Here is a 115,343-nt window from a genome sequence, read left to right as displayed (position 1 = left end):
TGGAAATAAGCCAGTGCAAGCCCAATTACAGTATAAATAGCCCACGGATGAAGGCCCCAGTGGAAAAAGGAGTACCTCATGGCTGCTCTGGCTGCTTCTGGTGTCTGTCCTTCGAGAAAAGGAGGCGAGTAATAGTGGTACATAGGTTCCGCCACTCCCCAGAAAACCAGGCCAATTCCCATCCCGGCACTGAAAAGCATGGCAAACCATGATAAATAGCTATATTCGGGCTTATCTGCATCCTTGCCCAGACGAATATTCCCGTACTTGCTGAATGCTAACAGGATTGAAAAAATTAAAAAGATAGAAGCTGATAAAAGGTAAAACCAGCCGAACTTCTCCAATATGAATCCTTGAACAGCTGCTGTAACAGAATCAAGGTTGCCTTTTGGCAGTATGGTCTCCGGGACAAGTCCCCATAAAATAAATATTGCTGTGAATAGGACTGATACCGTAAAAACGGGTGTCAGTTTCTTCATCAAATCCCTCCAAATCATAATAAAATGAACCTAAATAAAATAATTCTGTAAAACTCCCAATCCTAAAAATGCAGGAAAATAGTATCCTGCTTTCCTGACAGTTATTGCTTGATTTTTTAAAGCATTTTGAAGCTCAGTAGGGGAGAGCAGCTCCCCGAAAAAGATCGCTTCAGTGAAATCGAGAGAATGTAAAGCTCCTAACTAATTCCTAAATTTCACTTTTAAATGTTCAAAACGAACCTATTTCGGGTAAAATCAGTAGGTAATGGTAAGGTGTCAAAAAGGGGAACAACACTTTTAAAAAGGCCATTTTACATACTAACACTTATTGGAGTGAGTTTAAAGAATTATGCACTAGAGGAGGGCAATATGAGAATAACAAGGCTTATAATGTATGTTTTTTTCATTATGATTCTGGCTGCATGTTCGGACTTTACTGCGGTTGAACCTAAGCCATCAGATATGGAAAAAGAAGAGCATAAGAAAGAGGAAAGTAATTCAGATGATCATTCTAATGTTCAAGAATCTAAATCAGAGAACAATAAAGAAGATGCCGAAGAGAAACAAATAGAACCAGTAACCATTACAGAACCGCAATACAAGCTAAATGAACGCAATTGGACAATAGAACCAATTAATCAGGCAAATTCAAAAGTTATATTATTAACAATTGATGATGCTCCTGACGAAAATGCATTAGAAATGGCCAGGATCTTAAAAAAACTTTCAGCACCAGCCATCTTTTTTGTTAATGGGCATTTTATTGACACCCCAGAAGAGGCTGAAGTGTTGAAGGCCATTAATGAACTAGGATTTGCCATTGGAAATCATACGTACACCCACCAAAATCTGCAAAACCTTTCGGATGAACAGCAATATAAAGAGATTGTTGCTCTTAGTGATAGAATTGAAGAAATTATTGGAGAGAGACCTAAATTCTTTAGGGCTCCATTTGGATCCAATACAGACTACAGCAGAAAGGTCGCTAAGGACGAAAAAATGCTCCTCATGAATTGGACATACGGGTACGACTGGGAGAAGGACTATCAATCAAAAGAGGCTTTAGCAGATATAATGGTCAATTCACCTTATTTAGTGAATGGTGCAAACTTGCTGATGCATGATAGGCTATGGACGAAAGAAGCTTTAGAGGATATTGTGAAAGGACTGCGGAATAAAGGGTATACACTAGTCGATCCGGCCCAGATCAGCCAGGAAAAATAATGAGAACAGCAGCTGCTGTTCTCATTAATTCTTGTATTATTTATTTCCGGTTATAAAAATACATGATTCTTCCATTAAACAAATGCAATTCACCTTGGAGTTTTTTAGCAAGAAATTTGCAAAATTCATTTGCTTTCCCTTTATCTCCGAATGTTGCACTTTCCGGCAATGTTACTTGTATGTATGCCTGTTCCCGTTCGGAACCGTCTTCCTCAATAACTTTTTCTTTATCAATTCCAAGCAATATGGCATTATATCGGTCATGGTCTGAATATAGGTAAAACCAGGTTCCTTTTGCTTCAGGCTTCTCTTTAATCTCATAAGGAAAAGCGGCATCATTATATTCCCATTTAATCTGGCTGCCTGTTTTGCCTGTAATATCCTTATAATATAAAAAAAGTTCTTTAAGCTCTTCTGTAGAAATAATTTCCTTAGCTGATGAAGGAACCAGCTTGATAAAAGAATTAGCCGCCAACATCTTTCCCCCCATTTTCCCCATATATGGTAATGAACATCTTCCTTCATTCTAGCATTAGATAAAATCTTATGACAACTTAAAATAGTAAGGTAAAATTAAATTACTTGTCAAAGCGCCTAAAGTGAATTATAATAATATTCTAAATATTTATTTAAAAGGGAGGTAACTTATGGATTATTTTGAGAAGCTCTATGATGAGCATGAAAACGTGAATGTCCGTTTTGTTGGATTTACGACTGAGTCAACACGTTATGATTTTGGAATTGTTTATACAAACCTCTTCTTTTCTAAGCCTCTGGTTATTTGTATGCAGACCGGCCGCTCCACTCTCCTCGACACTAAAGATCTCGAAGACATCGAATACTTGCAAAAGGCATTTAAGCTTGATTTATATGAACAAGCGGCTGATTTAAGCGAGTTTTTCATAGAAGCGATCCCTGGTGCGCGCTTCGAAGAACAATACGATTAAACAAAAAAAACAGGCCGATTTGGTCTGTTTTTTTTATTATGTCATACTATTAATAAAGGTTTATAAATGCCATTAACGCAAATACCAATAAAAAACAATAATTATGTTATACAATTAGGCTTGATAATTTAATAATGTTATATTATTATTGATTTATAGATAAAGCGCTTTCAATTAATACTAAAACTCATTGAAAAGGAGAATGAAAAGATGGGTACAATCGTATGCCAGGCTTGCAATTCAACTATTGATCACTTTGAGGATGAAAAAGTAACCGTACTATATTCAAAAAAATGCAATTGCTGTGACGGAGAAAAAACAGAGAGTACAAAAAATAATCGTTAATAATAAAAAGAGCCTTTCCTTAAATGGAAGGCTCTTTTGCATTATCTGATGGCCCGGTGCTCTTCAATTACGCGAAGATATTTGAAGTCGTAATCTTCCGGCCCTTGAACTGGAAGTCCCGCTTCCATATTCGTTTTAATATAACGCAGGTTTTCCTTAGTAATGATTTCTCCTGGAATAAATATTGGTATTCCGGGTGGATAAACCATAATGAATTCGGCGATAATTCTTCCTTCTGACTCGTCAAAAGGAACCAGTTCTGTATCAGCATAAAATGCGTCACGTGGTGTAAGCGATAAAACGGGAATATCAGGCAGAAGCACTTGAGTTTCAAGCTTTTCAGTATTTCCTTTGCGCTCATTAGCGAGTTCTGCAAGTGCGGAAACTAAAATATCAGCTTCTCTTTCAGTGTCACCGGGGGTAACGATGCAAAGGATATTATATAAATCGGACATTTCTACTTCAATTTTATGATGTTCCCTAAGCCAATTTTCCACATCGAAACCATTCATGCCAAGTTCTTTGACAGAAATAATCAATTTGGTCGGATCGTAGTCATGCGCCGCTTTTGTTTCCAGTATTTCTTCACCGACACAATATAGCCGGTCAATTTCATTGATGCGGCGGCGAATGGACTGGGCCAAATCAATAGTCTTTTGAATAAGTTCCTTTCCTTCAGTGGCAAGACGTTTTCTGGCAACATCCAAGGAGGCAAGCAATAAATAGGAAGTGGAAGTTGTTGTCAGCATGCTTAAAATGGATTGTACCCTTTTGGCCGAAACAAGATTCCCTTTCATATTTAAGATTGAACTTTGTGTCATGGACCCGCCCAGTTTGTGGACTGATGTTGCTGCTAAATCAGCGCCGGCCTGCATGGCGGATAATGGAAGCTCGTCATGGAAGTGAATATGCACACCATGGGCTTCATCCACAAGGACAGGCACATTGTATGAATGGGCTATTTCAACAATTTTTTTTAGGTCGGCAGAAATACCGAAATAGGTCGGATTAATTACTAATACCCCTTTGGCATCCGGATGAAGTTCCAGGGCTTTCGAGACTGATTCAGTTGTTATTCCGTGAGATATTCCCAAGTTTTCATCAATTTCAGGATGTATAAAAATAGGGGTTGCTCCTGAAAACACGATTGCAGACATGACGGACTTATGAACATTCCTCGGAACAATAATTTTATCCCCTGGCCCGCAGACAGCCATAACCATCGTCATGATGGCTCCGCTCGTTCCTTGTACAGAGAAGAATGTTTTATCGGCCCCAAAGGCCTCTGCTGCAAGATCCTGTGCTTCTTTTATAATGCCTTTGGGCTGATGAAGATCATCAAGAGGACCAATATTGATCAGGTCAATAGCGAGTGCATTATCACCTATATATTCCCTGAATTCCGGATCAATCCCGGCACCTTTTTTGTGGCCGGGTATATGAAACTGAACCGGATCCTTTTTTGCGTGTGCAAGCAAACCGCTGAACAGCGGTGTTTTGTATTGAGACAACTTATTCCCACACCTCTTTAATAATAATATTTCAATATGTGCATGCTGTTATAAAACATTTGCATTATAGCATTATTCAATCCCTTTGCATAGAAAGTTTTATTGCATACTCATTCTGTTAAAGCCTGTCTAGTTACCGCTCCTAGGGACGAAAGACATGCTAATCCCGTTCAGAAGGAAAGAACACCTCCTTGCAGGGCTCGTCTTATGCTTGTCGTCCCACGGCAGTCGCCTCCACATTTCGGTTTGCCATTAGTTTTAGAAGTTAACAGGAATTTAAACCTTACAAATAGAAATAAAAGTTAGGAAGAAATGGAGGGAATATAAATGAACTGGAATACACGTGTGACAGAATTATTGAAAATTAAATATCCAATTATACAGGGCGGCCTTGCCCATCTTGCCTATTCAGATTTGGCTGCAGCTGTTTCAAATGCCGGAGGATTAGGGCAGGTTACCGCAATGTCTCTCAGCAGCCCGGAAAAACTAAGAGATGAGATCCAAAAGGTGAAGAAATTGACAGACAAGCCATTTGGGGTTAATTTTGCTATTGGACAGCATGGAAGGCCATTTTCTCACTACCTGGATGTTGCGATTGAAGAAGAAGTTCCTGTTATTTCTATGACAGGGGGAAATCCTGCTCCTATTTTTGATCAATTAAAGGGTGTAAATGTTAAGAAGCTTGTACTTGTGGCGGCAAAACGGCAGGCAGTAAAGGCAGAGGAACTTGGGGCCGATGCTGTGATGGTTGTCGGGCAGGAAGGCGGCGGACATTTAGGCAGGGATGATATTGGAACCTTCGTTCTAGTACCTCAGGTGGCTGATGCTGTATCCATTCCTGTGATTGCCTCAGGAGGAATCGGAGACGGCAGGGGCCTGATGGCAGCATTAAGTCTTGGAGCAGAGGGTATTGAGATGGGGACAAGATTTGTTGCAACAAGGGAATGCGTCCATGCTTCTGAATTATATAAAAATCGTTTAGTCGAAGGAACAGAAAATGACACTGTAGTAATAAAAAGAACTATAGGTGCACCTGCAAGGGTAATCGCCAACTCATGGTCGGAAAAAATACTTGAAATCGAAAAACAAAACGGCGGCTATGAGCAGTTAAAAGACTACATTAGCGGGAATGCTAATAAAAAATATATATATGAAGGGAAAGACCGTGAAGGATTTGCATGGGCTGGACAAGTTATGGGATTAATTAAGGATATCCCGTCTGTTGAAGAATTATTCCAGCGGATCATTGCAGAAGGAGAATCAATCAGGGGGAAATGGATTAAATAATTATGATAAAATAATGTGAAAATGCACCATGAATTATCATAAATGAGGTGAAGTGAAGTGGAATATCAATACCCGATTGACCAGGATTGGTCCACAGAAGAAGTAGTTGACGTTATCAAATACTTTGAAAGCATTGAAATGGCATACGAAAAAGGAATTGAGCGGGAACAATTCATGAATGCATATAGACGCTTTAAGGAAATCGTTCCGGGAAAAGCCCAGGAGAAAAACATCTGTGATGAATTTGAAGAACAAAGCGGCTATTCCTCCTACCGGACAGTTAAATTGGCCAAAGAACGTTCAGCCGGGGATAAAGTAAGAATGCAGAAATAGACTTAGTAAAAAAACAAACCTTCAAATTGAAGGTTTGTTTTTTTTGAGCTGCCTAATCTACCTTATGCGAAACATGTTTATGCCATTTTGTATAGGGGTAATAAATTTCTAAATACAGATTCAGCTTTTTCAATAAACTGATCAGGTGACAAGTGAACGGCATCTTCTCGTGAAATATGATAGCCGCAAAGAATTTCAGCTTTTTTTACATTTTGCAGGCGCTGAAACATGGATTTCAATTCTTCTTTGGACATTTGATTATGCAAAACAGCATCTGGCTTTGTGTGATCGCCGGACCAGACATAATCTTTGGGTATTTCTTTATAAAACTTATCCAGGCTGTTCTCAAAAGACCTGCCTGCAGCAGCTTTATTCGGTGCTTCATAGATGATGGCAAACCAGATGAATACATGTGTTTCCCATAAACCTATCTGGAAATGAGGAAGCATTTTGTATCCCCTTGCATTGCCTGCAAATGCGACCCAAGTATCATTTGGCGGATTCTTTGTTCTTCTGGCATGCTTAGCAACATGAGGAAACATTTCATCTCCGGACAGGTTTGAGAGAGAGGGTGCAAAATGGCGTCCCAACTCTTCTAACTTAGGCCTAATAACAGATTTTAACCTGTCCATTCTTTCATCAAGTCCATCTATTTTAAAGACATCGAAATCATCGTTAGTAAAACCAGAAAAAGACATAAGCTAACCTCCTATAGGCTTTGTCAAATATTGTAGCATAACCTCGAACAATCGAAAAATTTTAAGCTCTAAAGAAGATACTAAATAAAGTTTTAGGTTATCGCACAAATTAGTTGCAACTGAGAATTGTCCTTCATATGATAATAGTAAAAATAATCAGAAAATTAAACACTATTGGAAGGGGTGTACTGTCTAATGAAACAACTTATGAATACAGTGAAGAAGAAAAATGGTGATAGGGAAAGAACAGCGGTCTTAAGGCTGGAAATGGATTATGAGTTAGCTACTTTGTTTGATGCCATGTCAGAAAAAAATGAAGATCTCCAGAAGCAATCAAAACTAAAGCTTGAAAAAATCAGGCAGGAACTTCTTAGATTAAAAGCACTTTAAGATGAATTGTGAATAAAGGAGAAAAGTCAGAAAAAATGCAAAAAAAAAGAAAGAATAATTAGAAACGGACTCCCTGATTAGATGAGGAGTTCGTTTATTATTTTGGCAATTATTTTTACATGCAAATGATAACCCGCATCATAGGAGAATATATAACTTGAAGAACCTTGCTAATTCATTTAAGCTAGTTATATTTTAATGATATACCAAGCGGAGGGCGGACCAATGACAAATTGGAGTGAAATTCATACATATGCCAAAGCCTTGATAAGAGAGGCCGGCGAGAATATTAAAAATTCTTTCAGCAAAACTTTGACCATCACCACCAAGTCAAATGCAAACGATTTAGTGACAGATATAGATCAGGAAACAGAACAATTCTTCATAAATAAAATTAATGAAAAATATCCTGGCCATCGAATCCTTGGTGAAGAGGGTTTCGGTGATAAGTTAAGCGATATGGAAGGGATTGTCTGGATTATTGATCCAATTGACGGAACAATGAATTTTGTCCATCAGCAGAGAAACTTTGCGATATCAGTAGGCGTCTATGAAAATGGAAAGGGGAAAATTGGATTAATTTATGATGTAGTCCATGATGAGTTATATCATTGCATGAAGGGGCAGGGTGTTTTCATGAATGATTTGGAACTTCCGCCATTAAAGGAAACGGATGTATCAAAGGCAATAATTGGATTGAATGCTACGTGGGTTACGGAAAATAGAAGAATTGATCCATCACTCCTGGCTCCACTCGTAAGAAATGCAAGAGGAACCCGATCCTATGGTTCAGCAGCAATTGAAATGGCATATATTGCATCCGGGAGGGTTGATGCATACATAACAATGCGTCTGGCTCCATGGGATTTCGCCGCTGGTGTCATCATGATTGAGGAATTGGGAGGAATTGCAACAACCGTTAAAGGTGATCCGCTGAACTATCTTGAAAACAATTCTGTTTTTGTCTCTAAGCCAGGGTTACATCAGGAAATTATGAAAGAATACTTAAAAAATGGCAATTGGTAATATATCAAGCAGCAGGTTCACAGATGAAGACTTGCCATTTTTTTTAGAGGTCATCAAGGATAGTGCTGCTTGGGAAGAAGAAGAAAAAAGCGGGCATAACCTAAGGGATTATATGGCCAGGTATCAGGAATTGGATGGGGAGTGGAGAATTTGGAGGATTGATGGGGAACGGATAGTCGTCACATTCCATGTAAATTCATCTCCTTCTAACCGGAAACCATGGCTGGGTACTATTCTGGTTAAGAACAATATTCGCAGGAAAGGAATCGGCACTAAGGTTATCGAGCTGTTAGCCGCAGAATTAAAGGAAAAAGGAGAAAAGTCTTTCTTTGCGGGTATTCCTGAAAACCGGCACAATTGGATATATTTTTTAGCTGATGCCGGTTTTGAGCAATTCAAAATGGAGGCTAATCCCGATGGAAAAGACTTCTTGATAATGGTCTGTCCATTAATCTGAAAAAGCTGCAGCGCAGAGCTGCAGCTTTTATGCCGTTTCTATAATAAACCGTCTTCCCTCATTTTCTTCTTTGTTTTAAAACCGTATCCCATTACAAAAATTAAAGTAATGATGGCAATGATCATCCCTATAATGCTTCTTTCAGCTACAGCAACGCCTATGCCCATCATGCATAGAGCTGCCCCAATCGCAAAGGCTAATAAAGGCCACTTGATTTTGTTCATAGATTTTTTACACTCCCAAGCGGATTATTTTAAGTAAATACTGGCGAAAAATATGTAAAGAGAATAAAAATAAACAGCATACATCAGAAATAAATCCTTTTCTACATTATTTTACACAAAAAGCTTTTAGGTTTCTATAGTAATTGTGATATAATGTATCAGTTGTGAAAAATGTTGAAAAGTGATTCAGTTTTTATAAATAGGAGGAAATCTTTTGAAATTAAGAGAAGATATTCGAAATATTGCAATTATAGCCCACGTTGACCATGGTAAAACAACATTGGTTGACGAGCTTTTAAAACAGTCCGGGACTTTCCGTTCAAATGAGCACGTGGAAGAGCGCGCGATGGATTCAAATGATCTGGAAAGAGAACGCGGTATTACGATCTTAGCTAAAAACACTGCAGTTAAATATAAAGATACAAGAATTAACATTCTGGATACGCCTGGACACGCAGATTTCGGCGGTGAAGTAGAACGTATCATGAAAATGGTTGATGGTGTTTTATTAGTAGTTGATGCATATGAAGGCTGTATGCCTCAGACACGCTTCGTACTCAAAAAGGCTTTGGAGCAAAAATTAACACCAATCGTAGTAGTAAATAAAATTGACAAGGAATCTGCCCGCCCAACAGAAGTTGTTGATGAGGTTATCGATTTATTTATCGAACTTGGTGCAGACGAAGACCAGCTTGAATTTCCGGTCATTTATGCGTCTGCTATTGCTGGGACTGCAAGTACAACTCCTGATAAACAGGATGATGATATGCATTCGGTTTATGAAGCAATTATTGACCATATACCAGCACCTATTGATAATCGTGAAGAGCCGCTCCAATTCCAGGTTGCCCTTTTAGATTACAATGATTATGTGGGAAGAATCGGAATAGGCCGTGTATTCCGGGGAACAATCAAAGTCGGCCAGCAAGTTGCCTTAATGAAGCTTGATGGTTCGGTCAAGCAATTCCGGGTTACAAAAATCTTTGGCTTCTTCGGCCTAAAGCGCGAGGAAATTCAAGAAGCGTTTCCTGGAGATCTGATCGCTGTTTCCGGAATGGAAGACATCAACGTCGGGGAAACAATCTGCCCTGTCGAGCATCAGGAAGCACTTCCTGTTCTTAGAATAGATGAGCCAACATTGCAAATGACTTTTGTTGTAAATAACAGCCCATTCGCAGGAAGAGAAGGCAAGTATATTACAGCCAGAAAAGTTGAAGAAAGATTGCGTGCCCAGCTTGAGACAGATGTGAGTCTTCGTGTCGAAAATACAGATTCACCTGACGCTTGGGTTGTATCTGGACGTGGAGAACTTCATTTATCAATCCTCATTGAAAATATGCGCCGTGAAGGTTTTGAATTGCAGGTTTCCAAGCCTGAAGTAATTATTAGAGAAATTGATGGTGTTCGCTGTGAACCGGTAGAACGTGTTCAAATTGATGTGCCAGAGGATAATACCGGCTCAATCATTGAATCAATGGGTACACGTAAAGGTGAAATGCTTGATATGGTCAATAACGGAAATGGCCAAGTGCGACTAACATTCAACGTCCCAGCCCGCGGACTAATTGGCTACTCCACAGAATTTATGACGCTTACTCGCGGATACGGTATTATCAATCACACATTTGACAGCTACCAGCCTGAAATTAAAGGACAAATCGGAGGCAGAAGCAAAGGTGTGCTTGTGTCCATGGAAAGCGGAAAGTCATCCACATATGGTATTATGCAAGTGGAGGATAGAGGTACCATTTTCGTTGAACCAGGTACTGAAATCTATGAAGGAATGATTGTTGGAGAACATACACGTGAAAATGACCTTACTGTCAATATCACTAAAGTGAAGCATGCAACCAACATCCGTTCTGCTAATAAGGATCAAACGAATGTAATTAAAAAGCCGCGTATTCTGACACTTGAAGAAGCGCTGGAATACTTGAATGATGATGAGCTGCTTGAAGTAACACCTGAGTCAATCAGACTGCGCAAGAAAATTCTTGATAAAAATGAACGTGAAAGAATGGCCAAGAAGAAGAAATACGCTGAAACTAACTAAGGCTAAGAAGGGGAGGAGAGAAGGATATGGATGTTTCACAGCGCCTGTCTTTTTTCGCTGCTTTGTTCAAAGTCCATGAGAATCCCACAACTGGAATGTGGCTTCTATATATAACAATTGTATTACTGTCCATACTGGTTTTTAAATTGGGGTTTGCCAAGAAACTTCCTATAATGAAATCAGCTGTTATATATACCTTCTTGATTTTAGGATGTACCGTGTTGACATTTCTTGGGGTATTCCTTCCTGTAGCAGAAGGCCTTGTTGTTGCTGCGTTAATCTTAATTATCTATAAAATCCGCCTTCACCAGGAAAAGAAGGAACAGGCAAAGGCGGAATAACCGGGAGAGGCTGAGATGAAATCTTTGCAGGATTCACTGTATAACTGGTTAACGATAAAAATTGTCTGTGATGAACGTCCGGATGATACAGCAGCAGCAGACACAGAAAGAATGTTTTTTGACATTCTTGCAGAAGAGCATGAGATTTCTGATATCGAAGTTGAAAAAGATGATGTCATGTACTTTGTGCATTATACAAAGGGTGAAGAACGGAAGAAAAGCCGTTTTCCCCGCGAATTAATAGAAGTGATGCTTAATCAGATTCAAAATGAACCTGAAAAGTATGTGAATTATCCAGAGGAATAAGAAAAGCCGTCCCTAAATGATGTTTGGGACGGCTTTTTTTATGCTCTTCGTCTGATTTACCATTCTTCCTCCTGAACTTTGCTTCGATAGAGGTTAAAGTTTCCGGTATCTGCTCTTTTTTGTGTTTTTTCGGTAATTCTTGATTCGCATGGTTTGCACATATATGTGTGAATAGGGCGGTTTCGAAGCCGTTTAGCCTGTAAGGACTCGTTTTCAATTGATTCGATTTTATCACAAAGTACACATTTTACTCGCATAGGACACCTCATATTATTTTAGCTGTTGTTAATACCATTATAGTATAAGTTAAGGATTGATTCGAATGCTTTGCGGCAAATTAAATTTTTTAGGGTCAGCCCGTATTGGGTTTATTGCGTTAGTTCATATTAGTATAGAAAGCGCAAAGGCTTCAAACGACTAGAGGAAAAGGATGTTATTGGTTGAAAGAAAAGCGTTATCATACTATGATGAAGTTAATAAAGGAGGGAAAAGAATGGCAAATCAGGTAGAACCGAAATTAATTAAACCATTATATGACGAACTGCAAAAGGAACGTTTTGTTACACTTGCCACTGTTGATTTTGAAACCGGCGGACCTAATGTCAATGCGATTTCATGGGTATTGGCAAAAAATGAGGAAACATTGTATTTTGCAGTCGATAACCGTTCCAGGATTGTTCAAAACATAAATAGCAATAACAAGGTTGTTCTGAATATTATTGCGAATGAATCTACATACTCCATCTCTGGTGAAGCTTCGGTTAAGGAAGAAAAGATGGAGGGAGTACCTCTTAAGCTTGCACTTATGGAAATCACTGTGAAAGAAGTCCGTGATGTCATGTTTTACGGGTCTAAAATTACTGTAGAGCCGCAATATGACAAAACATATGATAAAGACGCAGCAGCCCGTTTGGACAAACAGGTTATGGAAGCGATGAAAAAAGCTTAGTTCCTCCTGGGAACTAAGTTTTTTTTTTGCTGAAAAAGCGGCAGGCACCTATGCCACTTAGCGGAAATGGTATAGGTGCCTGTCACCCTTCTATTTATGATAATTTGATTGTTCTTCCTGTTTTTGTTCAAGCTGTTTTTCCTGATTATTGTCGAGTTTTTTCTTTGGATCTTCGGTTGCGTTTTTCTCATTTTCCTTTTTTGGATCAACCAAGTCGGCAGGAACTTCAGGCATAAGCCGGCCCGCGATATCTGCCAGTTCATTCATGATTCCTTGCAAGGGCTCACCGTTTTGAATGTCTTCAGCTATTTCCCGCAGCCTTGCGTTAATATCCGGATCAGCCACTACAATGGCTCTTGCACCATGAGGATCATTTTTGAGGCTTTCCGCAACAGAATATTTAATTGTTCCAACCTCAGAACGGTCGAGGTTTTTGTTCACATCTACTCCGACTATAGCAAAGCGTCCAAGGACAACAGCAGTCGCATCATTTACATTAGGAACTCGGGAAGCCAAGTTGACAAGATGCCTGGAAACCTGCTGTCCAGTTTCCCTGTCAACTTCCTGTATTGTACTATTTTTAACATTTATGGTGTTGGTATTTTGCTGTTCCTGATGGTCTAGCGCCTGATTGTCGTTCATACCGCACCCTGTTAATAGTAATCCTGTCATGCATATCAGCAGCCATCTATTCATATTTGACACCTCCGGCCCATCAAAATTTTCCCTGAAATTGAAAGTGGTCACTTGACTTTTTCAGGTTCAGGTATAATGAGGATTATTTAATGTTATTGTGCAAAATTTCTTCTATCTTTATTCGGCATTACATATATTTTTACCAAGATAGATTTGTCCACTTCATAAGAAAGCCTTTATTCATAATTAATCAACATCTTTAAAAGAATGAATAATATAAAACAACAGGATAATATTCCATCAAGATTGAAGGTGATTCTTTCATGAAGCTGCAAATCCGCAAGCAGGGGACCTCGCTTTTGTAATTTGCTTTATAAAGACACAAGAGGAGCAGGAGGCATCATATTGAGTAAAATTTACGTATTAGATACCAATGTCTTGTTGCAGGATCCTAATTCCATATTTTCATTCGAAGAAAATGAAGTAGTCATTCCGGCTGTAGTTCTGGAAGAAGTTGATTCTAAGAAAAGGTATATGGATGAAATTGGGAGGAACGCAAGGCAAGTATCCCGGCTGATTGACAGCATGAGGGAGACGGGTAAGCTGCATGAGAAAATACCTCTTGAAAACGGCGGAAGCCTGCGAATTGAGTTAAATCATAGATCATTTCATGAACTTCAAGAGATCTTTGTTGAAAAAACAAATGATAATCGGATTTTGGCAGTTGCAAAAAACTTATCACTTGAGGAAGAGACAAAAGAAAATGGACGAACAGTAATTCTTGTAAGCAAAGATGCCCTTGTCAGAGTTAAAGCAGATGCTATCGGGCTAATTTCAGAAGACTTCTTAAGTGACCGGGTAGTCGAAAATGATCATTTATATCCTGGTTTTCTGGAAGTCTATATCGGCCTCGATATTATGAACCGCTTTTATGAAAAAGGAGAACTGCCGCTATCAGAGATAGCGAACCATCCTTTCTACCCTAATCAGTTTCTGGTGATGAAAGATGCGCTGGGTTCATCTTCGTCTGCGCTTGGTATTGTGGACAAAAGTGGAAAGAAAGTGAAAAAGCTCATTTTTGACCATGATCATATTTGGGGGATCAAGCCCAGGAACGTCCAGCAGACAATGGCTCTGGAGCTCTTGCTGAGAAATGATCTGCCGCTTGTTACGCTTATCGGAAAGGCGGGGACTGGGAAAACTCTTCTGGCGCTGGCATCCGGCTTAATGCAGACAGAAGATTATGGTCATTACAAAAAATTGCTGGTGGCTCGCCCTATTGTCCCGGTAGGAAAGGATCTGGGATTCCTTCCCGGAGAAAAAGAAGAGAAGTTAAGGCCGTGGATGCAGCCGATTTTTGATAATTTGGAGTACTTGTTTAATGTCAAAAAGCCAGGTGAATTGGATGCAATATTGGCTGGTATGGGCTCTATTGAGGTTGAAGCTCTGACATATATCAGGGGCAGAAGCATACCAGATCAATTTATCATTATAGATGAAGCGCAGAACCTGACAAAACATGAAGTAAAAACCATTTTAACCAGGGTGGGGGAAGGAAGTAAAATTGTCCTGATGGGAGACCCTGAGCAAATTGATCATCCCTACTTGGATGCTTATAACAACGGTCTCACCTATGTCGTGGAAAGATTCAAAGATCAGGTTATCTCCGGCCATGTCAAGCTTGTTAAAGGTGAGAGATCTGGCCTTGCCCAGCTTGCTGCTGACCTATTATAGCCAGCATGGAAGAAGCTTTGAAATCTGCAGTCTGTATGCCGGGGAGGTCTATGTCCGTTTAGCTCCCAAAATAAAAAGGGCGATGCACAATCGCCCTCTCCGGTCATTCCACTCTAAATGCCTTCACTCTTTTTATGGGGGAGTTTTGATTGCTTCCATCTCCATAATAGACATGAACTGGCCCATCTTCTTTTAAAGGCTTTCCATCCTTTGAGAACCCCAATATTAATTCCTCGGCTTGAGGTAGAGTTAATCGGGCCTCCCCATCTTCGCTTTCAATAATAACGATTTCTGCATTCTCCTTCGGTTCTGCATTCATAAGGAATGGTTTAAAAGGTATACCGAATGTCCCGGTAAGAACCTTTTCTTTTTCAAATTTCTTTTCTGTTTTAAGTGTTGGAGGAAATACTGCACCTTCCATGATTTCTCTATCCCAATGCTTTGAGACTGCTTTGGTATATTCTTCAAGTTCATTTTTCCTGATATCTTCTTGTGTAAAGTATGTTGTCAAATCGACCCTCCGATCATCGAATATCCAGACTCCTGGATCTAAGGTGATTTGGTATTTAACGTTTCCTTTAAAGGCAATTATATTCTCCATATTGAACCTCCTGGCAGCTCCATGTATGCTTTAAGTATGTATGTTTAAGTATACAGATTTTTAAGCTGCTTGTCAGTCGCTCAATTGGTTAAGACGATATTAATGAACAAAACGAATCCTGGAGTGCGCTGATGACATGCCATAATAGAAGTGTTCTAACAGAAAAACCAGAATCATTTCTCTTTGGAATCCCTTATTATCCTTGCTTTTTTCCAAGCTTAAGTATAAAATTTATAGATAGGATAATCGCTCGGAAATGGAGGGATTGAAAATTGGCTTCTGACATGATTATTGATCACAAAGAAAAAGCAAATGCTCTATTAAAGGCTGATGCTGCTAAAATATTAAAATTAATTAAGGTGCAAATGGATAACCTGACTATGCCTCAATGTCCTCTATATGAAGAGGTTCTTGATACCCAGATGTTTGGCTTATCCAGAGAAATAGATTTTGCTGTCCGTCTTGGATTAATTGAAGAGGCTGAAGGCAAGGCTATTTTAGATGAATTGGAAAGGGAGCTATCCATGCTCCACGAAGCCTCAGTAAAAAAATAAAAAAAAACTCAAACATCTTTTAAAGATTGTTTGAGTTTTTTTATAACCGGATAAACTTTAAAAGGATTGAAATAGTATATCAATAAGAATAGAATAGTTAAAATTGTATAACTTAATTTAAAATTAGTATGACATAATTATAGAATTTTTTTCTTTGCTGTGTTACATTTAAATTAACTTTTCTTTTCTTCAAAGCAGGATATTCAATACTATAGTAGAATAAGTAATAAACTTAGAAGATAAGGGAAGAGGGCTGGATGTTTAAAAAAATATTAAAATCATATGATTATACCCTGATTATTGCAGTAGCCCTGTTATCTGTTTTTGGACTCATTATGGTTTTCAGTGCAAGCATGGTAACAGCTGTGCAGATCTATGGTCAGGAAAGCGACTTTTTTTATAATAAGCAAAAAATGCATTTAATTATCTCAGCAGTTGTTTTTATTATTGTCGCTCTATTTCCTTACAAAGCTATGCAAAGCAATAAATTTCTTGTTCCGATGGTGTTCATTTCGTTATTCGGCCTGATTGCGCTATTTATCTTTGGAAAAGTAGCCGGAGGGGCGATGAGCTGGTTTGAAATCGGGAGCAGAAGCCTTCAGCCTGCAGAATTTGTCAAGCTTTCAGTCATTATATATTTAGCAGCTGTCTATGCAAAAAAGCAGCCCTATATTAATGAGTTTAATAAAGGAGTTCTTCCCCCGCTTGCTTATCTGATTCTAGCCGCTTTGCTTGTTGCAGTTCAGCCTGACTTTGGTTCGGCGATGATTATTTTTCTGGTCGCTGCTGCCATAATTTTTACTTCAGGCATGAATTTCAAAAACATATTTAGACTTGGACTATTCGGAGTTTTGTTAGCTGCGCCTTTTATCCTTCTGTTAAAAGATAAGATTTTCGCACCTTATCGAATGGGCAGGGTCGAAGCATTTAGAGATCCTTTTGGTTCAGAATTTGGGTATCAGCTTTCGAATTCCTATATTGCCCTTGGTGCAGGGGGATTAAAAGGGCTGGGCCTGGGTGAAAGTATACAAAAGCTTGGTTATCTTCCTGAAGCTCATACAGACTTCATTATGGCTGTAATTGCAGAAGAGCTTGGGGCATTTGGAGTAGGTTTTGTGATTTTGCTTCTCGGGTATATTGTCCTGAGGGGAATCTTTATCAGTTTAAAGTGTAAAGATGCTTTTGGCAGCTTATTGGCTATTGGCATATCCGCCATGATAGGAATTCAGGCATTCATCAATCTTGCAGGGATTTCCGGTGTTATGCCGCTGACTGGTGTCACACTTCCTTTTATCAGCTATGGAGGTTCATCTCTGCTTCAGCTTTCGATTGCAATGGGGATTTTAGTCAATGTATCTATGTTTGTAAATTATGAACAAAAATACAAAAATAAAAATGAGCAGGCAAAACCGGAATCCATGGAACTGGCTTCTGAAAAATCATTTTCCATTCGTAAATAGGCACAGAAAACTTTTCAGTGCTTTATTTATACATCAATCAGCAGAAGCTGATTACATAATTGCTTCCATCAGGGAGCAGCCAATCAAAGTTATTTAGGCCGGCTAGCGGGAAACCCACCCGGCCTCAACTTTAATTTGGCAGAATATTGCCAAAAAATACATAAAGACGGGGTGTTTTGTTTGAGCCGAAGAATTAACAAGGTATTAGTAGCCAACAGAGGAGAAATTGCCATTCGTGTTTTCCGTGCCTGCACAGAGCTGGATATCCGCACGGTAGCCATCTATTCTAAAGAGGACTCCGGATCCTATCACCGCTATAAAGCAGATGAAGCTTATCTGGTAGGGGAGGGTAAAAAACCGATTGATGCCTATCTTGATATTGAAGGAATCATTGATATTGCGAAAAGCAGTGATGTTGATGCCATTCATCCTGGATACGGATTCCTGTCTGAAAATATAGAATTCGCAAAACGGTGCGAGGAAGAGGGCATCATATTCATCGGTCCTGCTTCTAAGCATCTGGACATGTTTGGAGATAAAGTTAAAGCAAGAACGCAAGCACAGCTTGCTGAAATTCCGGTTATTCCAGGCAGTGATGGCCCTGCAGAAAGCCTGGATGAAGTGATTAGCTTTGGCAAAAATCATGGATTCCCGATTATCATTAAAGCTTCACTTGGCGGCGGCGGAAGAGGCATGCGCATCGTAAGGAGCCTGGAAGAAGTAAAGGAATCATATGAGCGTGCAAAGTCGGAAGCTAAAGCGGCTTTTGGCAATGATGAAGTTTATGTTGAAAGATTCATAGAAAGGCCAAAACATATAGAGGTTCAAATCATTGGTGACCATGAAGGAAATATTGTCCACCTATATGAAAGAGATTGTTCAGTCCAGAGGCGCCATCAGAAGGTTGTAGAAGTAGCACCCTGCGTATCCCTTTCGGAAAAATTAAGAGATGATATATGCCAGGCCGCTGTCAATCTTATGAAGAAGGTAGATTATATTAATGCAGGAACTGTGGAATTCCTGGTATCAGGTGATCAGTTTTATTTTATTGAAGTAAATCCGCGTGTGCAAGTTGAGCATACGATCACCGAAATGGTAACAGGAGTTGATATTGTACAAACACAAATTTTAGTGGCTGAAGGCTACGCGCTGCACAGCAAAGAAGTGGGTGTTCCTGAACAGGAAAATATTCATATTCATGGATTTGCCATTCAATCACGTGTTACAACAGAAGATCCTTTAAATAACTTCATGCCTGATACTGGCCGGTTAATGGCTTACAGATCGGGCGGCGGTTTCGGTGTGCGTCTTGATGCAGGGAACGGGTTCCAGGGGGCAGTGATCACACCATATTATGATTCACTGCTTGTTAAACTCTCAACGCACGCTATGACTTTCCAGCAGGCAGCATCAAAAATGGTTCGGAACCTGCAGGAGTTCCGCATCAGGGGCATTAAAACAAATATTCCTTTCCTTGAGAATGTAGTAAAACACGAGAAATTCTTAAGAGGAGAATATGATACATCATTTATTGATGAAACTCCTGAACTATTCCTGTTCCCGAAAAGGAAAGACCGCGGAACGAAGATGCTGAATTATATCGGGAATGTAACTGTTAATGGATTCCCGGGAATTGAAAAGAAAAAACGTCCGGTATTTGAAGAGCCGCGGGTGCCAAAATTACAATACAGTACAGATTACCAGGACGGCACAAAACAAATTTTTGACAATCATGGCCCTGAAGGGCTTGTTAAATGGATAAAAGAACAAAAAGAAGTTTTAATTACGGATACGACTTTCCGTGACGCCCATCAATCATTGCTGGCGACAAGAGTAAGGACAAATGACTTGACGCATATCGCAGAACCGACAGCAAAATTGCTTCCGGATATGTTTTCCTTTGAAATGTGGGGTGGAGCAACTTTTGATGTTGCGTACAGATTCCTCAAAGAAGATCCTTGGGAAAGGCTGCTGGCATTGCGCGAAAAAATGCCAAATGTTTTATTCCAGATGCTTCTTCGTGCTTCAAATGCAGTTGGATATAAAAATTATCCGGATAATGTAATAAGAGAGTTTGTTGAAAAATCAGCCTACGCTGGCATCGATGTCTTCCGAATTTTCGATAGCCTTAACTGGGTTAAAGGGATGGAAGTCGCAATTGACGCTGTCCGCCAGACAGGAAAAATTGCAGAAGCCTCCATGTGTTATACAGGTGATATTTTGGATCCTGCCAGAACAAAGTACAATCTTAAATACTATAAAGACCTGGCAAAAGAGTTAGAGAATCAGGGGGCCCATATACTGGCCATCAAAGATATGGCTGGTTTATTGAAGCCGCAATCAGCCTACACCCTTATTTCTGAATTGAAAGAGACTGTTGACATTCCGATCCATCTTCATACTCATGATACGAGCGGAAATGGAATTTTCACATATGCAAAGGCTATTGAAGCTGGAGTGGATATTGTGGATACTGCTCTAAGCACAATGGCAGGCTTAACATCCCAGCCAAGTGCTAATTCTTTATATTACGCTCTGCAGGGGAATGACAGACAGCCAAAAATTGATATCCAGGCGCTTGAGCAGTTATCTTACTATTGGGAAGATGTGCGCAAATACTACCAGGACTTCGAAAGCGGCATGAAGGCCCCTCATTCAGAAGTCTATCAGCATGAGATGCCTGGCGGACAATACAGTAATCTTCAGCAGCAGGCTAAAGCTGTTGGCCTTGGAGATAAGTGGGATGAAGTTAAGGACATGTATTCCCGTGTGAATCAAATGTTTGGTGATATCGTTAAAGTTACACCTTCTTCCAAGGTAGTTGGTGATATGGCGTTATTTATGGTCCAGAATCAGCTGACAGAGCAGGATGTTTTGAATAAAGGCAAATCTCTGGATTTTCCTGACTCAGTTGTAGAATTGTTTGAAGGCTACTTAGGGCAGCCATATGGAGGATTCCCGGCAGAACTGCAAAAGGTCATATTGAAGGACAGGGAGCCAATCACTGTCCGCCCGGGGGAACTTCTTGAAGATGTGGACTTCGATGCTTTAAAAGAAAAACTCTTTAAAGAATTGGGCAGGCAGGTTACAAGCTTTGATGCAATTGCTTATGCACTGTATCCAAAAGTATTTATGGACTATATTAAGACCTGTGAACAGTTTGGTGATATTTCTGTTCTTGACACACCAACATTCCTATATGGATTAAGACTGGGTGAGGAAGTAGAAATTGAAATTGAGACAGGTAAAACATTGATAGTTAAATTAGTTTCTATTGGCCAGCCTCAAGCTGATGGCACACGAATTGTGTATTTTGAGCTAAATGGCCAGCCTCGTGAAGTAAGCATAAAAGATGAAAGCATTAAAGCAACTGTAGCCTCCAAGGCAAAAGCTGATCCGCATAATGAAAGTCATATTGCTGCCAGCATGCCGGGAACTGTAATCAAGGTCCTTGCGGAAAAAGGTGAAAAAGTCGAAAAAGGCGATCACTTAATGATTACAGAAGCAATGAAAATGGAAACCACTGTACAGGCGCCATTCTCTGGAACAGTTAAAGACATCCACGTCTCAAACGGTGAAGCAATTCAAACTGGAGACTTATTGCTGGAGCTGTCAAAATAAAGTGAAACTTCAATCGGTGGCGGGGCTTATACCCCACTGATTGTTAGTTGAACCAAACTGCCCGTTAGACTGGGATATATATAACAAAAGAGCTTCGGCAATTGGCCGAAGCTCTTTTGTTTAAAGCAATTATGGAATGGAAGTAATGGTCGGGATAGCTGATTCATCATTGTTCTCTTTTTCCCTAACAGCTGAAACAGCAAGCTCATTCTTCCTGCTCCGTGAGGATAGAAGGATAAAATAGCTTAATACTCCAAATAAGCAGGAAATAAAGAAGGCGTGGGCAAGAGCTATATACAAGTTAAGTCTGGTTAAAACAACTAATGCACCAGCAGCTACCTGCAGCGATACTAAGATAAATGATATGATCCAGCCCCAATAAACAACTTTTTGTTCCCTGTAATGCTTAATTGCAAGATAAGTAATGTAACCGATCCATATAAAAATTAATCCGGCAGCAGCCCGGTGGCCCATTTGCACCCATTCGTACATATTTTCCGGAAGAGCGAAAGAACCGTTAAAGCAAAGCGGCCAGTCACGGCAGACAAGACTTGCATTAACATGGCGCACAAGCGCCCCAGTGTATACAACAGCATAGCTGTAAATAGAAACTCCAATAATATGTTTCCTCATTCTTTTATCAATAATGAGCTTCTCGGCCTCGAATTTCTTATCTACTTCAAAAACAAGCAAAGTCAGAAGCAGTACTGCAGCAAATGATATTAAAGAAATCCCGAAATGAAGGGCAAGTACAAAATCAGATTGCCCCCATACTACTGCGGCCGCTCCGATTAAAGCCTGCAGGACAAGGAAGAAGAACGAAGTGAGTGATAAAAACTTTGTTTCTCTTATATGTCCCATTTTTCTCCATGTCCAAATCGATAATATCAGGACCATGAACCCAACTGAGCCTGAAACAAGTCTGTGAGCCAGTTCGATAATCAATTCAGGTGTAATATCGCTTGGAACAAATTCGCCATTGCAAAGCGGCCAGGATTTCCCGCATCCCATTCCTGATTCAGTTTTCGTTACCAGAGCACCGCCGAGCAAAATTAAAAGCATGCCGATAGTTGTAAGAACGGCAAACCATTTTAAAGATCTTTGCAAAGCCTTTCACCTTCTTTAAATATTCTATGTTTATCAATGGGTAAACAATTGAATTACTAAGTATTTGTCCGTTATCTATCTTAACAAAGATTCTATAAAAAGCCATATAGTAATGGCGTCATTTTACTTTTTCGATAGTACAGGAATAAAGCTTTTTTTACAACAGTTATAAAAATTATAAAGTTAATTATAGTAAAAAAGGTTGAAACTTGTAATGGAGTTTGCTAGAAATATAAAGGGGGTATAAAATGGATATCCCCTGTCGCGGAAAGTATCAAAAAATACATAAAAGTGAGTATATTTTTTCTTCTGTAGTTTTCAAAGCAGTTTTATTATCTCAAAAAAGCAACCATTCTTTAAGTGAATTTAATTTTTGACACAAATTAGTCATAAATTATTCTAAAAAAATTCACAAAAGAGTTTTAAAGTGTGATTTAATATACAGAGAAATGGTTTAGCTTCATCTAGATAATAAACAGTTTAAATACATTATTAATGGTAGAAAACTATCGGGATTATTATTATTCATCCAGGGTTTACCCCTCGTTTTTTATCGCGAACATAGCTTTACAGGCATTTATGCTTTATAGTAGGTGTAGTGCAAAGATAGCTTTTGTCTGCGATAAGAGATAAAGGAGGAAAAGATATGTCTAACTCACGGGCTTTGAGTGATGCTGCTATTGAGGACAGTGAGCGAAGCCTACAAAATGATATACCTGAGACCACAGTTTGGAAGGATTTCCTTGCCCTTATCAAAATAGGTATTGTAAATTCCAATCTGATTACCACCTTCACCGGTCTTTGGCTTGCACTGCATTTTTCCGGAAAAGGATTTTTCAATAATCTTGATCTGGTTCTTTATACAGTCATTGGCTCCTCATTGATTATTGCAGGCTCCTGCAGCTTAAATAATTATATTGACCGCGACATTGATCCATTAATGGAAAGAACAAAAGGAAGACCAACTGTTACTGGGAAAGTAAACCCGGGCAAGGTTGCACTTTTGAGCCTTCTGCTTATTGGCCTTGGTACGGCCTTTTTAATGTTTACAACAGCAGCAGCAGTTGTAATTGGATTAATTGGCGTTTTCAGCTATGTTGTTTTATATACAATGTGGACGAAACGCAGATTTGTATCCAATACGATTGTAGGCAGCATTTCAGGGGCAGTTCCCCCGCTGATCGGGTGGGCAGCTGCCGATGGCAATCTCGACCCCATGGCTTGGGTGCTGTTCGCTATCGTTTTTATTTGGCAGCCTCCTCATTTTTATGCTTTAGCAATGAGAAGGGTGGAGGAATACCGGGCTGCGGGAGTTCCCATGCTTCCAGTTGTAAAAGGGTTTAAAACTACCAAAAGGCATATTTACATATGGGTAGCAGCATTATTGCCCCTGCCATTTCTTATGCCATCACTTGGATTGCCTTTTTTAATCCTTGCCACAGTTTTGAACATTGGATGGTTATTAACGGGATTATATGCTAGGAAATTTAACAATGATATAAAATGGGCTACATTAATGTTTGTATACTCCCTGCAATATCTGACCATCATGTTTGTAGCTATGGTGATCATTACACTTATCTAACTTAGTTAGGAAATTCTTTCTTTCGCTAGTAACGAGAGAGGATTTATCCATATTTTTTGATCAAACAATTCAAAAAATGAAATTTTGACGAAAGAGGGGTTTGATTAAGCTATGAAAAGGCTTGCAAAGTGGCGTCTTTTTTCTCTGTTTGCAATGATGGCGCTCATTCTTTCCGCTTGCTCCGGCAAACCGTATTTATCTACGCTGAATCCTGCCGGCGAAGTGGCGCAAACACAATTTGATTTGATGGTGTTAAGTACTGCAATAATGGTAGGAGTAATTGCGGTCGTAACAGTAATCTTCTTTATTGTTGTTTTTAAATTCCGCCGCAAGGACGACAGAATTCCAAAACAAGTTGAGGGAAGCCACAAACTGGAAATCATTTGGACTGTTATTCCTATTCTTTTGCTTCTAATTCTTGCTGTACCGACAGTTTCAGCTACCTTTAAGCTTGCAGATGTAGGCCCAATGGAAAAGAAGAATGAAGAAGGCAAGACAGATGCACTTGTAGTTAATGTGCGCGCAAACTTATACTGGTGGGAATTTGAATATCCAAACCAGGAAATCATCACTGGCCAGGAATTAGTTGTGCCTACTGATGAAAAAGTTTATTTTAATCTAATTGCTTCTGATGTTAAGCATTCTTTCTGGATTCCTGCTGTAGGAGGTAAGCTGGATACAAACACTGACAACGTGAATAAATTCTGGCTGGAGTTTGATGGTGAAAAAGCCGCAGAAGCAGACAATTACTTCTATGGTAAGTGTGCAGAGCTTTGTGGTCCTTCCCACGCTTTAATGGATTTCAAAGTTAAAGCGGTTCCACGTGATCAATTCGATCAATGGGCAACTGCCATGCAGGATGTAAAAGAACCTAAACAGGCAGAGACAGATCTGGCGCAAGCTGGCCAAGAAGTCTTCAATAACAGCTGTATCGGATGTCATGCTGTAACACCAGCCAATACTGCTCCTGAAGCTGCGCGTTTAGCTCCAAACTTAACAAACTTCGGTGATCGCGATCGTATTGCCGGTATCCTTGATCATACAGAAGAAGATCTAAAGGATTGGTTAAGAGATCCAGAAACATTCAAGCCTGGAAATAAAATGACAGGTACGTATGGCGAATTGACTGAAGAACAGCTAGATGCCCTTACAGAATACTTAATGGGCTTGAAAGTAATGGAACAATAGGGGATTTTTTGAAAAGGGAGGTAAAATTGTGAGTACCTTAGCACAGAAAAAAGGTTTTGGAGCGGTTTTATGGGACTACTTAACAACAGTTGACCATAAAAAAATCGCAATCCTTTATCTTATAGCTGGCGGATTTTTCTTCTTGCTTGGCGGATTGGAAGCCATGTTCATCCGTATCCAGCTTGCAGTACCAAACAATGATTTTGTAAGTGCAGGATTGTATAATGAAATTTTAACCATGCACGGTACAACGATGATCTTCTTGGCGGCTATGCCACTAATTTTCGCTTTTATGAATGCGGTTATGCCACTGCAGATCGGAGCGCGTGACGTTGCGTTCCCATTCTTGAATTCTTTAGGGTTCTGGCTATTTTTCTTTGGTGGAGTTTTCTTAAATCTATCATGGTTCTTAGGCGGAGCTCCTGATGCCGGCTGGACTTCATATGCTTCATTATCAATTGCATCTGAAGGTCATGGCATCGACTTCTACGCACTTGGATTGCAGATTTCCGGTGCAGGTACGTTAATCGGGGGTATCAACTTCCTTGTTACCATCATTAACATGCGTGCTCCTGGTATGACATATATGCGTATGCCAATGTTCACTTGGGCTACTTTTGTTACATCTGCATTGATTTTGTTTGCATTCCCTGCATTAACAGTAGGATTATTCCTGTTAATTTTCGACCGTATGTTTGGATCTAACTTCTTTGATCCGGCAATGGGCGGTAATACAATTATCTGGGAGCATTTCTTCTGGATTTTTGGTCACCCTGAAGTTTACATTTTGATATTGCCGGCTTTCGGTATTTTTTCCGAGATATTTGCGATTTTCTCAAGAAAGCGCCTTTTCGGATACTCTTCCATGGTATTCGCAACGGTTCTTATTGGATTCTTAGGATTCATGGTTTGGGCTCACCATATGTTTACAACTGGCATGGGTCCGATTGCTAACGCGATTTTTGCTGTTGCAACAATGGCAATTGCAGTACCAACCGGTATAAAGATCTTTAACTGGCTATTCACAATGTGGGGCGGAAGCATTACATTCACAACACCAATGCTTTGGGCTATTGCCTTTATTCCTTCATTCGTAGCCGGCGGTGTTACTGGTGTTATGCTTGCATCAGCTGCTCAGGATTATCAGTACCATGACAGCTACTTTGTAGTTGCTCACTTCCACTATGTAATTGTCGGCGGTGTTGTCTTTGCATTATTTGCAGGTGCACACCTATACTGGCCAAAAATGTTCGGAACAATGCTAAACGAGTTCCTTGGAAAAATTACATTCGTATTATTCTTTATTGGATTCCATTTAACATTCTTTATCCAGCATTTTCTCGGTCTTTGGGGAATGCCGCGCCGAATTTTCACTTTCCTTCCTGGACAGGGATTTGAGACGGCGAACATGGTAAGTACTGTTGGTGCTTTCTTCATGGCAGCTGCAGTAATCATTATGTTGATTAATATTGTTATTACAAGTGTCAAAAATGAAAAAGTCGGCAATGATCCTTGGGGAGATGGCCGCACTTTAGAGTGGGCAATACCATCACCGCCTCCATTCTACAACTTCAAGCAGCTTCCGCTGGTTCGCGGTCTTGATGCATATTGGCTTGAAAAGATGGAAGGCAAAAAAGGCATGTCACCTGCTGAACCGCTTGGAGACATCCATATGCCTAATAACTCTTTCATTCCATTTGTGATTTCTTTAGGGCTATTTGTTGCTGCATTTGGTGCAATGTACCGTGCGGAGCACAGCTGGGGTATTCCGGTTATAATCGTTGGTATGCTTATTACTTTAGGTTCAATGTTTGTTCGTTCTGTTAAGGATGACCATGGATACCACATTCATAAAGAAGATTTGGAAGATAATAATGATAAGGGGGTTAAGGCATAATGGCTGCTGAACAAAAAATGACTTACGAAACATGGCCGGCGTCGCCTGAAAAACAAACCCTCGAAGCCAAGAACAAATTCTTAGGTTTCTGGTTTTTCCTTGGGGGAGAGACGGTTCTATTCGCATCCCTCTTCGCAACATATCTTGCTTTAAAAGACAAAGTGCCTAGCAGTGATATGGCCCTTGCAAAAGATTTGTTTGAAATTCCATTGGCATTCATTATGACAATGCTGCTATTAACAAGTTCTTTAACAAGCGTTTACGCAATGTACCATATGAAGAATTTCAACTTCAAAAAAATGCAGCTATGGCTTGGAATTACTGTTTTGCTTGGTCTTGGATTCCTTGGTTTGGAAATTTACGAGTTCAATCACTACGTACATGAATTCCATCATAGCTTCACTAGCAGTGCTTTTGGTTCAGCCTTCTATACATTAGTCGGCTTCCATGGTGCTCACGTGGCTTTCGGTTTATTATGGATCACGACTTTAATGATCCGAAACAGCAAAAGAGGACTGAGCCTTTACAATGCTCCTAAGTTCTATGTTGCCAGCCTATACTGGCATTTCATTGACGTTGTTTGGGTATTCATCTTCACAGTAGTATATTTAATGGGAATGGTGGGATAAACTGATGGCAAATCAACAACCAAACTCAGGTAACCCAAGAGTAGACATTGAATATAGACGCAAAAAAAGTGCAGAAGAGATGAAACATCAAGTTATCACGTTTGCACTTATGATCTTCCTGACAATTGTTGCTTTCGTAGCGGCAGGTTATGAAGGATTCTCTGGATGGTTTGTTGTACCTTTCATCCTGATTCTTGCGCTCGTGCAAGTAGTTTTCCAATTATATTATTTCATGCATATGAGCCATAAAGGTCATGAAGCACCATCTTTGTTTTTATATTCCGGAGCGTTAGTCGGGTTTATTACAATTATTGCTTTCTTGACAGTTATTTGGTGGTAATTATAAGAGAAAATCGGCTAAAGGCCGATTTTCTTTTTATGTGATGCCTGCTATAGCTTTAGCTGATCAGCTCTCCGGTTATTGAGAATGCAGGCAGAAAAGAGTATAATAATACTTGTCAATATCGAAGGCAGATTAAGCATGGCAGGATGCGTTTATGGCAGTTTGAGCAATATTGAATGAGGTGAAAGCATGTCTTTAGAAATATTCGGTTTTCGTGCACTTTGGAGTCCATATTTCTTTTTATTTGTACTATTGATGCTTGCTGGTTACTATATGCTAACAATAAAGTACCGCGGAAAGTTTAAAAATAGCGAGCCGTTAACTAGAAGGCAGGGAGTGTATTTCACAGTCGCAATGATCGTGTTATATGCCATTAAGGGCTCCCCGGTAGATCTGATGGGCCATTTAATGTTTTATGCTCATATGATTCAGATGGCAATACTGTATTTAGTTGTTCCTCCCCTTGTAGTTATGGGAATCCCTCAGTGGGTTTGGAGAGCAGTGATTAATCACAAAGCTATTCAACCGGTATTCCGTCTTTTTACAAAGCCATTAGTAGCAATAATCCTGTTTAATGGAGTATTTTCCATGTACCACATACCAGATGTTTTTGATGTGGTAAAAACGGATATGATGCTCCATACTGTGTATACATCTGCTCTGTTCCTGCTTGCAATCTTTATGTGGTGGCCAACGATTAACGAGCTTCCTGAAATGGAGTCCCTTGATGGCCTGAAAAAGGTAGGGTATGTTTTTGCCAATGGTGTATTATTAACACCAGCATGTGCACTGATCATATTTGCAGATACTCCAATGTACAACTCATATTCTGATCCGAATGCCTGGGCGCAGGCACTTGAGTTGTGTGTCCCTTCTGCGACACTGGCAAGCCTGAACCTCAGCGGACCGGAAATGTTTAATTCAATGTCACTTTTACACGACCAGCAGCTTGGCGGGGTAATTATGAAGATCATCCAGGAAATTGTCTATGGCATCATCCTTGCGCAAATCTTCTATGCATGGTACAAAAAAGAACAGGAAATTACGCCTTCTGAAGAAGAAACAATGCTAAATCCGCATTTAATAAAATAAATGGAAACTCCAGTCAAAGGCTGGAGTTTTTTTATAAAAAAATAACTGATTTTGAATTTTTCCTAACCATGCAATGAAATCTATCACTTACTAGTTGATAAAAATTGAACATTTAAGGAACTTTTATTAAAAGGCCTTACAGTTTGTTGAAAAAAACAGTGCACTCTACTAAAATTAACTATGTAATAATCAAAAGCATACTACTGAATTTCAAACCGATATTGGAGAGAGGAAGAATTTATGGAATACTCATTGCCTATACTGCCTACCATCAGCACGACTTTTATTGTACTCAGTGCCATAACTGTTGCGATTGGGTGGGTCCAAATTAGCAAAAAGAAGCTTGAAGCTCATAAAAAAACAATGACTTTGGCTGCTGTGTTTGCTGTTATTTTCTTTATCATATATGCCAGCAGAACAGTCTTTATAGGAAATACTGCTTTTGGGGGCCCTGATGATATAAAAATTTATTATACAATTTTCTTGATTTTCCATATTACGCTTGCAACTGTAGGAGCAGTATTAGGAATAATCTCTTTATATACAGGCTATAAAAATAAATTGGCTGCACATAGAAAATTAGGCCCGGTTACTAGTGTGATCTGGTTTTTTACTGGCATAACAGGTGTTGCAGTCTATCTGCTGCTGTATGTTTTCTATCACGGTGGAGAAACAACCTCTGTCATTAAGGCGATTTTGGGTACTTAATCGGTTAAAAATACCGCTATCTATTTAGCGGTATTTTTTATGCTCATAATAATGTCCATTCCATATTTTAAAAGGACTTATTAAGTTTATGGCGAATATTTATGATGATATTTATTTGGGAGTGAATTTAGTGTCGGTAAGAAAATTATCAGAGAATGAATATATAGAGGCCATGAGGCTTTCCATGTATGCTTTTCAGTACAATGTGCCTGAAGCTGACATCCCAGCCCGGATGGAACGATTAAAAGGCCATTCCATTTTTGGTATCTGGGAAGAGGAGAGTCTGGCTGCAAAGCTTCACATCATCCCTCTTAAAGTTCATATTAATGGATTTGAATGGGACATGGGAGGTGTTGCAGGTGTGGCAACATATCCTGAATTCAGGAGAAAAGGGTATGTAAGCAGACTGATAAAGCGCGCTTTGGCCGAGATGAACAAAAAGGGTCAGCTATTTTCATTTTTGCATCCTTTTAATATTTCTTTCTATCGGAAATACGGATGGGAGATATTCACGGAATATAAGAAAACACTTATTAACAAAATAGATTTAGAAATGGCAGGAAAATCTTCAGGGACCATAAAGCGATTTACCAAGAGCCAGCACACAAAAACCATCGAAAAGATTTATAAAGAGTATATGCTGCCGTATTCAGGCGGGCTTGTAAGAGACTCATATTGGTGGGAGAACTTTGTGTATTCTGACTACCAGATTGCTGTGTATTTTGACGAAGCAGGTGAAGGACAGGGCTATATATTATTTAAGGTAAAAGACAATAAAATGGATGTCGAAGAATTTGCAGCTTTAAATCAGGAAGCCAGAGTGAATTTATGGAATTTTATCTGTCAGCATGATTCGATGGTCGAGGAAGTAAAGATCATTACATCAGTACACGATCCATTTCCTTATTACCTGAATCAGCCTAATTTAAAAATGGAGGTTTTCCCCTACTTTATGGGGAGAATCGTCAATGCTGAAAAGTGTCTCGGCCAATATTCATTCATTGAAAATAGTGAAAATGTCTTTCTGCATATTGAGGATCACCATGCACCATGGAATAATGGAAGCTACTTAATTGCTGACGATGGTGTCAGGGTGTTTAAAGAGAAAGAAGGAAGCCAATGCACAAACCCTCCAGCACGAGGTCTGCATATGTCTATCAATGCCCTTTCAGCGATTATAATTGGCTATAAGAGGCCGATGGAGTTATATGAGTTAGGCGAAATTAAAGGACCAAGAAATGATGCTGAGATACTAGAAAGAAAAATTCCTATTCAACAATCCTTTTTCTATGACTTTTTTTAAGAAAACTCAGTTGAGTTGTATAAAGGAAAGAAAAAGCGTCCTAGCTGACGCTTTTTTACTTATTCATTAAGTTTATATCTTGAAATTCATCTTAATAAGTCCAGCTTCTTTTGCGGAATTAAAGGCAATGACCAGTAATGGGCCAATGATGAAGCCCAGTATTCCAATGAGTTTCAGGCCAAGATACATGGCTATTAGCGTAGCAAGCGGAGATAGCCCTATATGGGTGCCCATTATCTTAGGCCAACTGTCCTGCGGATAATTAAGAGGACGGCTGCAAGAATTGCCAATTGTGTCCCCATAGCTAAATCTCCTGTCAGCAGATGAAACAATGCCCATGGGCCAAGAATGACAATGGAGCCAATAATAGGGATAAAGTCAATAATCCAAATGATTATAGACATGATATTTACGTAAGCGACAAGGTCATTCTTCGTTTTATTCAAGAAGGCTTGAATTTGGTTGCTTATTTCATCAACAAGGTCTTTAGGAAGGTCTTTTGCGGCATTGGAAAAGTCCGTTTCTGCTCTGAGCCATGCTTTTGTAATTTCATTAATGTACATAGGAGCATTTTCAACAAGTTTAATGGCTTCAGTAATCACTTTTGTCGTAATAAAGTAGCCTGATAAGCCAATGAAGAGGACAAATCCCAGAAAAGTAATCAGTACGGATACTCTTCGGCTTATTTTTATTTTATTTTGCAGCAGTTTCACTGCTGGCTCCAGGATTAATGCTCTAATAAATGCAACAATCAGCGGAACAGAAACAGGCAAAATGAAATAAAAAAGGACAGTTATAAGAATTACAGCAATCAATATTAATAAAAACGTTTTGTAAATATCGCAGACAAAATAAGTCCCCTTTCCTCACTTTGTTAACCATCAAAAGACCGTAACATTTTGATTATAGTATGCATTAAATATTATAAAAACTAAAAAATAATTGGTTTAAAGCTGAGAGATTATTGCCCGGTATTTAATAAATCGTACAGAAAGAAGTGAAAGAAAGATGTATAATGATCATCTTGACTTCGAGACGATTCAGGCAGCCAGTGATATAATCTCCGCAATCGTAGAATCCAGCCTGCAGGAAAGAGAAAGCGTCATTCCTCTTAATCATGAAAGATTCACATTCTTTAAGAAAATAAAAGACCCGATCTCCATATCTTTTAGGAATACTGAAGTATATGTGAAGATTAAGCTTAACTTAATAAAGGGAAAAAATATTTTGGAGGAAACTCTTCAGATTCAGAAAGAAATCAAAGATGAAATTGTTCATTTAACCGGACTGGAAGTTAAAAGAGTTGATCTCTCAATTCAAAAAATTATACCTGCCGGAAACAGTCTTCCGGAACACTGATTGCTGAATATTGAAGCTCATACAGCTAAAGTAAAAAGACGCATGATGTTCATGCGTCTTTTCCATGCAGAAAATACATTCATTAATCATAATGAAAATGCAAAAATTACTCAGCGAATTGGTCAATCTCTGCTTTGATCTCACTTAGAATTTTCTCGCATTGACTTACTAATGATTTAGGGAAGCTTTCACCTTCACCGTATTCTATCCCATGCGGATAATAATGCTTGCCAAGCAGGGGAGTCATAAGCTGGATAGTTGCTTTATGTGCTCCTACATCACCTTCAGCAGCATATCCAAACACACGAAGGTAAAAAACGCCCTCTTTTAATTCGAATTTACGGTCATATGTAACTCTTTCATAATCCCATTGCCCTTCACGGACCAGACCGTGTGAAAGCATTACTTCATCTAAGCGGGTTAAGTCTGCTTTTTTATTTTCCAGACTTGTGTTTTCAAATTTCATAATTGTCCCTCCTGAAAACAATCCATGGTTCAGATGAACGATCCATGCATAATTTTAACAAGTTTATCTCAAATTTAATAATAGTAGAAAAAAGCGTAACTTGCAACGGATTCATGCAAGAAAACATCCATCTCTCAAAGAACGTTAGTTGAAATGGCATAATTTAAGGACTGGCTGCCTTATCAAAAGCAAATTGAAACTCGGAGCTGCCAAACTGTGAAAGGGGAAGCGTCAATTGCAGAAATTCAAAACCATCATTATCTTCTTTTTTCTTATATTTTTAACAGCAGATCCTGCGGGCGCTGCAACAGATTACAGGGTTGAGCAAAAGGACACTCTTTGGGAAATTGCGTTAAGATTCCAGCAGGATCTACAAGCTATTATTAATAGCAACCCCCAAATAGAAAACCCTGATTTAATTTTTCCTGGTGAAATTATTATCATTCCTGGCCATGGAAGGAAAATTGCCATTCCCAAAATGGATGTGAATGAAAATGAGCTTATGGAGCTCGCCAACCAAAAACGAAAAGAATTAAGGCTTAAACCTTTGTCTGTAGATTTGCATCTGAATGGTGCAGCCAGGAAAAAGTCTTTTGACATGATGAAATTAGAATATGTTTCACATAATTCTCCTACATATGGAAATCCTACAGAAATGTTAAGGAATCAGCAGATTTCTTTTCTGACCGTAAAGGAGAATATTGGGGCGGGCTATAAAACAGCTGATGAAATGTTTGCTGCCTGGATGAATTCCTCAGTCCACCGGGAAAATATTCTAAGCAAAAAGGCAACACATATTGGTGCTGGATATATTCAAGGGGGCTTGCACGGTCACTATTGGACCATATTCATCGTAGAGAAAAATGAAGGAGGATAAAAATGGAAAAGATTCGTGATATTATGACAGGCGATGTTGAAAGCTGTTCTCTATTGGACAATGTGTATGAAGTGGCAGTTAAGATGAAAGAATTAAACGTAGGGGCTATTCCGATTGTGGATAATGAAAAGCTAGTAGGAATGATTACTGACCGGGATATCGTTCTTCGCTGTGTGGCAGAAAAACACCCTGCTTCATCCAAAGTAGAAGATATTATGAGCAGCCATTTAGTAACCGTTACCAGGGATACAGAGGCTCGGGAAGCTGCACGCTTGATGGCTGAACATCAAATTCGCAGGCTTCCTGTTGTAGAAGGTAACAAGCTTGTTGGAATAGTATCACTCGGTGACTTTGCCGTCCGTCATTTAACAGATGACCAGGCTGGAGAAGCGCTTACTGATATTTCAAAACACGAAAGTGAAGCACAGCATTAAGAGGACACCATTAGGGTGTTCTCTTTTATTTTAAGTAAAACATTATATACAAGACGTTGTGAAAAGAATAGATAAACAATACACCTAATGGTATGATTAATAGTATATACTGCGAGAATTTAATTCAAATTCCATCAGTGAGGACACCCTGCATGTTATACTTTTAAATACATTAAATACAATGAATGAGAGAAGGGAGGGACGGTTCTCTGCGGGCACTTTTTCGAATATTAGTTTTGATTTCCATTTTTCTGGCAGCTGGCTTTTACATTGATATTGAGCGTAATGAGAAAGGGGAAATACTTGTCAATCAGGAAAATACACAGCCTGGTGCAGTTAAGGATATAAATAACAATGACAAAAGTTTATCTTCCAATACAGGGTTCCCTGAAAAAGGCTTGGCATCGCTTATGGGAAAATCCGCCGAGGGGCTTAAAGAAAGTTTAGGAGCACCGTCCAGAATAGATCCTTCTTTTTATGGCTACGATTGGTGGATTTATAATATAAGCAGCACTGAGTATATTCAGGCTGGGGTAAGCAAAAATAAAGTGGTTAGTTTGTTTGCGACAGGTGAAGATGCAGACATTTATCCTTTCAAAATAGGGCAGCCTATTGGTGAATTATATGCATCCGTCTTTTTTGAAACAGATTTCAACCTTAAAATAAAAGATAGCTCATACCGTTTCGAATTGTCTGAAGATGACCTCAATACAAGGCCCTTGGTTATGGTTGGAGAGTATTACGCACAGCTGAATATAGATAGATTTACAGGGACGCTCTCCAGTGTGAGGGTAATGGATGCAGCCACCTTAATTAAGCTTCGCCCGTATGAAATGGTTTACCGTGGTGAATTGTTGGAGCCTCCCTTGCCTTCTCCTGCCTTCGAGGAAGATGTAGAGAGAGCGAAAGAAAAGCAAATTCTTGACCTTACAAATGTTATAAGGGTCAGACATCATTTACAGCCGTTGATATGGGATGATATGACTGCAGCTGCAGCTTTTGGCCATAGTAAAGATATGTATGAAAGCAATGACTTTTCGCATACTTCTAAAACTTATGGCGATTTGGCGGACCGGCTTGAAGCTGGAGGAGTCTCATTCGAGGCTGCAGGGGAAAACATAGCTGCAAATTATACGGATGCCCCCGCTGTCGTTGAAGGATGGCTTAACAGCAAAGGCCATAGGGATAGTCTGCTGAACGAAGAATATACACATCTTGGAGTTGGAGTTTATAAAAAGCATTATACGCAAAATTTCATAAAAAAAGCTGATGTAGAAAGCTAAAATTGAAAAAGAGCCTAAGAATGGTCTTACCCCTGTCAAGTAGACAACCTTAAAAAAGACTAAGCAGCCAGTGTGAGTCGGTATTCAACCGGAGCACACTGGTTTAGTTTTTTCTGGAATCTTTTATAGTTATAGAGATACATGTATTCTTCAAGTATTTGAATTAATTCTTTTTCTGTTTTAAACTGTGATCGATATAGCTTCTCTGTCTTTAGATGAGAGAAGAAAGACTCAATACAGGCATTATCGAGGCAGTTTCCTTTGCGAGAATGGCTGCCTTGAATGCCTATTTTCTTTAACTTTTTGTGGTATTGATTAGACGTGTATTGGAAGCCTTGATCTGAATGCAGGATCGCACCATACACGTTTCTTTTTTGTGTTAATAGATCGATTGTATTAAGGACCAATTCTAAGTCATTTCTCTTTGAAATATTCCAGGCTAAAACCTCATTGTTATAAAGATCGAGTATAACGGAAAGGTAATAAAATGAATCTCCAACTTGAATATACGTAATGTCTGTTACGTATTTCTCATCTGGTTTTAGAGCCTTAAAGTTACGGTTTAATAAGTTTGAGTAAATAACGGAAGGCTTCCTTCCGAAGAAGTTTCGCTTCTTCCTAATTTCAGCTCGAATATTCATATCAGTCATTAATCGATATACCTTCTTATGATTAATATGAAATCCTTCGTCTTTAAGAGCTATTTTCATACGAGGGTAACCATAAAAAGGGTATGTATGATGAATAGCCATAATATGTGATTTTATTAGATATTCTTTGGTCTGCCTGTCCTCCCTAAGGGAGGTCGTTTTAAGCCACTTATAATAACCTGATCTTGAGACTTGCGCAATCTCAGCTAACCAAGCGATAGGGTAAATACCACTTAGTTCGTTTATGATTTCGAATCGTTCTGCTTTTGGGATGATCCCTCCTCGTGTAGATTTGGATACCGCTTTTTTAGGTATTCAACCTGAGCTTTATAATAATCCCTTTCCTCTTGGATACTTTTAAAGTTCGTTCTGGGGCGCCCTTTAAGTGGATTACTGTCTGTGTTACCGCCTGCACGTCCCCTTAAATCTTCAAAGGACTCTCCCTGATTAAATTTCATAACCCATTTCTTTAATTGGGTTGGACTTCGAAGACCTAGCTCTTCCGATACTGTTCGGTAACTTTTGTTTCCTTCTTTGTATAGTTTTACTGCTCTTATTTTAAAATCCTCTGTATATTTTTGATACGTTCTTCCTGTTTTCCCCATGAAAAATCCCCTCCAAGTTAAGTGTATCACCATTTTTTATGATGGTCTTTTTACACTGTCTACTTAGAGGGGATAATATCAGAATGAGGCTCTTTTTTAGTTTTAGCATTTTGAATACGGCCAATCTGAAAGAAGTCATCCTTCCAATTTCCATATAGGTGAACGAAATCGCCAATTTTTACAGAAGGGATTCTGGTATTCTTCATTAAAGGGGTGATTTTTTTTATATTGGAATGCTTGCTGCTCTTTGTTTGGAGGGTCAGTTCAAGAACATGAACATAGCGGCTGTAACTATAGCGCTGCCTGTTCTCGCTGATTTGGACGACTTCGCCCGATATTATTGCCTCTTCAGGAACATTTTTTAAGCTTGCCCACTTCTCATAACCCTCACGCATTTCCTTTTTTGTCAGCCAAAAAAAATAAAGGCAAATTATTGGTATAACGATAGCGGTGACCATCTTCCCACCTGCTTTTAATTTTTAACGTTTTTCTTTTCGATGATAAAAAAGCTGCCTGTTGCCTGTGCAATTTTTCTTCCATCAGAACGGCGTACATCTGCAGTTAATACCATGCTTTTTGTGCCCTTATGATCAATCGTCGCTCTGCATGTCACGTATTCCCCTTTACCAACTGCAAGATAATGAATGTTTAACTGTGTGGTAACAGCCCCAAAGCCTTCGGGAAGCAGTGAAGCTGCAAGTGTTCCCATGGCAGAGTCAATAATGGTTGCGGTTATTCCCCCATGGAGAATGCCGAGCGGATTATTGACTATCTGACTTAAAGGAACAGTCAGAATGCATTCATCCTCAGTTATTTGCCGTTCCATATGAAGAAGTCCGCCGATATAGGAGCCGTTTTGACCTGTCTGTCTTTTATGAAAACCTAATAGCAGGGATTCTAAAGCGTTTAATTCTTCCTCAGTTGCATTCTTAGTGCACTGATCTAATAATTCCATAAGATCTCTATTCATTATAATTCACCTTTCGATAACTTTCTGCTTCATATATTATCATTAATGGCAGAATTTTTGAATTTTTAATGACTCAGCAGATCAGACATTTCATTCACCTTTTCCATTCCTATTCATATGGTATTATAGGCATTTGCATCAGAACGAGGTGATATGGCATGACCAAAACGAAACTTCATCCCTCCGTCGATAAGTTTAAAGAGTTTGTTAAACAGAATCCGCGAATCATCAAGGAAGTCAGGGCTGGAAATAAAACGTGGCAGGAATTATATGAGGATTGGTATTTGCTTGGGGAAGAAGATTCAAGGTGGGATTCCTATAGAGAAAACAAAGATGAAGCACAAAAGCCAGAGGAGAAAAAAAGTGACTGGATGGGCAGTATTATGGATACTCTTAAGCAAATGGATGCGAATCAAATGCAGGGGTACATCAGTAATCTCAGCCAGGCGCTTTCAGCAGTGCAGGGTGTTATTTCCCAATTCCAAGGCGGCGGCCAGAAACCATCAGGAGGCTCAAAGCCAAGTATGACTAAACCAAGCAGCCCATTTACATTTAATAAGGATTAAGGGGTTAAACAGATGAGAAAAGATATTGTCGAGTATCTTGAACAAAAAAAGGAACTAAAGCAATTTATACGTGAGCAGCCTCATTGGTATAGAACACTGAGCAGAAATCCAAATGAAATTCAATCTCTTGAAGTGGCCGCGCTGCATTATTACAAAAAAACGATTCCCCACCAAGTTGAAAAGTTTACTAATGGAGTGCAAATGGCTTCCATGATGATGAGCATGTTTCAGGCTATGAATTCTCAATCCAGTTAGGAAGCTTTCTCGTACCCGAGAGAGCTTTTTATTTGTTCTGTCAAGCACCTGACTTGTGTCAGTGGTGGGCAAGGCGCTGTCACTTTAATAATTACAGAGTAAAAATAAGCTGCTGGGCAAACACTATCTTTATCAGATGGTTACGGATGACATCATTAAGGAGTGTAAAATAATGAAAAGGCAAAAATGCATTTTCTTATTGCTGGTTATTTTTGTACTTGCAGCATGCCAGAAAGATATACCAGAACCAGAAACAAAAATGGAAGCCAGTCCGGTAAAAGAAGTTGAAGCAGCATCTCTAATGGCTCCTTCAGGCGTGGAAAGCGCAGCCAAAGATCCTTTTTTTGTCAGGCACCAGGTGAAAGGAAGAGACATTTTCGTTGAATGCATTGTGCAGGATGTTTCCTTTAGGAAACAAAGCAGCAAAGAAAAGGGCAAAATTCTGCTGTATGTAAACGGAAAGAAGAAAGATGAAATCCATTCAGCTGCTTTTATAGTCAAAGGACTTCCATCAGGCAAGCATCGAATTGGACTGGAGCTCATAAAAGGCAACAGTGATGAAGCATCTTCAAAAAGAGAGTTTATTGTGGTGATCCCATAGTTTACTTGCTTTAGCTTTAAACCGTTTCATGATAAAATAAGAAACGGAGGTGAGCTGTTTTGCTTGCTACATTAGAAAGAATGGCTATTTTGGACAAAGCTGACGAACTTGCAGCGATGATTACTGAATCTGAGGAAGCGGAACATTACCGCAAAAGTTTATATAAATTAAAGAACAGCCGTGAAACACAAAGGAAGATACAGGACTTTGTCAAAATGAAAGAACTGTATGAAGAAGTTCAGCGATTTGGCAAATATCATCCTGAATACAAAAGAGTGATGATGTCCATAAGGGAGCTAAAGCGCGACATGGATATGGATGCCCATGTGGCAGAATTCAGAAGAGCCGAAACTGGCCTGCAAAACCTGCTGGATGAGGTAAGCATGCTGATAGGGCGTTCTGTTTCTGAACATATTAAAGTTCCTGCCGGCAATCCCTTCTTTGAATCAAGCTGCGGAGGAGGCTGCGGTTCTGGGGGCAGCTGTGGGTGTTCTGCTTAAAAAAACCAGCATATGCTGGTTTTTGTTTTGGGATTAGTACACAGTTTGAACCTTCCCATTGAAAACTGTCATTTTTCTATGCTAGACTAAATAAAACAAACGATCGCTGAAGGGGAAAACTATATGCTTGGTCAAAGGCAAGGAATAATTGTATGGCTTTATTCATTAAAACAGGCGAAAATGTTAAGAAGATTTGGAAATGTGCATTATGTTTCAAAACGGCTGAAATATGTAGTGCTATATTGTGATCTTGCCGATACGGAAACAATTATGGAGAAGATAAACTCCTACTCTTTTGTTAAAAAAGTGGAGCCATCCTATAAGCCGTTCCTTAAAACGGAATTTGAAAATTCCAAACCGGACAAGGCTAAAGAATATGATTATAAAATGGGAATCTAAAAAGGCGTGAGCATAAGCTCATGCCTTTTTGTGAAATCTTTTATTGCAGCGGAGCAATATAGTGATTAAGCCTTAAAATCCCAATCAAATACTGAAAATATAATTCCTTTTCATTAAAAATAACAGAAGGCTTTACTGTCAGCTGAATAATTTCCTTATTCAAGTCTTCCGCAGCATCCGCGAATAATTCATATCGTTTATTTGGTGCTGCCTTTGGATTCGGTATCCCTTCCCGGCAAATATATAAGGGCTGAAATCCGCCAGGGTCTGTCGGCTTCAGTATGACTGCCAGGGAGGCCACTTCTTTTTTATCAATGCTCGTATGGAAAGCAGCCATGTGGGACAATCGATGCTTATTTGCCCGGGCGATTTCAATTAATTCATAAATATCAGAGTATCCTTCACCAATTTCTATAAAACGCTGTATCAAAATTAGAACCCCCTTAAAACTCTTAGCATTCACTTCTTAAAAATAAAATGCCTTTTGTCCATCCATACTTTATCATTTTCAGCATAAAAATAGAAGTAGCACCTAAAAAGCAGAGGGGAGAGTGAATGAATGCTTTACCTTTTTCTTTCGATGACATTTCTTCTATGGGCAGCATACTTAGTAAAGTCGGATATTTCTGCAATTGAAAAAAGGCATATTCATCATATGAATGGTTTTGTTGTGGTCTCCATCATCGCAGCACTCAGTGCAAAAGGGATGCTGGCAGCAGCTAATAATATGGATGTCTTTTCCCTGAACCTTGGCGAACTTGAAGAATTTATATCGTCACAAGGTGTATCATTTAGTGATTGGGCATTTACCTGCATGAGTATTGGTGATGTGAGCGGTATTTCAGATCATGGTATGGACTTTGATTTTGCATAAAATGAACTGAGGAATGTGGCGAGAAATTTTATGATCCTTGCACCTGCGTTTCCTGAAAAACTCTTCCGGGCATATAAGATGAAATTTCATACAATTTATACAAAATAAATGTGACGGATGACCTTCCCTTTGGTATTGTTAGGTTAAAAGAAAATTGATTAAGAGGGCATAGCAATGTGGAAGGCATCCTTACTTATTTTTTTTATTTTGTCTGGAATCATTTCAGGCATGCTGTTTTGGCAGTGGCAGGCTTATTCTGAGCATGCGATTGCCTTGGAGAGTTCCGGGGCTATTACACAGGAAATCATAGTTGAAACACGTCAAAAAGAACTTAAAATCACCCAAAAGATACACGGACTCATGGAACAAGAAGAATATAGGCTTGTTATCCCCAACACTCTATTTAAATGGAAATGCAAGAATGGAGCCGGAGAAGCCTGTGATTCAGCAGACGAAAATCCTTTTACCTTTTTTTCTTCTGATGATCAGATGATATTTGAGTATACTGTACCGATAAATGAAAGAAATAAAGCATTATTGTTAACTGATTGGTTTGTGAAATTTCCCGGCCAAAAGGCTGAAGGCTTGTCCATAACTATTTCGGATTCTTTCAAAAGAGAGGGTTCGTGGGCTGCGGGAATCCGGCTAAAAGCCCGAAAGAAATTAGATCATATCAATTATTATTATTTCGAGGGCAAAGGGAATGTTCCAACTCTTTACTGGCAGCAAAAACCGCTGTTGAAGAAAGATATTAACAACGCAGAGGTATACTCAGAAGAAATCCAGGCAGCCAGCTTCAATTTCAAGAAACTAAATGAGATTGGAGATTTGCCATTCTTGACGATTATCTTTACTGATCAATACCCTGAATATAAAGATGAAAATATCCTTATTACCTCTCCTCGCACTAAGATTGCACAGCTGGAAAAAAATCTTATTACTATACTGTTTCAAAGAAAGTTTTCAGAGGACTCTCAAACCTGGGTAATCGATGTTTTCACAGCAGGCTTATTAGATATGAAACCCAGTTCTTCGAAAGGAAGCGCGGTCCTGCAGGAACTGCAGGGCGAGTTAACCGAAGATGAGCTGAAAGCCTTTCTTATGCAAGTAATAAAGGTGAATTCTCTGAATGCAGAAAAGCTGGACAAGCTCTTAAGTGATGTGAAAGGTCTTAACACACATTTTTTCACGATGAATACCAAAAGCGATGCTCCATTTGTTCCTCTGTATTTCCAGAAAGAAAAAAAGCTATTGGTGTCTGGTGCTGAGAAAGCAAGCATTGATTTAATCTATAGGGATGGAAAGAGGCTTCTTCCATTTGCAGCTACGATGAAGGCATTAGGATTTGAAGTTAAGATCCTATCCAGTGAGGAAACGATGCTTTTGTCAAAAGGGAATAACAGTTATCGGTTTTACTTAAATAAAAATGTTTTCATTTATAATGAAGAAGACTATGGACTGCTTGAAAATCCATTAACCAATCAAAACGGAACCGTATTTATGGAAATCCAATGGTTTAAATCACTCTTCGGAGTGACTGCTGAAGAAGGAGAAAGAGAGATTCAGCTGAAAGCTGAACCGGACTAAATCAAAATAAAAAGCCCTGCAGATAACTGCAGGGTCCTTCTATATCCTTTTCAGGATAGAAGGCAAAGGGAGAGGAGAAACCGGAGGAAGAACTTATGGGGAAACGTAAGTCTTCTCCGCGGTTGGCAACAACATCCTCGAATAGATGCTGTTAATTACATTATTTCCACAATCCTTATGGATATACACTTCATACTATATTTTTTTCCAGCTGATGATTCCGCTTACAATTTGCCGGGTGGCTACCAATTGTAAGATATGGTAGGATAGGATAGAAAAAAGCAGTTTTCCCATCTGAACAGGCAGGAAAATTAAAATTTTGCAGGTTAGCGGTGATAGTATGCGAGTGGTATCAGGAACAAGAAAAGGGAAGATATTGAAAGCTGTTCCGGGCAGTTCAACCCGTCCGACGACTGATAAAGTAAAAGAAGCTATCTTTAATATAATTGGGCCGTATTTTGACGGGGGCCTTGGCCTTGATCTATTTGCGGGCAGCGGCGGTCTTGGCATCGAAGCCCTCAGCAGAGGAGCAGACAAGGTCATTTTTGTCGATAGGGACGGAAAGGCCATCCAAACCATCCATGAAAATATTCGGACATGCGGTTTTGAAGAAAAGGTGGAAGTGTATCGAAATGATGCGGATCGTGCCATTAAGGCAATATTAAAAAGAGATCTGGTTTTCGATTATATATTTCTTGATCCGCCTTACCGCAAGCAGCAGCTTCTTAAGCTTCTGAAGGTAATTGATGAGAATGATTTGCTTTCGGGTCAGGGAACGATTCTGTGCGAACATGGTTCTGATGTAGAACTCCCTGATACATTCGGAAGACTGGTTCAGCGGAAACATGAAAATTACGGGATAATATCTATCTCTATCTACAGCTGGGCAGAATAATACATACTTAGAATGCTTATGGAAAACGATACATAATAAGAACATGACAGGGGGATATCAATGGGCGGCATTGCGGTTTGTCCAGGCAGCTTCGATCCAATAACTTATGGCCATCTGGATATTATTAAGAGAGCGGCAAAGGTATTTGAACAGGTTTATGTAGTTGTGTTGAATAACTCTTCAAAAAAACCTCTTTTTACTGTTGAAGAAAGAATTCAGCTGATAGAAGAAGTTACAAGGGATCTTAAAAATGTTAAAGTTGATTCGTTTCAGGGGCTGCTGATGGATTATGCAAAATCTGTTAATGCGAATGCTGTCATCCGAGGCTTGCGGGCTGTTTCTGATTTTGAATATGAAATGCAGATAACATCCATGAACAGAGTCTTAAATGATGAAGTGGAAACATTTTTTATCATGACTAATAATCAGTATTCGTTCTTAAGTTCAAGCATTGTGAAAGAAGTGGCAAAATATAATGGGGACATATCAGAACTGGTTCCTGACACTGTAGAAAAAGCTCTTAAGAACAAGTTTCAATAATCAATCAGCGAGTGTCTTTTCCTTCTGATTGTCCTGCGATAATATAAAACGGGTGCCTGATATAGGTACCCGTTTTTGTGTGCGCCCGGCATGGGTGCAGTCTATAGGGTGCAAGTCCCGAGCCATGAAGGCAGTAGTAGTGGTTAGCTTAACGCAAGGGTGTCCGCGGTGACGCGGAATCTGAAGGAAGCGAGCGGCAAACCTCCGGTCTGAGGAACACGAACTTCATATAAGGCTAGGTACCATTGGATGAGTTTGCACATCAAAACGAAATCCTTACTGCCGAAGGTGGTACAGAGTAAATGGAGCAGATAGATGGAGGGAAAGACTGTACTCTTACCCGGGGAGGTCTGATTGAAACGCCAAGTACACTTGGTAACCTATCTAATGATAGATAGCTGAACAATCAGAAGTCAGCAGAGGTCATAGTACCTTACCAACTCGAGACGGTAAGGGAAGGACTGAACAATTAGGAAGAACGAGAAACTAGGCATACAATTCCTGTGTAGAAGCAGACAATCCGAAAGGACTTACTTGAAGGAGGAAGTGGTGAATCCACAGGGGACTTCATGAGGGTGGAGCAGGAATAACATAATTAGATTTCTACGTTCACGTCGAAAGGAAATATCACATGTTAATGGATCTGATTCTGTCACGGGAAAACTTAATAGAAGCACTTAAACGTGTGGAGAAGAACAAAGGGAGTCACGGCATAGATGGAATGTCCGTAAAATCCCTACGAAGACATCTTTATGAGAACTGGGACACCCTTTGTGACTCTTTAAGGAAAGGTACCTATCAACCTAACCCAGTCCGTCGAGTCGAAATCCCGAAATCGAACGGTGGAGTAAGGTTACTAGGAATACCTACCGTGACAGACCGGTTCATCCAACAGGCCATCGCCCAAGTTCTAACCCCGCTTTTTGACCCAACCTTCTCAGAACATAGTTATGGATTTAGACCAAAAAGAAGAGCTCACGACGCTGTTCGTAAAGCAAGGGAATTTATAAGTGAAGGTTATAGATGGGTGATTGACATGGACTTGGAGAAATTCTTTGACAAAGTGAATCATGATAAATTGATGGGGATAATGGCAAGTAAAATCCAAGACCGATTGGTCTTGAAATTGATACGGAAATATCTCCAAGCAGGAATCATGATAAATGGTGTAGTCCATGATGCAGAAGAAGGGACACCACAAGGAGGTCCTCTGAGCCCTCTTCTTTCGAATATCCTTCTGGATAAGCTCGATAAAGAGCTAGAAAAGAGAGGTCACAAGTTTGTCCGCTACGCCGATGATTGTAATATTTACATGAAATCGAAGAAAGCTGGAGAACGAGTGATGAACTCGATTACATGCTTCATTGAGCAGAAATTAAAGCTTAAAGTAAATAGAGAAAAATCAGCGGTTGATCGCCCGTGGAAACGAAAGTTCCTTGGCTTTAGCTTTACGTTTAATAAGATACCGAAGGTTCGAATAGCAAATGAAAGTATCAAAAAGCTTAAAACTAAAATAAGGGAGTTAACCTCCCGTTCTAAACCAATTCCTATGGAAGTTAGAATCGAGAAACTAAATCAATATCTAACGGGATGGTGTGGATATTTTGCATTGGCTGATACACCAAGTAAATTTAAAGAATTCGATGAGTGGATTAGAAGAAGACTTCGTATGATTGAATGGAAACAATGGAAGAAACCGAGGACAAGAGTAAGAAAACTCAAAGGTCTAGGTGTCACTGACCAAAAGGCATACGAATGGGGAAACTCCAGAAAGAAATATTGGAGAATAGCCTCTAGTCCAATCCTACACAAAACCCTCGATAACTCCTACTGGAGTAATCGAGGGCTTAAAAGTCTATATCAAAGATATGAATTTCTACGTCAAACTTAATTGAACCGCCGTATACCGAACGGTACGTACGGTGGTGTGAGAGGTCGGGGGTTAGTCACCCCCTCCTACTCGATTACTTCTTATCCAAACGCCTGGCGAGCATAAAAGTATATACCAAAAGTGCAAGTATGGTGATAAGCGGTCCTGAAGCGGCTATTTCATCTAATAATTTGCCCAAAAATGAATATTTCTCAAAAAACCCGACCGGAATGGCATTGGATGGCTGCTCCGTATTGTAAAAACGTTCATAAATTGGCTGCCAAAGGACGAATGTATAAAAGGCAGCTGCAAAGCCATGAACGATTCTTGCGAAAAAGAAAGGCTTGAAATTAATATCAGTTTGGGCCAGGATGCTTGCTACCTGGGCCTGCACGCTAAATCCGCTGAATGCTAGTATGAAGCTGACAATAATGACCTGCTGCATTAATGTTGCCTGCTGAACCTGGCTTGTCATCTGGCTGCCAAGTGTTATTTCAAATAAGCCGGAAATGAATGGGATGCTCAATTCTGCTGGCAGACTGAATATTGACAATACAGCTTCTAAGCCTTTAGCAAGAAATGCTGTGATTCCAATATGGAATAGAAGTTTGTTAATAACAGAGAATAATATGATAAATCCGCCAATCATCAAAAGTGTTTGGATGGATGACATGACTGCATCCCCAAGAAGCTTGCCTATCGGGCGATTATCTTTTATTCTTGTCCGATGTAGGGCTGATAAGGCTGCCCGTATAGATGGTTTTGACCTCTTTGCACCAGGGGGAGGCTGCCTGGTTGTTTTTCCGTAGAACCTCATTAATAAACCGACGGTAATATTGCCGAGATAATGAGCCAGGGCCAATATCACACCAAGCTTGGCGTTATTAAAAAAACCAACCGATACAGCACCGAAGATAAACAAAGGATTTGAACAATTAGTAAAAGAAACCAGGCGCTCTGCTTCTGTTTTTGAGAGCTGTCCTTCCTGCCGCAGTCTTGCGGTCAGTTTGGCACCGGCGGGATAGCCTGAAGCCATCCCCATTGCCCAAACAAACCCTCCAACTCCGGGTACTCTGAATAAAGGCCTCATCAAAGGTTCAAGGAGTACCCCTATAAATTTTACTACACCGAAGCCGATCAGCATTTCTGATACAATGAAGAAGGGCAGCAATGAGGGAAATACAATTTCCCACCACATATTTAATCCCCTGATTGATGCATCAACCGATTCCTGGGGAAAGGAAATTAATGAGATGGCCATTAAGGTTACAGAGAGTGCAAGAGTAACCGTTTTTAATTTGGAACGAAACACGGACAAGCCTCCCTCAAGTTGTACTGACTGTGCAATGATTTTAAACAATGGTAAAATGGTAAAATTAAGAAGCGTGTGAATATATATTTTCTCTGGCCTTTTTAATTTAAATGTCACTTGAATAAACGAAACAAAGGTATACAAGGATCAAATTTTAGCTGTCAAGTCTTGTCCCCATATAACTCAATATACTCATAGAACTTTAAAATAGACCATAGAATTAGGTACAGGCATATATGAATTTTCAGCTGAAGATTTTTATTCTATGCTCCTTTTGGAAATAAAAAGAATAGAATAACCTGAAGGCAAAAGTTCTAATCGGCCATTGGCATTTTGAGGGGGGAGTCTTTTGCAGCGACCGAAAATAGGTTTGGCACTTGGTTCGGGAGGAGCTCGGGGATTCGCCCACCTGGGTGCCATCAAGGTCTTGAAGGAAGCCGGCATACCGATTGATTATATTGCCGGCAGCAGCATGGGTGCAATGGTAGGCTGCTTTTATGGGGCCGGGCTAGATGTTGATCGTTTATATAAGCTTTCCAAAGCATTTAAAAGGAAGTATTATTTAGATTTCACGGTGCCTAAAATGGGTTTTGTTGCGGGTAAACGAGTAAAGGAACTGATCCGTATATTTACCCATGGAAAAAATCTTGAAGATCTCGATATTCCGGTAAATGTTGTGGCTACTGATTTAATGACTGGAGAAAAGGTTGTTTTTAAAAGCGGTCCCATTTCCGATGCTGTAAGGGCGAGCATATCCATCCCAGGCATATTTGTGCCTGAAAGATTAAATGGGCGCCTTTTAGTGGACGGAGGAGTAGTGGACAGGGTTCCTGTGTCTGTTGTTAAAGAAATGGGGGCTGATATTATCATCGCCATCGATGTATCACATGTAAAATCGAATGCGGAAATCACTTCAATCTATGACGTAATCATGCAAAGTCTGGATATCATGCAGATGGAGCTGGTTACTCACCGTGAAATTGCTTCCGATTTTATGATCAGGCCCCGGGTGGAAATGTATAGTTCCCGAGCATTTACCAATATTGAAGAAATCATCAAAATCGGCGAAGAGGAAGCAAAAAAGCATATTGACAGTATTCATCATTACATAACTAAATGGAAGGAGCATCCTGATAGATGAGAAGCAAGTTTTATACCCGTTCCTTCTTGATTCTGGCAGTTATTCTTCTGGTCAGTTCGTTTTATTATCTGCCTTATTATGTATCAAAGCCAGGTATGGCGAAAGAACTGGAGCCAATTATTGAGGTCGAAAACGGGAATGAAGAACAAGGTACATTCATGCTGACGACCGTAAGAATGGGCCGGGCTAACATATATGCATACGTAGCTGCTAAATTCAGCAAGTATCAGGAACTATATCCTGTGGAAGAAATACGTTCCGAAAATGAAACAGAAGAAGAATATAATGTACGGCAGCTGCATCTCATGGCAACTTCCAAATTGGCTGCCATTGAAACGGCTTATAAAAAAGCGGGCATACCTATTCATTATCATTATAACGGCGTATATATCCTTAATGTGCTGCCTGATATGCCTGCTCACGGAAAACTGCAGGCTGGTGACCGCATCTTTAAAGTGGATGGCAAGGAATTCAAATCCTCTGATGAATTTATCAGCACGGTCTCCAATAAGCAGGAGGGCAGTGAAATAACATTAACCTTTGAACGCCAGGATAAGATTAAGGAAACCTCGATTCCATTAAAGAAACTTAAAGAAACAGGAAAGCCGGGCGTGGGAATCACCCTGGTTGACGACAAAGAAATAGAGGTCGAACCAGCTGTGAATATTAACAGTGAAGAAATTGGCGGCCCTTCTGCAGGACTGATGTTTTCACTTGAAATTTATAATCAGCTAATAAAAGAAGATTTGACAGGAGGCTATAAAATAGCTGGCACAGGAACGATTAATTCGGACGGGACAATCGGAAGAATAGGCGGCATCGAGCAAAAAATAGTGGCCGCAGACAAAGCCGGAGCAGAAATCTTCCTTGCCCCTAATGAAAAAGGAGCAGAGGACTCCAATTACAAAGCAGCTGCTGAAACAGCCAGGGATATCAAGACCGATATGAGAATCGTTCCTGTAGATACCTTTGATGACGCAGTGGAATATTTAAGGAGCCTGGATTAAAAGGGCTTGCACCAAGCAGCGAAAAGCCAGCGGCAATCAAGAATGCCGCTGGCTTTTCATTATTATCTTCTGACAAACTTCAGCTAACTGTTTTTAAATTAAAGAGAAAGACGTTCATGATTTAATCAACCATAATAGGAGGCTGATTAAATTCCTTCTGCATTAGAGTTTTGTCCCGAGCACCATCTATACCCATTGCATATACCCGGGAAGCTTTTATATCCAAATGCAGCTGATGTGCATTATGTGAAGAAATTCTTGAAATCAGCGGCAATTTTAAGTCGGATTTATGCATGTTTAAATACTTCCTGCCGTTCTTGGTCATCCCCAAAAGACGCAGATATTTTGCTCTTAATGGTTTATTGGGCATCTCTGTTTTTTCTGTATTTGTGAGGATATGAACACAAGCCCGCTGAAGCCTTGTCCAGGTGTACCTCTTCGTTTTAATCTTTTCCATAAACTGCTGAAAACTTTCTGCCTGGAGTGCTGCTGTTAGAAATCTATGCTCCAGGCCTTCCTCCATTTCATAAATCCCCCTTAACTTTTCTGGCTGAAGATGAACCAGACGGAATTTTAAGAAAGGCCAGTATTGTTCCCATTGATGAAATCCGCCAAACTCTTTTTTATAGTGAAGTAAACCTTGATATGTAGTTTCCGGAACATATTGGCGAATGCATTCAATCTCTCCATTCCCTGAAAAAAGTGCTTTTCTGATGCTTGTCGCACTTGCTATGGAATCTGAAGTAAATTGTTCGTCATGGTATCCTGCGCTTTTTCTTGCAACTGTAAAAAGTTCCATCGATGAATATTGTCTGCGGGCTGACTTTAAATACTGAAACCCAAGAATATTATTTGGTTTTGAAAGGTCAACCAATTCACCTTCGGGATTCAGATCCAGGAAGGCCATGGAGGTTGCTTTTGGATAGCTAAAGCCCGCATCCAGATGCACTCTGACCCTTTCTTGATAGTCGGCATTATGTTCTTCCAGGAATGATAAAGTTTGGTGGAAGCTTTCCATATTGCCGGATTCGCTTCCGAAGCATAAGCTCCTGCAGCCGGCCGCTTCTAAAATGGATACAGCTCCGCTAGCAAAAATATCTGCCTGCTGAACTGCAAACTGGAATGGAAGCTCAAATACAATATCTGCACCAGCTCTTAGCGCCATTTCTGCACGCTTCCATTTGGAAAGTAATGCAGGTTCTCCCCTCTGCAGAAAGTTGCCGCTCATGACAGCAATGATGGTTTCTGCACCTGAGATTTTTTTTGCCTGCTCCAAATGAAAGGCATGGCCATTATGAAAAGGATTATATTCTACAATTACACCTGCTGCATTCATATTGACATACTCCTCGAAAAGGTTTAAAAAGATATGTAATGGAAAAAGTATTAAAAAGAAAAGCGGAAGCGCCTTGCCCACCCCCGACAAGCACAAGACGGGCCTCCCAGAAAGGCGTTCTTTGCCTTATTGGGAGGATTGGCTTGTGACCTCGAGGGGGTAGGCGCTGGAGCTAGACAGTTCACGAAGTACAAAGATACAAATTTAATTTAAGAAACAAAATCTTTAAATCCTGCAAAAACTTTTTTACTGAAGAAGCCTTCAATAGTATGATATTAGCTACATTATAGTGTAAAGAAAAAATATTGACAAATAATTATAGGAAGGCTATAATTACCTTTGTTGCCTTGGGGTGATTCGTATGAAATGGACTTTAAGTCAGTTACAAAAATATCGAAGCAAGGATTTTCCCATTGATGAAACTGTCAATGTTGATGAGGTCATGAAATTGAATCCGGAAATACGCGGTGCATCACCAATGCATGTGACGGGCCGTGCGGATATCGATTCTGCCAAAGTGACTTTTCATTTAAATATAAAGGGTCATTTAATACTGCCTTGTTCTCGTACTTTAGTTGACGTAAATTATCCAATTAATGTTGAAACAACCGAAACTTTCCTCTTAAAAGGTCTTGATTATGAGACTGCAGAGGAGGTTCACCAGGTAAAAGGAGATGTGATTGATTTAAATCCGATCCTTCATGAGATCCTTTTACTCGAAGTCCCAATGCAAGTTTTCTGCGAAGACAGCAGTGAAGAAGGAGCTCCTCAATCCGGAAAGGATTGGGAGGTCATTCAGGAGCAGGATAAACAGGATAAAGTAGATCCTCGTCTTGCCGGACTTGCTCAATTTTTTGATCAGAATGATCCTTCTTCCGATTCATAACGGAAGAAAAACAAGAAGCACTTGAAGACACCAGCTTGCACTGGCCTTCATAACTTTCTTAATGGGTGTGTCCAATTCCTATGGACATCCTCTAATACTCTTTAAGGAGGTGGGAAGAATGGCTGTACCTTTTAGAAGAACATCTAAAACTGCGAAGAGAAAACGTCGTACCCATTTTAAATTACAGGTTCCTGGTATGGTAGAATGCCCAAACTGTGGTGAAATGAAACTTGCTCACCGCGTTTGCAAAGCTTGCGGAACTTACAAAGGAAAAGAAGTAGTTAACGACTAATCCTTTAGATATAAAGCACAAGAACTTAGTTCTTGTGCTTTTGTCGTTTTTTGGCATTGATTTGGCTCATCAATAAGTACAAGTCTATGTATATTTTTGCTAATATTAAAAATAGTTTAACCAAATACAAGGAGGCAGCCATGAACCCTTACATAATTGAAGAATTCGATAATGGACTTTTAGTATTTAAGATTAACAGGCCTGAAAAAAGAAATGCCATAAGCTATGAAGTTATGGATGGTCTGGAGATCGCACTTCAAAAGGCAGGTGAGAAAACAGTTAAGGCACTTGCGATTACCGGTGAGGGAGACCATGCTTTTTGCTCAGGAGGTGATCTATCTTCCTTTCACAGCTTAAAGACAGAAGATGAAGCATTTGGAATGCTAAGCAGAATGGCTGGTCTTTTAAAAAAAATACTATTCTTGCCAAAACCGACTATTGCCATATTGAATGGAACAGCTGTCGGCGGCGGGTGTGAGCTGGCTGCTGCATGTGATTACCGGATTGCCAATGCAGGAGTAAAAGCCGGTTTTATCCAGGGAACTTTAGCCATAACAACCGGCTGGGGCGGCGGTTCCATCATTATGGAAAAGATGCTTCCTGCCAATGCCATGAGAATGCTGATGGAAGCAAAATTATATTCTGATGAAGAATTAAAAGAATTAGGTTTCATACATTCTGTCTTTGAGGGGGATCCAATCAACGGGTGCAAGAGCTTTCTGGAAAGAATGCTCAGGCTTGAGAGTGAGGTTTTGGTAGCTTATAAAGACCTTCTTGTAAAAAAGTGGACTGCAGCTGGCTTGGAAGAGAGAATTGATCAAGAAGTTCGTCGCTGTTCGGCTTTATGGGAGGGAGAAGCGCACCATAATAAAGTTGACAGTTTCCTGAATAAGCCTTAAGCATATTCTTCCGACATAAGCGAAAAACCATTAATTTCCTGGGGATGAATAAAGTTACACTTTATAATATGATATCAGTCTATCTTTTCTAGCATTGGCATATGTATAAAGAAAAACACTAGGAGGGATACACTGATGTCTTCAACCCGTCAGGATGCTTGGTCTCAAGATGAAGATTTACTGCTTGCAGAAGTTGTGCTCCGTCAAATACGTGAAGGAGGAACTCAGCTTCAGGCATTTGAAGAAGTTGGCAAACAGTTAAGCAGAACCGCGGCTGCCTGCGGATTTCGCTGGAATTCCTATGTAAGAAAACAATATAAATCAGGAATTGAACTGGCAAAAAAGCAGAGAAAAGAAATGAAGAAAAGCCCGCAGGCTGCCCAAAGGGAACATGAGCTTCCTGCTGTTCCAGAGGAAAAAGAAGAAAGAAGAAATGAAAACTCAGTTCAGGCAAATAAAAGGACTATCGAGTTTGAGGAAATAGTCTCTTTCCTGAAAGAGTTATATGAAAATGCTCAGAAGCCTGTCTCAGAAGATCCTTATCCTAAAAAACGCATTCAGGAGCTTGAGAAGCAAATGTACTACCTGGCAGCTCAAAATGAAAAGCTAATTAAAGAATTAAATACGATGGAGCAGGATTACAAAGCACTGGTAGAAATTATGGAAAGTGCAAGAAAGCTTGTCGGTCTCAAAGACGGCACCCGCCACAAAAACCTAAATTTTACTGTGAATCCCGATATAAAGCCTGAGAAGGTGGAGAAGTAGATGAATCGTAAATAAATAGAAATAAGCGGACAATAATAGTCCGCTTATTTAATGCCTTAATTTTAGTAGGCAGCAGCTTAATGGGTTTGTTCTTTAACCCCTGCAGGGAACCAGGCCAGCGGATTCTCTCCCAGGTCGCGTTCCATATCATAATGGACGGGTTCAAATCCTATTTTCTCCCAGAAGGCTTTCGATTTTACGCGTGGATTTGTTTTAATAGGAAGTCCAAATCCTTTGGCAAATTCTACAAGTGTCTGGCCATAGCCTTTATTTTGATAGTCAGGCAAGACTTCAAGCTTCCATAACTCCAAATAATCCTGTGCGGGTTCGAAATATCGGTCGAATCTTGCTTCTATCTGGTAAAGGCTCATGCGTGCTACAAGTTTATCTCCAAAATAAATGCCGTAGAAAGGCGACTCACTGTCATTTTCAATAATATTAGCTTCAAGGTCTTCAAGCATGGAAAGCTCCTGCAGTCCATACTCTTTAAATTTCTTAAACTCTTCCAGTGTTTTATAATTTACTTTTAATTTTTCAACTTTATAGTTCATAAAATCTCCCCCTTAGCCATCGGTGTATCGGACTTCTGCAGATGTAACCGCTTTATAATGCCTTCCTAATAGTTGAAAGGTTTTTTCTATGTCTATTATTATATAACAATTAAACAAAAAATTCTGCACATATGAAAAACTTAATATATTTTTAGTTTTTTTACAAAAAACAGAAAGCGTTTACAAAATCAGCAGGAAATAGGCAGAAGATTGTAGAAATATATATTATTGCAGGATTACTACAATGAGAAAGGGGACCGATTGTGCGAAAAATTCTGATTGCCAACAGGGGAGAAATTGCTTTAAGGATAATAAAAACCTGCCGTGAAATGGAAATTGAGACAGTTGCCATATATTCTGATGCAGACAAAGACCTGCCATTTGTTAAAGAAGCTACATATGCTTTCCGTATAGGTGAACCGCCTGTTAATAAATCTTATTTAAAGACAGACGCCATTCTGGAAATTGCAAAGAATGAAAATGTGGATGGAATTCATCCTGGATATGGATTTTTATCAGAAAACTCCGGCTTTGCAAGAGCTGTAATTGATGCGGGGATTGCTTTTATTGGACCAGATCCAGAAACCATTGAATTAATGGGGGATAAAATTGTATCCCGCAAAACCATGAAGGAAGCGGGAGTACCGGTTGTCCCAGGAAGCGGAGAGGGAACATCCACACTTGAGGAAGCATGCATGCTTGCAGATTCTATGGGCTATCCAGTTATGCTGAAGGCCAGCGGCGGAGGCGGAGGTATTGGAATGGTGCGCTGTGAAAATGAGCAAGCGCTCGTTAAGTCTTTCGACTCCACAAAAGCCCGTGCCAAAGCCTATTTTGGTTCTGATGAAGTATTTGTCGAGAAATATATAGAGAATGCCAGACACGTCGAAATACAGGTGTTTGGTGACCATCATGGGAATATCGTACATTTATTTGAAAGAGATTGCTCTATTCAGAGGAGACATCAGAAAGTAGTGGAGGAATCACCATCACCTTTCCTTTCAGAGCAAACAAAACAAAAGATGTATGATACGGCTTTGACAGCTGCCAAAGCAGTCAATTATAAAAATGCCGGAACAATTGAATTTATTGTGGATGAGCAGGAGAACTTTTATTTTCTTGAAATGAACACAAGACTTCAGGTTGAACATCCCGTAACTGAACAAGTAACTGGGCTGGATCTTGTAGAGTGGCAGCTGCTTGCAGCAAGAGGTGAAAAGCTGGCGCTGCAGCAAAATAGTATTAAGCAGGTTGGCCATTCAATTGAATTTAGGCTGTATGCTGAGGATCCCGTAAGCTTTATGCCTTCTCCCGGCAAATTGTCTAAATTTGAATGGACAGATTCCCCGGGAATACGCGTTGATTATGGATATGCTTCAAATACGGCAGTCAGCCCATTTTATGATCCAATGATCGCAAAATGCATTATTTATGGCCAATCAAGAGATGAAGCGATAGAAAAGGCCTTGCAATTCTTTGATGGACTGAAAATTGAAGGCATTAAAACGAATGCACCATTATTTAAAGAAATAGTAAAAGACGAAGATTTCCGTAAAGGGAATTATTCTACATCATTTCTAGCGCAGAAGGCTTTTGCCGTTAACTAAAAGGAGGAAATTTCAATGAAAGAAATTACATCATCAATGGCAGGTACTGTATTGAATGTTTTGGTCGAAGCGGGTCAGGAGGTTAATGCAGGCCAGGAAGTATTAATGCTTGAATCAATGAAAATGGAGATTCCGGTTGAAAGCGAAGCTGCTGGAAAAGTAGCTGAAGTGAAGGTAAGCATAGGAGATTTTGTTAATGAAGGCGATGTGCTAATCGTATTCGAATAAGAAGGCTGGGACATGGATATCCAGTGACTGGGGAGCTGGCGCTGAGCCCCGTCTGCTCCTTGCAGCAATACGCAAGTTTAACGAAGTATGGAAAATTCATATTTTAGGAGGATGGAAATGACCACTGCAAAGACATTAACTGAGACGCTGCAGGAAAGAAGCAGGGTAATAGAAGCTGGCGGACATCCAAAATATCATGAAAAGAATGAAGCCCAAAACAAACTCTTTGTCAGAAGAAGGCTGGAACTCCTGTTTGATGACGGATTCTACGAGGAAGATGGCAAGTTTGCGAACTGCCAGGAAAGTGATCTTCCGGCAGATGGGGTTGTAACAGCAGTTGGAAGGATAAATGGCCAGACCGTTTGCGTAATGGCTAATGATTCCACAGTAAAAGCCGGTTCCTGGGGTGCGAGGACGGTTGAAAAGATCATCCGTATACAGGAAACGGCAGAAAAGTTAAAAGTTCCGATTCTTTACCTGGTTGACTCTGCCGGTGCCCGTATTACGGATCAGCTTGAGATGTTCCCGAATAGACGCGGAGCAGGAAGAATTTTTTATAACCAGGTAAAACTTTCGGGCATGGTACCGCAGATTTGTCTGCTTTTTGGACCTTCTGCTGCAGGCGGAGCTTATATCCCTGCGTTTTGTGATATCGTTATTATGGTAGATCAAAATGCATCTATGTATCTGGGTTCGCCAAGGATGGCGGAAAAGGTTATAGGGGAGAAGGTCACCCTGGAAGAAATGGGCGGCGCCCGCATGCATTGTTCTGTCAGCGGCTGTGGTGATGTGCTTGCATATAGTGAAGAAGAGGCTATTGAATCAGCAAGAAGATATTTGGCGTACTTCCCTGCAAGCTTCAAAGAAAAACCAGTGAAGCTCGAGGCGGTAATGCCCAAATCCGGCCGCAGCCTTGAAGAAATTATCCCTAAAAATCAAAATGCCCCATTTGATATGTATGAGTGCATTGATTCCTTAATTGATGAAGGCAGCTTTTTTGAAATTAAGAAACTTTTTGCTGCGGAACTCATTACGGGACTTGCCCGGATAGGGGGGAGGCCTGTAGGGATTATTGCCAACCAGCCAAAAGTTAAAGGCGGGGTTTTATTTGTAGATTCTGCTGATAAAGCAGCGAAATTTATTCAGCTTTGTGATGCTTTCCATATTCCGCTATTATTCCTTGCAGATGTCCCTGGATTTATGATTGGGACTAAGGTTGAAAGAGCGGGGATTATCCGGCATGGTGCAAAGCTTATTGCTGCGATGAGTTCTGCAACAGTGCCGAAAATTTCAGTTGTCGTCAGAAAGGCATATGGAGCCGGATTGTATGCAATGGCTGGGCCAGCGTTTGAACCTGATTGCTGTATAGCCCTCCCTACAGCACAAATCGCTGTAATGGGTCCTGAAGCAGCAGTAAATGCGGTTTATTCCAATAAAATCAATGCGATTGAAGACCCGAAAGAAAAGGTTAAATATGTACAGGAAAAACAGCAGGAATATAAAGAAACAATTGATATCTATAAGCTTGCCTCTGAATTAATTGTTGACGATATTGTTGCACCTTCAGAATTAAGAAATGTTTTAATTAACCGTTTTAATCTGTATGAGACTAAAGAATTGACATTCAGCGTCCGCAAACATCCGGTTTATCCAGTTTAATACTTTACCCTTTAAAAAATCCCTTTTTCGATTTTCGAAAAAGGGATTTTTTTAAAGGATTTAGCTGATGAAAAATGGAATTAAGAAAATAAATATTGGTATTAACGATTAAAACATTCCATTTTACCCATGAATTTATCTTATTTTGTTAAAATATACTTAAAAAGTAAAAATGGTGGAGTCTGTTATGAGAATAGCTATTATCGGAGGAGGCGCCATTGGCCTTCTGTTTGCCCATTATTTGAATGAAAATCATGAAGTGCGTGTTTATATTAGAAACGATAGTCAATTGCAAAAGCTGCGCATAAAAGGACTTACAATCGAGAGAAAAGGCATTCTCAGCAATGCCCCCGTCAATGCATTTCATTTTAAAGAATGGAAGGGGGAAGAGGATTTAACAATCATTGCGGTTAAGCAATACAGCATACCTGAAGTTGTAAAGGACTTATTGGAAATGACTGCTGGCCAGTCTGGATCATTTTTATTTTTGCAAAATGGCATGGGGCATTTGAAGTGGGCTGAAATGCTTGAAGCGGATAATCTTTATGTGGGCAGTGTAGAGCATGGTGCTTTAAAGTCAGAGCCTGACATAGTGCTGCATACTGGGATTGGGGTCACCAAAGTGGCTGCTTTAAAGGGAAATGTGGAACTTTTATCGAAAATATCCGATTCGGCATCTTGTTATTTTCCTTTTAAATTTGTCGGAAATCCCAAGGGAATGCTAATTGAAAAATTAATCGTAAACTGTGTTATAAATCCGCTCACTGCAGTTCTCCGTGTGAGAAATGGTGACCTCTTAGCAAATAAATATTATCATCAGCTATTTTTGAAGTTATTTGAAGAGGTAAGTGCCATATTAGATATTCCTGATAAAGCAGGTGCATTAACCCATGTAAAAAGTGTCTGTGAGGAAACCGGGATGAACAGATCCTCAATGCTTAAGGATATCGAAGAAGGCAGAGAAACAGAGATAGATGCTATTTTAGGCTATATCCTGGAGGAAGCTGAAAAGAAGAAGATGTCTGCTCCATATTCTGAAAGTCTTTATTGTCAGATCAAAGGCAGGGAGTAAAAAGGGGGAAATGAGTTGAACACTGTGTTCTCAAGCCTAATTGCAACATTGGTGACCATACCGCTGCTCGGATATCTGGCTGTTTTTATTATCAGCAAACAAATTACTAAAAAACACAAAAGATCTGTACATATTGCCCTGGATGTCAGCACATTATTATTTATTTTGGCGGTTCACTATTTAATTATCGTAATCTGGGATAAATCCTATTTATGGATGATAGTCCTATCCCTGCTGATTACAGCGGTCACTTTTATTATCATGCATTGGAGAATTAAGCAGGAGATCAATCTGCGTATCTTATTCAAAGGGTTCTGGAGATTCAATTTTTTACTCTATTTCACCGCTTATATAGTTCTGATGTTAATTGGGCTCGTTCAAAGGGTAACTTCTGTTGTCTTTATTCCATAGTAAGCAGGTCTGAGAACATAATTATTTTACATTTAGAATTAAAGCATTTAGGTAAGCAAAGTTTTTTTCTTTTCAATTAAGACAATGCTATACTCATAAGATGAAAATTAAAATTGATCAGCTATGAGAAAGGAAGTTCATTAATGGAGATTCTTAATCTCTCATTGCCGGCAACAAACCGGTTTGCAACAGATTATATTGCACAAACAGAAGAAATTATGCAGTTTTTTCACTATCGTTATAATTCTGACTCTGATTATAAAGCACGGTTAGCTGAACTGAGGGGCCGGTCGTTTATGAGAAATGAACTTTCTCAATATATTGGAGAGTTTATGGATCGATTTCCTTCTTCCCCGGCTGTTCATGACTCACTTAAGAAGCTGAAGCAAGAAAATAGTGCAGTGATTATCGGAGGGCAGCAGGCAGGAATTTTGACGGGACCTCTTTATACTATACATAAAATCATCTCAATCATAAATCTTGCAAAACAGCAGGAAAGTGAGCTGGGAATTCCTGTTGTTCCGGTATTCTGGATTGCGGGGGAAGATCATGACTATCAGGAAGTAAATCATATTTTCATCGAGAAGAATCATAAAATGGAAAAAATGACATATCCTGAAAAAGTTTTAGAGAAGAAGATGGTTTCAAATATCCCTTTGAACCGTGAAAAGTGCAGGGCGTGGGTGGAAGACATCATTGAGACTTTCGGAGAGACGAAACATACAAAAGATCTGCTTCTGAGTTTAGAAGAAATCATTATGCATTCTCAAACCTATGTGGAGTTCTTTGCCGGCATTATCATGCATTTATTTAAAGAAACAGGGCTTCTTCTGGTTGATTCCGGTGACCAAAAGCTTCGCAGACTTGAAAGCAGCATTTTTGGCAAACAGATCAAAGGTTTTGAAGATATTACAAAACGTGTGAAAAGCCAGCAGCAAAATTTAGAGAATGCTGGGTTTCCAAATGCCATCGACATAAGTGAAAGTGCTGCTAACCTATTTTATTATGACGAAAAGCATAAGGAAAGAATACTTTTGGAGTTCAATCAGGAGAAAAAGGTATTTACGGGTAAGGAACATACTCACGAGTTCACAATGAATGAGCTTCTGGAGATTGCAGAAAATCATCCCGAACGACTGAGCAATAATGTGGTGACGAGGCCCATCACACAGGAATGCCTGTTTCCGGTTCTTTCCTTTATTGCCGGGCCAGGAGAAATTGCCTATTGGGCTGAACTAAAAATGGCATTTGAATGGTTTGGAATGAAAATGCCTCCTATCATGCCCCGTTTAAATATCACTATCTTAGAAAGGTCTGTGGAAAGTGATTTGCGAGAATTAGGACTTGATTTGCAGGGCGTGCTTGTATCTGGCACGGAATCAGAGAAAGATGAGTATCTGAGGAGTATTAAAAATGAAAGCATAGAAGCCCAATTCCGAAAAACAAAAGCTCAAGTAAAACAAAACTATGAGCTAATCGAAGAGCTTACAATGAATGAAGTTCACGCACTTCTGCCTATGTTAAAGAAAAATGAAGATCTTTTATTAAGGCAGATAGATTTCATGGAGAATAAAATCCAGAAATCCATCCAGCAAAAACATGAAGTAATCATTATGAAATATGAAAAAGCTGAAAACTACCTGAGGCCGGGTGGAGTTCCTCAGGAGAGAGTTTGGAATGTTCTCTATTACCTTAATAAATATGGGATGGATTTCCTTGAAGATTTTATTGATTACTCCTTTCATTTTGATGGGACACACAAAGTCATAAAAATTTAATATTCGCCATTATTCTTCGGACCTTTTCCATGCGGATGAGGTCTTTTTTTTAATGAGAAAGGGGTGAATTCCCTTTATTTCCTGACTATTCCCCCACATGAAAATCTGTGAAAAAACAGTAAAGACTTTAAAGAAAATGTAATAAAAAGACGAACGGAAAATGGGGGAATACCTTATGGGAAGCAGGATTTTATATGAAGTGGTAGAATAATTAAAAACATGTGGAGGAAAGTGGGGGATTGTGGTACATTTGAGTTAGAAAGTGGGTGCAGTGGGTATGTTCATGGGTGAGTTCCATCACAACGTTGATAATAAAGGCCGTCTCATCGTGCCAGCCAAGTTTCGTGATAACTTGGGTGAAACATTTGTTTTGACACGCGGACTTGATCAATGTTTGTTTGGCTACCCCATGGATGAGTGGAGGCAGCTTGAAGAAAAACTAAAGGGCCTTCCGCTTACCAAAAAAGATGCCCGTGCATTTACCCGTTTTTTCTTTTCAGGTGCCACTGAATGTGAAATTGACAAACAAGGAAGAATAAATATTGCTTCCCCGCTTCTGCAATATGCAAAATTGGAAAAAGAATGTGTAGTGCTGGGCGTTTCCAATCGGATCGAGATATGGAGCAAAAATCTTTGGGAAGATTATTTTGCAGAATCAGAGGAATCTTTTGCTGATATTGCGGAAAACATGATTGGGTTTGATATATAATGGGAATGTTTTAGTAATATAATTTCCCATGATACAAAGATATTTGTTTAGCTCCAGATGCCTATAATGCGTCTCGTGCTTCTCGGATTGGAAAGGTGGATTCATACAACAATGTTTGAACATACAACAGTGCTATTAAAAGAAACAGTAGAAGGCTTAAATATCCATCCTGATGGAGTGTATGTGGATTGTACACTGGGCGGCGCAGGACACAGCGAATTAATTCTTACCCAGCTGTCTGAAAAGGGAAAGCTGTACGCATTTGACCAGGATGACACAGCAATTGCACACGCAAAAGAAAAACTGTCTGAATATGGTGACAGAATTACCATCATCAAAAGTAATTTCAAGTATCTTCAGGAAGAGCTTGCAAACCTTGGTGTTTCAAAAGTAGATGGTGTTTTATATGATCTTGGCGTTTCATCACCTCAATTGGATACACCTGAAAGAGGTTTCAGCTATCATAATGATGCCCCGCTTGATATGAGAATGGATACAAGCGCTGACATTTCCGCTTATGACGTAGTAAACAGCTGGGAATATGGTGAACTTGTGAAAATTTTCTTCAGATATGGAGAAGAGAAATTCTCGAAGCAAATTGCGAGAAAGATTGAAGCGGCCAGGGAAGTTTCCCCGATAGAAACAACAGGCCAGCTGGTTGAGCTGATAAAAGAAGCAATACCTGCTCCTGCCAGACGAAAAGGCGGGCATCCCGCCAAACGTGTATTTCAGGCCATTAGAATAGCTGTTAATGATGAACTTGGTGTATTTGAGGATTCTCTGCACCAGGCTATTGACATATTAAATCCCAATGGAAGAATCAGCGTGATCACGTTTCATTCATTGGAGGACCGGATTTGCAAAGCTGCCTTTAAAAAAGCCAGTGAAACACCAAATCTGCCTCCCGGCCTCCCGATTATTCCAGATGAATATAAACCAATCATAAAGCTCATTAACAGAAAGCCGATTCTGCCTTCAGAAGAAGAGCTGGAACACAATAATCGTGCAAGGTCCGCTAAACTGAGAATTGCAGAGAAGCTTTAAGCGATTTAGTATACTCATGCAGAGAATAAATAAAAAATTTACAGGAGGGGAATTATGAGCAATTTAGCCCGAAAAATTCAGGAAGAAAAACAATTTGATGTGCAAACCCAGCCCGTCCAGGCTCCCAAGAAATTATCAAAGAAGTCATGGCTTTCCCCCGGGGAAAAAATACTGGGACTTGCTTTCACTGGCATTGTTTGTTTTGGTGCAGTACAAATGGTTTCAAACCAGGCATCCATATACGAAGTGAATAAAGAAATTCAGCAAACAGAAGAAGCAATCCAAACGCAGAATAAAGTGAATACAGATCTCGAAATGCAAGTGGGCGAATTAAGTACATACGAGCGCATTAAAGCAAAAGCTGAGGAAATGGGACTTAAATTCAGCGGAAATAATGTCAAGGTCGTGGAAGATTAATGAAGAAACAGCCAAATATTAATTTTGGAGCAGCGATATTATTTTTAATATTCAGCCTGCTCTTTTTTGTATTAATTTTCCGCTTTGTTTCTATTCAGGTTACAGGTGAAGCAGCGGGACATGCACTTGCTGCAAAAGCTCAGCAAAAATATGAACGTGAAAAGACAATTCAGGCCAAAAGGGGTACTATTTATGACCGCAATGGTGAAGTCATTGCCGAGGATACTATTTCCTACAAGCTGGTAGCAATCCTCGATAAAAGCATGAAGCCGGATTATGTGAAAGACCCTGAAAAAACAGCAGCGGCGCTTTCAAAAGCTATTGATCTGGAAGAGTCTGAGATATATAGGATCCTGACGAAGAAAACCAAAGATGGGGAAACGCCATTTCAGGTGGAATTTGGTAAAGAGGGGCGCGATCTTCCGTTAAAGACAAAAAGAGAAATTGAAGATATGAAATTACCGGGGATTACATTTATAACTGATTCCAAACGGTTCTACCCAAATGGGGTCTTCGCCTCACATTTAGTCGGATATGTGGAAAAGAAAAAATCGAAGACGAATAAAACCGATACAGTAGGGATGCTGGGCCTTGAACAGAGTTTGAATGATGTGCTCACAGGAAAAGATGGAAAGTTCAGCTACGAAAGCGATATATGGGGCTATCTCCTCCCAAATGGAGATCAAAAAATCCAGCCGGCTCAAAATGGTAAAGATGTGTATTTGACAATCGACAAAAAGATACAGACTTTCCTCGAAGATTCCATGAATAAAGTAGATGAAAAGTATAAGCCGAAAAAGATGGTTGCTGTAGTTGCGGATGCCAAAACGGGTGAGATTTTGGCAATGGGACAGAGGCCATCCTTTCATCCGAAAACAAAGGAAGGCATTGAAGAGACATGGCATAATGAAGTGATCGAAAACTCATTTGAGCCCGGCTCCACTATGAAGATCTTTACCTTGGCCGCAGCCATTGAGGAGGGGAAATTTGATCCGAATGAATGGTTTAAATCAGGGAGTTATAAAGTAACAGAAAACTCACCTGCTATACGCGACCATAACCAGGGACGGGGCTGGGGGTCCATTACTTACCTTGAAGGTGTTCAGCGTTCGTCGAACGTGGCTTTCGCGAAAATAGTTAAAGAGAAGCTTGGTTATGAAAAATACAGGGAATATATAACAAAGTTTGGATTTGAAAATCCAACTGGAATTGACCTGCCGAATGAAACAGGCGGAAAAATAGCTTACGAGTGGCCGCTTGATAAAGTAACGACCGGATTCGGACAAGGTTCTGCCATTACGCCGATTCAGCAGGTACAGGCAGCTACTGCCATTGCAAATGACGGCAAAATGATGCAGCCTCATGTGATCAGCAGTATTGTTGATGGTGATAAAAATCAAGTCTTAAAAAAAACAAAGCCGGAAGTGAAGGGAAATCCAATCTCAGCAGAAACGGCCAAGAAAACCAGGGATATCCTGGAAACGGTTGTGTCTTCTGAAAATGGAACGGGCTACAAAAGGTATAATATTGAGGGCTATGAGGTTGCCGGAAAAACGGGGACTGCCCAAATCCCTGACCCAAATGGCGGAGGATATTTAACGGGACATGAAAATTTTATCTTCTCCTTTTTAGGCATGGCGCCAAAAGATGATCCTGAACTGATCATCTATGTAGCGGTCCAGCAGCCGGATATTGACCTCAGTACAAACGGTGCTGAGCCGGTTGCCAAGATTTTTACACCGGTTATGAAAAGCAGTCTTCAATATTTAAATATCGAGCCGGCAAAGGAACTAAAGGCAAACTCTGAACTAGCACCTGAAGTGGAAGGGAAAACAGTTGAAGAAGCAAAAGCAGAATTGAAAAAGTCCGGTTTCGAAGCAATTGTACTGGGAAAGGGAAGCAAGGTTGAAAGACAGGTCCCTGGAAATATGTACAATTTGCTGGAAGGAGAACGAGTAATCTTAAAGACGGAAGGCGAGTTAACTGTGCCTGATATGAATGGATGGTCGCTAAGGGACGTTATGAAGGTGGCAAAGCTTGCTGACTTAAAGCTGAATACCGTAGGAAGCGGATATGTGGTGAAGCAAAATCTGAAGGCTGGTTCTGCACTCAGGGAAGGTGACTATTTAATCGTCGAACTTGAGCCGCCTGCAGAGAAATATAATGAGGAAAACCTAGAATCAGAAGAGCAGCAGGAAGAAGAGGAAGCAGTGCTGGATTAAATTAGAACGTACTGCCGGATGAGCGGCAGTGCGTTCTATTCATTTATGTACAAGCATATATTGGAACGAGCCATAATCTAAGGAGGTTCGTCCGTACATGCGTGTTTCAAATGTAACCGTTCGAAAACGGCTGACTGTAGCGTTGTTTGTTGGTATTCTCGTTTTTTTTATTATTGATTTGCGTCTTGGATATGTTCAATTCTTTCTGGGGAATTTGCTTACAGATGGCGCAAAGGAACTCTGGAGCAGAGACATCCCTTTCGAACCGGAAAGAGGAGAAATCGTCGACCGCAACGGTGTTCCGCTGGCTACGAATGTCAGTGCCCCAACTGTCTATGTTGTACCCAGGCAAATAAAAGATCCTGCTGATGCTGCAGAGAAATTGGCTGCAGTGCTGAATATGTCAAAAGAAAAAGCTTATCAGCTTATCACAAAAAGAGCATCAAGTGTGAAAATCCCTGAAGGCCGAAAAATTTCCCATGAAAAAGCGAAAGAAATCCGTGCACTGGAAATTGAAGGCATATATATTGGAGAAGATTCAAAACGCCATTACCCTTTCGGGAATTATCTCTCGCATGTTTTAGGGTTTTCGGGAATTGATAATCAGGGTCTTATGGGTCTTGAATTATATTATGATGAAGAACTAAAAGGAAAAAAAGGATCTGTTAAGTTTTATGCGAATGCAAAGGGTGAACGGATGAACGATATGGCGGATGACTACAAGCCGCCGGTTGATGGAATGGATTTAAAGCTCACTATTGATTCCAAGATTCAGACTATAGTAGAAAGGGAGCTTGATATTGCTCAGGCTGAATACAATCCTGATGGAATAATAGCAATTGCCATGAATCCAAATAACGGAGAAGTTCTTGCCATGGCCAGCAGGCCCGATTTTGACCCTGCGAATTTTAGGAATGTACCCCCGGAAATTTACAACCGCAACCTGCCAATCTGGAGTACATATGAGCCCGGTTCCACATTCAAAATTATCACTCTGGCAGCTGCATTAGAAGAGGGCAAGGTAGACTTGGAGAAGGATCATTTCCACGATCCGGGATCTGTTGAAGTTGGCGGTGCAAGACTAAGATGCTGGAAAAAGGGCGGCCATGGCAGCCAGACTTATCTGGAAGTAGTCCAGAATTCCTGTAACCCCGGTTTTGTAGAGCTGGGTGAGAGATTAGGCAAAGAAAAACTGTTTAAATATATCCGCGACTTTGGGTTCGGCGAAAAGACCGGTATCGACCTGCAGGGCGAAGGGAAGGGAATTCTTTTTAATCTCGATCGGGTTGGCCCTGTTGAGCAGGCAACTACTGCTTTTGGACAGGGAGTTTCCGTGACCCCGATTCAGCAGGCAGCAGCCATTTCGGCTGCCGTTAATGGCGGAACACTATATACCCCTTATATAGCCAAAGAGCTTATTAATCCGGCTACCGGAGAAATATTGATGAAAAAATCACCTGATGCAAAGAGAAAAATAATCTCAAAAGAAACTTCAGATGAAATCCGAAAAGCGCTTGAATCAGTTGTGGCAAAAGGATCAGGAAAAAAGGCATTTGTCGACGGGTACCGTGTAGGCGGTAAAACTGGGACTGCACAAAAAGCGCAAAATGGCCGGTACCTGGAAAATAACCATATTGTATCATTTATAGGATTCGCACCTGCTGATGATCCGCAGCTTGTTGTTTATGTGGCTGTGGATAATCCAAAAGGAACTATTCAATTTGGCGGCGTAGTTGCTGCTCCGATTGTAGGGGAGATCATGGGGGACAGCTTGCGGGCCATGGGAGTAAAGCCGCGGAAAAATCAAATTGAAAAAGAGCTGACATGGATGGATTCCCCAATGATAGAAGTTCCTGATATGGTCGGCCTGACAAAAAAGGATCTGGGTGAGCTCTATCTTAACCTGAAAATTGATGCGAGCGGCACAGGAAATACAGTGGTCAAGCAAACGCCTCAGCCTGGCATCAAGCTAAAAGAAGGGTCAACGATCCGGCTGTATTTTGACGACAAATAAGAATAGAACTGAGGGCGGCATCATCCTGCGCCGCCTGAATTTTTTTGTTTGTAAGGAAACCGCAACATACTTTCTGGGTTTGGGTTCTATATATTAAATAGCTAAAAAAGCAATTATCATGTACAATATATATCGCCATCATTTAGAATGTTAGTTTGAGATTTTAAAAATGAATATGACCAGAGGCATTAAAGAAGGATTAGATTGTTCTGTTTAACACGAGAGGATTGGTAGACATGGAATTACATAAATTGCTGCGATTTTTGCAGCCTTATATGACTTATAAAGGGGAAAACCCGGATATCACAGAGATTGTTAACGATAACAGGAAAGTTACACCTGGAAGTCTGTTTGTCTGTATTGAGGGGTATACGGTTGATGGCCATGACTTTGCGGCTTCTGCTGCAGAAAAAGGTGCAGCAGCTGTCATTGCCCAAAAAGAATTGGATTTGGATATCCCGGTTATAGTGGTAAAGAATACAAAACGGGCCATGGCCGTGCTGGCTGATGCTTTTTATGGACAGCCGAGCAAGCAGCTTCATTTAATTGGCATAACAGGCACTAATGGCAAAACAACAACAAGCCATTTAATAGAGAAGATCCTTGCCGATGCAGGAAGGAAAACGGGCTTAATAGGCACGATGTACACGAAGATTGCCGATGAAACCTTTGAAGTGAAAAATACCACTCCTGAAAGTTTGACTCTGCAAAGTACATTTAGAAAAATGGCAGTTGCAGGTGTAGATTCAGCCGTAATGGAAGTGTCTTCGCATGCACTTGATGAAGGGCGCATTCATGGCTGTGATTTTAATATAGCTGTATTTACAAACCTGACTCAGGATCATCTGGATTATCACAAAACAATGGATGAATACAGGAGAGCAAAAGGGCTGCTTTTTGCCCAGCTCGGAAGCGCTTATAATCATGTAGAGCCGAAGTTTGCCATTTTAAATTCAGATGACCCTGCTTCTGCAGAATATGAAAAATCGACTGCTGCTCATGTCATTTCCTATGGAATCGATCAGGAAGCTGACCTTCGCGCAACTAATATTAAGATGACTGCTGCCGGTACAGATTTTGACTTAATTTCTCCATTTGGGAAGCATAAAGTCTCTCTAAAAATGATAGGCAAATTCAGCATCTATAATGTCCTTGCCAGTATTGGTGCAGGTATCGCATCAGGGATATCAATCTCTCAAATCATCAAATCTGCTGAAGAAGTAAAAGGTGTTGCAGGCAGATTTGAAACCGTGGATGCTGGCCAGGATTTTTCTGTGATTGTTGATTATTCACATACACCGGACAGCCTAAAAAATGCTTTGGAAACTGTAAAGCAATTTGCCCGGAAACGCATTTTTGCCATCGTTGGCTGCGGGGGGGACAGAGATAGGTCCAAAAGGCCGCTTATGGCTGAAATTGCATGCCAGTACAGCACAGACCCTATATTTACTTCTGATAACCCGCGAAGTGAAGACCCGATTCAAATCCTCAGGGATATGGAAGAGGGAGTGAAAGGTGAGAGTTATAAAACAATCGCTGACCGAAAAGAAGCCATTCATTACGCGGTGAAAAATGCCGGTGAAGGAGACGTTATTTTAATAGCTGGCAAGGGCCATGAAACATATCAGCAGGTGGGGAACCAGGTTTTCGACTTTGATGACCGCCTTGTCGCAAAAGAGGCTATAGAGGAGCGATAAAATGTACTTGACGTATCGGGATTTAGCGGAACTGTTTCCGGCAGTAAAAGGGATAAAGGATAATGAGCTGGAATTTCATACGGTCGCTGCGTCCTCTTCCGCCCTGCAGCCAAAAGGAATTTATATTCCTTTTGGAGAGGCCGAAAATCTGAAAGAAGCTATTGAAAAAGGGGCTGTTGCTGCTCTCTGGCATGAGAATGCCGTGACGCCGGCATATACCCCGAATCATTTCCCTATTTTTTATACAAATGACTTAACGAAAGGCTTAAAGGACATCATGAAATTATATATAGAAAAATTAAGCAAATCAGAAGAAAAGATGAACACAACAAATTTCCTTATTTCAGGTAAAAAAAGTCTTAAAGAAAACGAAGCAACATATGATATTGCAGTGATGGCTGAAAGATTAGCGGAAGCTGCAGGAAATGCCAAGCAGGGAAGGAGGGGATAAGTATGATGGAGCAAGTTATTTTTTTCACAATATTGGCAGGCTTTTTAATTACTGTTTTGCTGTCTCCCATTTTTATTCCCTTCCTGAGAAGATTGAAATTCGGGCAAAGCATCCGTGAAGAAGGCCCAAAATCCCATCAGAAAAAGACGGGTACACCGACAATGGGCGGAATCATGATTCTTCTTTCCGTCACGGTGACCACGTTGCTTATGACCGGGAAATTTTCAGAACCTACTGTAGAAACATATTTGCTGCTGCTGGTTACACTGGGCTTTGGACTCCTCGGTTTTCTTGATGACTTTATTAAAGTAGTATTAAAGCGAAACTTAGGCCTGACTTCAAAACAAAAGCTGCTGGGCCAGATTATTATATCTGTTATTTTTTATTTTGTTTTCAAGCAAAATGATTTTTCAACAGAAGTGCATATTCCGCTGACAGACATTTCGATTGATTTGGGCTGGGGATATGTTTTATTCATTATTTTCTGGCTGGTCGGATTCTCGAATGCTGTCAATCTGACAGATGGACTTGATGGTCTTGTCTCTGGGACTGCTGCAATCGCTTTTGGAGCATTTGCAGTACTGGCTTGGAATCAATCCCAATTCGAAGTATCCATTTTTTCTGTTGCTGTAGTTGGAGCGGTATTGGGTTTCCTTGTCTTTAATGCCCACCCTGCAAAGGTGTTCATGGGAGACACAGGATCACTGGCTCTTGGAGGGGCTATTGCGACCATAGCCATCCTGACAAAACTTGAAATCATCCTGATTATTATCGGCGGTGTTTTTGTTATTGAAACTTTATCTGTTATTTTACAGGTGGCATCTTTTAAGACCACCGGGAAGCGGATCTTCCGTATGAGCCCGCTCCATCATCATTATGAATTGGTGGGCTGGTCAGAATGGCGGGTTGTTGTTACATTCTGGACCGTTGGCCTATTGTTTGCAATCTTAGGAATCTATATTGAGGTGTGGGTGTAAGTGAAAGAAGTCAATCGCTATCGACATAAAAAAATATTAGTGCTGGGTCTGGCAAAAAGCGGAGTGAGTGCAGCTTCCCTTTTACATAAGCTTGGAGCATTTGTAACTGTTAACGATTATAAACCTCTTGCAGAAAATCCTGAAGCTCAAGGACTGCTTGAACAGGGGATTACGGTTATATGCGGGGGCCATCCAATTGAACTTCTGGAAGAGGGGTTCGAGCTGATTGTAAAAAATCCGGGTATTCCTTACCATAATCCAATGATAAAAGGAGCACTTGAAAAGGGCATACCGGTCATTACAGAAGTGGAGCTTGCCTTTCAGGTATCTGAAGCTCCTTTTATTGCGATAACAGGTACAAATGGAAAAACCACCACAACTACTCTTGTGTTTGAAATGCTTCTGGCTGGAAGCAAAATGCCGCTGATAGCAGGAAATATTGGAACAGTAGCTTCAGAGGTCGCCCAGGATGCTGCAGAAGAAAATAATATCGTGATTGAGCTTTCATCGTTTCAGCTGATGGGTATTCAGGATTTCAGGCCGAGAATCGCCATTTTAACAAATTTATATGATGCCCATTTGGATTATCATGGCACAAGAGAAGAGTATCATGCAGCCAAAGCAAATATTACGATGAATCAGACTGAAAAGGATTATTTCATAGTCAATGCCGATCAAGATAAAGTAATGGAAGCCGCTGCACGGTCAGCGGCGAAAATAATTCCTTTTTCAACTTCCAGAGAGCTGTCTGAAGGTGCATATGTCAAAGATGGATGGATTTATTTTAACAATGAACAAGTTATGGAAAGAAAGGATGTTTCACTGCCAGGAGAGCACAATCTTGAGAATATCCTATCCTCAGTGGCTGCTGCCAAACTGACCGGTGTCGGGAATGAAGCCATCAGCCAGGTTCTAAGTTCGTTTACAGGAGTAAAGCACCGTCTGCAGTATGTTGGTGAATACCAGAGCAGGAAATTTTATAATGATTCTAAAGCAACGAACATTTTAGCAACGAAGAATGCAGTATCAGCATTTGATCAGCCTGTGATTCTTCTTGCAGGCGGTCTTGACCGCGGAAATGGCTTTGATGAACTCATCCCATCTCTAAAAAAGGTAAAAGCTCTTGTAACCTTTGGGCAAACAGCTGAAAAGATTGAAAATGCAGCATTGGAAGCGGGAATAAAAACAATTGAGCGTGTCGATAATGTGGAAAAAGCCGTACCTGCTGCCTTTAAGCTTTCAGAGCCAGGAGATGTGATTCTGCTTTCTCCTGCTTGTGCAAGCTGGGACCAATATAAAACTTTTGAGGTTCGGGGAGACATGTTTATAGATGCGGTGCATAAGCTTAATTAAGGGCTTGTCTGCGGGACTATGGAAACGACAGCAAAGGCATACATCTGCTTCGCGTGACATTTAGAGCTTTAATAAGGAACGTATTAAGACTGCCGAAACACAGGTAAGTTTATTTACGGCAGGAAAAAGGTTCCTTGATAGCCCTAAAACTTGCATTCGAGGTGTTTTCGTTGCCGACCAAAAAAACCACTCCCGATTTTATATTAATGATCGTCACTTTTATGCTGCTTGCTGTAGGATTGACTATGGTATATAGTGCAAGTGCAATTTGGGCAGATTATAAATTTGATGATTCTTTCTTTTTTGCGAAAAGGCAAATGCTTTTTGCCGGAGTTGGAATTATTGCGATGTTTTTTATCATGAATGTGGATTATTGGACCTGGAGAACTTGGGCAAAGGTCTTAATTATTGTCTGTTTTGTGCTTTTGCTCCTGGTGCTGATTCCAGGTATCGGCAATGTGCGAAATGGCTCGCGGAGCTGGATTGGCGTTGGAGCATTTTCTATTCAGCCTTCGGAGTTTATGAAGCTTGCCATGATTGTATTTATGGCAAAATTCCTCTCCGAAAAACAAAAGCTGATTACCTCTTTCAGAAAAGGTCTTGTTCCATCTTTAGGGCTTGTATTTTTAGCATTTGGATTAATAATGCTGCAGCCTGATTTGGGCACTGGAACTGTAATGGTGGGTACTTGTGTTGTCATGATTTTTATCGCAGGAGCGAGGATTAGCCACTTTGTCTGGTTTGGCGCTGCAGGCTTGGCCGGATTTGTGGCACTTGTTCTGTCAGCCCCATACAGGATAAAGCGGATTACTTCATTTCTAGACCCATGGGAAGATCCTCTGGGCAGCGGATTCCAGATTATCCAGTCCTTATATGCAATAGGGCCCGGAGGATTGTTTGGCCTTGGTCTGGGACAGAGCAGACAAAAGTTTTTTTATCTTCCTGAGCCGCAGACAGATTTTATTTTTGCCATTTTAGCTGAGGAACTGGGATTTATAGGCGGATCTTTTGTCATTTTATTATTTGCACTTCTTTTATGGCGCGGCATCCGCATAGCGCTTGGCGCTCCTGATTTATATGGGAGTTTCTTGGCTGTTGGGATCATAGCAATGGTCGCTATTCAGGTAATGATTAATATCGGGGTTGTAACAGGACTGATGCCTGTTACTGGCATCACACTTCCGTTTCTTAGCTACGGGGGATCGTCATTGACACTGATGCTCATGGCTATAGGGGTTCTGCTTAATATAAGCAGATATGCAAGGTATTAGCGCATTTTATAACATGCATTTTGGAAACCCTGTGAAGCAGGGTTTCTTTTTTGGAAGAACCAATATATCCAGCATCGAGAATTATCAAACTTCTTTGCAATTTTGCACATTATTACATTTCTTTAACATTATGATGTACGTTCCTATCTATTTGTTTTGAATATAGTAGAATAGGGAAAAAAGAGGGAGTGTTTTCCGCTCGCAAGCTGGATGACGTTCACTAAATCTGAAAGCTTTATATTTGATCAATGGCAGAAAAAATAAGCTTTCTTTGATAATAAGATTTTTTTTTGAGGTGAAAGAATGAAAATTGCTGTTAGCGGCGGCGGAACTGGCGGGCATATATATCCGGCGCTTGCGCTTATAAGACAAATTCAGAAAGAACATAAAGATGCCGAATTTCTATATATTGGAACTGAAAAAGGGCTTGAAAATACGATTGTCAATCGTGAAAATATCCCTTTTAAATCAATACATATAACTGGTTTTAAAAGAAAAATTTCTTTGGAAAATGTTAAAACTGTTCTAAGGTTCCTGAAAGGCGTTCGTGAAAGTAAAAAGATGCTTAAGGAATTTAATGCGGATGTGGTAATCGGCACCGGGGGATATGTTTGTGGTCCTGTTGTATATGCCGCTTCAAAGCTTGGCATCCCAACCATTATCCATGAGCAAAACAGCGTCCCGGGATTAACCAATAAGTTTTTAAGCAGATATGTTGATAAAATCGCAGTCTGTTTTGAGGAAGCAAAGGCTTTTTTTCCGGAAACTAAAACAGTCATGACAGGGAATCCGCGTGCTTCAGAGGTTCTGGGACAGGATGGGATCAGGGGAAGACTATCAGCAGGATTAAAAACAGGTGTCCCTGCTGTGTTAATTTTTGGAGGCAGCAGAGGGGCAAGGCCAATTAATGATGCAGTTCTAAAAACTCTGGCTGAGCTGGGTGAAAAGCCTTATCAGGTGCTATATATCACAGGGGACGTCCATTATGAGGATGTACAAAAAGAAATAGAACTGGTCGGAAGCCCTGAAAATGTAATGATTAAACCATTTATTCACAATATGCCAGAAGTGCTGGCCGGAGCAGACCTCGTCGTCTCACGTGCGGGAGCCACCACTTTGGCAGAGATCACCTCTTTAGGAATTCCGAGCATTTTAATCCCAAGCCCATATGTTACAAACAACCACCAGGAGAAAAATGCAAGAGCGCTAAGCGACCATGGTGCTGCAGAACTATTGCTTGAAAAAGAGTTAACAGGCAAAAAGCTTATTGACAGCATTGACCGAATCATCCTCGATAAAGATAAGATGAGTAACATGAAGGAAGCTTCGAAAAAACTTGGAATTCGTGATGCATCAAATAGGCTTTACACATTAATGGCTCAATTGGTTTCAAATAATGGGAAGTAGCCTTGAATAGTAAATTCGCATAGAATAAATAAATTTAGGTTGAAATCAATAGAAAGGGAGGTAAATATGGACGAATTTATCAGCAAGCTTAGAGAATTAAACATCGGGACAGTTAAAGAAAATGAGCCGATGGCTAATCATACAACAATGAAAATTGGCGGACCCGCCGATTTGTTTATTGAGCCTTCTTCCATAGAAAACCTGGCAAAAGCGATGGAATTGATCCGTCGCTATGAACTGAAATGGAGAGCAATTGGAAGAGGATCTAATTTGCTCGTATCTGATGGAGGCATAGAAGGTGTGGTTATTAAATTAGGCCGCGGCATGGATCACCTGGATCTTAATGAAACGGAGCTAAAAGCAGGCGGCGGTTATTCAGTGGTTGCCCTCTCTACAATTATCAGCAAAAAAGGCTTGTCAGGTCTCGAATTTGCCAGCGGGATTCCCGGGTCTGTAGGCGGAGCAGTTTATATGAACGCTGGCGCTCACGGTTCAGATATTTCACAAATCCTGACCAAAGCACATGTTCTTTTTGAGGATGGGAAGATGGAATGGCTCACGAACGAAGAAATGGAATTTTCATATAGAACATCCGTCCTTCAAACGAAACGTCCAGGGATTGTTCTTGAGGCCGTTTTCCGGCTTACAGAGGGCGACAGGGAAAAAATTTCCTCTGCAATGCAAAAGAATAAGGATTACAGGAAGGAAACCCAGCCCTGGAACTTCCCATGTGCAGGCAGTATTTTCCGTAACCCGCTTCCTGAATATGCTGGCCAGCTGATAGAAAAAGCCGGCATGAAAGGCCATACCATCGGCGGTGCGCAAATTTCCAATATGCATGGGAATTTCATCGTAAATGCAGGAGATGCCAAAGCGGAAGATGTACTTGCATTAATTCAGCACATTAAGGATACAATCTTTGATTTGTATGGAGTAAAAATGGAGACAGAAGTGGAAATAATCGGTCGAAAGTAACGGGGAATAATACCTTACGGATACCATTTATTGTGATATAATAATTTATTAGATAACAGTAGATGTAGTAAAAACGGCATGGCTCACATGCCGTTCTCTTCCCTAATTTAGTAATTGCATAAATTGTGCTGGACAAGCTGCTTGATTGTTTTAAATTATTGTCCTTGCGCTTTTCTTAATGGGGTGATAAAAAGTGGAGAAAAGTAAGGTTGTCTCGCTAGAGGATCGAATACCGAAGCTTAAACAGCAAAGAAAAAAGAAAGCGAACAGAAGACTGATTTTTTTGCTGCTGCTTTTTTTCTCGCTGATTGTTTTAGTTATTTACTTTCAATCGCCCTTAAGCCATATTAAACAAATCAAGGTATCCGGCAATTCAATCTATGATAAAGAAGAAATTATTCAAATCAGCGGTGTTACTGAAAAAACAAATATTTGGAAGGTTGACGAAGAGGGCATTGAGGGTAAGCTTAAAGAACTGCCTGAAATAAAATCTTCAACTGTTAAAGTTCAGCTGCCAGGCACAATTAATATACATGTAGATGAACTGAAACGCATTGCCTACATAGCGAAAGAGAAGCACTACCTTCCTGTAATGGAGAATGGGAGCATATTAAAGGATGAAGAAGTTGCGGAGATCCCTGTCAACGCTCCTATCCTCAATGACTTTTCTGAGGGTGACATCCTTGATATGATGATTGGGGAGCTTGAATCACTGCCTGAAGAGGTGCTAAATTCGATTTCCGAAATCCATCATTCTCCTAAAAAGACAGATTCCAACCATATTACTTTGTATATGAATGATGGTTTTGAAGTCAGTGCTACTTTAAGAAGTTTTTCAGAAAAAATGGCACACTACCCTTCTATCATAAGCCAGCTGGATCCCGAGAAAAAAGGAATCATCGACTTGGAAGTAGGCTCATATTTTAAAGCTTATGAAACAGAGGGAGCTGAAGAAGTTGAAAAAGAAAATGAAGGTGAAGGGTAATCATGTAATATTCTCCCTGGTGTTTCTCGTACTGGGTTACATGATGGCATTTTCCTATCACCTTACACAGGGAGAAGAAGAAAAGCCGGCATTAAGCGGAAAACAGTGGGAAAGAGATTTGGAACTTCGTAATCAGCTTGTTGAACTGGAGGAAAAAAACAGGGCTCTTCAAAAAGAATTAAATACTAAACAGGAAAATGTTCTTGACATTGAAAAAGAGCTTTCACAGGAAGCCCAGGTTTATTTTAATCTTGCCGAGGATGCTGAGAAGTACAGGATGCATCTTGGCAAAGTAAAAGTAAAGGGCTCTGGAGTGGAAGTAACTCTGTCAGATGGTGACTACAATCCGGATGAAGATAATATTAACAATTATATCGTCCATGAACACCATGTCTTTAAGGTGATTAATGAACTCTATATTTCCGGTGCTTCCGCAGTTGCCATAAATGGCCAAAGACTATCACACAGTTCTTATATTGTTTGCAATGGACCTGTAATAGAAGTTGACGGCTACCAGCATCCTGCCCCTTTTGTCATAACTGCCATTGGCGATGCCGATGTGCTTTCCTCTGCTTTGAACCTGACAGGCGGAGTAAAAGACACATTGGTAGATGAAAACATCCAATTCACATTAGAGAAAAAGGGCGAAATCATCATGGAACCATTACTGGGTTCGTAAAGTCAAACCAGCATTACTAAGTAGTAAAATTTGTCCACAGAATTATTTATTCGGGAAAGCAAGGTGGAATTAAAGTGGACAGCAAAAAGAAATTCAGCTTTACCTTTATAACAGTTGTAATTGGCTTTATGATTGCCATACAGTTTCAAACAGTTAAGGAACCGGTTGTCCGTGATACAAGGGATACCTGGCAGCTTAGAGCTGATATCCTTAAAGAAAAGGAACTGCAATTAAAACTTTTGCGTGAAATCAGTTCAAATGAAGAAAAAATTGCCCAATATGAAACAAAGCGCAAACAAAGCAAAGAGCAAGTGCTTCGCAATACGCTGGAGGAATTAAAAATGGAAGCCGGATTAAGTGAAGTGACGGGTCCAGGCATAATCATAAGCATTGAACCGGTACATGAGGAGCTTCTTCTGGGCAAGCAGGCTGATTCTGTTTCCCCGGATTTGCTCAAGCGGCTTGTCAATGAGTTAAATATGTATGATGCCCAGCACATTTCCATTGGAGGCAGAAGGATCATCAACACTACTGTCATAAGGGATATCAACAGAGAGACCATGATAGACGGATATGCCTTAAATCGCCTGCCTATTGAAGTAAAAGTAATAACTGAAAATGCCCAATCTGCCGAGAAGCTTTTTAATCGCATGCAGGTATCAAATTCTGCCGAAGAATTTTTCATCGACAATCTGCGGGTTAAGGTGGAAAAGTCTGCAGAGCCGATCACGATTCCTGCATATGACGAGGCATTGAGAATCAGATATATGGAGCCTATGAAACCTGACGAAGGAGGCAAATCATAGTGTGGCTTCCCGTTTTAGGATTGATCATAGGTGTGATACTTGGACTTATGACAGATATAAAAGTGCCGGATGAATACTCGAATTATCTTTCCATTGCTGTTCTTGCTGCATTGGATACTCTATTCGGTGGAATCAGGGCGCAGCTTCAAAATATTTATGATGAAAAAGTTTTCGTTTCCGGTTTCTTTTTTAACATCCTGCTGGCAGCAAGTTTAGCTTTTCTGGGTGTCCATCTTGGTGTAGACTTGTACTTAGCAGCAGTATTTGCTTTTGGGGTCAGGCTATTCCAAAATATTGCGGTCATCAGAAGAATTTTAATCGCAAAATGGTCCCAAAACAGAGAAAAAACAGAAAAAAATGATATTTAAAAAAGGGAAAATATTAGTTTTGACGAATAATTTTATAGATAAACTAACTTATTAAATCAGACAACAGCAAAAAATGATTGTTGTTCAATAATCGTAATTGCAAAAAAAAGGAGGTGCCAGAGAATGAACAGCAATGAAATATATGTTAGTCTTGACATCGGTACATCCAGTGTAAAAGTAATCATTGGGGAAATGGTCAATGACTCTTTAAATATTATTGGTGTTGGCAATGTACAGTCAGAAGGGTTACGCAAGGGGTCCATTGTTGATATAGACGAAACCGTTCATTCTATTAAAAAGGCAATCGAACAGGCTGAGAGAATGATAGGAATGGAGATTAAAAATGTGATTGTAGGAATTACCGGCAATCATGTTATGCTTCAGCCATCCCATGGTGTTGTTGCAGTCTCGAGTGAAAATAGGGAAATTACAGACGAAGATGTTGCTAGAGTCATAGACGCGGCACAAGTTGTATCAATCCCGCCGGAAAGAGACATCATTGATGTCATCCCAAAACAGTTTATCGTTGACGGATTGGACGAGATCAGTGATCCCCGCGGAATGATTGGTGTGCGGCTGGAAATGGAAGGGACCATTATTACAGGATCGAAAACGATTTTACATAACACCCTGCGCTGTGTTGAACGCGCTGGCCTTGAAATCATGGATATTACACTTCAGCCACTGGCAGCAGGTGCATTCGCTTTATCAAAGGATGAGAAAAGTCTAGGAGTTGCACTTGTTGATATTGGCGGCGGCTCCACAACCATTGCCATATTTGAAAATGGATCTTTAAAGGCAGCCAGTGTTCTGCCTGTAGGGGGAGACCATATCACAAAAGACTTATCTATCGGACTCCGCACATCTACAGAAGATGCAGAAAAAATCAAAACAAAGTATGGCTATGCGTTCTATGACCATGCATCTGAAGATGAGGTATTCAGCGTTCCCATCATCGGAAGCGATCAGCATCAGCAATTTAATCAGCTGGAAATATCGGATATTATAGAAGCTCGGATGGAAGAGATTTTTGATCTTATCCAGCACGAAGTGAAACGTCTTGGAGCAAAAGATCTTCCAGGGGGCTATGTATTATCTGGAGGCGTAGCGAATACACAGGGAATCCTTGAACTGGCACAGGATGTTTTCCAAAATAGAGTCCGCATCGCCATCCCTGATTATATTGGCGTGAGGGAACCGCAGTATACGACTGCTGTTGGATTGATTAAGTTCGCGTATAAAAATGCTAAAATACAGGGCAGAAAAATGGAACAGCCAGTGACGGTCCCTGAAGCAAAAGAAAAACGAGTGCAAAAACCGCAACCGCAACCGAAAACAAAGCCGGAAAAACAGCCGGAAGAAAAAATCACATCAAGAGTTAAAAAGTTCCTCGGATACTTTTTCGAATAACTTGATTTGATTCGCAAGGGTTAGGGAAACGGAATCAAAAGCCATTCGGCGGATAGAAAAAAGCACTGAAAAGCCATTTTGGGAGTGCGTATAAAAAGCGAATCAAAAAAGGTGTTCTTAGGAATATCGACGAATTAGGAGGATTAGTCATGTTGGAATTTGATACAAATTTGGATTCATTAGCAACTATAAAAGTCATCGGCGTTGGAGGCGGCGGTAACAATGCAGTAAACAGAATGATTGAGCATGGTGTTCAAGGCGTTGAGTTTATTGCTGTTAACACGGATGCTCAGGCGCTGAATTTATCAAAAGCAGAAGTGAAAATGCAAATCGGAGGAAAACTTACAAGGGGACTTGGAGCAGGTGCCAACCCTGAGGTAGGTAAAAAAGCTGCAGAAGAAAGTAAAGAGCAGGTAGAAGAAGCATTGAAAGGTGCGGATATGGTATTCGTCACAGCTGGAATGGGAGGAGGGACTGGAACAGGGGCGGCTCCAGTCATCGCCCAGATTGCACGAGATTTAGGAGCTCTGACTGTTGGTGTTGTTACGCGCCCATTCACTTTTGAAGGCCGCAAGCGTTCCACTCAGGCAGCCGGTGGTATTGCTGCTATGAAGGAAGCGGTTGATACGCTGATCGTCATTCCTAATGACAGGCTATTGGAAATCGTTGATAAAAGCACTCCAATGCTTGAAGCATTCCGTGAAGCGGATAATGTTCTGCGCCAGGGTGTTCAGGGTATTTCCGACTTGATTGCTGTTCCGGGATTAATTAACCTCGACTTTGCAGATGTGAAGACAATCATGTCTAATAAAGGTTCTGCACTAATGGGTATTGGTGTCGCTGCAGGAGAAAACCGTGCAGCAGAAGCGGCGAAAAAGGCGATTTCATCACCTTTGCTTGAAACATCAATTGATGGTGCACAAGGCGTCTTAATGAATATCACTGGCGGTTCTAATCTAAGCCTGTATGAAGTACAGGAAGCAGCTGACATTGTTGCTTCTGCTTCCGATCAGGACGTGAATATGATCTTCGGTTCCGTTATTAATGAAAACCTTAAAGATGAAATTGTTGTAACGGTCATTGCAACTGGATTTAATGAAGAAGTGATCCAGCCTAAACCAATGAGGCCAACATTCGGACAGCCTAAATCTTCTCCAGGCATGGGAACGTCTATGAAGCGTGAACCAAAGAGAGAGGAAGCTCCCCAAGAACCTGTAAGAAGCAGCCAATCTCAACAGCCGGAAGAAACTTTGGATATCCCGACGTTCCTCCGCAACCGTAATCGCAGAAGATAATATTTGATTGATAAAACCCCTGGAATCAACTCGATTCCAGGGGTTTTATCAATTATTATGAAGGTTATTATATAAATAAGCATGGCTCAGAAATATGAGCCATGCTTATTTATATTTATACAGCCTGAGTTTCCTTTAATTGCATAGCAGGCCCAAAGAATTCGTAGCGGATATTTTCCTTCTGGAAGCCTGCCTCAAGCAATGCCTCGTACATTGCCTGCATAAAAGGAACTGGCCCGCACATATAAACTATACTATCTTTATTAGGCACTATTGTGTTTAACCAGTCTGAAGTAATATAGCCTTCTTTGCTGAAGGTTTTTTCAGCCTTATCTTTTTCTGTTGGACTTTCATAGCAGAAATATGTTTTTACCAATGGATTCCTTTTTTCAATTTCCTGTACTTCCTCTGAAAATGCATGTACATTTCCGTTGAGTGCAGCATGAACAAAAATAGTTTCATGCTTTACTCCTGTTGCATCAAGATGACACAGCATGCAGTGCATTGGTGTAATGCCTACCCCGCCGCTAAGCAGAACGACTGGATGATCCATTTTATCCAGAACAAATTCTCCAGCAGGAGCACTGATCTCTATTCGGTCGCCTTCTTTCAGGTCATTGTGAAGATAGCTGGAAACCTTTCCGTCCGGCTTTTCAGAATTACCTTCTTCTTTCTTTACAGAAATTCGGTAATAAGATTTTTCCGGAGAGTCGGATAGGCTATATTGGCGGATATGTGTGTATTCTTCTCCTGGAATTGTTAATTTCACACTAATGTACTGGCCTGGAAGAAAGCTGGAAATATTTCCTCCATCATCAGGGGTAAAATAGAAGGAAGTAATTACATCACTTTCTTTCACCTTTTTTGCAACAGTGAATGTTCTGAAGTCATCCCAGCCTCCTGGCTTTTCAGCGGCATCCTCATAAAGGCTCTTTTCTAATCCGATGAATGCATCCGCAATCACACCATATGCTTTAATCCATGCATTAATAATTTCTTCAGTAGCAGCCTCTTTTAGTACTTCCTTGATAGCAAGAATTAAGTGCTCTCCAACAATCGGATAATGTTCAGGCTTAATGCCTAAAGATCGGTGCTTATGAGCGATTTGTGTGACAACCGGGAGAATAGCTTCCAGGTTATCGATATATTTTGCAGCAGCATATACTGAGTTTGCCAGTGCTTTTTGCTGACGGCCCTGCTTCTGATTAGCATGATTAAAGATGTTCAGCAGTTCAGGGTGATTTGAGAACATTAACTTATAAAAGGTTTTCGTAATATCTTCCCCATGTTTTTCAAGTACAGGTACAGTACTTTTAATAATTTCAATTGTTTTTGTGTCTAGCATATCAGCAAAACTCCTTCTTATTATTTTCACTGTCATTATAGTTGATATTGAAAACAAAAAATGTGATATAAATCACACCCAGCGAAAAAATGAAGGAGCAATAAATAGAAAAATAATGACAAAATCCGTTGGGAATAGGGAAAATTTCTATCATTTTGCATACAGAAAGCGACACACTTCCTTTACTGAAATGCGCTATACTTTTTTCTAACAGAATCATAGCACTTTAAATATATGAGAGAATTTGACCGCTAAATTCAATCTATCAGTGCTGATTTTGAAGAGGAAGCAAAAAGTATATTAAACTTTGATAACTGTCTAGCTCCAGAGCCTCCCCCCCTCGAGGACACTTGTCGGTGGTGGGCAAGGCGCTTGCACTTTACTAAGGGGGAAGATAATTGACGGTCTATTTGGATATTATCTGGGCGTTAAATTTTATGTTTGACAGCCTTCTCCTTTATTTAACAGCCATAATACTAAAAAGAGAAATCAGGCTTTGGAGGATTTTTGCAGGCGGCTTAATAGGATCGATCATCATTTTATTAGTATTTACACCATTTAATGAATATTCAGGTCATCCGGTCACTAAATTATTATTCTCGGTTGCAATGGTATTGGCTGTTTTTGGCTTTAAGCGTTTGCGCTACTTTGTAAAAGGGCTCATGACTTTTTATTTTGCTACTTTTTTAGTTGGAGGCTCCTTAATAGGCATTCATTATTTTATTAATTTTGATTTTCAGCTTTCTTCATCCGTCATGCTGGCCAGTGTTAAAGGCTTTGGTGATCCAATCAGCTGGCTGTTTGTAATTCTTGGGTTTCCTCTTGCCTGGCATTTCTCAAAGAGAAACGTTGAAGGAATTGAGATGACAAAAATTCAGTATGACTCATTAATTATGGTGCGTGTTGTCATTAATGAAACAGAATTCCGTTTCAAAGGCCTGATTGACAGCGGCAACCAGTTATACGATCCCATTTCGAAAATGCCGGTGATGTTTATATCCATTAAAGACAGGCTTGACGAGTTCCCGCCTGAAATTATTAAAATGGCAGGGAACCCGGAAGATATCATCATGGGCAGTGATTCAATTGGCGGGGATTGGGAGCATAAAATGAGGGTTATTCCATGTAAGGTTGTTGGACAAGAACACCAGTTGATTATAGGATTCAAGCCTGACCGCATTCTCCTTGAAAAAGAGAATGAAATAATAGAAGCGGAGCGTGGATTAGTTTCCTTTTCCATGCAGCAGCTTTCTGCCGACGATGCGTTTCAGTGCATCGTTCACCCTAAGATGCTTACAGGTAAAAGTACAATGAAGCAGGATGCAAAAGTAAGTTAATATACTATACTCTGCAAAAACATAATTTAGAAGGAGGACAAATCATGAAAAAGTTAAAACTTCGCTTATCCTACTATTGGTATAAATTATTGATTAAGCTGGGGATTAAAACAGATGAAGTATATTATATAGGCGGCAGCGAAGCACTACCTCCTCCACTTAGTAAGGAAGAAGAAGAAATGCTCCTGATCAAGCTTCCGAAAGGAGATAAAGCTGCAAGGTCCATTTTAATTGAAAGAAATCTGCGTCTTGTTGTATATATCGCCAGGAAGTTTGAAAATACAGGCATCAATATAGAGGACTTAATTAGCATTGGAACCATTGGGCTTATTAAAGCTGTAAATACGTTTAATCCAGAGAAAAAAATCAAGCTGGCTACATATGCATCCCGCTGTATTGAGAATGAAATTCTAATGTATTTAAGAAGGAACAATAAAATCCGTTCTGAAGTTTCCTTTGATGAACCCCTAAATATCGATTGGGATGGCAATGAACTGCTTCTATCCGATGTGCTTGGCACCGAGGATGACATTATCACCAAAGATCTCGAAGCAAATGTTGATAAAAAGCTGCTGTTAAAGGCATTGCATCAGCTTTCAGATCGGGAAAAACAGATAATGGAACTTAGATTTGGCCTCGGATCGGGTGAAGAAAAAACTCAGAAGGACGTGGCAGATATGCTTGGTATTTCCCAGTCCTACATTTCACGTCTGGAAAAACGAATAATAAAAAGACTAAAAAAAGAATTTAATAAGATGGTTTAGAAATTTAAACAGGAATATTTTTTTACAAAATTTTGCAAGGAGAAAACCTAGTGTTTATGATGCTTTGACCGTTTCCCCATCCGGCAGCCGGATTAGCCGGTGCATATTTTTCCTTTCCAAGGAGATACTGTTTTTTGTACAGCAGCTCCTGTGAGGAGGGAAATGGATTGACTCGAAATAAAGTAGAAATTTGCGGTGTTGATACTTCAAAGCTTCCAGTTTTAAAAAACGAAGAAATGAGAGAGCTCTTCAAGCAAATGCATAAGGGGGATATAACCGCACGGGAAAAACTCGTCAACGGCAATTTGCGTCTCGTATTAAGTGTGATTCAGCGTTTTAATAACAGAGGCGAATTTGTTGATGACCTTTTCCAGGTCGGCTGTATCGGTCTAATGAAATCTATTGATAATTTTGATCTAAGTCAAAACGTTAAGTTTTCCACCTATGCAGTTCCGATGATCATTGGGGAAATACGCAGGTATCTGCGTGATAATAACCCGATCCGCGTATCACGTTCATTAAGGGACATTGCTTATAAAGCACTGCAAGTTAGAGAACGCTTAATGAGTAAAACATCCAGAGAGCCTACAGCAGAAGAAATAGCAAAAGAGCTGGATGTGCCTCATGAAGAAATCGTTTTTGCATTAGATGCAATTCAGGATCCTGTCTCCTTATTTGAACCGATTTATAATGATGGCGGGGATCCGATCTATGTGATGGATCAGCTGAGCGATGAACGGAACAAAGATATTCAATGGATTGAAGAGATAGCGCTAAAAGAAGGAATGAGAAGACTGAATGAACGGGAAAAACTGATTCTTAGAAAACGCTTCTTCCAGGGCAAAACTCAAATGGAAGTGGCCGAGGAAATCGGCATTTCCCAGGCTCAAGTTTCACGGCTTGAAAAAGCGGCAATCAAACAAATGAATAAAAATATTCAAAGCTAGCAGCCAATTTGGCTGCTTTTTATATTTACCAAACATTTTTCCTATAGGGGCAAACATATATTGAATAAGAACATAAATTGGGAGTGAAGTGTCGATGGTGAAAATATCTGAATTTCAAATGAAGGATGTTGTAAATGTAGCTGACGGCAAAAAGCTTGGAAATATTGGGGATATAGATATTAATATAAATACAGGGAAAATTGAAGCCGTCATTATCGGAGGAGCTGGGAAAGTGTTAGGCTTTTTTGGGAGAGATGCTGATATTGTCATACCGTGGAAAAATATTCTGAAAATTGGTGAAGATGTCATACTGGTCCGCTATCAGGATGCGATTGAGCCAAAATATATTGAGGGGGAAGCATAAGAGTTGTTAATGGTGTCATCACTGCCTGCCTTGTGGTAAACTATAGAAAAATATGATGGAGTTAATAGCATGGAACCATTTTCTTTAAAAACGGAAGAGTATTTTGTCATAAAAGAGTGGGCGGATCGTTTTCCTAATATTACGGCCGGTTTTACAACTAAAAATGGAGGATGCAGCCGTAATGAATACAAAACGCTTAATGTAGGATTGCATGTGAATGACAGCTATGAAGCAGTCAGCCGAAATCGGCAGCATGTGGCTGACTTGCTTGGATTTTCTCATGAAAAGTGGGTTGGTGCTGAACAAACTCATGAAATAAATATAAAAAAAGTTACCAGAAATGATAAAGGGATAGGTGCACTTATTTACGAGGATTCCTTTTCTGGTACTGACGGCTTTTTCACTTATTCTAAAGGGGTCATGCTGACCCTCTGTTATGCTGATTGTGTGCCGATATACTTTTTGCATGAAAAGACAGGAGCCATAGGTATGGCACATGCAGGCTGGAAAGGTACTTTCGGAGGGATTGGCAGGAAGATGGCCGAGCTATTTGCCAAAGAAGGGATAGACTTAAGTGAGGTCCAAGCCGTGATTGGCCCTTCCATTTGCGGAAATTGTTATATAGTTGATGATCGTGTTATTTCAAAAGCGCAAAAAATACTAGAAGATGTCGATATAAAGCCATATAATCAGATTAGTGACAATCAATTCCAGCTTGATTTGAAAGAACTAAACCGGACAATTCTGATAAATGAAGGGATTCCTCATGAAAATATCATGATTACTGATTATTGCACAAGCTGTCATGAAAACTATTTTTTCTCCCACAGAAGGGATAGGGGAAAGACAGGCAGAATGATGAGCTTTATTGGCTGGAAGGAGGAAGTCGGAAGCTAAATGAGAGTAGAAGAAAATTTAAAGCAAATTGAGTCAGCTATACAGGAAGCGTGCATAAAGGCCAACCGTAAGCCAGAAGAAATTACCCTCATTGCTGTTACTAAGTACGTTTCAGCGGAAAGGGCGCAAGAAGCCCTTGAAGCAGGTATTGTTCATTTAGGTGAAAACAGGGATGAAGGACTGCTTGCCAAGTGGGATGTGTTAAAGGACAAGCCAACATGGCATTTTATAGGAACGCTGCAAACGCGTAAAGTGAAAAATATAATTGATAAAGTCGATTTTATACATTCACTGGACAGGCTTTCCCTCGCAAAGGAAATCGACAAGCGGGCGGTTCGAAAGATAAATTGTTTTGTTCAGGTTAATGTCTCAGGCGAAGAGTCGAAACAGGGAATAAATCCTGAAGAGGTAGCTGATTTTATTTCATGCCTGGCTGATTATAAAAATCTCAATATTATCGGCCTTATGACAATGGCTCCTCTTTCAGCAGACGAGGAATTGCTTCGTTCCTGTTTCCGGAAGCTTAAGAACCTGCAAACAAAGGTAAAAGATCTGGAATTTGATTTTGCTCCTTGTACTGAGCTTTCAATGGGCATGTCCAATGATTTTTCCCTGGCAATTGAAGAAGGTGCCACAATGGTGAGGATTGGTACTGCTTTAGTAGGCCAAAAGAGTCTGGAGGTTTGATAAAATGAGTATAAAATCAAAATTTAAAACATTTTTCTTCCTGGATGATGAATATGACTATAAGGAAGAGGAAATCATCGAAGAAGAAAGAGAGCCGGTGAAGCAGGTGCAGAAGCAGCAGCAGCCAGTTCAAAAACAGAACATCGTCAGCCTCCAAAGTGTGCAGAAATCTTCTAAAGTAGTTCTTGTTGAACCGCGTGTATATGCAGAAGCACAGGATATTGCGGATCAGCTGAAAAACAGAAGAGCTGTTGTTGTCAATCTGCAGAGAATAGAAAAAGATCAGGCAAAGCGGATTGTTGACTTCCTAAGCGGAACCGTTTATGCCATTGGCGGAGATATTCAAAAGATCGGAACTGATATTTTTCTATGTACACCTGACAATGTTGAAGTATCAGGAAACATCTCTCAGCTGATGAAAGAACAAGAATTAGAAAATACGAGGTGGTAGCATTTAATGGAATTAGTATTTGGGATATTGTCATCTGCAATTTATTATTACTCGTGGGCACTGATTATTTATATTTTGCTGTCCTGGTTCCCTAATGCAAGGGAATCAGCTTTTGGACAGTTTCTCGCAAGGATTTGTGAACCGTACCTTGAGCCATTCCGCAAAATTATTCCTCCGCTTGGAATGATTGATATCTCTCCAATTGTGGCTATCTTAGTTTTGCGATTTGCCACTGGAGGTTTGCAGCAGCTTTTTTATTGGATTTCATAAGACTACAAACAGGGCTATCAAAATGGCCCTTTTTTATTTGCTTAAAATGGAGGTTCACTTAAATATGACCATTTATCAGCACTTCCGGCCGGAAGAAAAAGAATTTATTGATCAGGTTCTTAACTGGAAAGACCTTGTGGAAAATACATATGCACCAAAGCTAACTGATTTTCTCGATCCAAGGGAGCAGCAAATCCTTAAAAGCGTCATAGGACAGCATTCCGGAATCTTATTTGCTTTATTTGGCGGAACTCCAGATGCTGAGAGAAAGAGAGCCCTGATATTTCCGGATTACTATAAAAGCGCTGAGGATGATTTTCAAATTCGGCTCTTTGAACTGGAATATCCAAAAAAGTTTGTAACCATTGAACACCCGCAAGTCCTGGGCAGTCTAATGTCACTGGGGCTAAAAAGAGGGAAGTTTGGTGATATCCTTTTTGAAAATGACAGAATCCAGTTTTTTGCAGAACTGGAAATTGAAGATTACATCAGCCTGCAGCTGCAGGCGATTGGCAGAGCTTCCGTTTCGCTGAAAAAACAGCCCTTTTCAGAGGCAATCCAATCAGCAGAAGTGTGGAAAGAAAGCTCCATCACCTCTTCATCCCTGAGATTGGACACAGTCATCTCAGCCATCTACAATATCTCCAGGCAAAAATCCCAGCTCTATATCCAGCAGGGACTAGTCAAAGTCAATTGGACGCAAATAGCAAACCCCTCATTTGAATGCCAGCAAAGCGACATCATCTCAGTCAGGGGACAGGGCCGTGCCAAAATCATAGAAATAGATGGGAAAACAAAGAAGGAGAAATGGAGGATTATTGCTGGGAGGCAGAGATAGTAATTTATTTTTTATAAAATTGAAGGATTTTGAAACAACCTGTCGAATAAATAATCAAAAGACTGCGGAGTCTGCTATAATTAAAATGAACCAGCAGGCTCAACCCAATTTACATAAGATCAACAGACCTGGGAGGTGGCACACATGCCATTAACACCGTTAGATATTCATAACAAGGAATTCAGCAAAGGATTCCGCGGTTATGACGAAGATGAAGTAAACGAATTCCTCGACCAGATCATAAAAGACTACGAAATTCTGATCAGGGAAAAAAAAGAGCTTGAAGAAAAGCTCAATGATACGAACGAACGCATAGGCCACTTTACCACAATTGAAGAAACACTAAATAAATCTATTGTGGTTGCACAGGAAGCTGCAGAGGAAGTAAAGCGCAATGCCCATAAGGAAGCGAAGCTAATCATTAAAGAAGCTGAAAAGAATGCTGACAGAATTGTGAACGAATCCCTATCTAAAGCGAGAAAAATCGCACTTGATATTGAAGATTTAAAGAAGCAGTCCAAAGTATTCCGGACACGTTTCAAAATGCTTGTTGAAGCACAGCTTGATATGCTGAACAACGATGATTGGGATCATTTAATGGAATATAAGCTGGATTCAACTGAACTTAAGTCATTAAGAGAAGAAGAAGAATCACTGGCTTGACGAAAGCTGGAAATATCGCATATAATTTTAAAACAAAGTAAAATACGATGTTTATCAACAATGAGAGGGACAGTACAGTCTTTTCAAAGCTTATGTACAGAATGGCACATTCACTCTGTAAGCGAGCCGGGGATGGTGGAAGCCCGGGTATAAGCAAAAGCTGGAAAATCACCCTTGAGTTCCTTGCCGAACGTACAACCATCAGTAGGCCAAGGCGGTTCATTCACGTTAAGAATTCTTTGAGCGGATGAAATTTAATCATATTTCATCTACAAGGGTGGTACCGCGGGAGAATATAACCTTCTCGTCCCTTTTTGGGATGAGAAGGTTTTTTTGTATTTAACTGTGGTTTTTCTCTGCTCTCATTGGCTATCATGGTATTTAATGAGTTATTAACAGGAGGCAAAGGAATGGATTACAAAGATAGTTTATTAATGCCAAAAACCGAATTCCCAATGCGCGGCAATCTTCCAAAGCGCGAACCTGAAATTCAGGCAAAATGGGAAGAGATGAATATTTATGAAAAAGTCCAGGAACGGACAAATGGCCGTCCGATGTTTGTTCTGCATGATGGTCCTCCATATGCAAATGGCGACATCCACATCGGCCATGCGCTGAACAAAATCTTAAAGGATTTCATCGTGCGCTCTAAGTCGATGACTGGCTATAATGCTCCATATGTTCCTGGCTGGGATACACATGGTCTGCCAATTGAGCAGGCTTTGACAAACAAAGGCGTAAAGCGTAAAGAAATGAGTGTTGCGGAGTTCCGCAAGCTTTGTGAAGAGTATGCATATGAGCAGATTGACAGCCAGCGCGGCCAATTTAAGCGCTTAGGCGTCCGCGGTGACTGGGAGAATCCATACATTACTCTAAAGCCTGAGTACGAAGCCCAGCAAATTAAAGTATTTGGGGAAATGGCGAAAAAAGGCTATATCTATAAAGGCAAAAAGCCTGTTTATTGGTCTCCGTCATCTGAATCAGCTCTGGCTGAAGCTGAAATTGAATACAAAGATAAGCGTTCGCCATCCATCTATGTAGCATTTAAAGTAAAGGATGGCAAAAATGTTTTGGATCAAGATACTCATATTGTCATCTGGACTACAACTCCATGGACCATTCCGGCAAACCTCGGAATTTCAGTTCATCCGGACCTTACCTATAGTGTAGTTGAGGCAAACGGCCAAAAATTTATGGTTGCTGAAGATTTATTGGCTGCTGTGGCTAAAGAGTTTGAATGGGAAGATTATAAAGTTGTCCAATCGGTAAAAGGGACCGACCTTGAGAATGTAGTTGCCGAGCATCCCCTTTATGGCCGTGATTCCCTTGTCATGCTGGGTGAGCATGTAACAACTGATGCTGGTACTGGATGTGTTCATACTGCTCCTGGCCATGGGGAAGACGATTTCCATGTCGGCATGAAGTACGGGTTAGACGTATTATGCCCGGTTGATGATAAAGGAAACATGACAAGTGAAGCTCCTGGCTTTGAAGGTTTATTCTATGATGCAGCCAATAAGCCAATTACTGAAAAACTTGAGGAAGCTGGGGCTTTATTAAAGCTTACTTTTATTACTCACTCTTATCCGCATGACTGGAGAACGAAAAAGCCAGTTATATTCCGTGCTACGGCCCAATGGTTTGCATCTATTAAAGATTTCCGCAATGAACTTTTGGAAGCTGTTAAGGAAACAAATTGGTATCCTGCATGGGGAGAGACCAGACTATTTAACATGGTCAGGGACCGTGGTGATTGGTGTATTTCCCGCCAGCGTGTATGGGGCGTGCCAATTCCTGTCTTTTATGCGGAAAATGGTGAAGAAATTATCACAGATGAAACCATTGAACATGTCTCAAATCTTTTCCGTGAACATGGTTCAAACATCTGGTTTGAAAGAGATGCGAAAGAATTGTTGCCGGAAGGATTTACACATCCAGGAAGCCCGAATAGCCAGTTTACAAAAGAAACGGACATCATGGACGTTTGGTTTGATTCTGGTTCCTCACACCAGGCAGTGCTATTAGAGCGTGACGATTTACAGCGACCTGCAGATTTATACCTTGAGGGTTCTGACCAATATCGAGGCTGGTTTAATTCTTCACTTTCTACTGCAGTAGCTGTAACAGGTAAAGCACCTTATAAAGGTGTACTGAGCCACGGATTCACACTTGACGGCGAAGGCAGAAAAATGAGTAAATCCATCGGTAACGTAGTTGTTCCGGCAAAAGTTATGAACCAGCTTGGTGCAGATATTCTTCGTTTATGGGTTGCGTCAGTTGATTATCAGGCAGATGTCCGCGTTTCTGATGCAATTCTGAAGCAGGTTGCAGAAGTGTATAGAAAGATCCGTAATACATTCCGCTTCTTGCTTGGAAATCTGGATGATTTTAACCCGGCAACAGACTCGGTTTCATTTGAAAACCTGCGAGAAGTTGACCAGTTTATGCTGGTTAAGCTGAATAAACTGATCAAGAATGTACGCGAGTCTTATGACCGCTATGAATTTGCCAGCATCTACCATGCTGTCAACAATTTCTGTACATTGGACCTTAGTGCATTCTATCTTGATTTTGCAAAAGATGTCCTCTACATTGAAGCAAAAGATAATGCAGAACGCCGTGCTATTCAAACTGTTCTTTATGAAAGCCTGATTGCTCTTACGAAACTTGTTGCACCTATCCTTTCCCATACTTCAGATGAAGTTTGGAGCTTTATTCCGAATGTGAAAGAAGACAGTGTACAATTAACGGATATGCCAGAATATCAAGAACTTCCAAATGCTAAACAGCTGGAAGAAAAATGGACTGCATTCATGAAGCTTCGCAATGATGTTCTTAAAGCATTGGAAGAAGCTCGTAATGAAAAGGTGATCGGCAAATCTCTGACTGCTAAAGTAACCCTTTATGTAAACGATCAAGCTAAGAGCCTTCTGGATTCAATTCAGGAAAATCTTCAGCAGATCTTTATCGTTTCTGGATTTGAGGTAGCAGGCAGCCTGTCAGATGCACCTGATAATGCTGTGAAATTTGAAAACACAGCTATTGTTGTTTCCAAAGCTGAAGGCGAAACATGTGATCGCTGCTGGACAGTTACTCCAGAAGTCGGTCAGACAGAAGGCTATGACACTCTCTGCCCTCGCTGTGCTGAGGTTGTAAAAAATAATTATAGCCACTTGGCTTAAATACTGGCAGTCCCTCAACTATTTGGGGGGCTGTTTTTTTTGACAAATGGGGTTCTTTTTTTATCATAATCATAAGTCATAAGGGGACTTTGGAATCTTTTTTATAAATAATTCCACCTTCACTAAATGTTGTGCCGTTTGCTAAAAGTTTGCCCGTGTCTGAAATCCGTTCCGAGAAAATAATAAAGTAAACATCATAAGAACGGAGGAACGGCATGGATGCAAAGGCAGAAGGGCTATATACAGAACTCCGTAATACAAGACAGGAAATATTGGAAAGGCTAATGGAAGGCAATAGTTCCGCTTTGATAAAACCAATTTTATTGGAAGAACTGCATGATATCGAGCAAACACTCAGCAAAATTGATTCTGGAAGCTTTGGAAAATGTGAAATTTCAGGTGAGCTGCTCCCGGCAGATTTGCTGCAGATGATCCCTACTTTAAAAACAATGGAGGATTGCAGCAGGCTGAGGAATTACTACAGAAAATCAATTTTCCACTGAGTTTAGGCGTGTGCTGTGTTTTTTATTCAGTTTGTGCTAAAATGCAAAGGTAATGATATGAGATATGGGGGTTGCCTTTGTGTTTTATTACATAATTGCATTGTTCGTAATTGCACTTGATCAGTTTACGAAATGGCTGATCGTAAAGAACTTTGAATTAGGGGAAAGTGTTAAAGTTATTGAGGACTTTCTTTATATTACATCGCACCGCAACCGTGGGGCTGCCTGGGGTATCCTGCAGGGGCAAATGTGGTTTTTCTACGTAATAACCGTTATTGTCGTAATTGGTATCATTTATTACATTCAAAAAGCAGCCAAAGGCAAATTGCTGCTTGGAGTCTCTTTGGGCCTGATGCTGGGCGGAGCGATTGGAAACTTTATTGACAGGGTATTTCGAAAAGAAGTGGTGGATTTCGTTAACACTTATATTTTTGGCTATGACTTCCCCGTTTTCAATATTGCTGACTCGGCACTGGTCATTGGTGTAGGACTATTGATGATTCAGATGCTGCTTGAAGAGAGAGAAGCAAAGAAGAAGGAGAAATCTTATGGAGAAAATGGAACACATCATTCCTGATGAACAAGCAGGAGAAAGAATAGATAAAGTGTTATCCACATTGAATGCGGATTGGTCAAGAACGCAGGTTCAGCAATGGATCAAAGACGGCAATGTTCTTGTAAATGGGCAGAAGCCGAAGACCAATTACAAATGTACGGCAAATGATAAAATTGAAATATCAATTCCTGAACCTGAAGAATTGGATGTCGTGCCTGAAAAAATGGATCTGGATATTTATTATGAAGATAAAGACGTCCTGGTGGTAAATAAACCAAAAGGAATGGTAGTCCATCCTGCAGCCGGGCATGGCACTGGCACTCTTGTAAATGGACTTATGGCACATTGCACAGATCTTTCAGGAATTAATGGGGTCATGAGGCCAGGAATTGTTCACAGAATCGATAAAGATACGTCGGGGCTTCTTATGGTTGCAAAGAATGATATGGCACATGAAAGTCTTGTGAACCAGCTGATGAATAAAACCGTTACACGTAAGTACCGTGCCATTGTCCATGGAATTATTCCCCATGATTATGGAACGATTGATGCCCCTATTGCCCGCGATCCCAAAGACCGTCAAAGCATGACCGTTGTTGACAATGGAAAACATGCGGTTACGCATTTTCAGGTCCTTGAGCGTTTCAGGGATTTTACACTGGTGGAATGCCAGCTTGAAACGGGAAGAACCCATCAAATCCGTGTTCATATGAAATACATTGGCTATCCTCTGGCAGGAGATCCTAAATACGGTCCAAGAAAGACTCTTGATCTTGGCGGACAAGCACTGCACGCAGGTGTTCTTGGATTTGATCATCCAAGAACAGGCGAGTACCTGGAATTTGAAGCGCCTATGCCTGCTTATTTCGAAGAGCTATTAGGTAAACTGGCAAATAATCGTTGACAACTGTCCAATTGTGCTATAAGATGACTATAGTTGAATAAGTCCTTTAAAACAGTCCCGTGAGGCTGGGAAGGAAACGGATTGAATAAGGAGAATTGTATCCTTATTCTGCAGCAGCAGAATCGTTTACCCTCTCGCCAGATCGGTGAGAGGGTTTTTTGTATATAATTAACTGAAGAGAATCAGAAAATAGAGGTGATCAGAATGCCGCAGCAGAAAGCAATTGTTTTGGATGACCAGGCAATCAGGAGAGCGCTGACAAGGATTGCTCATGAAATCATAGAGAAAAATAAAGGGATCGAAAATTGCATCCTGATTGGAATCCGTACCAGGGGGATTTACCTTGCGAACCGCCTGGCCGAGCGGATCGAACAAATCGAAGGTGCCAAAATTGATGTAGGCGAACTTGATATCACTCTCTATAGAGATGATCTTACGAAAAAGACTGAAAATCAGGAGCCGCTTGTCAAAGGCTCAGATGTTCCAAAAGATATTAATGATCAGAAAGTAATCCTGATCGATGATGTTCTTTATACAGGAAGAACAGTTAGAGCCGCCCTTGATGCGCTGATTGACATCGGCCGGCCATCGCAGATTCAGCTGGCAGTCCTCGTGGACCGGGGCCATAGAGAGCTTCCGATAAGAGCTGATTATGTAGGGAAAAACATTCCAACCTCCAGTTCGGAGAAAATTGTTGTCGAGCTGAAGGAAGTGGATGAAAACGATCAAGTAAGCATTTTTGAAAATTAAATAGCCCTTTTAAATGCAGTCCAGAGAGGCTGGCAAAGGGGAACTCAGCAGAATCAGTCTGTCTTTTGCTGTGCTCTTTTACCCTCTTTGCGAATTTGGCAAGGAGGGTTTTTTAATAAGAATATATAAATTCTGAAGTTAGATAACTGTCTAGCTCCAGCGCCTACCCCCTCGAGGTGTCGGGGGTGGGCAAGGCGCTTGCGCTTTTCTTAATAAAATGAAGAGGAGAGATTGGCATGCATAAGCCTATTCTAGATATAAAAGATGTTCCAAAACCAGCTCATTGGCTGACATTAAGTTTACAGCACTTATTCGCAATGTTCGGAGCCACTATACTTGTACCTTTCTTAGTAGGATTAAATCCTGCCATTGCTTTAATCTCAAGCGGACTTGCAACGATAGCTTTTCTCATCATAACTAAATGGCAGGTGCCGGCATACTTAGGGTCATCTTTCGCTTTCATTGCTCCGATCATCGCAGCAAAAGCTGCTGGCGGACCAGGTGCTGCCATGATCGGAAGCTTTATGGCAGGACTCGTATATGGAGCCGTAGCATTGATCATTAAAAAAGCAGGCTACCGCTGGATTATGAATCTTCTTCCGCCAATTGTGGTAGGCCCTGTGATCATAGTAATCGGATTGGCATTAGCAGGTACAGCAGTCGGAATGGCTATGAACAACCCTGAAACAGGTGAATACAGCATGCTGCATTTCTCAGCAGCGCTCATCACTTTAGGTGCAACAATCATCTTCTCCATCTATGCAAAAGGAATGCTCAGCATGGTTCCAATTCTTGCAGGTATCATCATCGGCTATGTATACTCACTGGCAGTGGGCCTGATAGACTTTTCGCTTGTACAGCAGGCATCCTGGTTCGAAATGCCGGAATTCTTAATCCCGTTCGCTGATTATGAAGTGAGGGTAACTCTTGATCTGGCACTTCTAATGATTCCAGTGGCTGTTGTGACAATCTCTGAACATATCGGCCATCAGCTTGTCCTTGGAAAAGTAGTTGGGAGAGATTATATAAAAGAACCGGGACTTCACCGCTCCATCCTTGCTGATGGAACAGGAACAATGATCTCGGCACTAATCGGGGGTCCGCCAAAGACAACTTACGGTGAAAACATTGGCGTACTGGCCATCACGAAAATTTACAGTGTCTATGTACTAGCAGGTGCTGCAGTCATCGCCATCATCTTCGGATTCATTGGCAAGGTAACAGCACTCATCAGCTCGATCCCTACTCCAGTTATGGGCGGCGTGTCGATCCTGCTGTTCGGGATCATCGCATCATCAGGATTAAGAATGCTTGTTGACAGCAAAGTGGATTTTGGAAACAACCGTAACCTGGTTATCGCCTCAGTCATCCTTGTACTCGGAATTGGCGGAGCTCATATCGAAATTTGGGCATTCAAACTGGAAGGAATGGCACTGGCAGCAATCAGCGGCGTTCTTCTGAACCTGATTCTCCCAGGCAGAGAAGAGGCTAAGGAAGATATGTTTGAAACAGAAAGCAAAAAAAAAATAATGTAGCTTAACGCTTTTTAACAAAGTCCAGAGAGGCTTATAAGGGTGTTGGCGGCAAACTGGCTATAAGGTATCAATGTATCCGTATAGCTGGCTGCCTCAACTTTGCAGCACCCTGACTATACGGACAGGGTGCTTTTTTTGAAGAGGAGGAATAATATGAAACATTTGCTCACTACCTCAGAGTTAGAAATTAAAGAAATCAATACAATACTTGAAGATGCGCAACATTTTTTAAACGGCGGAACATGGACTCCCGAACATAAGGTTTTTGTCGCAAACCTCTTTTTTGAGAATAGCACAAGGACAAAATGCAGCTTTGAAGTGGCGGAAAGGCGGCTTGGCCTTGACATAATCCCATTTGAAGTCAGCACGTCAAGTGTATCCAAGGGTGAGTCACTATACGATACGGTAAAAACGCTTGAAGCAATCGGGGTGCATGCAGTCGTTATCCGCCATAGCCAGGATCGCTACTTTGACGAATTGGCAGATAAAAGCGGTGTTTCCATCCTGAATGCAGGGGACGGCTGCGGCCACCATCCAACACAATCACTGCTTGACCTGCTGACAATTAAACAGGAATTCGGTTCCTTTGAAGGATTAAAAGTAGCCATCATCGGTGATATTGCCCATAGCCGTGTAGCAAGATCCAATGCAGATGCACTTGTCCGGCTCGGTGCGAAGGTTGTTTTCTCAGGTCCAAAAGAATGGTTCAATAAAGAATTGCTTGAAAATGGCATCTATGAAGATGTTGACACAGCTATTGAAACTTCTGATGTTGTCATGCTGCTGAGAATCCAGCATGAGCGGCATGAATCGAAAGCCAATCAAACGGCTGAAGAATACCACCTGGCATACGGCCTTACAGAAGAGAGAGAAAAAACTATGAAGCCAAACAGCATCATCATGCATCCGGCGCCAGTAAATCGGGGTGTAGAAATAGCAGATTGCTTGGTGGAATGCGATCGTTCCAGAATCTTCAAACAAATGCAAAATGGTGTGTACATCCGAATGGCTGTATTAAAAAGATCAATTGAACATAATGGAGGGGGAGCTAATCATGTCAACATTAATCAAAAATGGCCAGTTGCTTACTAAGGAAGGGAACTTTGAAAAAACCGACATTTACATAGAGTCAGGAAAAATCGCCGGGATAGGTGAAGGTTACGAGACAAAGGCACAGGAAGTGATTGATGCAGATGGCCTATTGATTGCACCAGGCTTTATAGATCTGCATGTACACTTGCGGGAGCCTGGCGGTGAAAAGAAAGAGACTATTGAAACTGGTACAAAGGCAGCAGCAAAAGGCGGTTTCACAACGGTTGCGGCGATGCCGAATACCCGGCCTGTACCTGATACGAAAGAACAGCTTGAAAAATTGAACAGCCGTATTGAAGAGACTGCGTCGGTAAAGGTTCTGCCGTATGCATCAATTACAATCCGTGAGCTTGGCCAAGAATTAACAGATTTTAAAGCACTAAAAGAAGCTGGAGCGTTTGCTTTTACAGATGATGGAGTTGGAGTGCAATCAGCAGCCATGATGCTGCAGGCAATGAAGAATGCCGCAGAGATTGATATGCCGATTGTTGCGCACTGCGAAGAAAATACCCTCATTAACAAAGGTTCCGTACATGATGGAGTTTTTGCTAAAGAGAATGGTTTGAATGGTATTCCTTCCGTCTGTGAATCAGTGCAAATCGCAAGGGATGTACTCCTTGCCGAAGCTGCTGGCTGCCACTATCATGTCTGCCACATCAGCACTAAAGAGTCCGTTAGGGTGGTAAGAGATGCAAAGCGCGCAGGCATCAACGTAACGGCCGAAGTTACACCTCATCACCTCCTTCTAAGTGAGGAGGATATCCCAGGTCTGGATGCAAACTTTAAAATGAATCCTCCACTAAGAGGTGCAGATGACAGAGCTGCCTTAATCGAAGGATTGCTGGACGGCACGATTGATTTTATCGCGACCGATCATGCCCCTCATACAGCAGCAGAAAAAGAAGAGGGGATGGAGCTTGCACCGTTTGGAATTGTTGGACTAGAAACAGCTTTTCCTCTCCTTTACACACACTTCGTCGAGAAGGGGATATTCACGCTAAAACAGCTGATTGATTTTTTAACAATCAAGCCAGCAGAGGCATTCGGCTTACAATCAGGAAGAGTGGAAGCAGGTAATATCGCAGATCTTGTCCTGCTTGATCTAAACCGCCAGGAAAAAATTGACCCTGCCCAGTTCTTATCAAAAGGGAAAAACACCCCATTTACTGGCTGGGATTGTAAAGGGTGGCCAGTTATGACAATAGCAGGCGGAAAAATTGTTTGGAACAGAGGGAGTGTAAGAGCATGAAAAAACAGCTGATTCTGGAAGACGGAACAATTTTTATTGGAAAAGGATTTGGAAGCGATACGAATTCGATTGGAGAGGTAGTATTCAATACAGGAATGACGGGTTATCAGGAAATCCTCTCTGACCCTTCCTACTGCGGACAAATTGTAACATTGACATACCCTTTAATCGGAAATTATGGAATTAATCGAGATGATTTTGAATCAATCTCCCCTGCGATCTCTGGGTTCATTGTTAAAGAAGCAAACGAGTTTCCTTCAAACTGGAGAAATGAACAATCAATTGATGAATACTTTAAGATGAAAAACATCCCCGGAATTGCTGGGATTGATACTAGAAAATTAACAAGAATTATAAGGCAGCATGGTACGCTGAAAGGTGCTATTTGCAGCATAAGTGAAAGCCCGGAATTAATCATTGAAAAACTGCGTGCAACAAAGCTTCGGAACGATCAGGTTAAGCAAGTTTCCACTAAGACAGCTTATCCAAGCCCCGGCCGCGGCAGAAGGGTAGTCCTTGTGGATTTCGGCATGAAACACGGTATCTTAAGAGAATTGAACAAACGGGATTGTGATGTGATTGTTGTACCTTATAATACAACAGCTGAAGAAATACTCAGCATGAGCCCGGATGGTGTTATGCTTTCAAATGGGCCTGGAGACCCGAAGGATGTTCCAGAAGCTATCACAATGATTAAAGGTCTATTAGGAAACGTGCCAATTTTTGGGATTTGCCTGGGACATCAGCTTTTTGCCCTTGCATGCGGTGCCAATACAGAAAAAATGAAATTCGGCCATCGCGGTTCAAACCATCCGGTAAAAGATCTGCAAACCGGAAAAGTAGCTTTAACATCTCAAAACCATGGATATTCAGTGGAAGAAAACTCAATCTCGGGTACTTCTCTGGAAGTAACACATATCGCATTAAACGATGGAACGATTGAAGGCTTAAAACATAAAGAAGTCCCGGCGTTCACTGTGCAATATCACCCTGAGGCTTCACCGGGACCAGAGGATGCAAATGGATTATTTGAACAATTCCTGCAAATGATTGAATCACATAAAGAGGAAGGTGCTGCAGCATGCCAAAGCGTACAGATATAAAAAGCATTTTAGTAATCGGATCAGGACCAATTGTCATCGGACAGGCAGCAGAGTTTGATTATGCTGGAACACAGGCCTGCCTTGCATTGAAAGAGGAAGGTTATCGCGTCATTCTTGTAAACTCAAATCCTGCTACCATCATGACAGATACTGAAATTGCTGACGCAGTCTATATAGAGCCGCTTACGCTGGAATTCGTCAGCCGCATCATCCGAAAAGAACGCCCTGATGCCCTTGTTCCTACACTTGGGGGACAGACAGGATTAAATCTTGCAGTAGAACTTGCTGAATCAGGTGTTTTAGAAGAATGTGGAGTAGAAATCCTCGGTACAAAACTATCTGCAATTCAAAAAGCGGAAGACCGGGATCTATTCAGAAATCTGATGAATGAACTTGGCGAGCCTGTGCCAGACAGTGAAATTATCCATAACCTGGAGGAAGCATATGAGTTTGTAAATAGAATCGGCTATCCGGTCATTGTGCGGCCAGCCTTCACACTGGGCGGTACTGGCGGGGGAATCTGCCACGATGAAGAGGACCTAATCGAAATTGTGACAAGCGGCTTGAAGAATAGCCCTGTAACACAGTGTCTTCTTGAAAAGAGCATTGCGGGCTTCAAAGAAATTGAGTATGAAGTGATGCGAGACTCTAATGACAATGCGATTGTTGTCTGCAATATGGAAAACTTCGATCCTGTAGGTGTCCACACAGGTGATTCCATTGTTGTAGCTCCAAGCCAAACTTTGAGTGATCGTGAGTATCAGCTGCTAAGAAACACTTCATTAAAAATTATCCGCGCCCTCGAGATTGAAGGAGGATGCAATGTCCAGCTGGCGCTTGATCCAGATAGCTTTAATTATTACATCATCGAAGTTAACCCGCGTGTCAGCCGTTCATCAGCTCTTGCATCAAAGGCAACAGGTTATCCGATTGCTAAGCTGGCAGCCAAGATAGCGGTGGGGCTGACACTCGATGAAATGATGAATCCTGTCACAGGAAAAACATACGCCTGCTTTGAACCGGCATTGGATTATATTGTCTCAAAAATCCCGCGCTGGCCGTTTGATAAATTCGAATCGGCGAACCGTTCACTTGGAACTCAAATGAAGGCTACAGGTGAAGTAATGGCGATAGGGCGCACATTTGAAGAATCTCTTCTGAAAGCAGTCCGTTCACTTGAAGCAAACATTTATCATCTTGAGCTGAAGGACGCTGACCAAATTTCTGATGAATTGATCGAAAAGCGGATTCGAAAAGCAGGCGATGAACGTTTGTTTTATATCGGAGAGGCCATCAGAAGGGGAGTCACCATCGAGACGATCCATGAATGGAGCAGAATTGATCTATTCTTCCTTCATAAGATTAAGAAAATCGTAGATTTTGAGAGTGTATTATCAGAAAATCCATTTGACCCTGAAACAGGGAAAGCTGCAAAGGAAATGGGATTTGCCGATCTGGTAATTGCGAGGCACTGGGATTCAAGTGAAATGGCAGTATACAGCTGGAGAAAAGAACATGAGATTGTACCGGTTTATAAAATGGTGGATACATGTGCAGCAGAATTTGAATCTGAAACACCGTATTTCTATGGAACATACGAAGATGAGAACGAATCGGATGTAACTGGCCGTAAAAGTGTTGTTGTTCTGGGCTCAGGTCCAATCCGGATTGGCCAGGGAGTGGAGTTTGACTACTCAACTGTCCACGCAGTATGGGCAATCAAGGAAGCCGGTTATGAAGCAATCATCATAAATAATAATCCGGAAACTGTTTCTACGGACTTTAGCATCTCCGATAAGCTTTACTTTGAGCCGCTTACGATTGAAGATGTTATGCACATCATTGACCTTGAGAAACCAGAAGGTGTAGTTGTTCAATTTGGCGGACAAACGGCTATTAACCTTGCTGCGGATCTGGTCGAGAGAGGCGTAAAAATTCTCGGAACTTCACTTGAAAACTTAGACCGGGCAGAAGACCGGGATAAATTTGAGCATGCCCTTGCAGAGCTGGGCATCCCAATGCCAAAAGGAAAGACTGCCCTATCTGTGGAGCAGGCAGTAGCCATTGCCGGTGAAATCGGTTATCCCGTGGTTGTCCGTCCATCATATGTACTTGGCGGAAGAGCCATGGAGATAGTTTATAAAGAAGAAGAGCTTCTACACTATATGGAAAACGCTGTAAAAGTGAATCCAGAGCACCCGGTATTAATCGACCGGTATCTGACTGGGAAGGAGATTGAAGTGGACGCCATTTCGGATGGAGAAAATGTGCTCATCCCAGGCATTATGGAGCATATTGAAAGAGCTGGAGTACACTCAGGAGATTCCATTGCAGTCTATCCTCCGCAAAACATTTCAGAGGCAATCAAAGACAAGCTTGTTGAGTATACCGAGAAGATGGCTAAGGGACTTGGCATTATTGGACTCCTGAATATCCAGTATGTAGTGGCAAAAGGGGAAGTATATGTCCTTGAAGTGAACCCGCGTTCAAGCCGGACCGTTCCTTTCTTGAGCAAGATTACAAATGTGCCAATGGCCAAAATCGCCACGAAGGTTATCATGGGCCAAACTTTGGCTCAGCAGGGCTGCGGATCCGGCCTTCTACCTGAGAGAAAAGGTGTGTTTGTAAAAGTACCAGTGTTCTCATTTGCGAAATTAAGAAGAGTAGACATCACTTTAGGGCCAGAAATGAAGTCAACTGGAGAAGTTATGGGAAAAGATTCAACGCTTGAAAAAGCCCTTTATAAAGGCCTTGTTGCTTCCGGCATGAAAATCCAGCCGTTTGGAACGGTACTAATGACTGTCTCAGACAAGGATAAGGAAGAAGCTCTGCAGCTGGCAAAGAGATTTGTATCCATCGGCTACAGGCTAATGGCAACAAGCGGAACAGCATTATTCCTTAAAACTGCCGGCATTCCTGTAAAAGTGACTGGAAAGATCGGGTCAGAAGGGCCAAACCTTCTGGATGTCATTAGAAATGGCGAAGCGCAATTTGTAATAAATACTTTAACAAAAGGAAAACAGCCTGCCAGAGATGGCTTCCGCATTCGCCGTGAATCGGTGGAAAATGGCGTGCCATGCCTTACTTCTCTAGATACGGCAGAAGCAATCCTTCAAGTAATCGAATCAATGAATTTCTCAGCAGATGCGATGGATAAACCAGAACAAGTCCGGGAGGCGGTTTTATCTTGATCAGACAGGAACAATGCACTGTAATATCGCAAAATAAACTTGCCGAAAACATTTACGAGCTCACCCTTCAAGGTGAGCTTGTTCATGAAATGAAAGAGCCCGGGCAATTTGTGCATTTGAAAATTTCCGGGGGTTTTGATCCGATGCTAAGAAGGCCGATCAGCATTGCTGAGATTTTACCTGATGAAAGCCAGTTTAAGATGATATACCGTGCCGAAGGCAGGGGAACGATCATGCTTTCAGAAAAAAAACCTGGCGATTACGCAGATGTATTGGGGCCGCTGGGAAATGGGTTTCCTATCAGTGAAGCTGGCCGGGGGGATACAGCACTACTTGTGGGAGGCGGAATCGGAGTACCCCCTCTATATGAGTTGTCCAAACAGCTTGTAAGCCAAGGTGTTAATGTGATCCATGTCCTTGGCTTTCAGTCAGCAAGTGCCGTTTTCTATGAAGAAAAGTTTGCTCAGCTGGGCGGGACCTATCTGGCTACAGCTGATGGAAGCGCAGGAACGAAAGGCTTTGTTACAGATGTTATTAATAGATTTAATATTAATTTCGATGTTTTATATTCCTGCGGCCCGACGCCGATGCTGAAGGCGCTTGAAAATCAATACTCTCATAAAAACGTATACCTGTCATTGGAAGAACGGATGGGCTGCGGCATCGGGGCGTGCTTTGCATGCGTCTGCCATACAGGGGATGACCCTGATGGGTACAGTTATAAAAAAGTCTGCAGTGACGGACCGGTCTTTAAAGCAGGGGAGGTAGTTCTATGAACTCATTAAATGTCAGTCTGCCTGGACTGGAATTAAAAAATCCAATCATGCCTGCATCAGGATGCTTTGGCTTCGGCAGAGAATTCAGCCAGCTGTATGATTTGAGCCAATTGGGTGCGATCATGATCAAGGCGACAACCTTTGAGCCCCGTTTTGGAAATCCAACACCAAGAGTGGCTGAAACCTCTGCAGGGATGCTGAATGCAATTGGGCTGCAGAATCCCGGCCTGGAAAAAGTGGTGAATGAAGAACTGGTCTGGCTTGAACAATTTGATGTACCGATCATTGCCAATGTAGCCGGTTCGCAGGAAGAGGATTATGTTGCGGTTGCAAAAAAAATTTCGGCAAGCCCGAATGTACATGCGCTTGAACTAAACATCTCCTGTCCGAATGTAAAAACAGGCGGAATTGCCTTTGGGACTATACCGGAAATTGCTAAAAACCTAACGAAAAAAGTAAAAGAGGTTTCAGCGGTTCCTGTCTATGTGAAGCTTTCACCAAATGTCACAAATATTGTAGAAATGGCGAAAGCAGTAGAAGATGGCGGAGCTGACGGTTTAACGATGATCAACACGCTTGTTGGCATGAGAATCGATCTAAAAACAGGCAATCCGATTTTGGCAAATAGAACAGGTGGACTTTCAGGGCCAGCCATTAAGCCTGTCGCGCTTAGGATGATTTATGAAGTGAGCCAGCATGTGTCCCTTCCGATCATCGGAATGGGCGGCATTGAATCGGCAGAGGATGTCATCGAATACTTTTATGCAGGTGCAAGTGCAGTAGCTGTTGGAACAGCTAACTTTGTAGATCCTTTTGTGTGTCCGAAAATTATCGATAGGCTGCCCGAACTTATTGAAAAGCTGGGATATGAACATATTTCAGAATGTATTGGAAGGAGCTGGAAGAAACATGAAAAAGCCGCTCATTATTGCTCTTGATTTTCCAGGGAAAATGGAAGTTAATCATTTTCTGAAGAATTTTGAAAATGAAAAATTATTTCTAAAGATCGGCATGGAGTTGTTTTACCAGGAGGGTCCTGCCATTGTTCACGATTTAAAAGAACAAGGGCATGAGATCTTCCTTGATCTCAAGCTTCATGATATTCCTAATACCGTTAAAAGTGCCATGAAGAGACTTGCCGGGCTGGGCTGCGATATGGTTAATGTCCATGCTGCAGGAGGAAAAGCCATGATGGAAGCAGCACGTGAAGGACTTGAAGCCGGAAGTTCAGGGAAAAGGCCATCTTGTATTGCTGTGACGCAGCTGACTAGCACATCCGAACAGCAAATGAAATCGGAGCAATTAATTCCTGCTTCATTAAACGAATCTGTTCTTCATTATGCCAATCTTGCCAAAGCAGCAGGACTTGATGGTGTAGTATGTTCAAGTTTTGAGGCAAGGGAGATAAGTTCGCGAATAGGATCTTCCTTTTTAACTGTAACACCGGGAATACGCCTGTCATCTGACGACTCCGGAGATCAGAAAAGAGTTGCCACACCTGAATTCGCCAGAAACGAAGGGGCTTCCGCAATTGTAGTAGGCCGATCGATTACCAGAGCAGAAAATCCATTTGAAAAGTATATTCAATGCAAGCAATCTTGGGAGGGCATTCTAAATGAAGCGTAAAATAGCAGAAAAATTATTAGATATAAAAGCAGTTGCATTAAACCCAAACGATCCATTTACATGGTCTTCAGGATTGCGAGCTCCAATCTATTGCGATAACCGTCTGACATTGTCTTATCCTGAAGTTAGAAAAGAAATTGCTGCTGGCCTTCAGGCAATCATTCTGGATAAATTTCCTGACGCAGAACTAATTGCAGGTACAGCAACAGCGGGCATTCCGCATGCTGCCTGGGTAAGTGACATTATGGAACTGCCAATGTGCTATGTCCGCTCCAAGGCTAAAGACCATGGGAAAGGCAAGCAAATTGAAGGAAAAGCTGTCAAAGGCCAGAAGGTTGTTGTTGTTGAAGACCTAATTTCGACAGGAGGAAGTGCCATTACTGCTGTCAAGGCTTTAAGAGAAGCAGGCTGTGAAGTGCTGGGTGTTGCGGCTATCTTTACATACCAGCTGGAAAAAGGAAATGAAATGCTGGCCGAAGAGAAAATCGAAGCATATACTTTGACCGATATTGAAGCTCTGACAGAAGTAGCCGTTGAAAATGGCTATATCCAGGAAAAGGATATGAAGAAGCTGATTGAATGGCAAAAAGATCCTGCTGAGTGGGGAAAAGTAACACAATAAAGCATTCTTTGACAAATGAAAAAAGCAAGCAACAGAGCTTGCTTTTTTCATTGTTTTAATGACAGAACAGTTTCTTCATCTGGCGTAACGTAAACTGTCTGCTGATGGTCATATATGACAAATCCAGGTTTCGCTCCACTTGGTTTCTTCACATGACGGACTTGGGTGAAGTCAACAGGTACAGAACTGGAATTACGGGCTTTGCTGAAGTATGCTGCTAGGGATGCAGCTTCAAGAATTGTATTTTCTGCTGGTTCCTTGCTTCGGATAACCACATGTGAACCTGGGATATCCTTTGTATGCAGCCATATCTCATCCCTTGCGGCCAATTTGTTCGTTAAATAATCATTCTGCTTATTGTTTTTTCCAACCAATATTTCCGTTCCGTCTGAGGCGGTATAGCTGTCAAGAACAGGCTTAAGGTTCTGCTGTTTCTTGCTGCCCCGTTTTTGCCTTTCTCTAATATAACCGCCTTCAACAAGCTCCTCTCTTATTTCAGCAATGTCTCTTGTTGATGCAGTTTCTACTTGCTGCAGAAGAGAATCGAAGTATGACGCTTCCTCTTCTGCTTTTTTAATTTGCTCTTTTACGGCAATTACAGCATTTTTTGCTTTTTGGTATCTTGTAAAATATTTTTGTGCATTCTCTGAAGGAGTCTTTTGTGGATCCAGCGGAATGATAACCGCTCCGCCATTTTCATCGTAATAATTGATGACTTCAGCTTCCTTCATCCCCTTTTGAATCGCATAAATATTTGCTGTGATCAATTCTCCATACAATTGATGTTTATCGGCATTTTCTGCTTCATGCAGGGTTCTTTTCAGCTTCTCAATTTTTTTCTCATTCTTTTCTTTCTCATTTACTATAAAACGTTCAAGGTCATTGGATTGCTGTTTGACCCGGTCTCTTTCCGCTTTTCCAAAATAAAAGCGGTCCAGCATTTCGCTCAAGGAATTAAAATCCCTGCTTTCCCCTTTTATATGCTGGAGAGGCAATAAATAAAAGCTTTCTTTTTGTTCGCCTGCTGTAATGGCCGGCCTTATGGAATGATCCTTTAGGGAGCCTATTAAGTGCTGGAAGCTATTTGGAACAGTTGTCCTGTTTATAAGACCAGCCTGGTGTATTACTTCTTTTGCAAAAAGCGGTGAAATTCCAGCGAAGCTCCCTACAAGCTGTTTATCCACTTTCCCGCTGTTAAAGTCGATCTTACGAAGTAAATCTTCTTTGCCTGCCTCGAAAGGATTCATTTTATCCTGGGACGGAGGGAGAATGTACTCCTGTCCTGGCAAAATCGCACGATGGCTATTAACTGCATAAGATACATGTTTGACGCTGTCGAGAATAATATTGCGGGATTTATCCACCAGTGTAATATTGCTGTGTCTGCCCATTATCTCAACAATCAGCTGTTTATAGGATGTATCACCAATCTCATTCCTGCCTTTAATTTCAAACACGATTATACGGTCAAGCCCGATTTGATGCACATCTTCAAGTATATAGCCTTCCAGATGCTTTCTTAAAAGCATGCAGAACATTGGCGGCTCTGATGGGTTTTCGTGTGCTTCATTGGTAAGCTGGACTCTCGCATAGCTGGGATGTGCTGATAGCAAAAGCCTGTGATTCTTCCCATTTGCCCGCACAACTAAAATAATTTCATTCTTATAAGGCTGCTGAATCTTATTGATTCTGCCGCCCTTTAAAGTATCTATAAGCTCTTTCGTCATAGCTCTTGTAAACAAACCATCAAATGACATATTGGAACATCCTCTTCTATTAAAAATAACAGCCTATTACATGCTTCAGATATACATTATTCTTTCATTGAAATAATAAAAATCAAGTTTTAAGGCTTGGTCTATTGTCTTCACAAGGCGCTTCCGCTTTTCTAATACTGTCTAGCTCCAGCGCCTACCCCCTCGAGGTGTCGGGGTGGGCAAGGCGCTTCCGCTTTTCTTTTTAATAATAGCATTTTTTTGGACAGGGCTGAATATGCTTTCTTTAGAGTGAGATTGGACAACTCTGCTTCACTTGATTTAGCAGAAGAAGCAGGACGGTCTGCCATCTGGCGGATTCTCTTAAAGTCTGGCTGTGAGTGCTGATGAATTTCTTTACTATTGTATCCCTTCTCCATGCAGCTCATGGCTTTTCTCAAACCACAAAGGAGGAAGTGTGATGTCCGGATGAAGTTCCATGAAATGAATGAAAGGGAGGTTGAGCAAGCCTTAAATACAGATATTAAGGCGGGCTTAACAGAGGATGATGTAAAAAAACGGCTTAAACAATATGGGTATAACGAATTGAAAGAGGGAGAAAAGCAGTCGGCTTTACTCTTATTTTTTAGTCAATTTAAAGATTTCATGGTTCTTGTCCTATTAGCAGCGACCTTAATATCGGGGCTGCTTGGTGAATATATTGATGCGATTGCCATTATTGCAATTGTAGTCATAAATGGCTTTTTGGGCTTCTTTCAGGAGAGAAAGGCGGAAAAGTCTTTACACGCACTTAAGGAATTATCAGCTCCTCAAGTTATTGCTTTACGTAATGGACAATGGAAAAAGATTCCCTCCAAAGAAGTGGTGGCAGGGGACCTGTTGAAAGTTGCAACAGGAGACAGAATTGGAGCAGATATGAGAATCGTAGAGTCCAATAGCCTGGAAGTTGAGGAATCCGCTTTAACGGGAGAATCTCTGCCTGTTCAAAAGAGAACTGGTTCCTTGAAAACTGCTAATCTTGCTATTGGGGATATGGAGAACATGGCTTTCATGGGGACTATGGTAACCCGTGGCAATGGGCTGGGTGTAGTTGTCGGAACAGGGATGAATACTGCCATGGGACAGATTGCTGATCTTCTGCAGAATGCGGAAACCATGACCACTCCGCTTCAGCGAAGATTGGAACAGCTGGGCAAAATCCTCATTACGGCAGCTATTTTACTGACTGTTCTTGTCGTTGTGGCTGGTGTGGTGCAGGGGCAGGAATTATATACAATGTTCCTTGCTGGCGTTTCTTTGGCAGTAGCAGCCATTCCAGAAGGACTCCCGGCCATCGTGACAGTAGCTCTGTCGCTTGGGGTACAAAGAATGATAAGAAAAAAAGCAATCGTCCGGAAGCTTCCAGCGGTTGAAACACTGGGCTGTGCATCAGTGATATGCTCAGACAAAACTGGTACAATGACTCAAAACAAAATGACTGTCACGCATCTCTGGAGCGGCGGGAAAGAGTGGAGAGTTGATGGTATCGGCTATGAGCCGCAAGGCCATTTTTATAGAAATGAGAATCAAATTGAACCGAAAAGTGATAAAGCACTCCAGCAAATGCTGATGTTTGGCATGTTATGCAACCATGCTGAAATACAGCAGAAAAATAATGAGTTTGTGATTGATGGAGATCCGACAGAAGGGGCTCTGCTAGTAGCGGCCATGAAGGCGGGCTATAACCGGAGCAGTCTGTTAAGTCAATTCCAGATTATCAATGAGTTTCCGTTTGACTCTGCCCGAAAAATGATGAGTGTTGTGGTAAAGGATCATAACGGAAGACAATTTATTGTAACCAAAGGAGCACCCGATGTATTAGCCGGGAAAAGTGAATCAGTTCTTTGGGAGGGCAGGCGGCAGATTCTTTCGAGGGAGCTCTCAGGTGAAATTCAGGGAGCGATAGAAAATCTAGCTTCACAAGCCTTGAGAACGATAGCGATTGGCTATAAGGAAATCCCCTCAAAAAATGTCATTCTTGATGAAAAAGAGGCGGAGAAGGAATTAACATTTATCGGGCTGCAGGGGATGATTGATCCGCCAAGGCCTGAGGTTAGGGAAGCAGTCAAGGAATGCAAGGAAGCAGGAATTAAAACGATCATGATCACAGGAGATCATGTGATTACAGCACAGGCTATTGCCAAGCAATTAGGCATTTCAGCAAAAGGCTCTAAAGTCCTTCAGGGTAAAGATTTGGCAGAGATGACGGTTGAAGATCTTGAAGATATGGTTGAAGATGTTGCAGTATTTGCCAGAGTATCGCCTGAGCATAAATTAAAAATTGTAAAGGCTCTCCAGAATAGAGGTCATATTGTTGCCATGACAGGTGATGGAGTCAACGATGCCCCCGCCATTAAAGCGGCAGATATCGGAATATCAATGGGCATTACAGGGACCGATGTTGCGAAAGAGGCATCTGCTTTAGTACTGCTCGATGATAATTTTGCTACCATAAAAGCCGCAATAAAAGAAGGAAGAAATATTTACGAGAATATACGAAAGTTTATCAGATATCTGCTTGCATCAAATGTTGGTGAAATTCTGGTTATGCTGTTTGCCATGCTTCTTGCCCTTCCGCTGCCCTTAGTGCCAATCCAGATTCTCTGGGTGAACCTGGTTACGGATGGACTTCCTGCAATGGCTCTTGGCCTTGACCAGCCAGAGGAAAATGTAATGAAGCGGAAGCCAAGGAGCCCCAAGGAAGGTGTGTTTTCAAGAGGGCTTGGCTGGAAAGTGGTTTCCAGAGGATTTCTAATTGGACTTGTGACATTACTGGCATTCATTTTTGCTTATAGGGCAAATCCGGATCATCTTGCGTATGCACAGACAGTAGCATTTGCCACATTGGTAATGGCACAGCTGATTCATGTATTTGATTGCCGCAGTGAAAAATCCGTGTTCTCGAGAAATCCTTTCGGCAACAAATATTTAGTCTGGGCAGTCATCTCGTCCCTTGCTTTAGTGCTGGTTGTCATATACTATCCGCCGCTTCAGCCAATTTTCCACACCGTCCCTATTGAATTGCGCGACTGGTTTATGATCACAGGACTCTCAGCCGTTCCAACATTTTTACTGGCAGGCACATTTTTGGCAAGAAAAACAAAATGAAATATGTTATAATCCTTTAGGTAGTAGAGAAGAACTCTATTACCTTTCTTTTTTGCGCAAACATATAAATCTACATCATTACTTGATTTTTATACATAACTGCACAGGCATCATGCCGCTAACTGAAAGTAATAGTGCTTTTTATAAGCTGTGCTTTTCCCAAAAGGAAGTGTGAGAAATGGCAGTAAGCATGACTGGTTATGGCAGAAGCAAGAAAGATTCCGGGCAATGTTCCATTACGGTTGAAATAAAGACTGTAAACCATCGTTTTACCGAGTTTCAGATCAGAATGCCCAGACAGCTGATGCATATGGAAGACAAGATAAAGAAAAAGCTTAACGGGCATATCAAAAGAGGCAGAATCGAGGTTTATATCACCATTGACGGCGATGGCCTGTCCAGCAGGAAAGTTAATGTTGACTGGGAACTATTGGATGAATATTTTCAGTACATAACTGCAATTCAAACAAAGTATCAAATTTCAACGGATCTATCCATCGGGAATGTCATACGGGAAGAACTGATTGGCATCGAAGAAAAGGAGTCCGGCAATGAAGAATTGAGCCAGATGGTCCTTTCTGCTGCTGAAGAGGCATGCCTGCAGTTAATGGAGATGAGGAGGCTTGAGGGGGATGAGCTGGAAAAAGATCTCCGAAGCCATCTTAGTCTTTTAAGCAGCAGGGTGCTTAAGCTGAGAGAGTATGCCCCAAAGGTCGTGCAGCTTTACCGGGAGAGATTGGAAAAGCGTATGAAAGAATTTCTTGATGGCCAGGTGGATGAGCCGAGAATTTTAACAGAGGTAGCGATGTTCGCTGATAAAGCGGATATCAGTGAAGAACTGACAAGGCTTCAAAGTCATATTAACCAATTTGAAAAGACCCTTCAGCTTTCAGAACCGGCTGGAAGAAAACTTGACTTTATTCTGCAGGAAATGAACCGGGAGGCCAATACAATCGGCTCCAAGGCAAACAGTGCAGAGATAGCTGCCGAAGTGGTTGAAATAAAGAGTTTATTGGAAAAAATGAAGGAACAAGTTCAAAATATTGAATAGCAGTTGTTTAGATTCCGGCTCTGGGGGTCAAAATAAATAACTGATGATTGGAGGACCCAAATGTCAATTAAACTGATCAATATCGGATTTGGCAATATTGTTTCTGCCAACCGGATAATATCAATAGTCAGTCCAGAATCTGCCCCGATTAAACGGATCATTCAGGACGCACGTGACCGGGGCTCTTTAATAGATGCTACGTATGGCAGGCGCACCCGGGCTGTTATTGTTATGGACAGTGACCATGTCATTTTGTCTGCGGTCCAGCCGGAAACTGTTGCGCACCGGTTAAATGACCGTGATGAAATTGTTGATGAAGGGTAGGATTTTATAAATGAAAGAAAAAGGGTTATTGATTGTTCTATCCGGACCCTCAGGTGTAGGAAAAGGAACAGTAAGAAAAGAGATATTTGCTCAGCCTGATACTGCGTTTGAATACTCTATTTCAATGACAACGAGATCTCCGAGAGCGGGAGAAGTCAATGGAGTTGATTATTTTTTCAAAACGCGTGAGGAGTTTGAAGAGCTGATCAGGCAGGATAAGCTGCTTGAATATGCAGAGTTTGTCGGGAACTACTACGGAACACCAGTTGATTATGTAAGAGAAACACTGGACCGGGGCAAAGATGTTTTTCTTGAAATCGAAGTTCAGGGTGCCCGCCAAGTGCGTGAGAAATTCCCTGACGGCTTGTTCATCTTCCTGGTTCCACCTAGTTTATCCGAGCTTAAGAACCGTATCGTCACCAGAGGGACAGAGACAGAAGATATAATTAACAATCGCATGAGTGCAGCGAAAGAAGAGATTGAAATGATGAACTTATATGATTATGTTGTAGAGAATGATCAAATCGATCTCGCCTGTGAAAGAATTAAATCCATTGTGGTAGCAGAACACTGCCGCAGGGAACGTGTAGAACCTAAATACAAAAAGATGCTGGAGGTAGAATAAATATGCTTTATCCTTCTATTGATTCTCTAATGACAAAGATTGATTCCAAATATTCACTTGTTTCTGTTGCTGCCAAGCGTGCCCGCAAGCTTCAGATCAATGCCAGACCACAGCTTGAGAGCTATAAATCACATAAAAATGTGGGAAAAGCACTTGAAGAAATCCATGCAGACCAGCTTCATTACCGCCTGGGCGAAAAAACAGCCAATGAATCATACGAGTAAAATCGCTGAATAACAACCTTTTAAAAGGTTGTTATTTTTGTTTGAGGTTTTATTAGATGAAAATTCACTGCTCTTCTTGCATAATAAAACTATCATGAAACTAATAGCCATTAATGGCCAGTGCTGCTTATAGAAAAATATAGCCAGGCCGTTTTTAATAGAGATGAATTATTTATTGAGATTGGTGGGGTCATATAATGCTGACTGGAAAGAAGATATTATTATGTGTAACCGGTGGAATTGCTGTTTATAAAGCTGCAGCCTTAACGAGCAAGCTTACGCAGGCCGGAGCGCAGGTGAAAGTTATCCTAAGTGAATCGGCCGCTAAATTTGTTGCACCATTAACTTTTCAGGCGCTTTCAAGGCATGATGTTTACACCGACACTTTCGATGAAAAAGATTCGAAGGTTATTGCTCATATCGACCTTGCTGATTGGGCCGATTTGATACTTGTTGCTCCGGCTACAGCAAATGTAATCGGAAAGCTGGCCAATGGAATTGCAGACAATATGATCACAACAACCCTTTTGGCGGCATCATCACCGATCTGGATTGCGCCTGCAATGAATGTACATATGTACAGCCATCCTGCTGTCCAGAAAAATATTGAAACCTTATATCGTTTTGGCTGCAGATTTATAGAGCCTTCAGAAGGGTATCTTGCATGCGGCTATGTTGGAAAAGGCAGGCTGGAAGAACCAGAGAAAATTACAGAAACAATTGGAGAATTTTTTAAGCCCTCCAGATTGGAGCTAACTGGCCGGAAAGTGGTCATTACTGCCGGCCCAACAAGGGAAAAAATTGATCCTGTACGTTATATTACCAACCATTCTTCGGGTAAAATGGGCTATGCAATTGCGGAAGCAGCTGTATCTGCAGGAGCTGAAGTTATATTGATATCCGGTCCGGTTACAATTAATGCTCCTGCCGGCTTAAAACTGATAAAGGTAGAATCTGCTGAAGAAATGTATCAAGCGGCTATACGCGAATTTGATCATGCGGATGTTGTCATTAAGACCGCTGCAGTCTCCGATTATCGTCCAAAGGTGACTTCTGCGCAAAAAATGAAAAAACAGCCTGGGGATGAGGTATTGGAGCTTGAAAGAACAAAAGATATATTATTTGAACTGGGACAAAAAAAGAAGAAGCAAATCCTTATAGGTTTTGCGGCTGAAACTGAACAGGTTGATGAGTATGCACAGGGCAAGCTGAAGAGGAAAAATGCCGATATGATCGTCGGCAATAATGTAACTGCTGAAGGTGCAGGCTTTGGAACAGACACGAACATAGTGACATTTTTCAAAAAAGATGGGTCTTCGGAAAAGCTCCCCCTTATGTCAAAAAAGGATGTTGCAGTAAAAATACTTGAAGAAGCTGCGATCTTGTTAAAGGATGAGCATGAATGAATATTGCGAGAGTCATTGTCGATGTACCTGCCAAACAGACTGACCGGGCATTTGACTACAAAATACCCTCTCAGCTGAAAGGTGTCATTCTCCCCGGCATGAGGGTTGTTGTTCCATTTGGACCAAGGAAGATCCAGGGGTTTGTAACAGCAATAAAAGCAGAGTCGGATTTTCAGCAGCTAAAATCCATTTCAGAGCCGATGGACTTAAATCCAGTCCTTAACCAGGAGCTTTTAACTCTTGGTGAATGGCTGACAGAAAAAACATTATGCTACAAAATTTCTGCCTTTCAGGCAATGCTGCCTGCAGCATTGAAGGCAAAGTACGAAAAGAAGCTTGTAATGGCAAAAAATGCAAATCGTAAACTGCTTCCTGAAAAAGTATGTACTCTCTTTCAGAAAACTGAAGAAATTACA

The 115,343-nt window shown here is 40.8% G+C and carries 118 protein-coding genes, 1 pseudogene and 1 other annotated feature (2 of these 120 cut by a window edge); of the genes and pseudogenes, 99 read left to right on the top strand and 20 right to left on the bottom strand.

Annotation, left to right across the window (positions count from 1 at the left end; all coding sequences use genetic code 11):
* Nucleotides 1–479, bottom strand: partial view of a BCCT family transporter gene (locus QUF73_09205; protein ID MDM5226392.1) — the 5' portion only. It extends 1,045 nt beyond the left edge of the window; the window shows 479 of its 1,524 coding nt (coding positions 1–479); it begins with the start codon at nucleotides 477–479; its stop codon lies off the left edge, out of view.
* 369 nt (nucleotides 480–848) lie between these two features.
* On the opposite strand from QUF73_09205, the gene QUF73_09200 reads away from it, so the two are divergent.
* Nucleotides 849–1,703, top strand: a complete 855-nt coding sequence (locus tag QUF73_09200; protein ID MDM5226391.1) for a polysaccharide deacetylase family protein — start codon at nucleotides 849–851, stop codon at nucleotides 1,701–1,703.
* 40 nt (nucleotides 1,704–1,743) lie between these two features.
* Here the strand turns inward: QUF73_09200 and QUF73_09195 are convergent, their stop codons facing one another.
* The gene (locus QUF73_09195) at nucleotides 1,744–2,181 is read right to left on the bottom strand and encodes a DUF1885 family protein (protein MDM5226390.1); all 438 of its coding nucleotides are present in this window, start codon (nucleotides 2,179–2,181) and stop codon (nucleotides 1,744–1,746) included.
* A 169-nt stretch (nucleotides 2,182–2,350) separates the two neighbouring features.
* Between QUF73_09195 and QUF73_09190 the strand changes: the two genes are divergently transcribed.
* Complete coding sequence (locus QUF73_09190) at nucleotides 2,351–2,650, top strand: DUF3055 domain-containing protein (protein ID MDM5226389.1); 300 nt, start codon at nucleotides 2,351–2,353, stop codon at nucleotides 2,648–2,650.
* Nucleotides 2,651–2,860: 210 nt separating this feature from the next.
* Nucleotides 2,861–2,995, top strand: a complete 135-nt coding sequence (locus QUF73_09185; GenBank protein ID MDM5226388.1) for a GapA-binding peptide SR1P — start codon at nucleotides 2,861–2,863, stop codon at nucleotides 2,993–2,995.
* A gap of 41 nt (nucleotides 2,996–3,036) precedes the next feature.
* Here the strand turns inward: QUF73_09185 and QUF73_09180 are convergent, their stop codons facing one another.
* Nucleotides 3,037–4,506: an aminotransferase class I/II-fold pyridoxal phosphate-dependent enzyme gene (locus tag QUF73_09180; GenBank protein ID MDM5226387.1), complete on the bottom strand. Its 1,470-nt coding sequence runs from the start codon at nucleotides 4,504–4,506 to the stop codon at nucleotides 3,037–3,039.
* Between the two features lie 327 nt (nucleotides 4,507–4,833).
* Here QUF73_09180 and QUF73_09175 point away from each other — a divergent pair, with 327 nt between their 5' ends.
* A complete protein-coding gene (locus tag QUF73_09175) occupies nucleotides 4,834–5,793 on the top strand; it encodes a nitronate monooxygenase (protein MDM5226386.1) in 960 nt (319 codons plus the stop codon).
* 57 nt (nucleotides 5,794–5,850) lie between these two features.
* Nucleotides 5,851–6,126: a UPF0223 family protein gene (locus tag QUF73_09170; protein ID MDM5226385.1), complete on the top strand. Its 276-nt coding sequence runs from the start codon at nucleotides 5,851–5,853 to the stop codon at nucleotides 6,124–6,126.
* Nucleotides 6,127–6,203: 77 nt separating this feature from the next.
* Here QUF73_09170 and QUF73_09165 read toward each other — a convergent pair whose 3' ends face one another.
* Complete coding sequence (locus QUF73_09165; protein ID MDM5226384.1) at nucleotides 6,204–6,824, bottom strand: DUF1054 domain-containing protein; 621 nt, start codon at nucleotides 6,822–6,824, stop codon at nucleotides 6,204–6,206.
* A gap of 195 nt (nucleotides 6,825–7,019) precedes the next feature.
* Between QUF73_09165 and QUF73_09160 the strand changes: the two genes are divergently transcribed.
* The 3 genes from QUF73_09160 (at nucleotide 7,020) to QUF73_09150 (ending at nucleotide 8,697) form a co-directional block, all read left to right on the top strand.
* A complete protein-coding gene (locus QUF73_09160; protein MDM5226383.1) occupies nucleotides 7,020–7,214 on the top strand; it encodes a hypothetical protein in 195 nt (64 codons plus the stop codon).
* Nucleotides 7,215–7,439: 225 nt separating this feature from the next.
* The gene (locus QUF73_09155) at nucleotides 7,440–8,240 is read left to right on the top strand and encodes an inositol monophosphatase family protein (protein ID MDM5226382.1); all 801 of its coding nucleotides are present in this window, start codon (nucleotides 7,440–7,442) and stop codon (nucleotides 8,238–8,240) included.
* Nucleotides 8,227–8,697 (top strand): GNAT family N-acetyltransferase, encoded by a 471-nt coding sequence (locus tag QUF73_09150; GenBank protein MDM5226381.1) that lies wholly within the window; start codon nucleotides 8,227–8,229, stop codon nucleotides 8,695–8,697. Before QUF73_09155 ends, QUF73_09150 begins: the two co-directional genes overlap by 14 nt.
* Nucleotides 8,698–8,735: 38 nt before the next feature.
* Here the strand turns inward: QUF73_09150 and QUF73_09145 are convergent, their stop codons facing one another.
* On the bottom strand, nucleotides 8,736–8,921 hold the full coding sequence (locus QUF73_09145) for a YlaF family protein (GenBank protein MDM5226380.1): 186 nt from the start codon (nucleotides 8,919–8,921) through the stop codon (nucleotides 8,736–8,738).
* Nucleotides 8,922–9,135: 214 nt separating this feature from the next.
* On the opposite strand from QUF73_09145, the gene typA reads away from it, so the two are divergent.
* The 3 genes from typA to QUF73_09130 are packed head-to-tail and all read left to right on the top strand — an operon-like array spanning nucleotide 9,136 to nucleotide 11,621.
* Complete coding sequence (gene typA, locus QUF73_09140; GenBank protein ID MDM5226379.1) at nucleotides 9,136–10,974, top strand: translational GTPase TypA; 1,839 nt, start codon at nucleotides 9,136–9,138, stop codon at nucleotides 10,972–10,974.
* Nucleotides 10,975–11,000: 26 nt separating this feature from the next.
* Entirely contained in the window at nucleotides 11,001–11,315 is a 315-nt protein-coding gene (locus QUF73_09135) for a YlaH-like family protein (protein MDM5226378.1), read from the top strand.
* A 15-nt stretch (nucleotides 11,316–11,330) separates the two neighbouring features.
* Complete coding sequence (locus QUF73_09130) at nucleotides 11,331–11,621, top strand: hypothetical protein (GenBank protein MDM5226377.1); 291 nt, start codon at nucleotides 11,331–11,333, stop codon at nucleotides 11,619–11,621.
* A gap of 56 nt (nucleotides 11,622–11,677) precedes the next feature.
* On the opposite strand, the gene QUF73_09125 is transcribed toward QUF73_09130, so the two are convergent.
* Nucleotides 11,678–11,878, bottom strand: a complete 201-nt coding sequence (locus QUF73_09125) for a YlaI family protein (protein MDM5226376.1) — start codon at nucleotides 11,876–11,878, stop codon at nucleotides 11,678–11,680.
* Nucleotides 11,879–12,114: 236 nt separating this feature from the next.
* On the opposite strand from QUF73_09125, the gene QUF73_09120 reads away from it, so the two are divergent.
* Nucleotides 12,115–12,570 carry a pyridoxamine 5'-phosphate oxidase family protein gene (locus QUF73_09120; protein ID MDM5226375.1) on the top strand — a complete coding sequence of 152 codons (456 nt, stop codon included), beginning with the start codon at nucleotides 12,115–12,117 and terminating at the stop codon, nucleotides 12,568–12,570.
* Between the two features lie 90 nt (nucleotides 12,571–12,660).
* Here the strand turns inward: QUF73_09120 and QUF73_09115 are convergent, their stop codons facing one another.
* On the bottom strand, nucleotides 12,661–13,266 hold the full coding sequence (locus tag QUF73_09115) for a YhcN/YlaJ family sporulation lipoprotein (protein ID MDM5226374.1): 606 nt from the start codon (nucleotides 13,264–13,266) through the stop codon (nucleotides 12,661–12,663).
* A gap of 342 nt (nucleotides 13,267–13,608) precedes the next feature.
* Here QUF73_09115 and QUF73_09110 point away from each other — a divergent pair, with 342 nt between their 5' ends.
* Nucleotides 13,609–14,940 (top strand): PhoH family protein, encoded by a 1,332-nt coding sequence (locus tag QUF73_09110; GenBank protein MDM5226373.1) that lies wholly within the window; start codon nucleotides 13,609–13,611, stop codon nucleotides 14,938–14,940.
* A gap of 103 nt (nucleotides 14,941–15,043) precedes the next feature.
* Here the strand turns inward: QUF73_09110 and QUF73_09105 are convergent, their stop codons facing one another.
* A complete protein-coding gene (locus QUF73_09105; protein ID MDM5226372.1) occupies nucleotides 15,044–15,541 on the bottom strand; it encodes a peptidyl-prolyl cis-trans isomerase in 498 nt (165 codons plus the stop codon).
* A 272-nt stretch (nucleotides 15,542–15,813) separates the two neighbouring features.
* On the opposite strand from QUF73_09105, the gene QUF73_09100 reads away from it, so the two are divergent.
* The 3 genes from QUF73_09100 (at nucleotide 15,814) to pyc (ending at nucleotide 21,176) form a co-directional block, all read left to right on the top strand.
* Complete coding sequence (locus QUF73_09100) at nucleotides 15,814–16,095, top strand: YlaN family protein (protein MDM5226371.1); 282 nt, start codon at nucleotides 15,814–15,816, stop codon at nucleotides 16,093–16,095.
* Between the two features lie 257 nt (nucleotides 16,096–16,352).
* Nucleotides 16,353–17,555 carry an FtsW/RodA/SpoVE family cell cycle protein gene (locus QUF73_09095; GenBank protein MDM5226370.1) on the top strand — a complete coding sequence of 401 codons (1,203 nt, stop codon included), beginning with the start codon at nucleotides 16,353–16,355 and terminating at the stop codon, nucleotides 17,553–17,555.
* Between the two features lie 180 nt (nucleotides 17,556–17,735).
* The gene (gene pyc / locus QUF73_09090) at nucleotides 17,736–21,176 is read left to right on the top strand and encodes a pyruvate carboxylase (protein ID MDM5226369.1); all 3,441 of its coding nucleotides are present in this window, start codon (nucleotides 17,736–17,738) and stop codon (nucleotides 21,174–21,176) included.
* 129 nt (nucleotides 21,177–21,305) lie between these two features.
* Here the strand turns inward: pyc and QUF73_09085 are convergent, their stop codons facing one another.
* Nucleotides 21,306–22,283, bottom strand: coding sequence for a heme A synthase (locus QUF73_09085; GenBank protein ID MDM5226368.1), 978 nt, complete (start codon nucleotides 22,281–22,283; stop codon nucleotides 21,306–21,308).
* A gap of 646 nt (nucleotides 22,284–22,929) precedes the next feature.
* Between QUF73_09085 and cyoE the strand changes: the two genes are divergently transcribed.
* The 8 genes from cyoE (at nucleotide 22,930) to QUF73_09045 (ending at nucleotide 31,028) form a co-directional block, all read left to right on the top strand.
* On the top strand, nucleotides 22,930–23,868 hold the full coding sequence (gene cyoE, locus QUF73_09080) for a heme o synthase (protein ID MDM5226367.1): 939 nt from the start codon (nucleotides 22,930–22,932) through the stop codon (nucleotides 23,866–23,868).
* Nucleotides 23,869–23,979: 111 nt separating this feature from the next.
* Nucleotides 23,980–25,056: a cytochrome c oxidase subunit II gene (gene coxB / locus QUF73_09075; GenBank protein ID MDM5226366.1), complete on the top strand. Its 1,077-nt coding sequence runs from the start codon at nucleotides 23,980–23,982 to the stop codon at nucleotides 25,054–25,056.
* 28 nt (nucleotides 25,057–25,084) lie between these two features.
* Complete coding sequence (gene ctaD, locus QUF73_09070) at nucleotides 25,085–26,953, top strand: cytochrome c oxidase subunit I (protein MDM5226365.1); 1,869 nt, start codon at nucleotides 25,085–25,087, stop codon at nucleotides 26,951–26,953.
* The gene (locus QUF73_09065; protein MDM5226364.1) at nucleotides 26,953–27,582 is read left to right on the top strand and encodes a cytochrome (ubi)quinol oxidase subunit III; all 630 of its coding nucleotides are present in this window, start codon (nucleotides 26,953–26,955) and stop codon (nucleotides 27,580–27,582) included. The genes ctaD and QUF73_09065 overlap by 1 nt, the downstream gene beginning before the upstream one ends.
* 4 nt (nucleotides 27,583–27,586) lie before the next feature.
* Nucleotides 27,587–27,922, top strand: coding sequence for a cytochrome c oxidase subunit IVB (gene ctaF, locus QUF73_09060; protein ID MDM5226363.1), 336 nt, complete (start codon nucleotides 27,587–27,589; stop codon nucleotides 27,920–27,922).
* 192 nt (nucleotides 27,923–28,114) lie between these two features.
* Entirely contained in the window at nucleotides 28,115–29,017 is a 903-nt protein-coding gene (ctaG, locus tag QUF73_09055; protein MDM5226362.1) for a cytochrome c oxidase assembly factor CtaG, read from the top strand.
* Between the two features lie 240 nt (nucleotides 29,018–29,257).
* The gene (locus tag QUF73_09050; protein MDM5226361.1) at nucleotides 29,258–29,725 is read left to right on the top strand and encodes a DUF420 domain-containing protein; all 468 of its coding nucleotides are present in this window, start codon (nucleotides 29,258–29,260) and stop codon (nucleotides 29,723–29,725) included.
* Between the two features lie 130 nt (nucleotides 29,726–29,855).
* Nucleotides 29,856–31,028 (top strand): GNAT family N-acetyltransferase, encoded by a 1,173-nt coding sequence (locus tag QUF73_09045; protein ID MDM5226360.1) that lies wholly within the window; start codon nucleotides 29,856–29,858, stop codon nucleotides 31,026–31,028.
* A 72-nt stretch (nucleotides 31,029–31,100) separates the two neighbouring features.
* On the opposite strand, the pseudogene QUF73_09040 reads toward QUF73_09045, so the two are convergent.
* Nucleotides 31,101–31,867, bottom strand: a pseudogene (locus tag QUF73_09040) (AI-2E family transporter).
* Between the two features lie 169 nt (nucleotides 31,868–32,036).
* On the opposite strand from QUF73_09040, the gene QUF73_09035 reads away from it, so the two are divergent.
* Nucleotides 32,037–32,387: an Asp23/Gls24 family envelope stress response protein gene (locus QUF73_09035; protein ID MDM5226359.1), complete on the top strand. Its 351-nt coding sequence runs from the start codon at nucleotides 32,037–32,039 to the stop codon at nucleotides 32,385–32,387.
* A gap of 106 nt (nucleotides 32,388–32,493) precedes the next feature.
* Here QUF73_09035 and QUF73_09030 read toward each other — a convergent pair whose 3' ends face one another.
* Nucleotides 32,494–32,853, bottom strand: a complete 360-nt coding sequence (locus tag QUF73_09030; protein MDM5226358.1) for a YugN family protein — start codon at nucleotides 32,851–32,853, stop codon at nucleotides 32,494–32,496.
* Nucleotides 32,854–33,088: 235 nt separating this feature from the next.
* On the opposite strand from QUF73_09030, the gene QUF73_09025 reads away from it, so the two are divergent.
* The 3 genes from QUF73_09025 to QUF73_09015 all read left to right on the top strand — a co-directional run bounded on the left by QUF73_09025 (nucleotide 33,089) and on the right by QUF73_09015 (nucleotide 35,447).
* On the top strand, nucleotides 33,089–33,730 hold the full coding sequence (locus QUF73_09025; GenBank protein MDM5226357.1) for a CAP domain-containing protein: 642 nt from the start codon (nucleotides 33,089–33,091) through the stop codon (nucleotides 33,728–33,730).
* A gap of 2 nt (nucleotides 33,731–33,732) precedes the next feature.
* Nucleotides 33,733–34,164 (top strand): CBS domain-containing protein, encoded by a 432-nt coding sequence (locus QUF73_09020; GenBank protein MDM5226356.1) that lies wholly within the window; start codon nucleotides 33,733–33,735, stop codon nucleotides 34,162–34,164.
* 236 nt (nucleotides 34,165–34,400) lie between these two features.
* On the top strand, nucleotides 34,401–35,447 hold the full coding sequence (locus QUF73_09015; protein MDM5226355.1) for a CAP domain-containing protein: 1,047 nt from the start codon (nucleotides 34,401–34,403) through the stop codon (nucleotides 35,445–35,447).
* A gap of 59 nt (nucleotides 35,448–35,506) precedes the next feature.
* Here the strand turns inward: QUF73_09015 and QUF73_09010 are convergent.
* The 3 genes from QUF73_09010 to QUF73_09000 all read right to left on the bottom strand — a co-directional run bounded on the left by QUF73_09010 (nucleotide 35,507) and on the right by QUF73_09000 (nucleotide 37,672).
* Nucleotides 35,507–36,702, bottom strand: a protein-coding gene (locus tag QUF73_09010) for an IS3 family transposase (GenBank protein MDM5226354.1) whose coding sequence is annotated in 2 segments (ribosomal slippage) — nucleotides 35,507–36,396 and nucleotides 36,396–36,702 — 1,197 coding nt in all. Because the reading frame shifts where the segments join, the coding sequence is not laid out codon by codon here.
* Between the two features lie 59 nt (nucleotides 36,703–36,761).
* Nucleotides 36,762–37,160 (bottom strand): hypothetical protein, encoded by a 399-nt coding sequence (locus QUF73_09005; protein MDM5226353.1) that lies wholly within the window; start codon nucleotides 37,158–37,160, stop codon nucleotides 36,762–36,764.
* A gap of 14 nt (nucleotides 37,161–37,174) precedes the next feature.
* Nucleotides 37,175–37,672 (bottom strand): PaaI family thioesterase, encoded by a 498-nt coding sequence (locus tag QUF73_09000; GenBank protein MDM5226352.1) that lies wholly within the window; start codon nucleotides 37,670–37,672, stop codon nucleotides 37,175–37,177.
* Nucleotides 37,673–37,830: 158 nt separating this feature from the next.
* Between QUF73_09000 and QUF73_08995 the strand changes: the two genes are divergently transcribed.
* The 5 genes from QUF73_08995 to QUF73_08975 all read left to right on the top strand — a co-directional run bounded on the left by QUF73_08995 (nucleotide 37,831) and on the right by QUF73_08975 (nucleotide 39,993).
* Nucleotides 37,831–38,238 (top strand): YlbD family protein, encoded by a 408-nt coding sequence (locus QUF73_08995; protein MDM5226351.1) that lies wholly within the window; start codon nucleotides 37,831–37,833, stop codon nucleotides 38,236–38,238.
* Nucleotides 38,239–38,250: 12 nt separating this feature from the next.
* Nucleotides 38,251–38,493 (top strand): YlbE-like family protein, encoded by a 243-nt coding sequence (locus QUF73_08990; GenBank protein ID MDM5226350.1) that lies wholly within the window; start codon nucleotides 38,251–38,253, stop codon nucleotides 38,491–38,493.
* A gap of 172 nt (nucleotides 38,494–38,665) precedes the next feature.
* Nucleotides 38,666–39,094, top strand: a complete 429-nt coding sequence (locus QUF73_08985; protein MDM5226349.1) for a hypothetical protein — start codon at nucleotides 38,666–38,668, stop codon at nucleotides 39,092–39,094.
* A 59-nt stretch (nucleotides 39,095–39,153) separates the two neighbouring features.
* Nucleotides 39,154–39,594 carry a YlbF family regulator gene (locus tag QUF73_08980; GenBank protein ID MDM5226348.1) on the top strand — a complete coding sequence of 147 codons (441 nt, stop codon included), beginning with the start codon at nucleotides 39,154–39,156 and terminating at the stop codon, nucleotides 39,592–39,594.
* A gap of 123 nt (nucleotides 39,595–39,717) precedes the next feature.
* A complete protein-coding gene (locus QUF73_08975; protein ID MDM5226347.1) occupies nucleotides 39,718–39,993 on the top strand; it encodes a YlbG family protein in 276 nt (91 codons plus the stop codon).
* A gap of 40 nt (nucleotides 39,994–40,033) precedes the next feature.
* Here QUF73_08975 and QUF73_08970 read toward each other — a convergent pair whose 3' ends face one another.
* Nucleotides 40,034–40,423, bottom strand: coding sequence for a methylthioribose kinase (locus QUF73_08970; protein ID MDM5226346.1), 390 nt, complete (start codon nucleotides 40,421–40,423; stop codon nucleotides 40,034–40,036).
* Between the two features lie 129 nt (nucleotides 40,424–40,552).
* On the opposite strand from QUF73_08970, the gene QUF73_08965 reads away from it, so the two are divergent.
* From QUF73_08965 to ltrA, 5 genes are all read left to right on the top strand, one after another.
* A complete protein-coding gene (locus tag QUF73_08965; GenBank protein MDM5226345.1) occupies nucleotides 40,553–40,867 on the top strand; it encodes a hypothetical protein in 315 nt (104 codons plus the stop codon).
* Nucleotides 40,868–41,041: 174 nt separating this feature from the next.
* The gene (locus tag QUF73_08960) at nucleotides 41,042–42,454 is read left to right on the top strand and encodes a stalk domain-containing protein (GenBank protein MDM5226344.1); all 1,413 of its coding nucleotides are present in this window, start codon (nucleotides 41,042–41,044) and stop codon (nucleotides 42,452–42,454) included.
* Nucleotides 42,455–42,794: 340 nt separating this feature from the next.
* The gene (gene rsmD, locus QUF73_08955) at nucleotides 42,795–43,349 is read left to right on the top strand and encodes a 16S rRNA (guanine(966)-N(2))-methyltransferase RsmD (protein MDM5226343.1); all 555 of its coding nucleotides are present in this window, start codon (nucleotides 42,795–42,797) and stop codon (nucleotides 43,347–43,349) included.
* Between the two features lie 60 nt (nucleotides 43,350–43,409).
* Nucleotides 43,410–43,889, top strand: a complete 480-nt coding sequence (gene coaD, locus QUF73_08950; GenBank protein MDM5226342.1) for a pantetheine-phosphate adenylyltransferase — start codon at nucleotides 43,410–43,412, stop codon at nucleotides 43,887–43,889.
* Nucleotides 43,890–44,520: 631 nt separating this feature from the next.
* Nucleotides 44,521–45,780 carry a group II intron reverse transcriptase/maturase gene (ltrA, locus tag QUF73_08945; GenBank protein MDM5226341.1) on the top strand — a complete coding sequence of 420 codons (1,260 nt, stop codon included), beginning with the start codon at nucleotides 44,521–44,523 and terminating at the stop codon, nucleotides 45,778–45,780.
* 73 nt (nucleotides 45,781–45,853) lie between these two features.
* On the opposite strand, the gene ylbJ is transcribed toward ltrA, so the two are convergent.
* Nucleotides 45,854–47,071, bottom strand: a complete 1,218-nt coding sequence (gene ylbJ / locus QUF73_08940) for a sporulation integral membrane protein YlbJ (GenBank protein ID MDM5226340.1) — start codon at nucleotides 47,069–47,071, stop codon at nucleotides 45,854–45,856.
* Between the two features lie 349 nt (nucleotides 47,072–47,420).
* Between ylbJ and QUF73_08935 the strand changes: the two genes are divergently transcribed.
* The gene (locus QUF73_08935; GenBank protein MDM5226339.1) at nucleotides 47,421–48,212 is read left to right on the top strand and encodes a patatin-like phospholipase family protein; all 792 of its coding nucleotides are present in this window, start codon (nucleotides 47,421–47,423) and stop codon (nucleotides 48,210–48,212) included.
* Nucleotides 48,209–49,219, top strand: coding sequence for a SepM family pheromone-processing serine protease (locus tag QUF73_08930; GenBank protein MDM5226338.1), 1,011 nt, complete (start codon nucleotides 48,209–48,211; stop codon nucleotides 49,217–49,219). Before QUF73_08935 ends, QUF73_08930 begins: the two co-directional genes overlap by 4 nt.
* A 121-nt stretch (nucleotides 49,220–49,340) precedes the next feature.
* Here QUF73_08930 and QUF73_08925 read toward each other — a convergent pair whose 3' ends face one another.
* The gene (locus QUF73_08925; protein MDM5226337.1) at nucleotides 49,341–50,555 is read right to left on the bottom strand and encodes a nucleotidyltransferase; all 1,215 of its coding nucleotides are present in this window, start codon (nucleotides 50,553–50,555) and stop codon (nucleotides 49,341–49,343) included.
* Between the two features lie 361 nt (nucleotides 50,556–50,916).
* Here QUF73_08925 and QUF73_08920 point away from each other — a divergent pair, with 361 nt between their 5' ends.
* The 4 genes from QUF73_08920 (at nucleotide 50,917) to QUF73_08905 (ending at nucleotide 53,397) form a co-directional block, all read left to right on the top strand.
* Complete coding sequence (locus QUF73_08920; GenBank protein MDM5226336.1) at nucleotides 50,917–51,441, top strand: YceD family protein; 525 nt, start codon at nucleotides 50,917–50,919, stop codon at nucleotides 51,439–51,441.
* A gap of 118 nt (nucleotides 51,442–51,559) precedes the next feature.
* Entirely contained in the window at nucleotides 51,560–51,733 is a 174-nt protein-coding gene (rpmF, locus tag QUF73_08915; protein MDM5226335.1) for a 50S ribosomal protein L32, read from the top strand.
* 140 nt (nucleotides 51,734–51,873) lie between these two features.
* Entirely contained in the window at nucleotides 51,874–52,632 is a 759-nt protein-coding gene (locus tag QUF73_08910) for an enoyl-CoA hydratase/isomerase family protein (protein MDM5226334.1), read from the top strand.
* 135 nt (nucleotides 52,633–52,767) lie between these two features.
* On the top strand, nucleotides 52,768–53,397 hold the full coding sequence (locus tag QUF73_08905; GenBank protein MDM5226333.1) for an RsfA family transcriptional regulator: 630 nt from the start codon (nucleotides 52,768–52,770) through the stop codon (nucleotides 53,395–53,397).
* Nucleotides 53,398–53,474: 77 nt separating this feature from the next.
* On the opposite strand, the gene QUF73_08900 is transcribed toward QUF73_08905, so the two are convergent.
* Complete coding sequence (locus QUF73_08900) at nucleotides 53,475–53,948, bottom strand: N-acetyltransferase (protein ID MDM5226332.1); 474 nt, start codon at nucleotides 53,946–53,948, stop codon at nucleotides 53,475–53,477.
* 263 nt (nucleotides 53,949–54,211) lie between these two features.
* Between QUF73_08900 and QUF73_08895 the strand changes: the two genes are divergently transcribed.
* The 24 genes from QUF73_08895 (at nucleotide 54,212) to ftsZ (ending at nucleotide 80,783) form a co-directional block, all read left to right on the top strand.
* Nucleotides 54,212–55,555 carry an acetyl-CoA carboxylase biotin carboxylase subunit gene (locus tag QUF73_08895; GenBank protein ID MDM5226331.1) on the top strand — a complete coding sequence of 448 codons (1,344 nt, stop codon included), beginning with the start codon at nucleotides 54,212–54,214 and terminating at the stop codon, nucleotides 55,553–55,555.
* Nucleotides 55,556–55,570: 15 nt separating this feature from the next.
* Nucleotides 55,571–55,783: an acetyl-CoA carboxylase biotin carboxyl carrier protein subunit gene (locus QUF73_08890; protein ID MDM5226330.1), complete on the top strand. Its 213-nt coding sequence runs from the start codon at nucleotides 55,571–55,573 to the stop codon at nucleotides 55,781–55,783.
* 117 nt (nucleotides 55,784–55,900) lie between these two features.
* Nucleotides 55,901–57,442 (top strand): acyl-CoA carboxylase subunit beta, encoded by a 1,542-nt coding sequence (locus tag QUF73_08885; GenBank protein ID MDM5226329.1) that lies wholly within the window; start codon nucleotides 55,901–55,903, stop codon nucleotides 57,440–57,442.
* A gap of 187 nt (nucleotides 57,443–57,629) precedes the next feature.
* Nucleotides 57,630–58,514 carry a 2-dehydropantoate 2-reductase gene (locus QUF73_08880; GenBank protein ID MDM5226328.1) on the top strand — a complete coding sequence of 295 codons (885 nt, stop codon included), beginning with the start codon at nucleotides 57,630–57,632 and terminating at the stop codon, nucleotides 58,512–58,514.
* A gap of 15 nt (nucleotides 58,515–58,529) precedes the next feature.
* Nucleotides 58,530–58,925 (top strand): DUF3397 domain-containing protein, encoded by a 396-nt coding sequence (locus QUF73_08875; GenBank protein MDM5226327.1) that lies wholly within the window; start codon nucleotides 58,530–58,532, stop codon nucleotides 58,923–58,925.
* 143 nt (nucleotides 58,926–59,068) lie between these two features.
* Nucleotides 59,069–60,703: a bacillithiol biosynthesis cysteine-adding enzyme BshC gene (bshC, locus tag QUF73_08870; GenBank protein ID MDM5226326.1), complete on the top strand. Its 1,635-nt coding sequence runs from the start codon at nucleotides 59,069–59,071 to the stop codon at nucleotides 60,701–60,703.
* A 277-nt stretch (nucleotides 60,704–60,980) separates the two neighbouring features.
* Entirely contained in the window at nucleotides 60,981–61,412 is a 432-nt protein-coding gene (gene mraZ / locus QUF73_08865) for a division/cell wall cluster transcriptional repressor MraZ (protein ID MDM5226325.1), read from the top strand.
* A 111-nt stretch (nucleotides 61,413–61,523) separates the two neighbouring features.
* Entirely contained in the window at nucleotides 61,524–62,456 is a 933-nt protein-coding gene (gene rsmH / locus QUF73_08860; GenBank protein MDM5226324.1) for a 16S rRNA (cytosine(1402)-N(4))-methyltransferase RsmH, read from the top strand.
* A 54-nt stretch (nucleotides 62,457–62,510) separates the two neighbouring features.
* Entirely contained in the window at nucleotides 62,511–62,873 is a 363-nt protein-coding gene (gene ftsL, locus QUF73_08855; protein MDM5226323.1) for a cell division protein FtsL, read from the top strand.
* Nucleotides 62,873–65,095, top strand: coding sequence for a penicillin-binding protein (locus QUF73_08850; protein MDM5226322.1), 2,223 nt, complete (start codon nucleotides 62,873–62,875; stop codon nucleotides 65,093–65,095). The genes ftsL and QUF73_08850 overlap by 1 nt, the downstream gene beginning before the upstream one ends.
* 97 nt (nucleotides 65,096–65,192) lie before the next feature.
* Nucleotides 65,193–67,109, top strand: coding sequence for a stage V sporulation protein D (locus QUF73_08845; protein MDM5226321.1), 1,917 nt, complete (start codon nucleotides 65,193–65,195; stop codon nucleotides 67,107–67,109).
* 236 nt (nucleotides 67,110–67,345) lie between these two features.
* The gene (locus QUF73_08840; GenBank protein MDM5226320.1) at nucleotides 67,346–68,806 is read left to right on the top strand and encodes a UDP-N-acetylmuramoyl-L-alanyl-D-glutamate--2,6-diaminopimelate ligase; all 1,461 of its coding nucleotides are present in this window, start codon (nucleotides 67,346–67,348) and stop codon (nucleotides 68,804–68,806) included.
* 1 nt (nucleotide 68,807) lies between these two features.
* Nucleotides 68,808–69,257: a hypothetical protein gene (locus tag QUF73_08835; GenBank protein MDM5226319.1), complete on the top strand. Its 450-nt coding sequence runs from the start codon at nucleotides 68,808–68,810 to the stop codon at nucleotides 69,255–69,257.
* A gap of 2 nt (nucleotides 69,258–69,259) precedes the next feature.
* Nucleotides 69,260–70,234: a phospho-N-acetylmuramoyl-pentapeptide-transferase gene (mraY, locus tag QUF73_08830; GenBank protein ID MDM5226318.1), complete on the top strand. Its 975-nt coding sequence runs from the start codon at nucleotides 69,260–69,262 to the stop codon at nucleotides 70,232–70,234.
* Nucleotides 70,235–71,587, top strand: a complete 1,353-nt coding sequence (gene murD, locus QUF73_08825) for a UDP-N-acetylmuramoyl-L-alanine--D-glutamate ligase (protein MDM5226317.1) — start codon at nucleotides 70,235–70,237, stop codon at nucleotides 71,585–71,587.
* A 170-nt stretch (nucleotides 71,588–71,757) separates the two neighbouring features.
* A complete protein-coding gene (spoVE, locus tag QUF73_08820) occupies nucleotides 71,758–72,858 on the top strand; it encodes a stage V sporulation protein E (GenBank protein MDM5226316.1) in 1,101 nt (366 codons plus the stop codon).
* 303 nt (nucleotides 72,859–73,161) lie between these two features.
* Nucleotides 73,162–74,265, top strand: coding sequence for an undecaprenyldiphospho-muramoylpentapeptide beta-N-acetylglucosaminyltransferase (murG, locus tag QUF73_08815; GenBank protein ID MDM5226315.1), 1,104 nt, complete (start codon nucleotides 73,162–73,164; stop codon nucleotides 74,263–74,265).
* Nucleotides 74,266–74,331: 66 nt separating this feature from the next.
* Complete coding sequence (murB, locus tag QUF73_08810) at nucleotides 74,332–75,240, top strand: UDP-N-acetylmuramate dehydrogenase (protein ID MDM5226314.1); 909 nt, start codon at nucleotides 74,332–74,334, stop codon at nucleotides 75,238–75,240.
* Between the two features lie 193 nt (nucleotides 75,241–75,433).
* A complete protein-coding gene (locus tag QUF73_08805) occupies nucleotides 75,434–76,225 on the top strand; it encodes an FtsQ-type POTRA domain-containing protein (protein MDM5226313.1) in 792 nt (263 codons plus the stop codon).
* Nucleotides 76,173–76,904: a DUF881 domain-containing protein gene (locus QUF73_08800; protein ID MDM5226312.1), complete on the top strand. Its 732-nt coding sequence runs from the start codon at nucleotides 76,173–76,175 to the stop codon at nucleotides 76,902–76,904. Before QUF73_08805 ends, QUF73_08800 begins: the two co-directional genes overlap by 53 nt.
* A 74-nt stretch (nucleotides 76,905–76,978) precedes the next feature.
* A complete protein-coding gene (locus QUF73_08795; protein ID MDM5226311.1) occupies nucleotides 76,979–77,710 on the top strand; it encodes a DUF881 domain-containing protein in 732 nt (243 codons plus the stop codon).
* Nucleotides 77,710–78,078, top strand: a complete 369-nt coding sequence (locus tag QUF73_08790) for a small basic family protein (protein ID MDM5226310.1) — start codon at nucleotides 77,710–77,712, stop codon at nucleotides 78,076–78,078. Before QUF73_08795 ends, QUF73_08790 begins: the two co-directional genes overlap by 1 nt.
* Before the next feature lie 123 nt (nucleotides 78,079–78,201).
* Complete coding sequence (gene ftsA / locus QUF73_08785) at nucleotides 78,202–79,488, top strand: cell division protein FtsA (GenBank protein ID MDM5226309.1); 1,287 nt, start codon at nucleotides 78,202–78,204, stop codon at nucleotides 79,486–79,488.
* 149 nt (nucleotides 79,489–79,637) lie between these two features.
* On the top strand, nucleotides 79,638–80,783 hold the full coding sequence (gene ftsZ / locus QUF73_08780; protein ID MDM5226308.1) for a cell division protein FtsZ: 1,146 nt from the start codon (nucleotides 79,638–79,640) through the stop codon (nucleotides 80,781–80,783).
* A 115-nt stretch (nucleotides 80,784–80,898) separates the two neighbouring features.
* Here the strand turns inward: ftsZ and hmpA are convergent, their stop codons facing one another.
* Nucleotides 80,899–82,128 (bottom strand): NO-inducible flavohemoprotein, encoded by a 1,230-nt coding sequence (hmpA, locus tag QUF73_08775; protein MDM5226307.1) that lies wholly within the window; start codon nucleotides 82,126–82,128, stop codon nucleotides 80,899–80,901.
* A 398-nt stretch (nucleotides 82,129–82,526) separates the two neighbouring features.
* On the opposite strand from hmpA, the gene spoIIGA reads away from it, so the two are divergent.
* The 24 genes from spoIIGA to pyrE all read left to right on the top strand — a co-directional run bounded on the left by spoIIGA (nucleotide 82,527) and on the right by pyrE (nucleotide 106,435).
* A complete protein-coding gene (spoIIGA, locus tag QUF73_08770; GenBank protein ID MDM5226306.1) occupies nucleotides 82,527–83,465 on the top strand; it encodes a sigma-E processing peptidase SpoIIGA in 939 nt (312 codons plus the stop codon).
* A 44-nt stretch (nucleotides 83,466–83,509) separates the two neighbouring features.
* Nucleotides 83,510–84,229 (top strand): RNA polymerase sporulation sigma factor SigE, encoded by a 720-nt coding sequence (gene sigE / locus QUF73_08765; GenBank protein MDM5226305.1) that lies wholly within the window; start codon nucleotides 83,510–83,512, stop codon nucleotides 84,227–84,229.
* Between the two features lie 167 nt (nucleotides 84,230–84,396).
* Nucleotides 84,397–85,176 (top strand): RNA polymerase sporulation sigma factor SigG, encoded by a 780-nt coding sequence (gene sigG / locus QUF73_08760; protein ID MDM5226304.1) that lies wholly within the window; start codon nucleotides 84,397–84,399, stop codon nucleotides 85,174–85,176.
* 94 nt (nucleotides 85,177–85,270) lie between these two features.
* A complete protein-coding gene (locus QUF73_08755) occupies nucleotides 85,271–85,540 on the top strand; it encodes a YlmC/YmxH family sporulation protein (GenBank protein ID MDM5226303.1) in 270 nt (89 codons plus the stop codon).
* A gap of 69 nt (nucleotides 85,541–85,609) precedes the next feature.
* Complete coding sequence (gene pgeF / locus QUF73_08750) at nucleotides 85,610–86,437, top strand: peptidoglycan editing factor PgeF (protein ID MDM5226302.1); 828 nt, start codon at nucleotides 85,610–85,612, stop codon at nucleotides 86,435–86,437.
* Entirely contained in the window at nucleotides 86,438–87,124 is a 687-nt protein-coding gene (locus tag QUF73_08745) for a YggS family pyridoxal phosphate-dependent enzyme (GenBank protein ID MDM5226301.1), read from the top strand. It begins immediately after the preceding gene.
* A 4-nt stretch (nucleotides 87,125–87,128) separates the two neighbouring features.
* Nucleotides 87,129–87,575, top strand: a complete 447-nt coding sequence (locus QUF73_08740; protein ID MDM5226300.1) for a cell division protein SepF — start codon at nucleotides 87,129–87,131, stop codon at nucleotides 87,573–87,575.
* 6 nt (nucleotides 87,576–87,581) lie between these two features.
* Entirely contained in the window at nucleotides 87,582–87,845 is a 264-nt protein-coding gene (locus tag QUF73_08735) for a YggT family protein (GenBank protein ID MDM5226299.1), read from the top strand.
* Between the two features lie 64 nt (nucleotides 87,846–87,909).
* Nucleotides 87,910–88,683: an RNA-binding protein gene (locus tag QUF73_08730; protein ID MDM5226298.1), complete on the top strand. Its 774-nt coding sequence runs from the start codon at nucleotides 87,910–87,912 to the stop codon at nucleotides 88,681–88,683.
* Nucleotides 88,684–88,827: 144 nt separating this feature from the next.
* Nucleotides 88,828–89,346, top strand: coding sequence for a DivIVA domain-containing protein (locus QUF73_08725; protein ID MDM5226297.1), 519 nt, complete (start codon nucleotides 88,828–88,830; stop codon nucleotides 89,344–89,346).
* Nucleotides 89,347–89,397: 51 nt separating this feature from the next.
* Nucleotides 89,398–89,661: a binding site (T-box leader), on the top strand.
* 95 nt (nucleotides 89,662–89,756) lie between these two features.
* Nucleotides 89,757–92,528 carry an isoleucine--tRNA ligase gene (ileS, locus tag QUF73_08720; protein MDM5226296.1) on the top strand — a complete coding sequence of 924 codons (2,772 nt, stop codon included), beginning with the start codon at nucleotides 89,757–89,759 and terminating at the stop codon, nucleotides 92,526–92,528.
* Nucleotides 92,529–92,743: 215 nt separating this feature from the next.
* The gene (locus QUF73_08715; GenBank protein MDM5226295.1) at nucleotides 92,744–93,031 is read left to right on the top strand and encodes a hypothetical protein; all 288 of its coding nucleotides are present in this window, start codon (nucleotides 92,744–92,746) and stop codon (nucleotides 93,029–93,031) included.
* 79 nt (nucleotides 93,032–93,110) lie between these two features.
* Entirely contained in the window at nucleotides 93,111–93,608 is a 498-nt protein-coding gene (gene lspA, locus QUF73_08710) for a signal peptidase II (GenBank protein ID MDM5226294.1), read from the top strand.
* On the top strand, nucleotides 93,580–94,491 hold the full coding sequence (locus QUF73_08705) for an RluA family pseudouridine synthase (GenBank protein ID MDM5226293.1): 912 nt from the start codon (nucleotides 93,580–93,582) through the stop codon (nucleotides 94,489–94,491). Before lspA ends, QUF73_08705 begins: the two co-directional genes overlap by 29 nt.
* A 204-nt stretch (nucleotides 94,492–94,695) precedes the next feature.
* Nucleotides 94,696–95,241, top strand: coding sequence for a bifunctional pyr operon transcriptional regulator/uracil phosphoribosyltransferase PyrR (gene pyrR / locus QUF73_08700; protein ID MDM5226292.1), 546 nt, complete (start codon nucleotides 94,696–94,698; stop codon nucleotides 95,239–95,241).
* Nucleotides 95,242–95,477: 236 nt separating this feature from the next.
* The gene (locus QUF73_08695; protein ID MDM5226291.1) at nucleotides 95,478–96,776 is read left to right on the top strand and encodes a solute carrier family 23 protein; all 1,299 of its coding nucleotides are present in this window, start codon (nucleotides 95,478–95,480) and stop codon (nucleotides 96,774–96,776) included.
* A 153-nt stretch (nucleotides 96,777–96,929) separates the two neighbouring features.
* Nucleotides 96,930–97,868, top strand: a complete 939-nt coding sequence (locus QUF73_08690; protein ID MDM5226290.1) for an aspartate carbamoyltransferase catalytic subunit — start codon at nucleotides 96,930–96,932, stop codon at nucleotides 97,866–97,868.
* A complete protein-coding gene (locus tag QUF73_08685; GenBank protein ID MDM5226289.1) occupies nucleotides 97,831–99,117 on the top strand; it encodes a dihydroorotase in 1,287 nt (428 codons plus the stop codon). Before QUF73_08690 ends, QUF73_08685 begins: the two co-directional genes overlap by 38 nt.
* Nucleotides 99,114–100,220 carry a carbamoyl phosphate synthase small subunit gene (locus QUF73_08680; GenBank protein ID MDM5226288.1) on the top strand — a complete coding sequence of 369 codons (1,107 nt, stop codon included), beginning with the start codon at nucleotides 99,114–99,116 and terminating at the stop codon, nucleotides 100,218–100,220. The genes QUF73_08685 and QUF73_08680 overlap by 4 nt, the downstream gene beginning before the upstream one ends.
* Nucleotides 100,199–103,411, top strand: a complete 3,213-nt coding sequence (gene carB / locus QUF73_08675) for a carbamoyl-phosphate synthase large subunit (protein MDM5226287.1) — start codon at nucleotides 100,199–100,201, stop codon at nucleotides 103,409–103,411. The genes QUF73_08680 and carB overlap by 22 nt, the downstream gene beginning before the upstream one ends.
* A complete protein-coding gene (locus QUF73_08670) occupies nucleotides 103,411–104,187 on the top strand; it encodes a dihydroorotate dehydrogenase electron transfer subunit (protein MDM5226286.1) in 777 nt (258 codons plus the stop codon). The genes carB and QUF73_08670 overlap by 1 nt, the downstream gene beginning before the upstream one ends.
* Nucleotides 104,184–105,125 (top strand): dihydroorotate dehydrogenase, encoded by a 942-nt coding sequence (locus tag QUF73_08665; GenBank protein ID MDM5226285.1) that lies wholly within the window; start codon nucleotides 104,184–104,186, stop codon nucleotides 105,123–105,125. Before QUF73_08670 ends, QUF73_08665 begins: the two co-directional genes overlap by 4 nt.
* Nucleotides 105,097–105,813 (top strand): orotidine-5'-phosphate decarboxylase, encoded by a 717-nt coding sequence (gene pyrF, locus QUF73_08660; GenBank protein MDM5226284.1) that lies wholly within the window; start codon nucleotides 105,097–105,099, stop codon nucleotides 105,811–105,813. The genes QUF73_08665 and pyrF overlap by 29 nt, the downstream gene beginning before the upstream one ends.
* Nucleotides 105,803–106,435 carry an orotate phosphoribosyltransferase gene (gene pyrE / locus QUF73_08655; protein ID MDM5226283.1) on the top strand — a complete coding sequence of 211 codons (633 nt, stop codon included), beginning with the start codon at nucleotides 105,803–105,805 and terminating at the stop codon, nucleotides 106,433–106,435. The genes pyrF and pyrE overlap by 11 nt, the downstream gene beginning before the upstream one ends.
* Nucleotides 106,436–106,482: 47 nt before the next feature.
* Here the strand turns inward: pyrE and QUF73_08650 are convergent, their stop codons facing one another.
* Nucleotides 106,483–108,192: an NFACT RNA binding domain-containing protein gene (locus QUF73_08650; protein MDM5226282.1), complete on the bottom strand. Its 1,710-nt coding sequence runs from the start codon at nucleotides 108,190–108,192 to the stop codon at nucleotides 106,483–106,485.
* Nucleotides 108,193–108,618: 426 nt separating this feature from the next.
* On the opposite strand from QUF73_08650, the gene QUF73_08645 reads away from it, so the two are divergent.
* The 7 genes from QUF73_08645 to priA all read left to right on the top strand — a co-directional run.
* Nucleotides 108,619–111,297, top strand: coding sequence for a calcium-translocating P-type ATPase, SERCA-type (locus tag QUF73_08645; GenBank protein ID MDM5226281.1), 2,679 nt, complete (start codon nucleotides 108,619–108,621; stop codon nucleotides 111,295–111,297).
* A gap of 178 nt (nucleotides 111,298–111,475) precedes the next feature.
* Entirely contained in the window at nucleotides 111,476–112,348 is an 873-nt protein-coding gene (locus QUF73_08640) for a YicC/YloC family endoribonuclease (GenBank protein MDM5226280.1), read from the top strand.
* Nucleotides 112,349–112,408: 60 nt separating this feature from the next.
* Nucleotides 112,409–112,672 carry a DUF370 domain-containing protein gene (locus QUF73_08635; protein MDM5226279.1) on the top strand — a complete coding sequence of 88 codons (264 nt, stop codon included), beginning with the start codon at nucleotides 112,409–112,411 and terminating at the stop codon, nucleotides 112,670–112,672.
* A gap of 10 nt (nucleotides 112,673–112,682) precedes the next feature.
* Nucleotides 112,683–113,297, top strand: coding sequence for a guanylate kinase (gmk, locus tag QUF73_08630; GenBank protein MDM5226278.1), 615 nt, complete (start codon nucleotides 112,683–112,685; stop codon nucleotides 113,295–113,297).
* Between the two features lie 2 nt (nucleotides 113,298–113,299).
* Nucleotides 113,300–113,521: a DNA-directed RNA polymerase subunit omega gene (gene rpoZ / locus QUF73_08625; GenBank protein ID MDM5226277.1), complete on the top strand. Its 222-nt coding sequence runs from the start codon at nucleotides 113,300–113,302 to the stop codon at nucleotides 113,519–113,521.
* A gap of 197 nt (nucleotides 113,522–113,718) precedes the next feature.
* Nucleotides 113,719–114,927, top strand: coding sequence for a bifunctional phosphopantothenoylcysteine decarboxylase/phosphopantothenate--cysteine ligase CoaBC (gene coaBC / locus QUF73_08620; protein MDM5226276.1), 1,209 nt, complete (start codon nucleotides 113,719–113,721; stop codon nucleotides 114,925–114,927).
* Nucleotides 114,924–115,343: the 5' end (the start) of a primosomal protein N' gene (gene priA / locus QUF73_08615; protein MDM5226275.1), read on the top strand. The gene runs 1,995 nt beyond the window's last position; the window shows 420 of its 2,415 coding nt (coding positions 1–420); it begins with the start codon at nucleotides 114,924–114,926; its stop codon lies off the right edge, out of view. Before coaBC ends, priA begins: the two co-directional genes overlap by 4 nt.

This window comes from Cytobacillus sp. NJ13, from assembly GCA_030348385.1.
GTDB lineage: Bacteria > Bacillota > Bacilli > Bacillales > Cytobacillaceae > Cytobacillus.
Note: the sequence above shows the minus strand (reverse complement) of the source record. Positions and strands in the feature narration are given on the sequence as shown.

Bases quoted from the DNA above. Each gene is read 5' to 3' on its own strand.
- QUF73_09200 (MDM5226391.1), top strand. From the start codon at position 849: ATGAGAATAACAAGGCTTATAATGTATGTTTTTTTCATTATGATTCTG.
- QUF73_09195 (MDM5226390.1), bottom strand. From the start codon at position 2,181: ATGTTGGCGGCTAATTCTTTTATCAAGCTGGTTCCTTCATCAGCTAAG.
- QUF73_09190 (MDM5226389.1), top strand. From the start codon at position 2,351: ATGGATTATTTTGAGAAGCTCTATGATGAGCATGAAAACGTGAATGTC.
- QUF73_09185 (MDM5226388.1), top strand. From the start codon at position 2,861: ATGGGTACAATCGTATGCCAGGCTTGCAATTCAACTATTGATCACTTT.
- QUF73_09175 (MDM5226386.1), top strand. From the start codon at position 4,834: ATGAACTGGAATACACGTGTGACAGAATTATTGAAAATTAAATATCCA.
- QUF73_09165 (MDM5226384.1), bottom strand. From the start codon at position 6,824: ATGTCTTTTTCTGGTTTTACTAACGATGATTTCGATGTCTTTAAAATA.
- QUF73_09160 (MDM5226383.1), top strand. From the start codon at position 7,020: ATGAAACAACTTATGAATACAGTGAAGAAGAAAAATGGTGATAGGGAA.
- QUF73_09155 (MDM5226382.1), top strand. From the start codon at position 7,440: ATGACAAATTGGAGTGAAATTCATACATATGCCAAAGCCTTGATAAGA.
- QUF73_09150 (MDM5226381.1), top strand. From the start codon at position 8,227: ATGGCAATTGGTAATATATCAAGCAGCAGGTTCACAGATGAAGACTTG.
- QUF73_09145 (MDM5226380.1), bottom strand. From the start codon at position 8,921: ATGAACAAAATCAAGTGGCCTTTATTAGCCTTTGCGATTGGGGCAGCT.
- QUF73_09135 (MDM5226378.1), top strand. From the start codon at position 11,001: ATGGATGTTTCACAGCGCCTGTCTTTTTTCGCTGCTTTGTTCAAAGTC.
- QUF73_09130 (MDM5226377.1), top strand. From the start codon at position 11,331: ATGAAATCTTTGCAGGATTCACTGTATAACTGGTTAACGATAAAAATT.
- QUF73_09125 (MDM5226376.1), bottom strand. From the start codon at position 11,878: ATGCGAGTAAAATGTGTACTTTGTGATAAAATCGAATCAATTGAAAAC.
- QUF73_09120 (MDM5226375.1), top strand. From the start codon at position 12,115: ATGGCAAATCAGGTAGAACCGAAATTAATTAAACCATTATATGACGAA.
- QUF73_09115 (MDM5226374.1), bottom strand. From the start codon at position 13,266: ATGAATAGATGGCTGCTGATATGCATGACAGGATTACTATTAACAGGG.
- QUF73_09105 (MDM5226372.1), bottom strand. From the start codon at position 15,541: ATGGAGAATATAATTGCCTTTAAAGGAAACGTTAAATACCAAATCACC.
- QUF73_09095 (MDM5226370.1), top strand. From the start codon at position 16,353: ATGTTTAAAAAAATATTAAAATCATATGATTATACCCTGATTATTGCA.
- cyoE (MDM5226367.1), top strand. From the start codon at position 22,930: ATGTCTAACTCACGGGCTTTGAGTGATGCTGCTATTGAGGACAGTGAG.
- coxB (MDM5226366.1), top strand. From the start codon at position 23,980: ATGAAAAGGCTTGCAAAGTGGCGTCTTTTTTCTCTGTTTGCAATGATG.
- QUF73_09065 (MDM5226364.1), top strand. From the start codon at position 26,953: ATGGCTGCTGAACAAAAAATGACTTACGAAACATGGCCGGCGTCGCCT.
- ctaF (MDM5226363.1), top strand. From the start codon at position 27,587: ATGGCAAATCAACAACCAAACTCAGGTAACCCAAGAGTAGACATTGAA.
- ctaG (MDM5226362.1), top strand. From the start codon at position 28,115: ATGTCTTTAGAAATATTCGGTTTTCGTGCACTTTGGAGTCCATATTTC.
- QUF73_09050 (MDM5226361.1), top strand. From the start codon at position 29,258: ATGGAATACTCATTGCCTATACTGCCTACCATCAGCACGACTTTTATT.
- QUF73_09035 (MDM5226359.1), top strand. From the start codon at position 32,037: ATGTATAATGATCATCTTGACTTCGAGACGATTCAGGCAGCCAGTGAT.
- QUF73_09030 (MDM5226358.1), bottom strand. From the start codon at position 32,853: ATGAAATTTGAAAACACAAGTCTGGAAAATAAAAAAGCAGACTTAACC.
- QUF73_09020 (MDM5226356.1), top strand. From the start codon at position 33,733: ATGGAAAAGATTCGTGATATTATGACAGGCGATGTTGAAAGCTGTTCT.
- QUF73_09005 (MDM5226353.1), bottom strand. From the start codon at position 37,160: ATGGTCACCGCTATCGTTATACCAATAATTTGCCTTTATTTTTTTTGG.
- QUF73_09000 (MDM5226352.1), bottom strand. From the start codon at position 37,672: ATGAATAGAGATCTTATGGAATTATTAGATCAGTGCACTAAGAATGCA.
- QUF73_08995 (MDM5226351.1), top strand. From the start codon at position 37,831: ATGACCAAAACGAAACTTCATCCCTCCGTCGATAAGTTTAAAGAGTTT.
- QUF73_08990 (MDM5226350.1), top strand. From the start codon at position 38,251: ATGAGAAAAGATATTGTCGAGTATCTTGAACAAAAAAAGGAACTAAAG.
- QUF73_08985 (MDM5226349.1), top strand. From the start codon at position 38,666: ATGAAAAGGCAAAAATGCATTTTCTTATTGCTGGTTATTTTTGTACTT.
- QUF73_08975 (MDM5226347.1), top strand. From the start codon at position 39,718: ATGCTTGGTCAAAGGCAAGGAATAATTGTATGGCTTTATTCATTAAAA.
- QUF73_08965 (MDM5226345.1), top strand. From the start codon at position 40,553: ATGCTTTACCTTTTTCTTTCGATGACATTTCTTCTATGGGCAGCATAC.
- QUF73_08960 (MDM5226344.1), top strand. From the start codon at position 41,042: ATGTGGAAGGCATCCTTACTTATTTTTTTTATTTTGTCTGGAATCATT.
- rsmD (MDM5226343.1), top strand. From the start codon at position 42,795: ATGCGAGTGGTATCAGGAACAAGAAAAGGGAAGATATTGAAAGCTGTT.
- coaD (MDM5226342.1), top strand. From the start codon at position 43,410: ATGGGCGGCATTGCGGTTTGTCCAGGCAGCTTCGATCCAATAACTTAT.
- ltrA (MDM5226341.1), top strand. From the start codon at position 44,521: ATGTTAATGGATCTGATTCTGTCACGGGAAAACTTAATAGAAGCACTT.
- QUF73_08930 (MDM5226338.1), top strand. From the start codon at position 48,209: ATGAGAAGCAAGTTTTATACCCGTTCCTTCTTGATTCTGGCAGTTATT.
- QUF73_08925 (MDM5226337.1), bottom strand. From the start codon at position 50,555: ATGAATGCAGCAGGTGTAATTGTAGAATATAATCCTTTTCATAATGGC.
- QUF73_08920 (MDM5226336.1), top strand. From the start codon at position 50,917: ATGAAATGGACTTTAAGTCAGTTACAAAAATATCGAAGCAAGGATTTT.
- rpmF (MDM5226335.1), top strand. From the start codon at position 51,560: ATGGCTGTACCTTTTAGAAGAACATCTAAAACTGCGAAGAGAAAACGT.
- QUF73_08910 (MDM5226334.1), top strand. From the start codon at position 51,874: ATGAACCCTTACATAATTGAAGAATTCGATAATGGACTTTTAGTATTT.
- QUF73_08905 (MDM5226333.1), top strand. From the start codon at position 52,768: ATGTCTTCAACCCGTCAGGATGCTTGGTCTCAAGATGAAGATTTACTG.
- QUF73_08900 (MDM5226332.1), bottom strand. From the start codon at position 53,948: ATGAACTATAAAGTTGAAAAATTAAAAGTAAATTATAAAACACTGGAA.
- QUF73_08890 (MDM5226330.1), top strand. From the start codon at position 55,571: ATGAAAGAAATTACATCATCAATGGCAGGTACTGTATTGAATGTTTTG.
- QUF73_08885 (MDM5226329.1), top strand. From the start codon at position 55,901: ATGACCACTGCAAAGACATTAACTGAGACGCTGCAGGAAAGAAGCAGG.
- QUF73_08880 (MDM5226328.1), top strand. From the start codon at position 57,630: ATGAGAATAGCTATTATCGGAGGAGGCGCCATTGGCCTTCTGTTTGCC.
- bshC (MDM5226326.1), top strand. From the start codon at position 59,069: ATGGAGATTCTTAATCTCTCATTGCCGGCAACAAACCGGTTTGCAACA.
- mraZ (MDM5226325.1), top strand. From the start codon at position 60,981: ATGTTCATGGGTGAGTTCCATCACAACGTTGATAATAAAGGCCGTCTC.
- rsmH (MDM5226324.1), top strand. From the start codon at position 61,524: ATGTTTGAACATACAACAGTGCTATTAAAAGAAACAGTAGAAGGCTTA.
- ftsL (MDM5226323.1), top strand. From the start codon at position 62,511: ATGAGCAATTTAGCCCGAAAAATTCAGGAAGAAAAACAATTTGATGTG.
- QUF73_08850 (MDM5226322.1), top strand. From the start codon at position 62,873: ATGAAGAAACAGCCAAATATTAATTTTGGAGCAGCGATATTATTTTTA.
- QUF73_08845 (MDM5226321.1), top strand. From the start codon at position 65,193: ATGCGTGTTTCAAATGTAACCGTTCGAAAACGGCTGACTGTAGCGTTG.
- QUF73_08840 (MDM5226320.1), top strand. From the start codon at position 67,346: ATGGAATTACATAAATTGCTGCGATTTTTGCAGCCTTATATGACTTAT.
- QUF73_08835 (MDM5226319.1), top strand. From the start codon at position 68,808: ATGTACTTGACGTATCGGGATTTAGCGGAACTGTTTCCGGCAGTAAAA.
- mraY (MDM5226318.1), top strand. From the start codon at position 69,260: ATGATGGAGCAAGTTATTTTTTTCACAATATTGGCAGGCTTTTTAATT.
- murG (MDM5226315.1), top strand. From the start codon at position 73,162: ATGAAAATTGCTGTTAGCGGCGGCGGAACTGGCGGGCATATATATCCG.
- murB (MDM5226314.1), top strand. From the start codon at position 74,332: ATGGACGAATTTATCAGCAAGCTTAGAGAATTAAACATCGGGACAGTT.
- QUF73_08800 (MDM5226312.1), top strand. From the start codon at position 76,173: ATGAAACAGAGGGAGCTGAAGAAGTTGAAAAAGAAAATGAAGGTGAAG.
- ftsA (MDM5226309.1), top strand. From the start codon at position 78,202: ATGAACAGCAATGAAATATATGTTAGTCTTGACATCGGTACATCCAGT.
- ftsZ (MDM5226308.1), top strand. From the start codon at position 79,638: ATGTTGGAATTTGATACAAATTTGGATTCATTAGCAACTATAAAAGTC.
- hmpA (MDM5226307.1), bottom strand. From the start codon at position 82,128: ATGCTAGACACAAAAACAATTGAAATTATTAAAAGTACTGTACCTGTA.
- sigE (MDM5226305.1), top strand. From the start codon at position 83,510: ATGAAAAAGTTAAAACTTCGCTTATCCTACTATTGGTATAAATTATTG.
- QUF73_08755 (MDM5226303.1), top strand. From the start codon at position 85,271: ATGGTGAAAATATCTGAATTTCAAATGAAGGATGTTGTAAATGTAGCT.
- pgeF (MDM5226302.1), top strand. From the start codon at position 85,610: ATGGAACCATTTTCTTTAAAAACGGAAGAGTATTTTGTCATAAAAGAG.
- QUF73_08745 (MDM5226301.1), top strand. From the start codon at position 86,438: ATGAGAGTAGAAGAAAATTTAAAGCAAATTGAGTCAGCTATACAGGAA.
- QUF73_08740 (MDM5226300.1), top strand. From the start codon at position 87,129: ATGAGTATAAAATCAAAATTTAAAACATTTTTCTTCCTGGATGATGAA.
- QUF73_08735 (MDM5226299.1), top strand. From the start codon at position 87,582: ATGGAATTAGTATTTGGGATATTGTCATCTGCAATTTATTATTACTCG.
- QUF73_08730 (MDM5226298.1), top strand. From the start codon at position 87,910: ATGACCATTTATCAGCACTTCCGGCCGGAAGAAAAAGAATTTATTGAT.
- QUF73_08725 (MDM5226297.1), top strand. From the start codon at position 88,828: ATGCCATTAACACCGTTAGATATTCATAACAAGGAATTCAGCAAAGGA.
- ileS (MDM5226296.1), top strand. From the start codon at position 89,757: ATGGATTACAAAGATAGTTTATTAATGCCAAAAACCGAATTCCCAATG.
- QUF73_08715 (MDM5226295.1), top strand. From the start codon at position 92,744: ATGGATGCAAAGGCAGAAGGGCTATATACAGAACTCCGTAATACAAGA.
- QUF73_08705 (MDM5226293.1), top strand. From the start codon at position 93,580: ATGGAGAAAATGGAACACATCATTCCTGATGAACAAGCAGGAGAAAGA.
- pyrR (MDM5226292.1), top strand. From the start codon at position 94,696: ATGCCGCAGCAGAAAGCAATTGTTTTGGATGACCAGGCAATCAGGAGA.
- QUF73_08695 (MDM5226291.1), top strand. From the start codon at position 95,478: ATGCATAAGCCTATTCTAGATATAAAAGATGTTCCAAAACCAGCTCAT.
- QUF73_08690 (MDM5226290.1), top strand. From the start codon at position 96,930: ATGAAACATTTGCTCACTACCTCAGAGTTAGAAATTAAAGAAATCAAT.
- QUF73_08685 (MDM5226289.1), top strand. From the start codon at position 97,831: ATGTCAACATTAATCAAAAATGGCCAGTTGCTTACTAAGGAAGGGAAC.
- QUF73_08680 (MDM5226288.1), top strand. From the start codon at position 99,114: ATGAAAAAACAGCTGATTCTGGAAGACGGAACAATTTTTATTGGAAAA.
- carB (MDM5226287.1), top strand. From the start codon at position 100,199: ATGCCAAAGCGTACAGATATAAAAAGCATTTTAGTAATCGGATCAGGA.
- QUF73_08665 (MDM5226285.1), top strand. From the start codon at position 104,184: ATGAACTCATTAAATGTCAGTCTGCCTGGACTGGAATTAAAAAATCCA.
- pyrF (MDM5226284.1), top strand. From the start codon at position 105,097: ATGAAAAAGCCGCTCATTATTGCTCTTGATTTTCCAGGGAAAATGGAA.
- pyrE (MDM5226283.1), top strand. From the start codon at position 105,803: ATGAAGCGTAAAATAGCAGAAAAATTATTAGATATAAAAGCAGTTGCA.
- QUF73_08650 (MDM5226282.1), bottom strand. From the start codon at position 108,192: ATGTCATTTGATGGTTTGTTTACAAGAGCTATGACGAAAGAGCTTATA.
- QUF73_08645 (MDM5226281.1), top strand. From the start codon at position 108,619: ATGAAGTTCCATGAAATGAATGAAAGGGAGGTTGAGCAAGCCTTAAAT.
- QUF73_08640 (MDM5226280.1), top strand. From the start codon at position 111,476: ATGGCAGTAAGCATGACTGGTTATGGCAGAAGCAAGAAAGATTCCGGG.
- QUF73_08635 (MDM5226279.1), top strand. From the start codon at position 112,409: ATGTCAATTAAACTGATCAATATCGGATTTGGCAATATTGTTTCTGCC.
- gmk (MDM5226278.1), top strand. From the start codon at position 112,683: ATGAAAGAAAAAGGGTTATTGATTGTTCTATCCGGACCCTCAGGTGTA.
- rpoZ (MDM5226277.1), top strand. From the start codon at position 113,300: ATGCTTTATCCTTCTATTGATTCTCTAATGACAAAGATTGATTCCAAA.
- coaBC (MDM5226276.1), top strand. From the start codon at position 113,719: ATGCTGACTGGAAAGAAGATATTATTATGTGTAACCGGTGGAATTGCT.